Origin of the sequence: Roseovarius sp. A-2 (genome assembly GCF_002072155.1) — a bacterium.
In the GTDB taxonomy this organism is placed as follows: domain Bacteria; phylum Pseudomonadota; class Alphaproteobacteria; order Rhodobacterales; family Rhodobacteraceae; genus Roseovarius.
This window is the reverse complement of sequence record NZ_BDIY01000018.1, coordinates 1-90,598: the sequence shown is the minus strand read 5'-3', so window position 1 is coordinate 90,598 and position 90,598 is coordinate 1. Positions and strand designations below refer to the sequence as shown.

95 protein-coding genes and 1 riboswitch are annotated in these 90,598 nt (G+C 62.4%); of the genes, 55 read left to right on the top strand and 40 right to left on the bottom strand.

Annotated elements, in window-relative coordinates; translation table 11 throughout:
* Positions 1 to 143: 143 nt before the first annotated feature.
* Both BHD06_RS17025 and BHD06_RS17020 read left to right on the top strand, forming a co-directional pair.
* Positions 144 to 1,697: a hypothetical protein gene (locus BHD06_RS17025; protein ID WP_080458178.1), complete on the top strand. Its 1,554-nt coding sequence runs from the start codon at positions 144 to 146 to the stop codon at positions 1,695 to 1,697.
* A gap of 191 nt (positions 1,698 to 1,888) precedes the next feature.
* A complete protein-coding gene (locus BHD06_RS17020; RefSeq protein WP_080458177.1) occupies positions 1,889 to 3,112 on the top strand; it encodes an MFS transporter in 1,224 nt (407 codons plus the stop codon).
* Here the strand turns inward: BHD06_RS17020 and BHD06_RS17015 are convergent.
* Genes BHD06_RS17015 through BHD06_RS17005 form a run of 3 tightly spaced genes read right to left on the bottom strand, consistent with a single transcriptional unit; the run spans position 3,095 to position 5,384 of the window.
* Positions 3,095 to 3,688 carry a Smr/MutS family protein gene (locus BHD06_RS17015; protein WP_080458176.1) on the bottom strand — a complete coding sequence of 198 codons (594 nt, stop codon included), beginning with the start codon at positions 3,686 to 3,688 and terminating at the stop codon, positions 3,095 to 3,097. The two genes, BHD06_RS17020 and BHD06_RS17015, sit on opposite strands and share 18 nt — an antisense overlap.
* Positions 3,685 to 4,728, bottom strand: a complete 1,044-nt coding sequence (locus BHD06_RS17010; protein WP_080458175.1) for a murein transglycosylase A — start codon at positions 4,726 to 4,728, stop codon at positions 3,685 to 3,687. The genes BHD06_RS17015 and BHD06_RS17010 overlap by 4 nt, the downstream gene beginning before the upstream one ends.
* Entirely contained in the window at positions 4,725 to 5,384 is a 660-nt protein-coding gene (locus BHD06_RS17005) for a Tim44/TimA family putative adaptor protein (RefSeq protein ID WP_080458174.1), read from the bottom strand. Before BHD06_RS17005 ends, BHD06_RS17010 begins: the two co-directional genes overlap by 4 nt.
* 108 nt (positions 5,385 to 5,492) lie before the next feature.
* Here BHD06_RS17005 and BHD06_RS17000 point away from each other — a divergent pair, with 108 nt between their 5' ends.
* A complete protein-coding gene (locus tag BHD06_RS17000) occupies positions 5,493 to 5,978 on the top strand; it encodes an FxsA family protein (protein ID WP_080458173.1) in 486 nt (161 codons plus the stop codon).
* 65 nt (positions 5,979 to 6,043) lie between these two features.
* Positions 6,044 to 6,541 (top strand): protein-export chaperone SecB, encoded by a 498-nt coding sequence (gene secB, locus BHD06_RS16995; protein WP_080458172.1) that lies wholly within the window; start codon positions 6,044 to 6,046, stop codon positions 6,539 to 6,541.
* A 1-nt stretch (position 6,542) separates the two neighbouring features.
* On the opposite strand, the gene dnaQ is transcribed toward secB, so the two are convergent.
* Genes dnaQ through BHD06_RS16975 form a run of 4 tightly spaced genes read right to left on the bottom strand, consistent with a single transcriptional unit; the run spans position 6,543 to position 9,283 of the window.
* Positions 6,543 to 7,271, bottom strand: a complete 729-nt coding sequence (gene dnaQ, locus BHD06_RS16990; protein WP_080458171.1) for a DNA polymerase III subunit epsilon — start codon at positions 7,269 to 7,271, stop codon at positions 6,543 to 6,545.
* The gene (gene coaE / locus BHD06_RS16985) at positions 7,264 to 7,857 is read right to left on the bottom strand and encodes a dephospho-CoA kinase (RefSeq protein WP_080458170.1); all 594 of its coding nucleotides are present in this window, start codon (positions 7,855 to 7,857) and stop codon (positions 7,264 to 7,266) included. The genes dnaQ and coaE overlap by 8 nt, the downstream gene beginning before the upstream one ends.
* Positions 7,854 to 8,687, bottom strand: a complete 834-nt coding sequence (locus BHD06_RS16980; RefSeq protein ID WP_080458169.1) for a shikimate dehydrogenase — start codon at positions 8,685 to 8,687, stop codon at positions 7,854 to 7,856. The genes coaE and BHD06_RS16980 overlap by 4 nt, the downstream gene beginning before the upstream one ends.
* A complete protein-coding gene (locus BHD06_RS16975; RefSeq protein WP_080458185.1) occupies positions 8,684 to 9,283 on the bottom strand; it encodes a Maf family protein in 600 nt (199 codons plus the stop codon). The genes BHD06_RS16980 and BHD06_RS16975 overlap by 4 nt, the downstream gene beginning before the upstream one ends.
* A 532-nt stretch (positions 9,284 to 9,815) precedes the next feature.
* Here BHD06_RS16975 and rho point away from each other — a divergent pair.
* From rho to BHD06_RS16945, 6 genes are read left to right on the top strand one after another with little or no spacing between them, the layout of a single operon-like run.
* Complete coding sequence (gene rho, locus BHD06_RS16970; protein WP_080458168.1) at positions 9,816 to 11,087, top strand: transcription termination factor Rho; 1,272 nt, start codon at positions 9,816 to 9,818, stop codon at positions 11,085 to 11,087.
* Positions 11,088 to 11,108: 21 nt separating this feature from the next.
* Complete coding sequence (gene mnmE, locus BHD06_RS16965) at positions 11,109 to 12,395, top strand: tRNA uridine-5-carboxymethylaminomethyl(34) synthesis GTPase MnmE (RefSeq protein WP_080458167.1); 1,287 nt, start codon at positions 11,109 to 11,111, stop codon at positions 12,393 to 12,395.
* A 12-nt stretch (positions 12,396 to 12,407) separates the two neighbouring features.
* Entirely contained in the window at positions 12,408 to 14,270 is a 1,863-nt protein-coding gene (gene mnmG, locus BHD06_RS16960; RefSeq protein ID WP_080458166.1) for a tRNA uridine-5-carboxymethylaminomethyl(34) synthesis enzyme MnmG, read from the top strand.
* Positions 14,267 to 14,872, top strand: coding sequence for a 16S rRNA (guanine(527)-N(7))-methyltransferase RsmG (gene rsmG, locus BHD06_RS16955; protein WP_080458165.1), 606 nt, complete (start codon positions 14,267 to 14,269; stop codon positions 14,870 to 14,872). The genes mnmG and rsmG overlap by 4 nt, the downstream gene beginning before the upstream one ends.
* A complete protein-coding gene (locus BHD06_RS16950; RefSeq protein WP_080458164.1) occupies positions 14,865 to 15,674 on the top strand; it encodes a ParA family protein in 810 nt (269 codons plus the stop codon). Before rsmG ends, BHD06_RS16950 begins: the two co-directional genes overlap by 8 nt.
* 18 nt (positions 15,675 to 15,692) lie before the next feature.
* Positions 15,693 to 16,598: a ParB/RepB/Spo0J family partition protein gene (locus tag BHD06_RS16945; protein ID WP_080458163.1), complete on the top strand. Its 906-nt coding sequence runs from the start codon at positions 15,693 to 15,695 to the stop codon at positions 16,596 to 16,598.
* 8 nt (positions 16,599 to 16,606) lie between these two features.
* On the opposite strand, the gene hemW is transcribed toward BHD06_RS16945, so the two are convergent.
* The 3 genes from hemW to rph are packed head-to-tail and all read right to left on the bottom strand — an operon-like array spanning position 16,607 to position 19,074.
* The gene (hemW, locus tag BHD06_RS16940; protein WP_080458162.1) at positions 16,607 to 17,764 is read right to left on the bottom strand and encodes a radical SAM family heme chaperone HemW; all 1,158 of its coding nucleotides are present in this window, start codon (positions 17,762 to 17,764) and stop codon (positions 16,607 to 16,609) included.
* The gene (rdgB, locus tag BHD06_RS16935) at positions 17,757 to 18,365 is read right to left on the bottom strand and encodes an RdgB/HAM1 family non-canonical purine NTP pyrophosphatase (protein ID WP_080458161.1); all 609 of its coding nucleotides are present in this window, start codon (positions 18,363 to 18,365) and stop codon (positions 17,757 to 17,759) included. The genes hemW and rdgB overlap by 8 nt, the downstream gene beginning before the upstream one ends.
* The gene (gene rph / locus BHD06_RS16930) at positions 18,358 to 19,074 is read right to left on the bottom strand and encodes a ribonuclease PH (protein WP_080458160.1); all 717 of its coding nucleotides are present in this window, start codon (positions 19,072 to 19,074) and stop codon (positions 18,358 to 18,360) included. The genes rdgB and rph overlap by 8 nt, the downstream gene beginning before the upstream one ends.
* Positions 19,075 to 19,190: 116 nt before the next feature.
* Here rph and hrcA point away from each other — a divergent pair, with 116 nt between their 5' ends.
* The gene (gene hrcA / locus BHD06_RS16925; protein ID WP_080458159.1) at positions 19,191 to 20,255 is read left to right on the top strand and encodes a heat-inducible transcriptional repressor HrcA; all 1,065 of its coding nucleotides are present in this window, start codon (positions 19,191 to 19,193) and stop codon (positions 20,253 to 20,255) included.
* A 9-nt stretch (positions 20,256 to 20,264) separates the two neighbouring features.
* Entirely contained in the window at positions 20,265 to 20,825 is a 561-nt protein-coding gene (locus BHD06_RS16920; RefSeq protein ID WP_080458158.1) for a nucleotide exchange factor GrpE, read from the top strand.
* A 15-nt stretch (positions 20,826 to 20,840) separates the two neighbouring features.
* On the opposite strand, the gene mutS is transcribed toward BHD06_RS16920, so the two are convergent.
* Both mutS and msrA read right to left on the bottom strand, forming a co-directional pair.
* Positions 20,841 to 23,459 (bottom strand): DNA mismatch repair protein MutS, encoded by a 2,619-nt coding sequence (gene mutS / locus BHD06_RS16915; RefSeq protein WP_080458184.1) that lies wholly within the window; start codon positions 23,457 to 23,459, stop codon positions 20,841 to 20,843.
* 274 nt (positions 23,460 to 23,733) lie between these two features.
* Positions 23,734 to 24,402, bottom strand: coding sequence for a peptide-methionine (S)-S-oxide reductase MsrA (gene msrA, locus BHD06_RS16910; RefSeq protein ID WP_176214389.1), 669 nt, complete (start codon positions 24,400 to 24,402; stop codon positions 23,734 to 23,736).
* Positions 24,403 to 24,555: 153 nt separating this feature from the next.
* Between msrA and BHD06_RS16905 the strand changes: the two genes are divergently transcribed.
* A complete protein-coding gene (locus BHD06_RS16905) occupies positions 24,556 to 25,464 on the top strand; it encodes a D-amino acid aminotransferase (protein ID WP_080458157.1) in 909 nt (302 codons plus the stop codon).
* Positions 25,465 to 25,479: 15 nt separating this feature from the next.
* Here BHD06_RS16905 and BHD06_RS16900 read toward each other — a convergent pair whose 3' ends face one another.
* On the bottom strand, positions 25,480 to 25,974 hold the full coding sequence (locus BHD06_RS16900; RefSeq protein WP_080458156.1) for an ureidoglycolate lyase: 495 nt from the start codon (positions 25,972 to 25,974) through the stop codon (positions 25,480 to 25,482).
* Positions 25,971 to 27,386, bottom strand: coding sequence for an allantoinase PuuE (puuE, locus tag BHD06_RS16895; RefSeq protein WP_080458155.1), 1,416 nt, complete (start codon positions 27,384 to 27,386; stop codon positions 25,971 to 25,973). Before puuE ends, BHD06_RS16900 begins: the two co-directional genes overlap by 4 nt.
* A 171-nt stretch (positions 27,387 to 27,557) precedes the next feature.
* Between puuE and uraH the strand changes: the two genes are divergently transcribed.
* Positions 27,558 to 27,911 (top strand): hydroxyisourate hydrolase, encoded by a 354-nt coding sequence (gene uraH, locus BHD06_RS16890; RefSeq protein ID WP_080458154.1) that lies wholly within the window; start codon positions 27,558 to 27,560, stop codon positions 27,909 to 27,911.
* Positions 27,912 to 27,957: 46 nt separating this feature from the next.
* Here the strand turns inward: uraH and BHD06_RS16885 are convergent, their stop codons facing one another.
* The 6 genes from BHD06_RS16885 to BHD06_RS16860 all read right to left on the bottom strand — a co-directional run bounded on the left by BHD06_RS16885 (position 27,958) and on the right by BHD06_RS16860 (position 31,761).
* On the bottom strand, positions 27,958 to 28,422 hold the full coding sequence (locus tag BHD06_RS16885; RefSeq protein ID WP_080458153.1) for a PTS sugar transporter subunit IIA: 465 nt from the start codon (positions 28,420 to 28,422) through the stop codon (positions 27,958 to 27,960).
* A gap of 45 nt (positions 28,423 to 28,467) precedes the next feature.
* Positions 28,468 to 29,031, bottom strand: coding sequence for a ribosome hibernation-promoting factor, HPF/YfiA family (hpf, locus tag BHD06_RS16880; protein ID WP_080458152.1), 564 nt, complete (start codon positions 29,029 to 29,031; stop codon positions 28,468 to 28,470).
* A 240-nt stretch (positions 29,032 to 29,271) separates the two neighbouring features.
* Positions 29,272 to 30,036: an LPS export ABC transporter ATP-binding protein gene (lptB, locus tag BHD06_RS16875; RefSeq protein ID WP_080458151.1), complete on the bottom strand. Its 765-nt coding sequence runs from the start codon at positions 30,034 to 30,036 to the stop codon at positions 29,272 to 29,274.
* The gene (gene lptA, locus BHD06_RS16870; protein WP_254892456.1) at positions 30,033 to 30,527 is read right to left on the bottom strand and encodes a lipopolysaccharide transport periplasmic protein LptA; all 495 of its coding nucleotides are present in this window, start codon (positions 30,525 to 30,527) and stop codon (positions 30,033 to 30,035) included. The genes lptB and lptA overlap by 4 nt, the downstream gene beginning before the upstream one ends.
* Positions 30,528 to 30,532: 5 nt before the next feature.
* Complete coding sequence (lptC, locus tag BHD06_RS16865; protein ID WP_176214388.1) at positions 30,533 to 31,105, bottom strand: LPS export ABC transporter periplasmic protein LptC; 573 nt, start codon at positions 31,103 to 31,105, stop codon at positions 30,533 to 30,535.
* A gap of 44 nt (positions 31,106 to 31,149) precedes the next feature.
* The gene (locus BHD06_RS16860) at positions 31,150 to 31,761 is read right to left on the bottom strand and encodes a ribonuclease D (RefSeq protein ID WP_080458149.1); all 612 of its coding nucleotides are present in this window, start codon (positions 31,759 to 31,761) and stop codon (positions 31,150 to 31,152) included.
* 210 nt (positions 31,762 to 31,971) lie between these two features.
* On the opposite strand from BHD06_RS16860, the gene BHD06_RS16855 reads away from it, so the two are divergent.
* Positions 31,972 to 33,606 (top strand): thiamine pyrophosphate-binding protein, encoded by a 1,635-nt coding sequence (locus BHD06_RS16855; protein ID WP_254892455.1) that lies wholly within the window; start codon positions 31,972 to 31,974, stop codon positions 33,604 to 33,606.
* A 10-nt stretch (positions 33,607 to 33,616) separates the two neighbouring features.
* Entirely contained in the window at positions 33,617 to 34,792 is a 1,176-nt protein-coding gene (locus BHD06_RS16850) for a CaiB/BaiF CoA-transferase family protein (RefSeq protein WP_080458148.1), read from the top strand.
* Here BHD06_RS16850 and BHD06_RS24405 read toward each other — a convergent pair.
* The 7 genes from BHD06_RS24405 to BHD06_RS16815 form a co-directional block, all read right to left on the bottom strand.
* Positions 34,766 to 35,029 (bottom strand): transposase, encoded by a 264-nt coding sequence (locus tag BHD06_RS24405; protein ID WP_376764857.1) that lies wholly within the window; start codon positions 35,027 to 35,029, stop codon positions 34,766 to 34,768. The genes BHD06_RS16850 and BHD06_RS24405 overlap by 27 nt on opposite strands.
* Positions 35,030 to 35,040: 11 nt before the next feature.
* Positions 35,041 to 36,243: a CaiB/BaiF CoA-transferase family protein gene (locus BHD06_RS16840; protein WP_176214387.1), complete on the bottom strand. Its 1,203-nt coding sequence runs from the start codon at positions 36,241 to 36,243 to the stop codon at positions 35,041 to 35,043.
* Positions 36,240 to 37,013 carry an enoyl-CoA hydratase gene (locus BHD06_RS16835; RefSeq protein WP_080458146.1) on the bottom strand — a complete coding sequence of 258 codons (774 nt, stop codon included), beginning with the start codon at positions 37,011 to 37,013 and terminating at the stop codon, positions 36,240 to 36,242. Before BHD06_RS16835 ends, BHD06_RS16840 begins: the two co-directional genes overlap by 4 nt.
* A gap of 9 nt (positions 37,014 to 37,022) precedes the next feature.
* A complete protein-coding gene (locus tag BHD06_RS16830) occupies positions 37,023 to 38,303 on the bottom strand; it encodes a TRAP transporter large permease (protein ID WP_080458145.1) in 1,281 nt (426 codons plus the stop codon).
* Entirely contained in the window at positions 38,303 to 38,857 is a 555-nt protein-coding gene (locus tag BHD06_RS16825; RefSeq protein ID WP_080458144.1) for a TRAP transporter small permease, read from the bottom strand. Before BHD06_RS16825 ends, BHD06_RS16830 begins: the two co-directional genes overlap by 1 nt.
* A gap of 117 nt (positions 38,858 to 38,974) precedes the next feature.
* On the bottom strand, positions 38,975 to 39,949 hold the full coding sequence (locus BHD06_RS16820) for a TRAP transporter substrate-binding protein (protein WP_080458143.1): 975 nt from the start codon (positions 39,947 to 39,949) through the stop codon (positions 38,975 to 38,977).
* A 121-nt stretch (positions 39,950 to 40,070) separates the two neighbouring features.
* A complete protein-coding gene (locus BHD06_RS16815; protein WP_080458142.1) occupies positions 40,071 to 41,255 on the bottom strand; it encodes an alanine--glyoxylate aminotransferase family protein in 1,185 nt (394 codons plus the stop codon).
* Positions 41,256 to 41,400: 145 nt separating this feature from the next.
* Between BHD06_RS16815 and BHD06_RS16810 the strand changes: the two genes are divergently transcribed.
* The 4 genes from BHD06_RS16810 (at position 41,401) to BHD06_RS16795 (ending at position 47,514) form a co-directional block, all read left to right on the top strand.
* Positions 41,401 to 44,331 carry an FAD-binding and (Fe-S)-binding domain-containing protein gene (locus tag BHD06_RS16810; RefSeq protein ID WP_139784774.1) on the top strand — a complete coding sequence of 977 codons (2,931 nt, stop codon included), beginning with the start codon at positions 41,401 to 41,403 and terminating at the stop codon, positions 44,329 to 44,331.
* 19 nt (positions 44,332 to 44,350) lie between these two features.
* Positions 44,351 to 45,016: a GntR family transcriptional regulator gene (locus BHD06_RS16805; protein ID WP_254892454.1), complete on the top strand. Its 666-nt coding sequence runs from the start codon at positions 44,351 to 44,353 to the stop codon at positions 45,014 to 45,016.
* Positions 45,017 to 45,116: 100 nt separating this feature from the next.
* Positions 45,117 to 46,502 (top strand): cytochrome ubiquinol oxidase subunit I, encoded by a 1,386-nt coding sequence (locus BHD06_RS16800; protein WP_080458140.1) that lies wholly within the window; start codon positions 45,117 to 45,119, stop codon positions 46,500 to 46,502.
* Between the two features lies 1 nt (position 46,503).
* Entirely contained in the window at positions 46,504 to 47,514 is a 1,011-nt protein-coding gene (locus BHD06_RS16795) for a cytochrome d ubiquinol oxidase subunit II (protein WP_080458139.1), read from the top strand.
* On the opposite strand, the gene BHD06_RS16790 is transcribed toward BHD06_RS16795, so the two are convergent.
* Positions 47,515 to 48,219: a hypothetical protein gene (locus tag BHD06_RS16790; RefSeq protein WP_080458138.1), complete on the bottom strand. Its 705-nt coding sequence runs from the start codon at positions 48,217 to 48,219 to the stop codon at positions 47,515 to 47,517.
* A gap of 25 nt (positions 48,220 to 48,244) precedes the next feature.
* Positions 48,245 to 48,478 (bottom strand): hypothetical protein, encoded by a 234-nt coding sequence (locus BHD06_RS16785; RefSeq protein WP_080458137.1) that lies wholly within the window; start codon positions 48,476 to 48,478, stop codon positions 48,245 to 48,247.
* 194 nt (positions 48,479 to 48,672) lie between these two features.
* On the opposite strand from BHD06_RS16785, the gene BHD06_RS16780 reads away from it, so the two are divergent.
* From BHD06_RS16780 to BHD06_RS16765, 4 genes are all read left to right on the top strand, one after another.
* On the top strand, positions 48,673 to 49,056 hold the full coding sequence (locus BHD06_RS16780; RefSeq protein ID WP_139784773.1) for a hypothetical protein: 384 nt from the start codon (positions 48,673 to 48,675) through the stop codon (positions 49,054 to 49,056).
* A gap of 29 nt (positions 49,057 to 49,085) precedes the next feature.
* Positions 49,086 to 49,541, top strand: coding sequence for a hypothetical protein (locus BHD06_RS16775; protein ID WP_080458135.1), 456 nt, complete (start codon positions 49,086 to 49,088; stop codon positions 49,539 to 49,541).
* An 81-nt stretch (positions 49,542 to 49,622) separates the two neighbouring features.
* A complete protein-coding gene (locus tag BHD06_RS16770; RefSeq protein WP_080458134.1) occupies positions 49,623 to 50,246 on the top strand; it encodes a ribonuclease HII in 624 nt (207 codons plus the stop codon).
* A 98-nt stretch (positions 50,247 to 50,344) separates the two neighbouring features.
* Complete coding sequence (locus BHD06_RS16765; protein WP_080458133.1) at positions 50,345 to 51,460, top strand: site-specific DNA-methyltransferase; 1,116 nt, start codon at positions 50,345 to 50,347, stop codon at positions 51,458 to 51,460.
* Between the two features lie 85 nt (positions 51,461 to 51,545).
* Here the strand turns inward: BHD06_RS16765 and BHD06_RS16760 are convergent, their stop codons facing one another.
* Positions 51,546 to 52,517, bottom strand: a complete 972-nt coding sequence (locus BHD06_RS16760; RefSeq protein ID WP_080458132.1) for a D-2-hydroxyacid dehydrogenase — start codon at positions 52,515 to 52,517, stop codon at positions 51,546 to 51,548.
* Positions 52,514 to 53,956, bottom strand: coding sequence for an MmgE/PrpD family protein (locus tag BHD06_RS16755; protein ID WP_254892453.1), 1,443 nt, complete (start codon positions 53,954 to 53,956; stop codon positions 52,514 to 52,516). Before BHD06_RS16755 ends, BHD06_RS16760 begins: the two co-directional genes overlap by 4 nt.
* A gap of 53 nt (positions 53,957 to 54,009) precedes the next feature.
* Positions 54,010 to 54,114: riboswitch (TPP riboswitch) on the top strand.
* 46 nt (positions 54,115 to 54,160) lie between these two features.
* Here BHD06_RS16755 and thiD point away from each other — a divergent pair.
* The 15 genes from thiD (at position 54,161) to BHD06_RS16680 (ending at position 66,788) form a co-directional block, all read left to right on the top strand.
* Complete coding sequence (thiD, locus tag BHD06_RS16750) at positions 54,161 to 54,955, top strand: bifunctional hydroxymethylpyrimidine kinase/phosphomethylpyrimidine kinase (RefSeq protein ID WP_080458130.1); 795 nt, start codon at positions 54,161 to 54,163, stop codon at positions 54,953 to 54,955.
* Positions 54,952 to 55,938, top strand: a complete 987-nt coding sequence (locus tag BHD06_RS16745) for an FAD-dependent oxidoreductase (protein WP_080458129.1) — start codon at positions 54,952 to 54,954, stop codon at positions 55,936 to 55,938. The genes thiD and BHD06_RS16745 overlap by 4 nt, the downstream gene beginning before the upstream one ends.
* The gene (gene thiS / locus BHD06_RS16740; protein WP_080458128.1) at positions 55,922 to 56,119 is read left to right on the top strand and encodes a sulfur carrier protein ThiS; all 198 of its coding nucleotides are present in this window, start codon (positions 55,922 to 55,924) and stop codon (positions 56,117 to 56,119) included. The genes BHD06_RS16745 and thiS overlap by 17 nt, the downstream gene beginning before the upstream one ends.
* Before the next feature lies 1 nt (position 56,120).
* On the top strand, positions 56,121 to 56,891 hold the full coding sequence (locus tag BHD06_RS16735) for a thiazole synthase (RefSeq protein WP_080458127.1): 771 nt from the start codon (positions 56,121 to 56,123) through the stop codon (positions 56,889 to 56,891).
* On the top strand, positions 56,891 to 57,487 hold the full coding sequence (locus BHD06_RS16730) for a thiamine phosphate synthase (protein ID WP_080458126.1): 597 nt from the start codon (positions 56,891 to 56,893) through the stop codon (positions 57,485 to 57,487). The genes BHD06_RS16735 and BHD06_RS16730 overlap by 1 nt, the downstream gene beginning before the upstream one ends.
* The gene (locus BHD06_RS16725) at positions 57,484 to 58,467 is read left to right on the top strand and encodes a HesA/MoeB/ThiF family protein (protein WP_080458125.1); all 984 of its coding nucleotides are present in this window, start codon (positions 57,484 to 57,486) and stop codon (positions 58,465 to 58,467) included. Before BHD06_RS16730 ends, BHD06_RS16725 begins: the two co-directional genes overlap by 4 nt.
* Positions 58,464 to 59,396 carry an ABC transporter substrate-binding protein gene (locus tag BHD06_RS16720; protein ID WP_080458124.1) on the top strand — a complete coding sequence of 311 codons (933 nt, stop codon included), beginning with the start codon at positions 58,464 to 58,466 and terminating at the stop codon, positions 59,394 to 59,396. Before BHD06_RS16725 ends, BHD06_RS16720 begins: the two co-directional genes overlap by 4 nt.
* Positions 59,393 to 60,073, top strand: a complete 681-nt coding sequence (gene tenA, locus BHD06_RS16715) for a thiaminase II (protein WP_080458123.1) — start codon at positions 59,393 to 59,395, stop codon at positions 60,071 to 60,073. Before BHD06_RS16720 ends, tenA begins: the two co-directional genes overlap by 4 nt.
* Before the next feature lie 83 nt (positions 60,074 to 60,156).
* Positions 60,157 to 61,518: a hypothetical protein gene (locus BHD06_RS16710; protein WP_080458122.1), complete on the top strand. Its 1,362-nt coding sequence runs from the start codon at positions 60,157 to 60,159 to the stop codon at positions 61,516 to 61,518.
* A 91-nt stretch (positions 61,519 to 61,609) separates the two neighbouring features.
* Positions 61,610 to 62,893 carry an ABC transporter substrate-binding protein gene (locus tag BHD06_RS16705; protein ID WP_080458121.1) on the top strand — a complete coding sequence of 428 codons (1,284 nt, stop codon included), beginning with the start codon at positions 61,610 to 61,612 and terminating at the stop codon, positions 62,891 to 62,893.
* A gap of 1 nt (position 62,894) precedes the next feature.
* Positions 62,895 to 63,512, top strand: a complete 618-nt coding sequence (locus BHD06_RS16700) for a hypothetical protein (RefSeq protein ID WP_080458120.1) — start codon at positions 62,895 to 62,897, stop codon at positions 63,510 to 63,512.
* 22 nt (positions 63,513 to 63,534) lie between these two features.
* Positions 63,535 to 64,461, top strand: a complete 927-nt coding sequence (locus BHD06_RS16695) for a branched-chain amino acid ABC transporter permease (protein ID WP_080458119.1) — start codon at positions 63,535 to 63,537, stop codon at positions 64,459 to 64,461.
* Positions 64,458 to 65,390: a branched-chain amino acid ABC transporter permease gene (locus BHD06_RS16690; protein ID WP_080458118.1), complete on the top strand. Its 933-nt coding sequence runs from the start codon at positions 64,458 to 64,460 to the stop codon at positions 65,388 to 65,390. The genes BHD06_RS16695 and BHD06_RS16690 overlap by 4 nt, the downstream gene beginning before the upstream one ends.
* Positions 65,387 to 66,109 carry an ABC transporter ATP-binding protein gene (locus BHD06_RS16685; protein ID WP_254892451.1) on the top strand — a complete coding sequence of 241 codons (723 nt, stop codon included), beginning with the start codon at positions 65,387 to 65,389 and terminating at the stop codon, positions 66,107 to 66,109. The genes BHD06_RS16690 and BHD06_RS16685 overlap by 4 nt, the downstream gene beginning before the upstream one ends.
* Complete coding sequence (locus tag BHD06_RS16680; protein WP_080458180.1) at positions 66,093 to 66,788, top strand: ABC transporter ATP-binding protein; 696 nt, start codon at positions 66,093 to 66,095, stop codon at positions 66,786 to 66,788. The genes BHD06_RS16685 and BHD06_RS16680 overlap by 17 nt, the downstream gene beginning before the upstream one ends.
* A 6-nt stretch (positions 66,789 to 66,794) precedes the next feature.
* Here BHD06_RS16680 and BHD06_RS16675 read toward each other — a convergent pair whose 3' ends face one another.
* The 3 genes from BHD06_RS16675 to BHD06_RS16665 all read right to left on the bottom strand — a co-directional run bounded on the left by BHD06_RS16675 (position 66,795) and on the right by BHD06_RS16665 (position 70,435).
* Complete coding sequence (locus BHD06_RS16675) at positions 66,795 to 67,940, bottom strand: alpha-D-ribose 1-methylphosphonate 5-triphosphate diphosphatase (RefSeq protein WP_080458116.1); 1,146 nt, start codon at positions 67,938 to 67,940, stop codon at positions 66,795 to 66,797.
* Positions 67,937 to 68,665, bottom strand: a complete 729-nt coding sequence (locus BHD06_RS16670; RefSeq protein ID WP_080458115.1) for an alpha/beta fold hydrolase — start codon at positions 68,663 to 68,665, stop codon at positions 67,937 to 67,939. Before BHD06_RS16670 ends, BHD06_RS16675 begins: the two co-directional genes overlap by 4 nt.
* An 84-nt stretch (positions 68,666 to 68,749) precedes the next feature.
* Positions 68,750 to 70,435 carry a thiamine pyrophosphate-dependent enzyme gene (locus tag BHD06_RS16665; RefSeq protein ID WP_080458179.1) on the bottom strand — a complete coding sequence of 562 codons (1,686 nt, stop codon included), beginning with the start codon at positions 70,433 to 70,435 and terminating at the stop codon, positions 68,750 to 68,752.
* Between the two features lie 134 nt (positions 70,436 to 70,569).
* Here BHD06_RS16665 and BHD06_RS16660 point away from each other — a divergent pair, with 134 nt between their 5' ends.
* Complete coding sequence (locus BHD06_RS16660) at positions 70,570 to 71,013, top strand: NUDIX domain-containing protein (protein ID WP_080458114.1); 444 nt, start codon at positions 70,570 to 70,572, stop codon at positions 71,011 to 71,013.
* Here BHD06_RS16660 and BHD06_RS16655 read toward each other — a convergent pair.
* The 3 genes from BHD06_RS16655 to BHD06_RS16645 form a co-directional block, all read right to left on the bottom strand.
* On the bottom strand, positions 71,003 to 71,851 hold the full coding sequence (locus BHD06_RS16655) for a DMT family transporter (RefSeq protein WP_080458113.1): 849 nt from the start codon (positions 71,849 to 71,851) through the stop codon (positions 71,003 to 71,005). The two genes, BHD06_RS16660 and BHD06_RS16655, sit on opposite strands and share 11 nt — an antisense overlap.
* A 68-nt stretch (positions 71,852 to 71,919) precedes the next feature.
* On the bottom strand, positions 71,920 to 72,450 hold the full coding sequence (locus BHD06_RS16650) for a peptidoglycan-binding protein (protein ID WP_080458112.1): 531 nt from the start codon (positions 72,448 to 72,450) through the stop codon (positions 71,920 to 71,922).
* A gap of 39 nt (positions 72,451 to 72,489) precedes the next feature.
* Positions 72,490 to 72,858, bottom strand: a complete 369-nt coding sequence (locus BHD06_RS16645; protein WP_080458111.1) for an OB-fold nucleic acid binding domain-containing protein — start codon at positions 72,856 to 72,858, stop codon at positions 72,490 to 72,492.
* A 129-nt stretch (positions 72,859 to 72,987) separates the two neighbouring features.
* Here BHD06_RS16645 and BHD06_RS16640 point away from each other — a divergent pair, with 129 nt between their 5' ends.
* Entirely contained in the window at positions 72,988 to 73,311 is a 324-nt protein-coding gene (locus BHD06_RS16640) for a 2Fe-2S iron-sulfur cluster-binding protein (protein ID WP_080458110.1), read from the top strand.
* Between the two features lie 4 nt (positions 73,312 to 73,315).
* Positions 73,316 to 74,068, top strand: coding sequence for a VCBS repeat-containing protein (locus BHD06_RS16635; RefSeq protein WP_080458109.1), 753 nt, complete (start codon positions 73,316 to 73,318; stop codon positions 74,066 to 74,068).
* A 92-nt stretch (positions 74,069 to 74,160) separates the two neighbouring features.
* Here the strand turns inward: BHD06_RS16635 and rpsU are convergent, their stop codons facing one another.
* Positions 74,161 to 74,367 (bottom strand): 30S ribosomal protein S21, encoded by a 207-nt coding sequence (rpsU, locus tag BHD06_RS16630; protein ID WP_008207378.1) that lies wholly within the window; start codon positions 74,365 to 74,367, stop codon positions 74,161 to 74,163.
* Positions 74,368 to 74,471: 104 nt separating this feature from the next.
* Here rpsU and BHD06_RS16625 point away from each other — a divergent pair, with 104 nt between their 5' ends.
* The 4 genes from BHD06_RS16625 to BHD06_RS23110 are packed head-to-tail and all read left to right on the top strand — an operon-like array spanning position 74,472 to position 77,825.
* Positions 74,472 to 75,161, top strand: coding sequence for a COQ9 family protein (locus BHD06_RS16625; RefSeq protein WP_080458108.1), 690 nt, complete (start codon positions 74,472 to 74,474; stop codon positions 75,159 to 75,161).
* A gap of 18 nt (positions 75,162 to 75,179) precedes the next feature.
* Positions 75,180 to 76,163, top strand: a complete 984-nt coding sequence (locus BHD06_RS16620; protein WP_080458107.1) for an NAD(P)H-quinone oxidoreductase — start codon at positions 75,180 to 75,182, stop codon at positions 76,161 to 76,163.
* 10 nt (positions 76,164 to 76,173) lie between these two features.
* Positions 76,174 to 77,280: an exo-alpha-sialidase gene (locus BHD06_RS16615; protein ID WP_217805684.1), complete on the top strand. Its 1,107-nt coding sequence runs from the start codon at positions 76,174 to 76,176 to the stop codon at positions 77,278 to 77,280.
* The gene (locus tag BHD06_RS23110; RefSeq protein ID WP_176214386.1) at positions 77,277 to 77,825 is read left to right on the top strand and encodes a hypothetical protein; all 549 of its coding nucleotides are present in this window, start codon (positions 77,277 to 77,279) and stop codon (positions 77,823 to 77,825) included. The genes BHD06_RS16615 and BHD06_RS23110 overlap by 4 nt, the downstream gene beginning before the upstream one ends.
* 46 nt (positions 77,826 to 77,871) lie before the next feature.
* Here BHD06_RS23110 and BHD06_RS16605 read toward each other — a convergent pair whose 3' ends face one another.
* Positions 77,872 to 78,507, bottom strand: coding sequence for a ribonuclease T2 (locus BHD06_RS16605; protein WP_254892450.1), 636 nt, complete (start codon positions 78,505 to 78,507; stop codon positions 77,872 to 77,874).
* 130 nt (positions 78,508 to 78,637) lie between these two features.
* On the opposite strand from BHD06_RS16605, the gene BHD06_RS16600 reads away from it, so the two are divergent.
* From BHD06_RS16600 to BHD06_RS16590, 3 genes are all read left to right on the top strand, one after another.
* Positions 78,638 to 79,399, top strand: coding sequence for a DUF1013 domain-containing protein (locus BHD06_RS16600; RefSeq protein WP_080458103.1), 762 nt, complete (start codon positions 78,638 to 78,640; stop codon positions 79,397 to 79,399).
* Between the two features lie 118 nt (positions 79,400 to 79,517).
* On the top strand, positions 79,518 to 80,651 hold the full coding sequence (locus tag BHD06_RS16595; protein WP_080458102.1) for an FAD-binding oxidoreductase: 1,134 nt from the start codon (positions 79,518 to 79,520) through the stop codon (positions 80,649 to 80,651).
* A 198-nt stretch (positions 80,652 to 80,849) separates the two neighbouring features.
* The gene (locus tag BHD06_RS16590; RefSeq protein ID WP_080458101.1) at positions 80,850 to 82,022 is read left to right on the top strand and encodes a type III PLP-dependent enzyme; all 1,173 of its coding nucleotides are present in this window, start codon (positions 80,850 to 80,852) and stop codon (positions 82,020 to 82,022) included.
* Between the two features lie 103 nt (positions 82,023 to 82,125).
* Here BHD06_RS16590 and BHD06_RS16585 read toward each other — a convergent pair whose 3' ends face one another.
* Complete coding sequence (locus BHD06_RS16585) at positions 82,126 to 83,523, bottom strand: aspartate aminotransferase family protein (protein ID WP_080458100.1); 1,398 nt, start codon at positions 83,521 to 83,523, stop codon at positions 82,126 to 82,128.
* A gap of 442 nt (positions 83,524 to 83,965) precedes the next feature.
* Here BHD06_RS16585 and BHD06_RS16580 point away from each other — a divergent pair, with 442 nt between their 5' ends.
* From BHD06_RS16580 to BHD06_RS24805, 6 genes are all read left to right on the top strand, one after another.
* The gene (locus BHD06_RS16580) at positions 83,966 to 84,961 is read left to right on the top strand and encodes an ABC transporter substrate-binding protein (protein ID WP_080458099.1); all 996 of its coding nucleotides are present in this window, start codon (positions 83,966 to 83,968) and stop codon (positions 84,959 to 84,961) included.
* Positions 84,962 to 85,047: 86 nt separating this feature from the next.
* Positions 85,048 to 85,857, top strand: a complete 810-nt coding sequence (locus BHD06_RS16575) for a taurine ABC transporter ATP-binding protein (protein WP_080458098.1) — start codon at positions 85,048 to 85,050, stop codon at positions 85,855 to 85,857.
* Positions 85,854 to 87,119 (top strand): ABC transporter permease, encoded by a 1,266-nt coding sequence (locus tag BHD06_RS16570; RefSeq protein WP_080458097.1) that lies wholly within the window; start codon positions 85,854 to 85,856, stop codon positions 87,117 to 87,119. Before BHD06_RS16575 ends, BHD06_RS16570 begins: the two co-directional genes overlap by 4 nt.
* Before the next feature lie 136 nt (positions 87,120 to 87,255).
* A complete protein-coding gene (locus tag BHD06_RS16565; protein WP_080458096.1) occupies positions 87,256 to 87,951 on the top strand; it encodes a hypothetical protein in 696 nt (231 codons plus the stop codon).
* Positions 87,952 to 88,073: 122 nt separating this feature from the next.
* A complete protein-coding gene (locus BHD06_RS16560; RefSeq protein WP_080458095.1) occupies positions 88,074 to 90,116 on the top strand; it encodes an ASKHA domain-containing protein in 2,043 nt (680 codons plus the stop codon).
* On the top strand, positions 90,070 to 90,501 hold the full coding sequence (locus tag BHD06_RS24805; RefSeq protein ID WP_139784771.1) for a DUF6270 domain-containing protein: 432 nt from the start codon (positions 90,070 to 90,072) through the stop codon (positions 90,499 to 90,501). Before BHD06_RS16560 ends, BHD06_RS24805 begins: the two co-directional genes overlap by 47 nt.
* The last annotated feature ends 97 nt before the right edge of the window (positions 90,502 to 90,598 follow it).

Sequence of the window (90,598 nt, the reverse complement as noted above, 5' to 3'; positions counted from 1 at the left end):
GTAGACTGTATCATGGTGAGGGGACGTACCTTGGAAACTGAGTTTTCTGGCTTCGACAACCAAAAAATACCTGCTTTCAAAAGCTTACGCTACCTTCACCACACCCCCATGAATTATTCGGGTTAATTGACGGCCTTCAAAGAATGAACGCGATCACCTCTTTCATCAGCAATGACTTCTCAGTTCAGGGCGGATATTTTGACTTGAATACCTTTGCTACAACTAAGGACCTGTTGGATAGACATCAGTTGGAGCAGCGCAAACCTGTTCTGGATAGGGACCACTGTCTGGCAATTGCAGCCTATCCAGTGCCGCTGTCGATTTATGAGTTCGCAGAATCGGAGTCTGTTGACGAGGTGTTTCGGCGCATCAATTCAGGCGGCAGACAGTTATCCCGCCAAGAGTTGCGCACAGCCGGTGCCATAAATGCATTTGCCGAGACTGTTAGAACAATATCATCGAAGATAAGAGGTGACTCTTCTAGTTCGGACATTCTCCTACTAAACAGAATGAAGGAAATCAGTATAACAAATGTTGATTTAGATTATGGTATATCTGCCGACACAGTATTTTGGGTTAGAAATAATATTTTGACAAAAGATCATTTACGGCAAAGCCGCGACGAAGAGCTAATCGCAGACCTAATTGCATACATGGTCTCGGCAGAACCCGTTGCATCTCGCGCAGAGCTTTTCGACGATTATTTTGGAGCAGTTAATCCTCTGGAAGGCGCACGGCTGGAGAGATTTGAAGCAGTTGACAACGCAGTTCGCATGCGCTCACCGGAACTCCTAGAATACGATTTCACACGCACTCATGATGAGATAGTATTGACACTTACTGCTGCAGACAAATCTCTCGCAGAACTACTCTTTGCAAACTACAACGCCGGAAATCCAATCCCTCGATACTTTCAAGCCGTATTTCTTGCGTTCCACCAGCTGATAGTTAAGGACAATAAAACAGTTGCCAACAGAACGGGCTTGATCACACGCTTAAATGACGCTGGTAAAAATATCGTCATCCAAGAAGGTGGGCGTTGGGGCGCAGAAAATCGATCAGCCGCGGTACACACGGTGGTTGGAATGATCCAAGACTTTTTCGAAGACGATGCGGCGCCGGATCCAGCAAAAGTACATTGGGTCACAAAGCTGCAAAACCTCCTTACAAATTCGAAAACAGAACAGTCTGCTTATGACTTCAAACAAGGCTTTATGACTTTACTTGATGAACCAACGTTTGATGAAGCGTGCTTTGAAAAGATTCTGAAGACTTGCGTAGGAATTGCTAATATTTCGCGAGGCCATAAAGGGTACGTAATCGTGGGTGTCGCAGAAACTGATGCAACGGCTGCGCGAGTAGAAAAGGTGTTTGGCGTTCCACCTGTTTCTTACAGTGGTTTCTATATAACCGGCATTGAGCATGAAGCGAATATGATGGGTAAGAGCTTAGACCAATTGTTCCAAGAAGTAAGCGATCGGGTGAAAAACAGTAAGATATCCGAACCACTTAGGTCGTACCTCAGTACGAGACTTAAGACCGTAAGATACTTTGATAAATCCCTTTTTGTTTTTGAGATTGAGGGGCAAACTGCTGTTTCAAGATACAACGAGAAATTCTTTGAACGTAACGGCACCCAGCTTGTTGAGGTCTCCCCAGAAAACCTTGGGTCCCTTTTTGCTCGATTTCCGGCATAGTATCGCGGGATAAGGCAGGCTTTGGGGTGCGGTCAGCTGGGGCCACCCCCGTCATCCCCAGATTCCCGCCCCGTGACCACCGTCCGGGGCCGCGAAACCGGCACCGACGCAATACCGACAGAATACCGACGCGGGTACAGCCTGCGCGAAAACCGCTTTTCTCTCCCCCCGTTTTACGCAAGGAAGGGCACATGCCGATCCTCGCCTTCCTCCGCGACAACGCGCCCTGGCTCACCGCTGGGGTGTTGCTGACCTTTCTCAGCAGTTTCGGGCAGACCTATTTCATCTCGGTCTTCGCCGGGGAAATCCGTGCGGGGTTTGGGCTAAGTCACGGAGAATGGGGCGGAATTTACACCCTCGGCACCACCGCCTCGGCCCTTGTCATGGTCTGGGCCGGCGGCCTGACCGATCATTTCCGCGTCCGCGTTCTGGCCCCGATTGTCCTGCTGCTGATGACCGCCGCCTGCCTGTCGATGGCCCTCAACCCGGTCTGGTGGCTGCTGCCTTTCGTCATCTTTGCCCTCCGCTTCACCGGCCAAGGCATGATGAGCCACCTCGCCGTAATCGCCATGGCCCGCTGGTTCATCGCCAGCCGGGGAAAAGCCTTATCTATCGCGAGCTTAGGCAACGCAGTGGGGGAGTCTCTGCTGCCCCTGATATTTGTTTCCCTGCTGATAATCCATGACTGGCGGATGCTGTGGGTGGCCGCTGCGGTGATGGCCCTGATCGGCATTCCGCTCCTCCTCCTGCTCTTGCGTCGCGAGCGCACACCGCAAAGCTGGGCGCAAACCAGCCAGTCGCTCGGCATGGACGGGCGGCACTGGACCCGCTCTCAGACGCTGCGGCATTTCCTGTTCTGGTTCATGATACCAGCGCTGCTCGGGCCCTCGGCCTTTAACACGGCGTTCTTCTTTCACCAGGTACATATCGCTGAGATCAAACAGATTTCTCATGTGGAGCTGGTGGCGATTTTCCCGCTCTACACGGCGGCGGGGATCGGCGCGATGGTGCTGTCGGGCTGGGCGCTCGACCGGTTGGGCACGGCGCGACTCTTGCCGTTCATACAATTGCCGATGGTCGTGGCCTTCACGCTCTTTGCATTCTCCGAGGGCCCGGTGATGCTGATCCTCGGCTTTGTCTTTCTGGCGCTGACCACCGGTGCCAATAGCACCCTGCCCAATGCGTTCTGGGCGGAATTCTACGGCACCGCGCATATGGGCAGCATCAAGGCGATGGCGGCGGCGATCATGGTGTTCGGCTCGGCCATCGGGCCGGGGCTCACGGGGCTCGGGATCGACCTCGGTCTCGGGATCGAGACGCAGTTCCTTCTGATCGCCGGCTATTTCATCTTTACCAGCGTGATGATGGCCATCGGCGTGACGCGCGCCCGCCCGCAGCTATCGCTGACGCCGTAGATAGACGTAATAGGCCCCGCCGCCGCCATGTTTCAGGTGTGCCTCGCTGATCTGCAGAACCAGCGGCGCGAGCGGCATCATCCTGAGCCATTGCGGCACGTTGTGGCGCAGCACGCCGTGGCGCACCGGGATCGGCCCGCCGGGATCGCGATGCTTGCCCTTGCCGGTGACGACCAGCACGAGGCGCAGCCCTGCCGCGTGCGAGCGCTGGATGAAAGCGTTGATCGCGGGATGCGCCTGATCGAGCGTCATGCCATGCAGATCGAGCTTGGCCTCGGGCGTCAGCTTGCCGCGTTTCAGCCGGGCATGCGCCTTCTTGTCCATCTTCACCGGGGCATTGCCGATGCGTTCGGCAATGCCCGGCAGCACGTCATGGCCGCTCGGCTGGCCGTTGGCGGATTGGCCAATGGCGAACGGCGCGACCGGGCTCGCCCGCGATGTAACAGGCTTGGGCTTGGGCTTCGCAGTATCGGTCAGGGCCCCGGGTTGCGGCCTGCGTTCGGGTGCAAGCGGCGTGGCTTTTCGCGCCACCTCCTCCCACAGGGCCAGCTCATCCGGGCGCAGGCGGCGGCTCACGGCTCGTGCTCCATGAGCATGGCATAGGCACGCTGGATCGGCATCAGCACGACCATGCGCCCCGGATCGCGCAGCTTGCCTGCGGCAAGACCTGCCGCATCGCCGGTGCCGAAGAAGATATCGGCGCGCTGCGCGCCCTTGATCGCCGATCCGGTATCCTGTGCAATCATCAGGCGGTGGATGGGATCGGTGCCCGCCTTCTCGATCCAGACCGGCGCTCCCAGAGGTACATAGGCCGGATCGACCGCTACGGTGCGCCCGGTGGTAACGGAACGGTTCATCGCACCCAGAGGTCCGCGATCGGCAGGCACCTGATCAACCCGGCGAAAGAACACGTAAGACGGGTTATGCATCAGGAGCTCACGCCCTTCGACCGGGTTGCGGCGCACCCAGTTCTTGATCACCTGCGCCGAGACTTGATGGACGTCATAGACCCCACGCCGCACCAGTTCGACGCCGATGGAGCGGTATTCATGCCCGTTCGCCCCGCCATAGCCGACGCGGATCACGCTGCCATCAGGCAGCCTGATCCGGCCCGAGCCCTGGATCTGCAGGAAGAAAAGCTCCACGGGGTCGTCAACCCAGGCAATTTCGAGACCTCGGTCGCGCATCACGTCGGTTTCCAGTATCTCACGCCGGGTCAGCCATGGATTGCTACGTCTCGCCTCGGGCGGCTCACGATAGACCGGATAACGATAGCGCGCGTCAGGCCGTAAAGCGCCGTTCAGTTCCGGCTCGAAATAGCCGGTGAAAAGCGCGGGCTTTCCGTCACTGATCACAACAGGGCGAAAGAACAATTCAAAGAAAGCACGCGCATCGGGCCGTTGATTGGCCAGAGCACAGAGCGCCGTCCAGTCCGGATCATCGAGATCGGCACAGCTGTTGAGAAACACCTCAAGAGCAGCGGCGTGATCATCAGCCTTCCAACCCTGTAAATCTGCGAAATCTAGAATCTCGTGGCGGATATCCTGTGAAACTGCGGGGGGGCCCAGCCCGGCGAAGGCCAGTGCCAGCATGATCGCCCGCAGCGCGCCGGTCATTCGCCCGTGGCAACAAGCCGCCAGTTCGGATCGTCCGAGCCCATGACACGCTCGTAGGTCCAGATATCCTTCTGACGCTTGCTCTGTCCTGGCGCGCCCTCGAGGATTTCGCCATTGGCATCACGCACGACAGAAATCAGCTCTCCAACGCAACGCACATCGATTTCGGCGCTTCGGGTTTCGGAATTGAACCTTGCATCGACCAACGCCAAGTCGCGAACCCCAAGAAACTCCGCCTCTATGGTCAGCCCCTGTTTCTCGCGCTCGTCGACGACCTGCGCGAAGGCCTCATAGACGTCGCGATCCATGAACGGCATCACCTCGTCAAGCTTGCCTCGCTCGAAGGCCATGAGGATCATCTCATACGCCCCACGCGCACCTTGCAGGAACCCGGTGACATTGAAATCGGGCTCGATGCGTTTCATCTCGGCGAGGGCGGACGCGGCGTCGGAATCTTCGGGTACGTGATCGATGATGTCATGATCGGGCCCGCCCTCGATCACCTCGAAATCCCGGCGCGGGCTCTGGCCGGTGCGGGGCTGCGTGCGCGGCGGGCCTTCATGACCGTCCCGTGTGCCCAGAACGCTTTTCAGTCGCAGGATCAGGAATATGGCGATACCGGCGAGCACCAGTAACTGCAAAATGGGCGAATTCATGGGCACCTCATGTTGTGCGGGGCATGGTAAGCACGGTCGCTCGCCCTTATGTAGGGGACGCGATGGACCAAGTCCACCGTGAGGACCGGAAAACCAAGGAGGTCGCGCATGTGGCTTTTGCTCGCATTCATCGCGTTTCCGTTGATCGAGATCGCGTTGTTCATTCAGGTCGGCGGGTTGATCGGGCTCTGGCCGACGCTGGCCATCGTCATCCTGACCGCGCTGCTTGGCACATGGCTCTTGCGGAAGCAGGGAGCGGTCGCGCTTGCAGATCTGCGCCGCAGCTTTTCCGAGGTCGAGGATCCATCCGAACCACTGGCGCATGGCGCGATGCTCCTGTTTGCCGGGGCACTCTTGCTGACACCGGGGTTCTTCACCGATGCAGTGGGCTTTGCCCTTTTGACGCCGCCAGTCCGAAGGAAGATCTTCATCGAGCTACGCAAGCGGGTGCATGTGGCACGGTTCCAGGCGGGACCGCAGCCCCGAACCGAAACGCGACCCGGTGCAAGGCCCGACATTATCGAAGGCGATTACGAGGATCTCGATCCTCCGGGGTCCAGACCAAACGGCGACTCGGGATGGACAAGGCATTGAGGCGCTGCGCGCCTCCTGCTATGGAACTCACGATAGTTATTTGAGCCATCGATCAGGAGAATCCCATGGCAGAACAAGAAAACGGGGCCGCCGCCCAGGAAACCCCGCCGCTGCGCATGCACATCATGACGCAATTCGTGCGCGATCTGTCCTTTGAAAACGTACTGGCGCAGCGCGGCACCGGTGGAGAGGTTCAGCCCGACGTTCAAGTTGCCGTCAATCTCGACGCCAAGAAGCGCTCAACCGAGCACCAGTACGAAGTGGCGACCAAGCTCAACATCACCTCGCGCAACAAGGAAAACCAAGAAACGCTTTTCCTCATGGAGATGGACTATGTCGGTGTGTTCCACGTCGAGAACGTTCCGGAGGAGCAACTTCACCCTTTCCTGCTGATCGAATGCCCCCGGATGATATTCCCTTTCATCCGCCGCATTGTCAGCGACGTGACCCGCGACGGCGGCTTCCCTCCGCTCAATCTCGAGAACATCGATTTTGTTCAGCTTTACCGCAAGGAAATCGCCCGACGTCAGGCCGAATCCGGCGCTCAGAAGGCAGACGCCTAACCTATCGCAACCAGATTGCCGCTTCGCCCATCCGTTCGACAAAGGCGCGATGGGCGGCGCTTTCGTCTTTGCTGAGGCGCGAGGGCAGGGGCTGCGGGCGCGGTGCGGGGCGCCAGCCCGCATCCACATTCTGCCCGGCGTGATCTGTCGCATGTCCAGATGACAGGACGAGATCGGGCTGCCGCCCACCGATCAATTCCAGATAGACTTCTGCGAGAATCTCGGAATCGAGCAACGCGCCATGCAGGGTGCGCGCGGTGTTGTCGATGGCGAAGCGACGACAAAGTGCATCGAGAGATGCTGGCGAGCCGGGAAATTTCTGACGCGCGATGGCCAGCGTGTCGATGGCTTGCGCCCAAGGCAACTGCGGCAGGCTGAGCCAGCCCAGCTCGGCGTTTAGGAATTTCATGTCGAAGGCGGCGTTATGGATGACCAGCTTGGCATCGCTCACGAACTCGACAAAGGCGCGCGCCACCTCGCGGAACACGGGCTTGTCCTTCAATGTCACCTCGCCGGGGCGAGGTGGGCGCGGTGCGTCAAGAAGATCGGGGCCAATACCATGCACGCCAAACGCCTCTTCGGGCATGCCACGTTCCGGGTTTATATATTGGTGATAGGTGCGACCGGTGGGCATATGGTTGTACAGTTCGATAGCGCCTATTTCCACAATGCGGTCGCCGCTTTCGGGGTCGAAGCCCGTGGTTTCAGTGTCGAGCACGATTTCACGCATGAAGCCGGTTCCTTCTGATATCGTCGATAACCGCGCGGACCTGCTCGCGGGCATGATCCATGCTGTCGGTCCTGATCACATAATCCGCGCGAGCCCGCTTTTCATCATCCGGCATCTGTTTTTCCAAGATTGCCTTGAATTGCCCGGCGTCCAGGGTTCCGCGCGCCAGAACCCGGGCGCGTTGCTCTTCGGGTGTTGCGGTGACAACCACTGTTGCATCCAGATATCGCTCCGCGTCGGTTTCGAACAAGAGCGGAATATCGAGCACGGTGATCGGTGCGCTTTGCGCGTCCAGAAACGCCTTTCGATCGCAAGCCACTAGCGGATGAACGATTGCTTCGATTCGTTGCAAGGCGTTGGGGTCCTGCCGGATAATGTGCTTGAGCGCCTCGCGGCATACGGCACCTTCATGCACTGCTTCGGGAAAGACCCTTGCGATAGGCGCAACCGCAGCGCCCCTTTGGGCATAAAGCCGATGGACAGCAGCATCGGCATCCCAGACGGGACAGCCGAAATCGGCAAACATTCTGGCGGTGGTCGACTTTCCCATGCCTATGGAACCGGTCAGCCCGAGGCGGAACGTCATCGCAACACCGTTGCGCGGGTCGCGGAATCGACTGTTGGACGGGTTCCGAACCACCGCTCGAACGCGGGCACGGCCTGATGCAGCAGCATACCAAGCCCGTCGACAGTGATACAGCCGCGTTTCTTCGCCTCATGCAGAAATGGCGTTTCGAGCGGCGTGTAAACGAGGTCGGTCACCACTGCCCCCTCTCGCAAACCGTCGAGCGGAACGCGGAGCGGCGGGCAGCCTATCATACCAAGCGACGTAGTGTTGACCACGGTACGGGCCTCATCAAGCATGTTGCCGGCCTGAACCCAATCGACAACAGTCAGGCGCCGTCCGAATTCCTGCTGCAATGCGTCGGCACGCACGCGTGTCCGGTTAGAGAGAAGAATCTCGGGAACGCCCACATCCAAAAGCGAAGCGATCACCGCCCGCGCGGCACCACCGGCACCAAGGACAGCCGCAGGGCCGCTTTCGGGGATCCAACCGGGAGCGTTCTGGCGCAGGTTTTGAATGAAACCGTAACCGTCGGTATTATCGGCGTGGATCCTGCCATCCTTGCGAAAGATCAGGGTGTTGGCGGCACCGATCAACGTTGCGCGATCGGTGACGAGGTCCGCTATCGACAGGGCCTTTTCCTTGTGCGGCACGGTGACATTCACGCCAACGAAGCCCGCACGAGGCAGGGCACCCAGAACCGTTTCCAGATCATCGGTCTCGACATGCATGGGGATGTAATACCCGGAGATTCCAAGCATCTTGAGCCAATGACGGTGCAATTGCGGCGACTTGGAATGCGCGATCGGACATCCGATCACGCCTGCAAGCGGTATCTTGGAATGGGTCATGTCGGCAAATCTCCTCGTCCGATCAGGAAAGACAAGAGATCGAGAAGTGGCAAGCCCAAGATGGTGAAATAGTCGCCTTCCACACGGGAAAACAAACGGACGCCTTCAGATTCAAGCTGGTAGGCCCCTACAGATTCGCAAATGGTCGGCCAGTTGCGATCAACATACGCATTTATCCACGCGTCGGACAGGTCCCGCATCGTCATATGGGCAACCCCGACATATCGCCAGATCGGCTCTCCGTCACGACATATGACCGCTGCCGAAAGAAGGTCATGACGCCGTCCGCGCAAATCGGCAAGCTGGTTGCGCGCGTCATCGGGGGACTGCGGCTTTGACAGGATGCGACCATCGAGATCAAGCACCTGATCACATCCAAGGACGAGGGCACCTGGAACCTTCCGGCTGATCCGAAGGGACTTTTGCTCAGCCAGTGTATCGGCAATGTCTCTTGGAGAAGCCCGCTCGGCCTGAAGCGCTTGACGGATGGCCTCTTCGTCGACCTGAGCGGGTTTCACCTCAACGCGGAGATTCGCGTTTTCGAGAAGGATTCGGCGAATCCTGGAGCTGGATGCGAGGGTTAGGGTTAAAGTCATGTGCATAACCTCATGAAGATCTCGGGTATTTCTCAGAAGTGCGGCTGTTATTGATCCATCGACTGCGGTGGATATCGTCAATCCGCAGATATTCGAAGAGGTTACAAACATTCCATCCCATGTGGAAAAGCATAAGTGCCTGCTGTGAAGAAGACTGGCAGGTACTCGTCATGAACAGGGTTTGGAAATGAAACGCTGAATATTGTTTTCATAAATTATTGATATTTATTGATAATTTATCGATCCAGCTTCGAGCCTCCACTGTCAGCCCTATATCTTTCGGTTCGGGATGATGTTGATATGTCGTTGGATAAACAAAAAATCAACAGACCACCGGATGCCTACCTAAATCATCAATACTCTTAAATATTTATTCTTTTAATGTCGTAATGTGGATCGGCGTGCTGATCCCAATCATGATTGACGCAGTACCACGAGCAGCGTAGGAACGTGTCGTGACCGTCCTGGTCGCACTGATTCCCCTTCTGAGACACTTTCGCACCAGTTAATGGTGACAGCACAGGATATAGACATGTCTGACGATCGCTTGAATCTTTCGGATCTAAAGGCGCACAGCGCCAAGGATTTGCTCGCGATTGCCGAAGAGCTTGATATCGAGAATGCGTCGACCATGCGTAAGGGCGAGATGATGTTCTCGATCCTGAAAGAGCGCGCAGATGAGGGCTGGATCGTTTTCGGGGACGGGGTGCTCGAAGTTCTTCAGGATGGTTTTGGTTTCTTGCGGTCGCCCGAGGCGAATTATCTTCCGGGACCTGATGACATTTACGTGTCGCCTGAGATGATCCGGCAATATTCCCTGCGTACAGGGGATAGTATCGAGGGGGAGATGCGTCAGCCGGACGAGAACGAACGCTATTTCGCACTAACCTCTGTGACACAAATCAACTTTCAGGAGCCTGAGCGCGCCAGACACAAGATCGCGTTCGACAACCTGACACCGCTATATCCCGATGAGCGGCTGACGATGGAGGTCGAGGACCCCACGGTGAAGGACCGTTCGGCGCGCGTCATTGATCTTGTGGCTCCTATCGGGAAGGGGCAGCGGTCTTTGATTGTTGCGCCGCCGAGGACAGGCAAGACGGTTCTTTTGCAGAATATCGCGAACAGCATCGAGAAGAACCATCCGGAGTGCTATCTCATCGTTCTTCTGATCGACGAGCGTCCTGAGGAAGTCACCGATATGCAGCGGTCGGTCAAGGGTGAGGTTGTGAGCTCGACTTTTGACGAGCCCGCGACTCGCCACGTGGCCGTATCCGAGATGGTGATTGAAAAGGCTAAGCGGCTTGTCGAACACAAGCGGGACGTTGTGATTCTGCTCGATTCCATTACCCGTCTCGGTCGTGCGTTCAACACCGTGGTCCCGAGTTCGGGTAAGGTGCTGACGGGTGGCGTTGATGCCAATGCATTGCAGCGACCGAAAAGGTTTTTCGGGGCGGCGCGTAACATCGAGGAGGGCGGTTCTCTCACGATCATCGCAACAGCACTGATTGATACCGGCAGTCGTATGGATGAGGTGATCTTCGAGGAATTCAAGGGTACGGGGAATTCGGAGATTGTCCTTGATCGGAAGGTAGCGGATAAGCGGATCTTCCCGGCGATTGATATCCTCAAATCAGGCACTCGGAAGGAAGACCTGCTGATCGATCGAAACGATCTCCAGAAGACGTTTGTTCTGCGGCGTATTCTCAATCCTATGGGGACGACCGATGCCGTCGAGTTCCTTCTGTCCAAACTGAAACAAACCAAGACGAACACGGAATTTTTCGATTCCATGAACACTTAGGTTTGAAAGCGAGGTCGTGTGATGGATACGATCTTTGCGCTGTCAACTGCTCGGGGTAAGGCCGGTGTGGCGATTATACGGATATCTGGTCCGGCTGTCCCGGAGGTTGCGCAGCAGTTTTTCGGTGGGCCGCTGACGCCGCGTAAGGCGACATTACGGGTCTTGTATGACGATGAGGGAGAGCGTCTGGATGAGGCGCTTGTTTTGTATTTTGAGGATGGAGCGAGTTTTACGGGGGAGCCTGTGCTTGAGCTTCAGACCCATGGTAGCCAGGCGGTTGTCAGTGCCGTTTTGCGTCGTTTAGGACGTATTGCTGGATTGCGTGCGGCGGACGCGGGGGAGTTTACCAGGCGCGCACTTGCTAATGAACGCCTCGATCTGACCCAGGTGGAGGCGCTTGCCGATCTTATAGACGCTGAGACCGAGGCGCAGAGGCGGCAGGCGATGCGGCTTCTTTCGGGTGAACTTGGCTTAAAGGCGGCGGAATGGCGGCGAATGCTGATACGGGCTGTGGCGCTGGTTGAGGCGACCATCGATTTCGCCGATGAAGATGTGCCCGTTGATGTTTCTCCTGAAGTTGTTTCGATCCTTAGCCAGGTGATTGCTGATTTGACTGTGCAGATTGAAGGTCGCACAGTAGCGGAGCGTATCCGGGAGGGGTTTGAAGTTGCGATCCTGGGACCACCTAACATCGGCAAGTCCACCTTACTGAACGCGCTAGCCGGACGCGAAGCGGCCATTACGTCTGAATACGCGGGTACAACACGGGACGTTATTGAGGTAAGAATGGATCTCAGGGGGTTGCCGGTGACGTTGCTGGATACCGCCGGGTTGCGGGAAACGAAGGATGCCGTAGAGACCATCGGTGTCGAGCGCGCGAAGGAGCGCGCGCGGACCGCCGACCTTCGTGTCTTCCTGAGTGATGGGGAGGCACCGCCGCCGGATCTATTTTTGGAAGGTGACCTGTGTCTGTTTGGAAAGGGGGACTTGCGGAATGATAACGATGGCTCCGTTTCCGGGTTGACGGGCAAGGGCGTAGACGGGCTTGTAAAGCGAGTAGGTGATGTTCTTGAGGAAAGATCGGCCTCAGTGGGGGTCGCAGTTCGGATAAGGCATGAGGAGGCAATGCGTCTCGGCATGAGGGCGCTTGAGTCCGCCCTTTCGATGGTTGAAGGCGGCGAGTCTTGCGCTGACATTGCAGCTGAGGAGTTGCACAGCGCGATCCGGGCCCTTGATTCTTTGGTGGGACGGATTGATGTTGAGGCAGTCCTGGACGAGATATTCTCGAGCTTCTGCCTCGGGAAGTAAGGAGCGTTTCACGTGAAACATTTCGATGTCATTGTTATCGGTGGCGGGCATGCGGGTGCCGATGCCGCACATGCCTCGGCACGAATGGGCGCGACGACGGCACTGATCACTCTTTCTGCGCGTGATATTGGTACCATGTCATGCAACCCTGCGATCGGTGGTCTGGGTAAGGGCCATCTCGTGCGCGAGATCGACGCGCTGGACGGGGTCATGGGGCACGTGGCCGACAGGGCCGGAATTCAGTTTCGCTTGCTAAATCGGCGTAAAGGACCTGCAGTCCAGGGCCCCAGAGCACAGGCAGATCGAAAGCTGTACCGCGACGCTATGCAGCAGGTGCTTGAGCAGCGCTCGGGTCTTGAGGTTCTTTTTGGAGAGGTCGCTGATTTCGTCATGCAAGGTGATCGGGTGACCGGCGTCTGCTTGAAAGATGGCAGTGTGATCCGTGCCAGAGCCGTTATACTGACCACGGGCACGTTCTTGCGTGGCGTGATTCATATTGGTAACGTCACAAAGCCCGGCGGCAGGCTGGGCGATCCCCCCAGCGTGGGTCTGGCGGCGCGGATAGACGAGCTCGGCTTGCCGATGGGGCGCCTGAAAACAGGAACGCCCCCGCGACTGGATGGGAAGACAATCAATTGGGAGATACTCGATTCGCAGCCGCCAGACGATGATCCGGTGCTGTTCTCGTTCTTCTCGAAAACCCCGTTTGCGCGGCAGGTATCTTGCGGGATCACACATACAAACGAAAAAACCCACGAGATCATCCGAGATAATCTCACGCATTCTGCAATGTATGGGGGTCGAATTGACGGTGTTGGTCCGAGATATTGCCCGTCAATCGAGGATAAGGTCGTTCGGTTTTCGGATAAGGCGTCCCATCAGATTTTTCTGGAGCCTGAAAGCCTGTCCGACGATACGATCTATCCGAACGGTATATCGACGTCACTCCCGGAAGCGGTTCAGGAGTCATACGTTCGTTCCATTCGGGGGCTTGAGCAGGCAAAGATTCTGCAACCCGGCTATGCTATAGAATATGATTATGTCGATCCGCGGACTCTTGATCAACATCTCGGCGTAAAGGGCGTTCCTGGTCTGTTTTTCGCTGGGCAGATCAATGGCACGACGGGATACGAGGAGGCGGCCGCACAAGGTCTCGTGGCGGGTCTGAACGCTGCGCTGTACGCTAAAGAAAGAGATCCTCTGCGCTTCAGTCGCTCCGAGAGTTATATCGGTGTCATGATTGACGATCTAACGACTCGCGGTGTAAGCGAGCCGTATCGGATGTTCACGTCGCGTGCGGAGTTTCGCCTATCGCTTCGAGCAGATAACGCGGATCAACGACTGACTCCGGTCGCGCTTCGAATCGGGTGCGCCAGCGAAGAGCGTAAGGCCATGTTCGAGGCGCGCATGCAACGCCTCGAGAAAGCTAGAACCGCGTTGGAGGCGCGTACATACACACCAAAGGAGCTCCAATCTGCGGGCGTCGGCGTAAATCAGGACGGGACGCGGCGGACCGGGTTTGAGGTTTTGGCATTTCCAGATGTGACGTTCGAAAGTCTTTGCGCTTTGGATTCGCGCCTCGCGAGTATTGGAGAGGACATCCGGCAACAGCTGTCGAACGACGCGCTTTATGCGAACTACATAAAGCGGCAAGCGTCTGATGTGGCGATGCTTCGGCGCGACGAAGCGCAGGCAATCCCGCACGATTTCGATTTCGAAGTCCTTCAGGGCCTTTCCAATGAGTTGAAATCCAAGCTGAATGCCGTCAGACCTCAAGACCTCGCGCAAGCCGCACGGATTGATGGTATGACACCCGCGGCCTTGACGTTGATCCTGGCGCGACTTCGTCAGGCTGAGCGGGCCAAGCGCGCATGACGCCCGATCTGCGTGTTTCACGTGAAACACAAGAGCGTCTCGAAATCTACGCCACGCTCCTCAGGAAATGGAACCCGCGAATCAATCTCGTGTCGCGGTCGTCTCTCAATCAACTGTGGACGCGTCACATTCTGGATTCCGCGCAACTTCTGGATCTCGCAGAGGAGAATGTGACCAGTTGGGTGGATCTCGGCTCCGGTGGTGGATTCCCCGGTCTGGTCGTCGCCATCATCGGCACAGAGCGCCGCGCACCGCTAAAATGCACTCTCATCGAAAGCGATGCCAGAAAATCCGCATTTCTGCGCACGATCATTCGAGAAACCGGCGTAAACGCAACTGTAATCACGGACCGTATCGAGGCCGTGCCACCGCAAGGGGCTGATGTTGTCTCAGCACGCGCCTTGGCTGATTTGTCCACACTGATCGGTTTTGCGGATAGACATCTAAGCTCCACCGGGAAAGCTCTGTTTCCGAAGGGAGAAAACTGGCGGGAAGAGGTCGAAGTCGCTCAATCCAAGTGGCAATTCGATTACAGGATTGCTAAAAGCAAGACTGAACCCGGCCCCGTCATCTTGAGCGTCACAGGAGTTGTCCGTGCCTGACCCGACCTGCAATGTAACACCCAAGATAATCGCGATAGCCAATCAAAAAGGTGGCGTTGGCAAAACGACGACCACCATAAACTTAGGAGCTGCATTGGCCGAGAACGGCAAGCGGGTCCTTATCGTCGACTTAGATCCTCAAGGAAACGCGTCAACCGGGCTGGGGATCGATTTGGAAGCGCGCGAATATACTACCTACGATCTGCTTCTGGACGACGTTCCGCTCACCGATATCATTCAGAAAACAGCGCATGAAAATTTGAATATCATCCCCGCCACGGTCGACCTCTCATCGGCGGATCTGGAGCTGATGTCGAACGAAAAGCGCAGCTTTCTGCTCCATGATGCGCTACGCCAGCATGCAATGGAAGGTTTTGACATAGATGTCATACTTATAGATTGCCCCCCGTCGCTCAATCTGTTGACGATCAATGCGATGGTTGCCGCACATTCGGTGCTCATTCCCTTGCAAAGTGAGTTCTTCGCCCTTGAAGGGCTGTCCCAGCTCATGCTCACTGTGCGCGAGGTGCGGCAGAGCGCCAATACGGCCTTGCGGATTGAGGGTGTTGTTCTCACCATGGTCGACACACGAAACAACCTTTCTGCACAGGTGGAAAAGGATGCGCGTGACAATCTCGGAGACCTCGTCTTCCGGACAAGAATACCCCGGAACGTACGTCTCAGCGAGGCCCCGTCCTATGCTCTGCCCGTTCTCAATTATGATTCTCAATCCAAGGGCGCGCAGGCATATCGGGATCTTGCACGTGAATTGCTGGAAAAAAGTACACCCGCCGCGGCCTGAGCAGGAAGGAAGTTCGCGATGAGCAGTAAGAAAACACAGAACCGAGGGTTGGGCCGAGGGCTTTCGGCGCTAATGGCCGATGTCAACGAGCCGGGAGAGAAGTCGGACGGAAACGCTTCTCGTCAGCCGGACATGATGGTGCCCATTACGCGGGTTCACCCGAATCCGGAGCAACCAAGGCGACACTTCGATGCCGAGTCTCTTGCGGATTTATCGCGGTCAATCGCAGAAAAGGGCATAATACAGCCTCTGATCGTGCGCCAGAGCCCGCGTCAGCAAGACGCCTATGAAATCGTTGCCGGTGAGCGTCGTTGGCGCGCCGCACAAATGGCGCAGTTGCATGACATTCCGGTCATTCTTCGCGATTTCAACGACACAGAGGTTCTTGAGGTCGCGATCATCGAGAATATCCAGCGTACTGACCTGAACCCAGTCGAAGAAGCTACGGGTTATAGCCAGCTCATGACCAAGTTCGGGCACACTCAGGAAAAGCTTGCCGAGGTCCTAGGCAAGAGTCGCAGTCATATCGCCAACGCGGTCCGCCTGCTGAACTTGCCCGACGAAGTTCTGGTCTACCTACGCGAGGGACGGTTGTCTTCGGGGCATGCCCGGGCGCTCATAACATCTCAGGATCCAGCGGCGCTGGCACGTGAGGTTATCCGGAGATCCTTGTCCGTCCGCGAGACGGAAAAACTCGCCAAATCCGAGGGGGAACCGAGCAGGACCGGCAGTAAATCCGGCGGATCGAGGTCGGGATCAGTGGTAAAGGACGCTGACACCATAGCCCTGGAGGAGGACCTGTCCGCAAACCTGACGATGTCAGTTTCCATAGATCACCAGCAAGGTCAGGAAACTGGACATATGACGATTCGCTACACGTCCCTGGATCAGCTCGATCGTCTGATAGGCATGCTCAGCGTGTGATAATACTACTAATCTGGCAAAAGTTGGGTCAGGATCGCGTTGAGAACCGCGATCCCTTGGCGGGTTGCCATCAACCGTGTGCCGCGCCGTTCAAGCATTCCAATTTCTTCGAGGTGCTGTAAGCGGTCTTCGTTCAACGGCGTGCCGTTCAGCGTGGCAAAGCGGTTCATGTCAATACCCTCGCGAATGCGGAGGCCCATTAGAAGGTACTCACCGGCCTGTGTTTCAGGCGAAAGCGGTGTGACGACACGTTCGGTCTGGCCGCTCTCTGCTTCCTTCAGCCAGAGATTCGGCTGAAGCCAGGTCTCCGTTGCATACCTTTGCCCGGCGCGGGTCACTCTGCCATGCGCCCCGGGACCGATGCCGATATAATCCCCGTAGCGCCAGTAAATCAGATTATGACGCGATTCCGACCCCGGCTTTGCATGGTTAGAAACCTCATAGGCCCCCATGCCCGCCGCATTGCAGATCTCCTGTGTCGCATGGTACATATCCGCCGCAAGATCGTCACCGGGCAGACCGCGCAGCTTGCCCGACGCATAACGATCGCCAAAGGCTGTCCCGCCCTCGATCGTCAGTTGATAGAGCGACAGGTGATCCACCGCCATATCGAGCGCTCGCTTCAATTCATCGCGCCAAGACGCGAGATCCTGTTCCTGTCGGGCATAGATCAGATCAAAGCTCACGCGGCTAAAGTATTTTCTCGCGATATCAATGGCTTGCTCAGCTTCCGCCATAGAATGAATGCGCCCGAGCTGTCGTAAATCAGTGTCATTCAACGCTTGCACACCCAATGACACGCGCGAAACACCGGCCTCACCATAGGCTCGAAATCGCCCGGCCTCCACCGAGCTAGGGTTCGCCTCCAGCGTCACTTCGAGATCATTTGCCGTCGGCCAGGCGCGCCGAGCCTCGTCCAGGATCACGGCTACCGTCTCGGGCTCCATCAGACTTGGCGTACCGCCGCCAAAAAACACGCTATTGAGCACGCGCCCGGGCAGTGCCGCCGCATAACGTCTGATCTCCTGCACATACGCGGCCCGCCACCGCGCGTGATCTATTTCGCGCGCCACGTGGCTGTTGAAATCGCAATAGGGGCATTTCGCCTCGCAGAACGGCCAGTGCAGATAAAGCCCGAAGCCACCGGTCTGCCAATCTTCAACCAAAACAACCTGCAATAAATTTCTGAAATGCGTCTGCTCGGTGACTGATCCGGTTCTTCTCCCAACGGTCCATTTCCCCAAAGGTCACATCTTGGCCCACGGGCTGAAAAATCGGATCATACCCATGCCCGTTCGTGCCCCGCATGGGCCACACGATCCAACCCTCGATCGTACCCTCGAACACCTCGTCCTGCCCGTTTGGCCAGGCTAGCACCAACGTACAACAAAACCGCGCCGTCCAAGGCTGCGGCTCCTTGCTCGAGACAAGCATGTCATGCGCGCGCGTCATAGCCATGACAAAGTCCCGACCTGTCTCTGTTTCGGCCCAATCAGCGGTATAGACCCCCGGCGCACCGCCAAGTGCGTCGATCATGATGCCCGAATCATCCGACAGCGCAGGCAGCCCGGTGGCTTTCGCCGCCGCATGAGCCTTGATGCGCGCATTGCCCGTGAATGTCGTCTCAGTCTCCTCAGGCACGCTCAGGCCCTTGTCAGCCGCACCGACAACCGTCACGCCATAAGGACCGAGAAGCGACGCAATCTCCTCCAGTTTGCCTGTGTTATGCGTTGCCACAAGCAGCGTATCGTCGGTGAACTTAGGCACCCGTTGCCTCACGTTGTTTGGTGGCAAGCGTGTCCACCCCCTTCTCGGCAAGATCGAGCAAGGTATTCATCTGGTCTCGGCTATAGGTCGCGCCTTCGGCGCTCATTTGTACCTCGATCAGCCGCTTCGATTCAGTCATGATGAAATTCCCGTCAACACCCGCCTCGCTATCCTCGGGATAATCGAGATCGAGCACCGGCTGACCAGCATAGATCCCGCAAGACACCGCCGCCACAGGATCAGTCATCGGATCGCTGATCACATCCCCGGCTTTCATAAGCTTTGCGACCGCAAGGCGCAGTGCAACCCAACCCCCGGTGATCGAGGCGCAGCGCGTGCCGCCATCGGCCTGAATGACATCGCAATCCACGGTGATCTGTCGCTCGCCCAATGCCACACGATCCACCCCGGCACGCAGCGAGCGCCCGATCAACCGCTGGATTTCCACCGTCCGGCCGCCCTGCTTGCCCGCCGTCGCCTCGCGCCGCATCCGGCTTCCGGTAGAGCGGGGCAGCATGCCGTACTCCGCCGTCACCCAGCCAAGACCAGTCCCCTTCACAAAGGGCGGCACCCGATCCTCGATTGTTGCAGTGCATAAAACATGCGTGTCGCCCATCTTTATGAGGCAAGACCCCTCGGCATGTTTCAACACGCCGGTTTCGATTGAAACTGGACGTAATTCACTTAAATCTCTACCCGAAGGCCGCATTTCGTACCCCTTTTCGCTTTGGTTCGGGGATACATGCGGCGGGCCCCGGATGGCAAGCCCGATTGACCTTTACCGCCGCCCGTCTTTAATGGCGGGTCAGACAGGAACCGTGCCGAATGAACGACGCCAGCAAAATCCTGGACCAACTCAACGACCGCTCGCGCGAAGTGTTTCGCCGCGTTGTCGAAAGCTATCTCGCCAATGGCGATCCGATCGGCTCCCGCACGCTCACCCGTGATTTCAGCGAAAAGGTGAGCGCGGCAACGATCCGCAACGTGATGCAGGATCTCGAATATATGGGCCTCCTCGGTAGCCCACATATCAGCGCCGGTCGCGTACCGACCCAAGAAGGGCTGCGCATGTTCGTTGATGGTCTGCTCGAGGTGTCTGATCCGGAACTGACAGATCGCCGCATGATCGACGCCACCGTCGTAAGCAATTCGCAGGACGTGGGCGGCATTCTCGATCGCATCGGATCGGCGCTCTCGGGCGTCACGCGCGGTGCGTCACTCGTGCTGGCGCCCAAACATGAGGCCCCGATCAAACATATCGAATTCGTCAGCCTCGCGCAGGATCGGGCGCTGGTGGTTCTTGTATTTTCCGATGGCCATGTCGAGAACCGCATCTTCACGCCACCGCCGGGCCAGACACCCAGTTCGATGCGCGAGGCCGCAAATTTCCTCAATGCGCTGATCGAGGGACGCACGCTCTCGGATGTGCAGCGGGTGATCGCCTCCGAGATCGACAAGCGTCGACAGGAGATTGACAGCCTGTCCCAGGCGTTGGTCGAAAGCGGCCTTGCCGTATGGCAGGGTGAAGGCGACAGCTATGAACGCCTGATCGTGCGGGGCCGTGCGAATTTGCTCGATTCCGGGGCCGAAGACGAAGACCTCGACCGCATTAGAATCCTGTTTGACGACCTTGAGCGCAAGCGCGACATCGCCGAGTTCCTCGAATTGGCCGAAGATGGCGAGGGCGTGCGCATTTTTATTGGCTCTGAGAACAAACTTTTCTCACTTTCGGGTTCCTCTTTGGTCGTCTCTCCATATATGAACGCTGACCGTAAGATCATTGGCGCGGTCGGGGTCATCGGCCCGACGCGCCTGAATTATGGGCGGATCGTGCCGATCGTTGACTACACCGCGCAACTGGTAGGCAAACTGATCTCCGACCGGAGTTAGAGGTGACAAATGGCAGAGCCAAGAGAAGACAGCTTCCTTGACGATATTGAAGAGGCAGCGGCAGAAGAGCAGGAATATACCGGGGGCGAAATCACCGAAGAGGCTGCGGAACTAGACGCACTCCGGGCTGAGCGTGACGCGCTTCAGGACAAGTTCATGCGCGCCCTCGCAGATGCCGAGAACGCGCGCAAGCGCTCCGACAAGGACCGGCGTGAGGCCGAGAACTACGGCGGCTCCAAGCTAGCCCGTGACATGCTGCCCGTGCATGACAATCTCAAGCGTGCCCTTGACACAGTGACCGAGGAACAGCGTGCGGGTTCCGCTGCCCTGTTCGAGGGGATTGAACTCACCCTGCGCGAGTTGCGCAATGTCTTTGCCAAGCATGGCATCACCGTGATCGACCCGCAGGTCGGCGACCGGTTCGATCCGCAGCATCACGAGGCGATGTTCGAGGCTCCATTGCCCGGCACCAAGGCGGGCGAGATCATTCAGGTTTCCGCCCAGGGCTTTATGCTGCACGATCGCATCCTGCGCCCGGCGCAAGTCGGCGTCTCGTCGAATCGCGGGTGACGACGGGGCGGGGCGTCACCCCGCCTTGTCCGCCAGCCCCTTCAATTCATAAAGCAGATCCAGCGCCTCACGCGGGCTGAGCGTATCGGGCAGGACCTCGGCAAGCCGCGCCTCCACCTCCGAGCGGCGAATCGCCACCGGGGCAGGGGGCGGCGTCGCGGCAAAGAGTGGAAGATCGTCGATCAGCGCCTTTTGCGCACCACCGCCCTCACGCTCGCCTTTCTCCAACGCATCTAGAACCACCCGCGCCCGTGCGACGACTGCCTCTGGCAGCCCGGCAAGCTTCGCCACCTGAACGCCGTAACTACGATCCGCCGCGCCACGCCGCACCTCGTGCAGAAAAATCACCTCGCCGTCATGTTCCTTGACTGCCACGGTGGCGTTGTCCACGCGGTCGAGTTTGTCGCAAAGATTGGTCAGTTCATGGTAATGAGTCGCAAAAAGCGCCCGGCAACCATTCACGTCATGTAGATGTTCCAGTGTCGCCCAGGCGATGCTCAGCCCGTCATAGGTTGCTGTGCCGCGCCCGATTTCATCTAGGATAACCAGCGCATGTTCATCCGCCTGATTGAGGATCGCCGCAGTTTCGACCATTTCCACCATGAAGGTCGAGCGCCCGCGTGCAAGGTCATCTGACGCGCCGACCCGACTGAAAAGCTGACTGACCATGCCGATATGCGCAGACCGCGCAGGTACATAACTGCCCATCTGAGCCAGCAGAGCAATCAGCGCGTTTTGCCGCAGAAAGGTCGATTTACCAGCCATGTTCGGCCCGGTCAGCAGCCAGATATCGCTCTCTCCACCAAGCGCGCAATCATTGGCGATGAAGGGCGCGCCACCCTGTGCGCGCAAGGCCCGCTCTACCACAGGATGCCGCCCGCCTTCGATCAGCAGCGCACGGCTTCCATCCACCTCGGGGCGACACCAATGCTGGCCCTTCGCCAGATCGGCCAGTGCCGTGGCAAGGTCCAGTTCCGACAGGCCGCGCGCGACCTGTGCAATCTCTGCCGACTGCTCCAGAATCGCGGCGTTCAGACAATCATAGAGCCGCTTCTCGATCTCTAGCGCCCGGCCACCGGCATTGAGGATACGCGTTTCCATCTCACTCAGCGGCACGGTGGTAAAACGGACCTGATTGGCCGTGGTTTGGCGATGCTTGAACGTCTGGTTCAGCGGTGCCGCCAGCATCTTTTCTGCATGGGTCGCCGTTACCTCGACGAAATAACCTAACACGTTGTTATGCTTGATCTTAAGCGAGTTGATCCCGGTCTCACGAATATAGTCGCCCTGCAAGCCCGCGATCACACCGCGCCCTTCATCGCGCAACTTGCGTGCCTCGTCGAGATCGGCGTCATATCCCGGCGCGATGAAACCGCCATCACGCACCAGCAGAGGCGGCTCTTCGACAAGGGCCTGGTCCAGCAGATCGAGGAGTGCGTCCTGCCCGGTCAGCCCCGAGATCGCCTCAGCCAGCAGGGGCGGCAGGTCGATGGCTTTCAGACGTGCCGCGATCTCCGCCGCCTGCGCCAGCCCGTTCCGCACTGCTGCCAAATCGCGCGGTCCACCCCGGCTCAGACCCAGCCGAGATAACGCGCGGTCCAAATCGGGAACCCGGCGCAGCGTCTCACGCAAATCTGCTGACATGCGACCCTGTTCCACAGCAAAACTCACCGCATCCAGCCGATCCTGTACCACTTCCAGCACCCGGCTCGGGCTTGAGAGCCGCCGCTCCAGCAACCTCCCGCCGCCCGCCGTCACCGTTCGGTCAATCGTGGCCAGCAGCGACCCCGCTCGCTTGCCATCCAGCGCGTGCGTGAGTTCCAGATTGCGCCGGGTTGCGGCATCGATCTGCATAACGCGTGCCTGCACCTCGCGGACCGGCTGGCGCAGCAATGGCAGATTGCCCTTCTGGGTGATCTCCAGCCATTCAACAATCGCCCCCATCGCCGCGGTCTCGGGGCGGGTGAATTGCCCATAGGCCTCCAGTGTGCTGACCCCAAACAGCGTGCAAAGCCGCCTTTCACCTGCCGTGCTGTCAAACGCCGCCTGTCCCAAAGCGGTCAGCGACGCACCACAGTCACACACTATATCGGCCAAACTCGTCTCGTTTTCCTCCGACACAACCACTTCCCGGGGGGTCAATCGCGCCAGTTCGGGCCCAAGCCGCGCGGCAGACAGCGGCATGACGTGAAACGCACCGGTGGAAATATCGACCCAGGCCAGCGACCCTTCGCCGCGCACCTGCGCGAAGGCCGCAAGATAATTGTGCCGCCGCGCTTCGAGCAGGCTTTCCTCGGTTAGCGTGCCGGGGGTCACCAGACGCACGACCTCGCGGCGCACCACCGATTTAGATCCGCGTTTCTTCGCCTCCGCCGGGTCTTCCATCTGCTCACAGACCGCGACCCGAAACCCCTTGCGAATAAGCGTCAGCAGATAGCCCTCGGCGGAATGCACCGGCACCCCGCACATTGCGATATCCTCGCCCTGATGTTTGCCCCGCTTGGTCAGCGCGATGTCCAGCGCCTCGGCCGCCGCCGCCGCGTCATCAAAGAACAGCTCATAGAAATCACCCATCCGGTAGAAAAGCAACGCCCCCGGATAGTCGGCCTTGATCTCCAGATATTGCGCCATCATTGGCGTCACGGCCGCGGCTGCGCTGGTCACTTCTGCCCCCTGATCTGCTTGCGGCTGACCTTACAAACCCGCAGCCACGCGCGAAAGCCCAAACCGCGTTTCGGTTCAGTGCCGCGCGAACCCCCGCTATGCAGGAAAAAGATTGATCAGGTCGAGGCCGCACAGCGTGCTCGCGCCCCGGGGTCTGCATGTCTCCTATTCCGCCGCGCCTCTGCTGCCGCGGCGCGACTGCGACGATTCCGATCGAAGCGGAGGTTGACGCCTTTCTTGTCGCTCAGGACTGACCGGCAAAGGGCGCCTCATTACCCCAAAGCTCTCTCACTCGCGCATCGCGTCCGCAGGCGTCACGGTAGAGCTTGTAGGCGCTCGCCTTGGTACGGGGCCCGAACCGGGTCAGCACGATATCGTTGCTCTTGTAATAGTCCTGATGATAGGCATCGGCCGGCCAGAACCGGTCCAGTTGCAGGATGGGCGTGACAATGGTCTGGCCCAACGCGTTGGCTGCATCCTCCTTTACCGTTCTTGCGAGCCTGTTTTCTGCCGCATCAGTCACAAAAATCCCGGTCTCATAACTTTCGCCCCGATCACAGAACTGGCCGCCGTCATCTGTCGGGTCGACCGAGCGAAAGAAGAGGTAGAGCAGTTGATCGCGCGTCACCAGCGTGGGGTCGAAGGTGATTCGGACCGCCTCCAGATGACCGGTGCCGCCGCGCGTCACCTGTTTGTAGGTCGGATTCTCGACAGTGCCTCCGGCAAAGCCCGACTCTGCCTCGACCACGCCTTTTACCTTCTCGAAATCCGCCTCGACGCACCAGAAGCAGCCACCTGCCACAACAAGCGTTTCGGAGGCCCCCGCGCGCGCCTCCTTCGCGTGCAGGCACAGGCCGACCACGATCAGCGCCGCCAGCGTCGCCGCCTTGAGTTCCCGAAGATATGCCACCATTGAAATGCCCTCCTGTTCGCCCTCAGTCTGACGCAAAACTGGCCTCACACCAATCGACGAGCCTGTGAGGTCACGCGCTGTTGAGCGATATTTCGCCCTTGGCACCAGTTCTCGGCGAACATACGCTGCACCGGAAACCGTGAGGCGACCAAGATGACCGACCACCAGACCACCCATGCTGCGCAAGAGGATGCGCGCAATGACGAGATCCTGATCTGGCTCAACGGGCGTATTGTCCCAAAGGCCGAGGCGGTGGTGAGCGTTTATGACAGTGGCTTCATGCTGGGCGACGGCGTGTGGGAGGGACTGCGCCTCTATAACGGAAAATGGGCCTTCGTGGGCGAGCATCTGGATCGCCTCTTCGAGGCCGCGCGCGCCATAGACCTCGATATCGGTATGACCCGGCAGGAGGTGTTTCAGGCCATAACCGAAACGCAATACGCCAATGAAATGACCACCGACGCCCATGCCCGCCTGATGGTCACGCGGGGGATCAAGACGCGGCCCTTCCAGCATCCGTCGCTCAGTCAGCAGGGCCCGACAGTGACGATCATCATGGAACATTCACAGCCGAAAATCGCCCGACCGATCCGCCTTGCCACCGTGCCGCACATCCGCGGACTGCCGATGACGCAGGACCCCAAGCTCAATTCTCATTCCAAGCTCAATTGCATCCTCGCCTGTATCGCGGCGGAAAAGGCCGGTGCCGACGAGGCGCTGATGCTTGATATCCATGGCTTCGTGAACACCACCAATGCCTGCAACTTCTTCATCGTGCGCAAGGGCGCGGTCTGGACCTCGACGGGGGATTACTGCATGAACGGCATTACCCGGCAAAAGGTCATCGACCTCTGTCGCGAGGAAGCCATTCCCGTTTATGAGAAGAACTTTTCCCTGGTCGAGGCATATGGCGCGGATGAGGCGTTTCTGACCGGCACGTTCGGCGCGCAAACCCCGGTCAGCGAAATTGATGGGCGGCAGATCGGAGAGGGCGGGCAGGGGCCGGTAACCACCCGCATTCAAGAGCTTTACAAGGCTCTGATTCAGCGTGAAACGCAGTAAGACAACACATTCGCGCTAAATGGATGTGACGATGTAGGGCGTCTTGAACCAGTACTCCTCAAGATTCGTGCCCAGGCCGATGCGGTCCACCACCGCGAATTGTCCAGCCTCGTCCAAAGGCGTGAGTACCCCGTGCCAGACCCCGCGATGCAGGTTTATGGACTGCCCGGGTTCGGTGATGAAGGCGTGCGGCGCGCCGGGCGCCCCTTCTGCATCCTCCGCCACGATCACGAGGCATCGCAACGGCCCTAGCGGGAGAAAAGCCTGACTGCCCAAAGGATGCCGCTCGACCATCTCCACGACATGCGGCAGGTGGCGGGCCTCTGCGTCAAACAGGCTTATTCCGGCGCGACCGCCGTCAAAATCGAGCCGTGCCAGATCGCTGTGCCGGGCGCAAAGGCCCTGATTGATCATCGCGGTGGGCGTCGCACGGGCCTCGATCACGTCGCCGTAGCGGGCGAAATCGGCGGCGGTCAATGGCGCAGCGGTGAGTGGGATGGCCTCGCTCATGCGAACCTCTCGCGCAGGCGCAGGGCGGCGATGCGCTCGACCTGACGGCAGGCCTCGGCGAATTCGGTATCGCTGTCCTGTGCCAGCCGCCGCTCCATGGCGGCACGAATGCTGGCGGTGTCGTGGTCGCGGACGGCGATGATGAAAGGGAAGCCGTGACGCGCCACATAGTCGGCGTTGAGCCGTTCGAAGGCGGCGCGGTCTGCGTCGCTGAGATGGTCGAGCCCCGCTCCTGCCTGTTCCGTTGCGCTCTCGGCGCTTAGGTGACCGGCGGCGGCCAGCTTACCGGCCAGATCCGGATGCGCGCGCAGCACGCTCATCCGCTCCTCGCGGCTTGCGGTCCGAAATGCCCGGCAGAGCACGTTATGCACCCCCGCCGCGCAGTCATGCGCCGGGCCCAGCTCCAAAGCATAGGCGCGCTCGGCCACCCAAGGCGAGTGCTCGAATACCTCGCCGAACCGGGCGACAAAGCGGGCCTGATCCATTTCGCTCGGGCGCTCTGGCCGCTCGGGCGGGTGAACCTTCGCCCAATGCTCGGCGATGTCGATTCGGCGCGGGCACCAGACTCCACCAAAGCCCTGGATATGCTCGATGAAGCGGCGTAGCCCGGCGATTTTGCCGGGCCGTCCGATCAGGCGGCAATGCAGGCCCACGGTCATCATCTTCGGCGCGCCTGCCGCGCCTTCGGCATAAAGCGTGTCGAAGGTATCGCGCAGGTAACTCCCGAACTGCTCGCCGGTGATCCAGCCGGGGGAGGTTGCGAACCGCATATCGTTGCATTCGAGCGTGTAGGGAATGATCAGTTGATCGCGCCCGGTGACCCGTATCCAATGCGGCAGGTCATCGTCATAGGTATCCGAGATATAGTCAAACCGTCCGGTCTCGGCGGCCAGCCGCACGGTATTAGTGCTGCACCGACCGGTATACCAACCGCGCGGCGGCGCGCCGGTCACCTCTTCGTGGAGGCGGATCGCCTCGGCGATGGCGGCGCGTTCTTCGTCTTCCGGCATGTCCTTGTGCTCGACCCATTTCAGGCCGTGGCTGGCGATTTCCCAATCAGCCTCCTGCATTGCCGCCACCTGTTCAGGGCTGCGGGCGAGTGCCGAGGCGACGCCGTAGATGGTCAGCGGAATGCCCGCGCCGGTGAACAGGCGATGTAGCCGCCAGAACCCGGCCCGCGCGCCGTAGTCGTAGATCGATTCCATGTTCCAATGCCGTTGCCCGGGCCAGGGGGCGGCGCCGGGAATGTCCGACAAGAACGCCTCGGAGGCGGGATCGCCGTGCAGAACGCAATTTTCGCCGCCCTCCTCGTAGTTGAGGACGAATTGCACGGCGATGCGTGCGCCATCCGGCCACTGCGGGTCAGGCGGCGTCGGGCCATGGCCGCGAAGATCACGAGGGTAACGTTGCATCAGGCTCCACCGGTTGTTGCGCGCCGGGGTTCCGGCAGGTTCAGTTTAGGACAAGACGATCAAGAGTACTTTCCAATATCACTTGAAAGAGTTCATTCCGAATATGGCTGCCGCGACCTTGTGCACGATGCTTGGCTCGGGCCATGATGCGCGGTGACAAAGGGGGTTGGTATGACAGGCTATCTGACAACGCATGTTCTGGACACCGCACGGGGTCAGCCCGCTGCCGGATTGACGATCGAGCTGTTCAGGATGCAAGGCGAGACCCGCACGCATATTCGCACGCTGACGACCAATGCGGATGGTCGCACCGATGGGCCAATCCTACCGAAGGAGGAGTTCGCGCTCGGCAACTACGAGCTGGTGTTTCACGCCGGGGCCTATCTGGAGGCGTCAGGCATGCCACCCAATACTCCGCGTTTTCTCGACCTGGTGCCGATCCGCTTCGGGATGGCGGAGCCTGCGCATTACCACGTTCCGTTGCTGCTCTCACCGTTTGGATATTCGACCTATCGGGGCAGTTGAACGACTGTTGCGGGTTATTCATTTCGCCTTTGGCCAGCCAACGGATTCAGGCGGCCTGTGCGGCCTGTGCCTCGGTCACGATAGTATAAAGCGTCATGGGATCGGTATTGGCCCGCAACTTTGCGCAGAGCGACGTATCGCGCAGCGTCCGCGATACGAGGGCAAGCGCCTTGAGGTGCTCGACTCCCGCATCCTCGGGCGCAAACAGCGCGAAGGCCAGGTCGACCGGCTGGCGATCCACCGAATCGAAATTTATCGGCTTTTCCAGCAGCGTCAGCACGCCCACCACCTGATCGAGCCCGTCGATTCGCGCATGCGGGAGTGCCACGCCATTGCCAACGCCAGTCGGTCCCAGACTTTCGCGCTCCAAGAGTGCCTCGACGGCGCGGGAGTGCTGCACCCCATAGGCGGCCTCGACGATGAACCCAAGCTCCTGCATCAGGCGTTTCTTGCTGGTGGCCCCCGTAAGGATGCGCACTGCCTCGGGTTTGAGGATCATCGGTAAGTCCATTTGTCGAGCCGCACTGACAGGGGAATTGCCGCCCGTCACCTTATACTAAGGGTCAATCCAGCCGATATTGCCGTCTTCGCGGCGGTACACGACATTGACCGTCTCTTTTCCCTCTTTGCGAAAGACCAGAACCGGTGCCCCTGCAAGCTCCATCTGCATGACCGCCTCGCCGACCGATAGAGAAGGAATTTGCGCTTCCATTTCGGCCACGATGATCGGTTGCAGGCTGTCGGGTTCCGATTCTACCTCCTCGCCATTCGCCGCGAGGATATAAGAGGAAGCCCCGAAGAGTTCAACCGGCTCCGCACGCTCGCGATGGTGATCTTTCAGGCGGCGCTTGTACCGCCGAAGTTGTTTTTCCATTTTTTCGCAGCACGCGTCGAAGGCGGCATAGATTTCATGCGCCTTGGCGCTCGCTTGTGCCGTCAACCCGGTGGAAAGATGCACGATCGCTTCGCAGACAAACTCACTCGCGCTCTTGGAAAAGACGACATTTGCATCTGTCGGACGCTCGGCATATTTGGCGACTGCCGTGCCCAGCTCTTCCTTGACATGCGTTTGCAGCGCCTCGCCGATGTCGATCTGCTTTCCACTGATTTGATAACGCATCTTGTCTCCTTCGCTTGAGAAACCGAAACCGCACGCGGCACGCCTGCGCCGCGATCCTGCCTAGCCTCGGATGCTGATAAACGACATGTGTTTCGATTGTCCCAAGACAGGCCCGTGTCGCGGGGGCCATTCGGGGAACAGCGCGAGAATACAACATGTCATACCCCAATTGACGCGCTTTCACGGCGTCTTGTCAATCGGATTTGCAATCCGTCAGAGCGGATTTGCCGATGACGGCGATCACGAAATCCGAAAGCTGTCACCGAGATAGACCCGGCGCACGTTCTCGTTTTCCACCACGTCCTTTGGGCTGCCGGACATGAGTACTTGCCCGTCATGCAGGATATAGGCGCGATCCACGATCTCGAGCGTCTCGCGAACGTTGTGATCTGTGATCAGCACGCCGATGCCGCGTTTCGTAAGGTCGGTTACGAGGTGCCGGATATCGCCAACCGAGATCGGATCGACCCCGGCAAATGGCTCGTCCAAAAGCAGGTACTTCGGATCGGCGGCAAGGGCGCGCGCGATTTCCACGCGCCGTCGTTCGCCGCCCGAGAGCGCAAGAGCCGGTGCGCGACGCAGATGCTCGATGGAGAATTCCGACAACAATTGCTCTAACCGCTTTTGACGGAGGTCCCTGTCCTTCACGGTCATGTCGAGAATCGCAAGGATGTTGTCCTCGACCGACAACCCGCGAAAAATTGACATTTCCTGCGGCAGATAGCCAATCCCGAGCTTGGCACGACGGTACATCGGCAGGCCGCCCACCTCGCGCCCGTCGATGTAGACATGCCCACCCTCATGCGGCACCAGACCGGCAATCGCGTAAAAGGTGGTCGTCTTGCCAGAGCCGTTGGGGCCGAGCAGGGCCACCACCTCGCCGCGATCGAGCGACAGCGATACATCCCGGATGACCACGCGCTTGCGATAGCTCTTGCGTAGGCATTCGACGCGCAGACCAGTGTCCTCTGCTGCAGGGGCAAGGGACAATTCCGGCCGGGTCATTCGCGCGCCTCCGCCTGCAACAGGGTCTTGACCCGGCCCAAAACCCGCGCCGTTCCCGCTTCGGTATCGACGAACATCACGTCGCCCGCGACTGCGTCCGCGCCCTGCACCACAAGCACGTCGCCGCGCAACTCGATCATCCCGGTCACGACATCATAATCTGCGCGCGCCGCCTCGGCGGCGTCGGTCCCGTCGACGAGGGTGACGCCGCCGGTCGCTTCGATCCGGTCGATGCCACGGCTGTCCGAGGAATAGACCACAAGCACACGCGGCGCGGCGATCCGCATCGCCCCTTGCGCGATCAAGACAGACCCCGCAAAGACGGCTGTATTTTCGTTCTGATTCACGTCAAGACTGTCGGAGGTCACCTCGATCGGCAGGTCGCGATCGCCCGGCGAACTGCCAAAGGCCACCTGTGCGCCCTGTGCTATGGCCACCAGCGGCAGACAAGCGATCACCACTCCGGCCACAATCGGTCTCAAGTCAAACACGTACCTCAATCCCCCCAATCTTCGGGACGGTATACCAGCTTCACACCCCTGGTGAAAAGCAATTCCACGTCACCGCGGTTTGTCTCATCGTGAAGCAGCAGACCTCCGGCAGACAGTTCCCCGAACCGCCCACGCGCCGACAAGGGGTGCGAGGTGCTGACACGGAGCGTGTCGAATCGCGCCTCGAGGTGGTCGGTTTCGATCACGTAGCCGGTCGACGTGGTGATGCGCACGCCGCCACGCAACTCTGCGCTTACCGTCTCAGGCGTGACTGCGGCCCGCTCGGCGTGGATCGTTACTGTGGTGCTGTCGCGTAGGCGGAGCTGCACCACCATGTGATCTGCCGTCGGCCGGTGCAGAGCGGTGTCCCCGGGCCTCGCGATGGCGGCCGAGACGCGGATCTCGTCCCCCTTATCGGTCACACCGGCAAGGACCGGATTTGTAAAGCCCGGATCCTCTGCCCGCTTTTCAAGATCGACCTGCGCGATCGGTATGGATTTCGACGGATCGACGGTTTCCGAGATCAGGAAGACCGTTGACAAAAGGGACAGCGCGGCAAGGGGCAGCAGGATTTTCATCCCTGTCACGATCTGCGAATGTGTGTCGCCGCCCCGTGCCATGCTCAATGGGCGAAAATGTCGATCTCGGGCCAGCCGGCCAGATCGAGCCGGGCGCGCATCGGCAAGAACGCGAAACAGGCCCGCGCCATGTCGGTGCGCCCCTCGCGGGCCAGCCGTTTGTCGAGTTCCTCGCGCAGGCGGTGCAGGTAGAGCACATCCGAGGCGGCGTAATTGAGCTGCGCCTCGGTGAGGGTCTCCGCGCCCCAGTCGGAGGTCTGCTGCTGCTTGGAGATATCGACGCCCAACAGCTCTTGCAGCAGGTATTTCAGCCCGTGCCGGTCGGTATAGGTGCGGATCAGTTTCGAAGCGATCTTGGTGCAATAGACCGGTTCGGCCAGCGCACCGAAGGCATTGTACATCGCCGCGATGTCGAACCGCCCGAAGTGAAAGAGCTTGAGCACATCCGGGTCGCGCAGCAGCCTCTCGAGGTTGGGTGCGCTGGTCTGTCCCTGGGCCACCTGCACCAGATGTGCGTTGCCATCCCCGTCCGAGAGTTGCACGACACATAGCCGGTCACGATGCGGGTTGAGGCCCATCGTCTCGCAGTCGATCGCCACGACGGGGCCGAGATCCAGCCCGTCGGGCAGGTCGTTCTGATAAAGGTGGTTTGCCATCGGATATCCTTGTGCCGCGAGAGGTGCGCGGGCTGTCTGTCATACGGGATCGAAATCCCAATTTTCTTAGGCTGTTTCGGCGCTTGTCTCAACCCGGATTTAGGTCGCCCATGGGGGGAATTCCAGCTCGTGCCGCGCTGGAGAGGGGCAAAGCGGCTTGCGGTCGGCCCGGTGCTCGGCCACAAAGTGACGCAAGAGGAGACAGAACCCATGCCCATGCCCCTGACCAACACCGACCAGACTGATAATCGCGCCGCCGATTTCCTTGCCCGCAGGCTCTATGAGGCGGGCTGCCGCCATGCATTCGGCATGCCGGGGGGTGAGGTATTGACGGTGATGGATGCGCTGGCGCGGGCCGGGATAGAGGTGACGCTGGCGCGGCACGAGAATGCCGCCGCCTTCATGGCCGAGGGCGTCTGGCACCGCACCGGCGCGCCCGGTATCCTCATTGCCACGCTGGGGCCGGGGGTGTTGAATGGTGTGAACGCCATCGCCAACGCGCATCAGGACCGGGTGCCGCTGATCGTGATTTCCGGCTGTGTCGATGCAGATGAGGCGCTGACCTATAGCCATCAGATCCTCGATCACGAGGCGGTTCTGGCGCCGATCACCAAGGCGACGTTCCGCCTGACGGCGCAGGGGGCGGATATCATAGCCGACAAAGCCGTGGGCATCGCCACCGAGGGGCGGCCCGGCCCGGTCTTTATCGATGTGCCGATTTCCGTGGCCGATAGCCGCGTAACCCTGCCGCGCCTGCGCCGCCGCCCCGATGCGGTGCCGATGGTGCCTGCCGTACCAGAGGAGGCGCGCGACTGGCTGGTCAGGGCCGAGCGCCCGGTGATGATCGTGGGGCTCGATGCCGTCAACGAGGGGGCGGGGGCCACAATTCTTGAGGTCGCCGAACGTCTGAACGTTCCGGTGATCACGTCCTACAAGGCCAAAGGGATCATCCCGGAGACCCATCCGCTGTCTCTTGGGGGGGCGGGCCTGTCGCCTTTGGCCGATGGCGTGCTTGTGCCGCTCGTGGAAAAAGCTGATCTGATCCTCTGCGTCGGCTATGACCCGATCGAGATGCGCCCTGGTTGGCGCGAAATCTGGGATCCCGCGCAGGTCAAGGTGATCGACATCGCCGCCGTGCCCAATGATCAATACATGCATCAGGCGACGATGAATGTCGTGGGGGCCTGCGGGCCGTCGCTGGCGGCCATCGCCGAGGGGGTTGCGCCCCGTGCCACATGGCCCGGCGGTGAGGTGACAGAGGCGCGCGCCGCGCTGGCGCGGGCCTTCCCAACCGGTGATGACTGGGGGGCCGCGGCGGTAATCGCCGAGGCGCGTGCCACGCTGCCCACAGACAGCATCATCACCATCGATAGCGGCGCGCATCGCATCCTGCTGTCGCAGATGTGGGTGACGCATCACCCCCACTCGGTGCTGCAATCTACCGCGCTTTGCACGATGGGCTGTGCCGTGCCGCTGGCGATGGGGGCCAAGATCGCCACGCCTGAGACCACAGTCGTCAGTTTCTCGGGCGATGCCGGGTTCCTGATGGTGGCGGGCGAGTTGTCGACCGTGGCGGAACTGAACCTGCCGGTGATCTTTGTCGTCTTTGTCGATGCCAGCCTTGCGCTGATCGAGAAGAAGCAGCGCGAGCGGCAGATGGTCAATCTGGCGGTCGATTTCGGCCATCACGATTTCGCGGCCATTGGCCGGGCCTTTGGCGGGAACGGTGTGCGGGCGACGAACCGGGCGGAGTTGCGCGCTGCACTGGAAGAGGCGCAAAAGGCCGACACGTTTACCGTCATCGCAGCCGAGATCGAACGCGGCTCTTACGACAACCGTATCTGAGGAGATGCCCATGCCCGGCCCATTGGATGGTCTCGTTGTTCTCGACCTTAGCCGCATTCTGGCAGGGCCGACTTGCACGCAGCTCTTGGGTGATCTGGGGGCCGAGGTGATCAAGATCGAGAGCCTTGCAGGCGATGACACGCGGCAATGGGGGCCGCCCTTTGCGGTGGATGCCGAAGGGCGACCCACGGATCTTTCGGCCTATTTCATGTCCTCGAACCGCAACAAGCAATCGGTGGCGGTGGACCTGACCGATCCGCAGGTGCAGAAGATGCTGCATGATCTGGCCGGGCGCGCGGATGTGGTGATCGAGAATTTCAAACCCGGGGGGTTGCGCAAATACGGTCTCGATCACGAGACGCTGTGTGCTACCTATCCGGGCCTTGTCTATTGCTCGATTTCTGGTTTCGGCCAGACCGGGCCGAACCGCGACAAGCCGGGATATGACCTGATGGCGCAGGGCTTTGGCGGGATCATGTCGATCACCGGCGAGGCGGGCGAGGAGCCGATGAAGGTGGGGGTGGGCGTGGCCGATGTGGTCTGTGGGCTATACGCCGCCACGGGCATTCTGGCGGCGCTGCGGCATCGCGATGCGACCGGTGAGGGACAGCATATCGATCTGGCGCTGGTGGATACGACGATGTCCTGGCTGGTCAATCAGGGGCTGAATTACCTGACCTCCGGTGTCGCGCCCACGCGGGCGGGCAACGCGCATCCCAATATCGTGCCCTATCAGGTCTTTGCCACCTCGGACGGTTACGTGATCGTCGCGGTGGGCAATGACAGCCAGTATGCCCGGTTCTGCGACTATCTGGGGCAGCCCGACTGGGCCACTGATCCGCGTTTCGCCACCAACAGCGCACGACTGGCGCATCGCGACACGCTGGTGCCGATGATCGCCGCGGTGCTGGAGACCCGGACGATGCAGGACGTGATCGACGGGCTGGAGGCGCGCAAGGTTCCGGTGGGGCCGGTCAATACGATCGAGCAGGCACTGGAGAGCGATCAGGCGCAGGCGCGGGGGATGACCATCACCCTGCCTGCCCCGCAGACCGGGGCAGGCGAGGTGCGGCTGATCGGCAATCCGCTCAAATTCTCGCGCACGCCTGTCAGTTACCGGTCTACCCCGCCTTCGACGGGCGCGGATACCGAGGCGGTGCTAAAGCGGCTCCGCGACGACCTTTAACCTATCACTACACTTGCGGCACCTTCCGGCTTTCGCGACGGGCGCGATCAGTGCGAGAATGGGCGGATAGACATTCTGGCGGCGCGGCAGACCCACCGCCCACTTGAGATCGCGCGCGCTCAAAGCCTGACGGAAGGGCCTGCTCGATCCGTATCCTGAATCGGCCAGCACGCAGCCGAAACGCGCGCCGGAGGATGGAGCGGCCGCATTCAGGTCTCCGTGCTGTGCCGATGACACCGGGTGATCATTCACGCAGTGATCACCGCGCCCGAAGCCACCATCGCCTCGACCTCTGCCGCGTCATAACCTGCCTCCTGCAACACCTCGCGGCTATGCTGCCCCAGAACAGGTGCCGCGCGGCGCAGGGTGGCGGGGGGCTCGCTGAACTTGACCGGATGTCCCAATGTCTTGACGCGGCCTGCCATCGGGTGATCCACTTCGACGATCATCTCACGGGCAATTGCCTGCGGGTCGGCCTGCATCTCCAGGATATCCAACACCGGCCCGGCGGGCAGCCCCGCCTGCTCCATCCGCTCCAGCCAGACCGCCGAGGTCTCGTGGCGCAGATAGCCGTTGAGGATCTCCTCCAACTCTCCCAGATGCTGCATCCGGTCGTGGTTGGAGGCAAAGCGCGCGTCGTCGTTCAGCTCCATCGCGCCAATCACGTCAAGAAACCGCAGCCAGTTACGCTGATTGGCGGCGCCCACGTTGATCCAGCCATCCGCCGTCTCAAATGCCTGATAGGGACCGTTGAGCGGATGCGCCGAGCCCATCGGGCCGGGCGCCACGCCGGTGGCGAAGGCAATCGCCGATTGCCAATAGGTCTGGGTGATCGCTGCCTCGAAAAGCGAGGTGTCGACCTTTTGCCCCTCGCCGGTCTGCAACATCCGTGCGTAGGCGGCGGAAACCCCCATCGCTGCGACGATCCCCGCCGTGATGTCCGAGACCGGCGCACCGGTCTTGACCGGGGGCCGCCCCGGCCCCTCGCCAGTGATCGACATCAGCCCCGACATGCCCTGCGCGATAAGGTCAAATCCGCCGCGCTGCGCATAGGGGCCGGTGCGGCCAAAGCCCGAGATTTCGCAATAGATCAGCCGCGGATTGATCGCGCGCAGCTCCTCATATCCCAGCCCCAGCCGTTCCATAGTGCCCATGCGGTAATTCTCGATCACCACATCGGCGTCTTCCAGCAGACGGTGCAGCGCCTCGACCCCCTGCGCATCCTTAAGGTTCAGCGCCACGCCCCGCTTGTTGCGGTTCATCATCATGTAGGCGGCGGACTCGCCTTGGATCGCGGGCGGCACAAACCGGCGGCTGTCATCGCCATCGGGCTTTTCTACCTTGATCACATCCGCGCCCATATCGGCCAGCATCAGGCCACAGACCGGTCCGGCCATGATATGCGCAAGCTCGATCACCTTCATCCCCGCAAGGGGGCCTGTCTGCGTCATGTCCCGCTCCATACGGGCTTTTCCTTGTTTAGGAACGCCTCCAGCCCGTGGCGGAAGTCGCGGCTCATGTAACACATCTCGATGAGGTCGGCGTCCTCGACCCGTGTAGCGGCGCTCACCCGGCGCATCGCCTCTTTCGTGGCGCGCAGTGTCAGGGGGGCCATCTGCGCCAGCGTGTCGGCCAGTTCCCCGGCGCGGGCCATCAGGGCGTCTTCGTCCTCCAGCACCTCGGTGATCAGGCCACAGCCCTGCGCCTCGTCGGCGCCGATCAGGCGGGCGGTAAAGATCATTTCGCGTACTCGCCCTGCCCCCATCAAAGACGACAGCCGCGCCAGATTGGCGGCAGCCAGGCAATTGCCAAGGGTGCGCGCGATGGGAAAGCCGAACTTGAGGTTTGCGGTGGCAATGCGGATATCGCAGGCCCCGGCAATCGCGGCCCCGCCCCCGGTGCAGGCCCCGTTGATCGCGGCGACCGTGGGCAGCGGGCAACGCTCAACCGCCTCCAGCACGCGCTCGATGCGCGCCTCGTAATCAAGCGCATCCTGCGCGCGCTCGAATGCGCGAAACTGCGTCATGTCGGTGCCCGCCGCGAACGCCTTGCCCCCCGCGCCATGAATGACCACGGCGCGAATGCTGCCATCGGTCGGCACCTCGCGGCACAGCTTGGCTAGCCCTTCGTACATCTCGAAGGTCAGCGCATTGCGCGCCTGCGGGCGGTTGAAGGTGATCCAGAGCGTGTGGCCCCGGACCTGCGATGCGAGTTCGCTCATGGCAGCCCCCTAGCGGTAAAAGTATTCGACGAGGAACAGCGGCACCGACGGCACATAGGTGCACAGCATCAGCACGACCAGAAGCACCAGCACGAACCAGATATTGACCTTGGACACCTCCCAGATATTGGCTCGCGCCACCGCGCAGGATGTGATCAGCACCGAGGCCACGGGGGGCGTCTGCTGACCGATGGCAAGGTTCAGCGTCACAACCAGACCGAAATGCACCGGGTCGATACCCGCCGCCGTGATCAGCGGCATGACAATCGGAATCACGAGGATGATCGCCGCAGCCGAGTGCAGAAAGAACCCGATCACCAGGAAGAAGAAGTTGAGAATGAGCAGGATCGCCCATTGCTGATCTGTAATGTTGAGAATGCCCTGCGCCAGTTGCTGCGGGATCTGCGCGCGGGTGAGGAACCCGCCCATCAGCACCGAGGCCGCGACCAGCAGCATCACGACGGCGGTCTGCATGCCACCATCGAGCATGGCACGGCGCAGATGAGCGATGTCGATCTGCCGATACCAGGCCGACACCACGATGGCCGCGATCACTGCCAGCCCTGCCGCCTCTGTCGCGGTGACGAATCCGCCGAAGATGCCGCCAAGGATGATCACCGGCAGCGTGAAGGCGGGCAGCGCGTCTATGAAGGTCTCGCGCAGGCGCGGGATGTTGAACGCCTCTTCGGTCGGCAGGTTGTAGCGGCGGGCGAAGATATAGGCGACCATCATCAGCCCGAACGCGCCCAGAAGGCCCGGAACCACACCTGCGACGAACAGCTGCTCAACCGAGGTGTTGGCCGACGCCGCATAGAGGATCATCGGGATTGACGGCGGGATGATGATTGCCAGTGAGGCCGAAGATGATGTGACGGCCGCCGAAAGCTCCTTGGAATAGCCGCGTTTCTTCATCTGCGGGATAAGGATTGATCCCATCGCCGCCACATCCGCTACCGCAGAACCGGAGATTTCGGCGAAAAACAACGATACGCCGATATTGACCATGGCGAGGCCACCGCGGACGAAGCCGATGATCGCCGAGACGAAATTGATCAGCCGGTCGGTGATGCCGCCCGCGTTCATGATCGCACCCGCCAGCACGAACATCGGGATCGCAATCAGCGAGAATTTGGTCGAGCCGTCATACATGTCGAGCGCGATCGTCACGAGGCTACCCGCCCCTTCGGTGACCAGAAGCCCCATGACGCCTGCAAGTGCCAGCCCGATCGCGATCGGCACGTTGATGCAGATCATCGCCACGAGGGCTAAGAAAATCGCCAGCATCAGCATCAGCCGCGCTCCTTGTTCTTTTCCATTTCGGTTTCGACCTCTTCCTCGATCTCGGCATGCTCAAGCGATATGCCTTGCGCCGTCTTGGCCCAGTAATGCGGCAGGCTCAGCAATTGGCAGATGATGAAGAGTATGGCACCGATGGGGATGACCGATTGAGTGAATTGGATCGGCACCCAAGGCAGTGAGGTCAGGCTGTCACCCTCCAGCACTTCCAGCACTTGAAAGCCCGCTCGCGCCATCAGCACGAAGAAGATGAGCACAAGCGCCTCGCCCACCAGCACCGCCATCATCCGCGCGCGGGGCGGGATGGCCAGCAGCACCGAGTCGAAGCCGATATGCCGCCGGTGCAGCGCGGCGAGCGCCGAGCCATAATAGGTGATCCAGGCAAGCATGATCGCCGCCACTTCGTCATACCAGGAAAAGCTCTGCCCCATCAGGCGGGCGAGCACGGCCACGATCACGATGGCGGTTAGGCCGACCATAAGCAGAACGGTGGTCCATTCCAGAAGACTGCTTGCGATCCGGTTTGTTCGGTGAAGGAGAGGGTTCATTCGGGCCTGTCTTGCGCTGCATCAACCCCTACCGTCACGCAGGCGCGCCGGGATCGGGCCGTCATTCATGTGTCAGGGATCATCCGGCGGCCCCGGTCAGGGCCACCGGAGGGGTGCTTAGCTTGCGTTGCCAAGCGCGAGCACCTTGTCGATCATCTCCTGCCCGCCATCGACCTCGGCAGCAAAGGCTTCGTAGATCGGCTTGGAGGCGGTGATGAAGGCGTCCTTGTCGGCCTCGTTCACCTCGACGCCCGCGTCCTTGATCACGCCGAGCAATTCGGTCTCAAGCTCCGCCGCCTTCTCATAGGTGAAGGTCTGGGTCTCTGCCGCGCAGTCGCTCAGCATCGCCTGTACCTCTTCGGAATGCTTGCCGAAGTGTTTTTCCGAGGCGAGGATATAGGCAGGCGTGTAGACATGCCCGGTGATCGACAGATACTTCTGCACCTCCTGAAACTTGGCCGAGGCGATCTGCGCATAGGGGTTTTCCTGCCCGTCGATCACGCCGGTCTGCAGCGCGGTAAACACGTCCGAGAACGCCATCGGGGTCGGGTTCGCGCCGTATTGCTTGAACATCTTCACGCGCCATTGACCATTGGGCGTGCGCAGCTTGACGCCTTGCAGATCCTCGGGCGTGTTGATCGGGCGGATATTGTTGGTGATGTTGCGAAAGCCGTTCTCGGCCAAGCCCACAATGTGATAGCCATTGTCGTTGGCCGCGCCCTGAAACGTGTCCATCATCGCATCCTGCACGCGGCGCATATGGTCGCGATCCTTGATGATATAAGGCATCTCGAAAATGCCGAAAACGCTGTCGACCGAGGACATCACCGACGAGGGCAGCGCGAAATCGACCTGCCCCAGCTTGAGCTTCTGCAACAGCTCCTTGTCCTTGCCAAGCTGTGACGACCCAAAAGTCTGTACTTCAACCGAGCCGCCGGATTTCTCGGCCACGCAGGCGGCGTAGTGATTGGCGGTCGCCTCGAAGAGCGAACCGGGCGCGCCGACATGGCCGAATTTCAACGTCGTGTCGGCCGCCGTGGCGGGCAGGGCCGCGAACGAGGCCACAACGGCTGCAATCAGTGTTTTTTTCATTATCTTTCCTCCCTTGGTTTCAATGTCCCGCACGGCTCCGTCCGCACGGTGGTCTTTGCGTTGCCCGAACATCTCGGGTGCGTCCCGCGCAGGCTCCTCCTCCCGCGCGGAACATCCACCGTCAGGCGGCGGCGCGATTGGCCTGGGCGGTCTGCCCCAGGACGTCCATCGCGGCCTGAACCCCGCCCGCGCTATATGGCACGCCGGCATCGCGCAGGCCCATTTCCACACCGGCCAGCGTGCCGATCAGCATCAGATCGTTGAAATCGCCCAAGTGCCCGATCCGGAACACCCGGTCGGCGACCTTCGAGAGGCCATTGCCAAGCGACATGTCGTAATTGCGCAAGGTGACAGCGCGGAAATTGTCGGCCGAATGCCCCTCGGGCACCATCACCGCCGTCAGCACCGGCGAGCGGTCGGAGGGCGTGTTGCACAGCACCTCCAGCCCCCAGGCCTCGACCGCCGCGCGCGCCGCCCTACCGTGCCGCTGATGCCGGGAAAAGACATTTTCCAGCCCCTCCTCGTGCAGCATGTCAATCGCCTCGTTGAGACCATAAAGCAGGTTGGTCGCGGGCGTGTAAGGGAAATAGCCGGTGTCGTTCGGCCCTGCCATCTCGGACCAGCTCCAGTAGGAGCGGATTAGCCCCGCGCTCTCGGACGCGTTCATCGCCTTGTCGCTGATGGCATTGAACGACAGGCCCGGCGGCAGCATTAACCCCTTTTGCGAGCCCGCAACCGTCACATCCACGCCCCACTCGTCATGCCGGTAGTCGACCGAGGCGAGCGAGGAAATCGTATCGACCATCAAGAGCGCCGAGTGGCCCGCCGCGTCGATGGCGCGGCGCACGGCGGCCACATCTGTAACAGAGCCGGTCGAGGTCTCGTTATGCACGACGCAAACTGCCTTGATGTCTTGGCCTTTGTCGCCGCGCAGATGCTCCTCGATGGCCGCCGCGTCGGCCCCGCCGCGCCAGTCGCCCTCGATGAAGACGGGGTTCAGGCCCAGCTTTTCGGCCAGCTTCTTCCACAGGGTCGCGAAATGCCCTGTCTCATACATCAGCACCGTGTCGCCCGGCGACAGCGTGTTTACCAGTGCGGCTTCCCACGCGCCGGTGCCGGACGATGGGTAGATCACCACGCGGCCTTCGGTTTGGAAGATGCTCTTCATCCCCTCAAGCGCCTTGCGCCCAACATCGGCAAAGGCCGGGCCACGGTGATCCATCGTCGGATAGTCCATTGCCCGCAGGATGCGGTCAGGCACGTTCGACGGCCCCGGGATTTGTAGAAAATGGCGGCCAGCAGGCATGTCGTTCCTCCTCAAGATGACGGCACCTGCGCCCGCGAGGGGCCGAGTGGCGAAGACTCGGGTGCAGGTGAATTTTGTTGAATTGAATTCTGAATTCAATATTCTGTCAAGACATTATCTCAAACCACGACCGGATCGGGGGACCATGCTGGACAGCGCCATTCAAGACCGCCTCAGCCGCGAGCTGCGGGGGGAGGCCCGTTTTGACGCCTTCTCACGCGGGCGATATGCGACCGATGCCTCGATCTACCAGATTATGCCAGCCGGCGTGATCGTGCCGCGCACGCCCGAGGATATCGCCGCCGCCATCGAGGCCGCCCGCACCGCTGAAATCCCGCTTACAATGCGCGGCGGCGGCACCTCGCAATGCGGGCAGACGGTGAATTCCGGGCTGATCGTCGATTGCTCCAAGCACCTCAACCACGTCCTTGAGCTGGATGTAGAGGGGCGGCGTGCGGTGGTCGAACCGGGAATCGTTCTGGATGATCTCAACCGCGCGCTGAAACCGCATGGGCTGTGGTTTCCGGTTGATGTCTCCACTGCCTCGCGCGCCACCATCGGTGGTATGGTTGGCAACAATTCCTGCGGCTCACGCTCGCTGCGTTATGGCACGACGCGCGACAATGTCACCCGAATCGAGGGCTATCTCGCCGATGGCACCCCGTTCGATTTCGGCCCCGGATCAGGTAATCGCGTGCCCGAACAGCTCTTGCGGCAGATGCTTGATCTCGGGGCGCGCGAGGCCGAGGAGATCGCTGCGCGCTTCCCACAGGTGCAGCGCCGGGTCGGCGGCTACAATATCGACGCGCTGGTGCCCGGCGACAGACCCATCAACCTCGCCCATCTTCTGATTGGCTCCGAGGGCACGCTCGCCACCTCCACCGCCATCGAGATCAAGCTCTCTCCCCTGCCCTCCAAGACCCGCGTCTTGGGGGTGTGCCATTTCCCGACCTTCCGCGCTGCGATGGAGGCCGCGAAATCGCTGGTGGCGCTTGGCCCCACCTCGGTCGAACTGGTCGATTCGACGATGATCGACCTCGCCCGCGCGATCCCGCTATATGCGAGAACGCTGGAGCAATTCGTGAGAGGCGCCCCGGCGGCGATGCTGCTGGTGGAATTCGCTGACAGCCCGCCCGAGAACGAAGAGAACATGCGCCGCCTGGCCGACACCCTGTCGGATCTCGGCTACGGGTTCGGCAAGGGCGGCAGCCACGAGGGCGGTGTCGTCGAGGTCTGGGATATGACGCTTGCCGCCGAGATCGGAGAACTGCGCAAGGCGGGACTCAACATCATGATGTCGATGAAGGACGAGGGAAAGCCCGTGTCCTTTGTCGAGGATTGTGCCGTGCCGCTTGACTATCTCGCGGATTACACCGACCGGCTGACCGAAGTCTTTCATAAGCACGGCACCACCGGCACATGGTACGCCCACGCCTCCGAAGGATGCCTGCACGTGCGCCCGGTGCTCAACCTCAAGCTGGAGCAGGACGTGCGCAAGATGCGCGAGATTGCCGAAGCCGCGTTCGAGATGGTGCGCGAGTACAAGGGCTCGCATTCCGGCGAGCATGGCGACGGTATCGTGCGCTCCGAGTTTCACGGCGCGATGTTCGGGCCGCGCATCCTGCGTGCCTTCGAGGAGGTCAAGGCGGCCTTCGATCCCGACACCCGGCTCAACCCCGGCAAGATCGTCCATGCGCCGAAGATGGATGACCGCAGCCTGATGCGCTATCCGCCGGGCTATGATTTCGCCGATCTCAAGACCGGGCATGACTGGTCTGCCTGGCCCGGAAAGGGCGGTGGATTTCAGGGCGCGGTCGAGATGTGCAACAATAACGGTGCCTGCCGAAAGCTGGCGGGCGGCGCGATGTGCCCCAGCTACCGGGTGACGCGCGATGAGCGCGACGTGACCCGGGGCCGCGCCAACACGCTGCGCCTCGCGCTCTCGGGGCGCTTGGGCAAGGACGCGCTCTTTTCCGACGAAATGGCCGAGACGATGAAGCTCTGCGTCAGCTGCAAGGCCTGCAAGCGTGAATGCCCCACCGGCGTGGACATGGCCAGGATGAAGACCGAGGTGCTCTATCAGCGCGGCCAAAAGCTTGGGTTCGGCTTGCGCGCCCGGCTGATTGCAGAGATGCCGCGCTATGCACGCCTCGCCGTGGCGCTGCGGGGCCTCATAACCCTGCGCAACCGGGTCCCGATTCTGGCGGCCCTGGGCGAACGGCTTACCGGGCTGGCGCGTGCGCGGTCACTGCCGCTCTTTCGCGGCGATTATTTTCGCGACGCCGAGGTAAAGCGCGCCCGCGCCGCGACCAAGGCGGGCAAGGTCATTCTCTTCACCGACTCGTTCAACCGCTGGATGGAGCCGGAGATCCCCCGTGCCGCGCTGCGCGTCCTTTCCCGTGCGGGCTACGAGGTGATCACCGCCCACGCCCCCGGTCGCCCTCTCTGTTGTGGTCGCACTTATCTGGCGGCGGGGATGATCGACAAGGCGCGCGCCGAGGCCCAGCGTACCCTTGATGCGCTCCTGCCGCATATCCGCGTGGGCGTGCCTGTGGTGGGGCTGGAGCCCTCGTGCCTGCTGACCCTGCGTGACGAGTTTCTGACGCTTTTGCCCGGCGACGACGCGCGGCTCTTGTCGGAAAATGCCCTTCTCTTCGAGGAGTTCATCGCCCGAGAATCCCGCGCCGGAAAGCTTAAGTTACCGCTTGGCCATCTTGAGCAAACCGCCCACGTCCACGGTCACTGCCATCAAAAAGCGGCGGGCGTGATGGGCGATATGGGGCAGGCGCTGGCGCTCATCCCCGGGCTTGACCCGCAAACCATCGAGAGCAGTTGCTGCGGCATGGCAGGGGCGTTCGGCTATCAGGCGGAAACCATCGAGGTCTCGCAGAAAATGGGCGAATTGTCCCTGCTGCCCGCCGTGCGCGCCGCTGCGCCCGAGGATCTTCTGATCGCCAATGGCACCTCCTGCCGCCACCAGATCGCCGACGGCACCGACCGCCGCGCGCTACATATCGCGGAAATCTTCGACAGGGCGTCGGAAAATGCTGTAAGGGAAGGCCGCAACGATGGATGACCAAAGCCAAGAGGCCCCGATGACCCTCCTCAAACCTGATCCGATCGGCCGCACGGCGCTGGCCGTCGAGATCACCAACCGCCTGCGGCAGATGGTCCTCGAAGGGCAATTGCAGCCCGGTGAAAAGATCAACGAGAAGGCCCTGACCGAACAATTCGGCGTCTCGCGCACGCCATTGCGTGAGGCGCTCAAGGTGCTGGCCGCCGAGGGGCTGCTCGATCTCATTCCGCATCGCGGTGCCGTGATCACCCGCCAGAGCGAGGCTGAACTGGCCGAGGTATTTCGGGTGCTGGCCGCCCTCGAAGGGCTGGGCGGGGAACTCGCCGCGGAACAGGCAACGGATGCGACCCTGCAAGAGATAAAGCGCCTGACACAGGATTTGCGCCGCACCTTCGAGCAAGCGGACCGGCCGACCTATTTCCGCATCAATCAGGCGATCCATAACGCCATTCTCGGGGCAACCGGAAATGACACGCTGCTGCGGTCGCATGAATTGCTGGCCTTTCGCGTTCAGCGCGCGCGCTATCAGGCCAATCTCACGCCGGAACGCTGGCGCGCGGCGGTCGAGGAGCACGAGGCCATCGCACAGGCGCTCTGCTCCCGCGATGCCGAGCGGTCGGGAAAGTTGATGAAAGAGCACCTTCTGCGCAAGTTCCATTCGATCCGCGGCAAGGCGCAGGACTGAAGCATCGCCGACCATGAGGCCTGAGCACTGTGTCGCAGGGGGGGCAAATCACCGGTTTGACATCTATGTTATGACGTGAACCCATACCGGAGGTCACCTCATGGACACGCTGTTGCTGTCGCGTATTCAATTTGGGGCGAATATGTCGTTCCATATCCTGTCTCCCACGATCACCATCGCGCTGGGCTGGATGCTGCTGGCGTTCAAGCTGGCATGGCAGCGGACGGGCAATGACAAGTGGATGGAGGCCTATCGTTTCTGGGTGAAGGTCTTTGCGCTCAGTTTCGGCATGGGCGTGGTTTCGGGCATCACTATGTCGTTTCAGTTCGGCACCAACTGGCCCGGGTTCATGGAAACCGTGGGCAATATCGCCGGGCCGCTACTGGCCTATGAGGTGCTGACGGCGTTTTTCCTGGAGGCGGTGTTCCTCGGCATCATGCTGTTCGGCGCGTCGCGGGTACCTGTCTGGACGCACACGCTGGCCACCTTCCTCGTGGCCTTCGGCACCACGATGTCGGCCTTCTGGATCCTGGTGCTCAACAGTTGGATGCACACGCCCGTGGGTTTCGAGATGCGCGACGGCGTGGCGCATGCGACCGACTGGATGGCGATCCTCTTCAACCCGTCGATGCCTTACCGTTTGACACATATGCTGTTGGCGAGCGGTTTGACGGTGGCCTTCCTCATCGCGGGCGTCTCGGCGCTGCGCTGGCTCTGGGGGGACCGCTCTGACGCGGTACGCGCGACGCTGCGCACCGGGGTTTTCGTCGGCGCGGCTCTCATTCCGCTGCAAATCCTCGCGGGCGATTTCCACGGGCTGAATACGCTGGAACATCAGCCCGCCAAGGTGGCCGCGATGGAAGGTAATTGGGAAACGCGGGGCAATGCGCCGCTACTGCTTTTCGCGGTGCCGGACGAGGACGCGCGCGAAAATCGGTTCGAGATGGGCATTCCCAACGGGGCCTCGCTCATTCTCAAGCATCACGCGGCGGGTGTGGTGCCCGGGCTCAACGATTTCGTCGGTGAGGATGGCAGCGTCATGCATCCGCCCGTCGCGCCGGTCTTTTACAGCTTTCGGCTGATGGTCGGCACCGGCTTTGCCATGCTGTTCCTCAGCTGGGGGGCGGCAATCCTGATGACGCGCCGCCGCGCCGGGGTCGAGGGGCTGCCGCGTCCGGTGCTCTGGGCGATGGTGCCGATGGCGCTGTCGGGCTGGGTCGCCACGCTGGCGGGCTGGTACACGACCGAGATCGGGCGTCAGCCCTGGCTGGTGGACGGCGTGCTAAGTACCGAACAGGCCGTGGCCGCCGTACCCGCGCCGATGGTCGCCTCCACGCTCATCGCCTATCTCGCGGTCTATGCGGCACTGCTGGTCGCCTATATCAGTGCGATACTCTACCTCGCCCGCAAGGCGGCGGGTGGGGATAGCCCCGAAACCACCACGCCGCGCGGGCAATCCATGGCAGCGCGTGTTTCCGGAGAATGACATGACCTATTTCGGTGACCCCACAATCTGGCTGCCGCTGGCTTTCGCGGTGCTCATGGGCCTGTCGATCCTGATCTACGTGGTGCTCGACGGGTTTGATCTTGGCGTCGGCGTGCTGTTCCCATTCGCGGAACCGGCGCAGAAGGACCGCATGGTCGCATCTATCGGACCGTTCTGGGACGCGAACGAGACCTGGTTGGTGCTGGCCATCGGCATCCTGCTGGTGGCCTTTCCGACCGCGCATGGGCAGATCCTGACGGCGCTTTACCTGCCGGTGGCGATCATGCTGATCGGGCTCATTCTGCGCGGTGTGGCGTTCGAGTTTCGGGCCAAGGCACCACCTGCGCGCAAGGGCCTTTGGAATCTGTCCTTCTATGCGGGCAGCATGATGACGGCGCTGTCGCAGGGTTACATGCTAGGTATGTATATCATGGGTTTGGAACAGCGCCCCGCGACGTGGGCCTTTGCCGCGCTGACGGCGGTGTTTCTGACGGTGGGCTACAGCTTCATCGGGGCGGCGTGGCTGATCCTCAAGACCGAAGGCGCGTTGCAACGCAAGGCGGTCGGCTGGGCCAAGGGCGGTATCTGGGGGCTGATCCTCGGCCTGGGCGCGGTGTCGCTGGCCTCGCCGCTGGTCAGCCCGCGCATTTTTGACAAATGGTTCACGATGCCCGAGGCGCTGTTCCTGGCACCTTTGCCGATCATCTCGGCGGCACTGGTGGCCCTTCTGTGGATCGCGCTGCGGCGGCTGCCCACGAGGGACGACCGTTTCGCGTGGTTTCCATTCACGGTCAGCATCGCGATATTCGCGCTGGCGTTCTGCGGCATGGCCTACAGCTTTTACCCCTATGTGGTGCCTGAAAAACTGACCATCTACGAGGCGGCGAGCGCGCCGGAAAGCCTGTTCATCGTCCTCATCGGCACGCTCTTCGTGCTGCCGATGATCCTGGGTTACACGGTGCTCTCGTACCGGGTTTTCCGGGGCAAGGCGACGGCACTCAGCTATGAGTGATCAGATCACCCGGATCACATCCTTGTCGATGGCCAGCATGTAACCGCGCCGCGCGATGTTCTTGACCAGCAATTCGCTCACCAGCTGATTGCCGAGAGTGTCGCGCAGGCGCTTGATCCGGGTAGCACCCGCCGCCTCTTCGCAATCCTCGGTCTTGCGGCCCGAGATCACCGCCTCGATCTCCGCACCGGTCAGCACATCGTCATCGAGCCGCGCCTCGGCGAGAACGCTGAGCGTCTCCATCGCCGCATCGGTCAACTTGAACCCCATGTTGTTGAGATAGACGGTCTTCTCGTCGCGGCTGATCAGGAGGGAACTGACCTGAATGCCCGACCGTTCGATCTGTGCCATGCGGCGGTTGAGGGTGATCAGCATCACCAGAAAGACCAGAGCCGCCACCAGCAGGGCGGTGGCAAAGACAAGCAGAACGAATATGACCATCCGGTAACTGACAAGTGTTTCCGAAAACGCCGTGCCCGACAGCGCAAGGATTTCCAGCAGCTTGATCTCGCCCTCGCCGGTCAGCGAATCGTTCTCGATGAAAATCCGCTCAACCCGCGCATTAAAGGCGTTGGCGTCGGGCAGGCTGAGAAACAGAAAGATCGCCGCGAGCGTCAGGATCGCGACAATCGCGATCACCCCGATGATCACCACACGGTTGCCGGCGCGGCGCGCATCGGCCGCCGTCGCCTCTATTCCGCGCATGGGCACACCCACGTGTCACTCACCATCACTTTTCCTTCTTCGACAACACCTTGAGCAGTGTAAGCCCGCGCGCAGCCAGTTGCGAGCGCAACGCGGCCTCGGCCTGTGAACAGGGCGCGTTGACCGTGGTCACATCATAGTAAAGCTCAAGCGGCTTGTCGCGCTTGGCTTTGTATTCCACCTGGCAGGCGGCATGCGCGGCCCCTGCCATGAGCGACAGGCCAAGGGCGGCAATGGTGAGGCGTGTGATCTGTGTCATGGCGGCACGATGCGCCGAACCCCGCAGCTATTCAATATCCTGTGACGGGAAATGACCCTTCGAGAGCCTGATATCTGATATCATTGGGTCGATATTGCCTGTCTGGGCAGACATGGCCCAGCTTCAGGGTACAGCCGATGGTCACCCGGGCCAGACGCAGAGACACCGACCCAACACACCCGAAAGGAAAGACCATGCACCGCAAGTTCATCGCGTTCATCATCGGCTCGGCCATGACGGTCACCAGCCTTGCCGCCTCGCCGGTCGCGGCCCGTGACCGTGGCGAGACCGCCGCCATCGTCGCAGGCGTCGCAGCACTGGCCGTCGTCGGTGCCACGCTGGCCAGCGACCGCAAGCACAAGGGCCATGTCTCGCGCGGGCACGGATATCAAACCCGCCAATACGCCCCGCGCCATCGCCGTGGCTACCAGGCACCTAACTATCGGAGGCATCAGAGCCAATCCTACCGCCCGAATCGGTCGCATGGCTATCGCCCGCAACGCTCGCATGGGGCCCGTCCCTACGGCTACCGTCATGGCGGCTACAATGCCTATCACCGCTACGGCTACGGTCGGTAAGCACTTGGAATAAAGGAAAGGACAGTCACATGTTTGCGAAATTCACCTCTTTTCTGACGGCTGGTGCGCTTGTCCTCGGCACCGGTATGGCCGCGCCCGCAAGAGCCGACAACAATACGGCGGAAATCTTTGGGGCGCTCATTGCCGGTGGCGTGATCGGTGCGCTGATCACCAATGACAGCAACAAGAGCCGGAACCGGGGGCATTCCGTCTCTCGCAATTATCGCGACGATGGTTATCGCGATCACAGCTATCGGGGCGGGCAGTCGCGGGGCCATGACACGGGTTACAGCCATAGCAAGAAGGTCAACCTGCCCGGGGCTTGCCGCGTGCATAGCGGCAATAGTTCCGGCTATTCGGGCGACTGTCTGCGCGGTTACAATTACAGCCATGCCGCCCTGCCATCTGCCTGCGCGGTGCATGTCGGGGGACATCACCAGACGATCTACCGCGACCGGTGTCTGAACCAGTACGGCTATTACTGATCCACCAGTCAGTTCGTCGAAGGGAAGGGGCCTGCTCCTTCCCTTTGCATTTTCCGGGGCGGCGTGCCATCTGCCTGATCCATGACAGGCCCCGATCTCTTGCACGAATCCGAGGCCCACGCGGCGGGCTATTCCCGCATTGCGGGGGTAGACGAGGTTGGGCGCGGCCCGATTGCCGGGCCGGTGACCGCCGCCGCCGTGATTCTGGACCCCGCGCGGATACCCGAGGGGCTCAACGATTCCAAGAAACTGAGCGCGAAACGGCGTGAGGTGCTTTGTGCCGCGCTGATGGACTGCGCGCAGGTTTCTGTCGCGCATGCCACGGTCGCCGAGATCGACGAGATCAACATCCTGCGCGCTGCGCATCTGGCGATGGAACGGGCGCTGGCGGGGCTTACGCCCGCGCCCGACATGGTGCTGATCGACGGCAATCTGATCCCGCGCGGCCTGACCCTTCCGGCGCGCGCGATCGTCAAGGGCGATGCCGCGTCATTGTCGATTGCGGCGGCCTCGATCGTGGCGAAAACATGGCGTGATCGCCTCATGCGGGATTTGGCGCAACAGTTCCCCGGCTACGGCTGGGAGCGCAACGCCGGCTACCCCTCGAAAAGCCACAAGGCGGCGCTTCTAAATCTCGGTGTGACCCCACACCATAGACGTTCCTTCAAGCCGGTCCACAATATCTTGTATCAAGGAAATAACTAACCCACTGATTCAAAAAAGAAATTGACGGCGAATCGGGTTTGACTCATCTTTGTCCCCAATAACACCAGAGCGCATGAGCGCCGGGACAGAGGCAGAAGATGAAAACGATGACCAAGAAAAAGAGCGCGCCTGCGCTCCCTCTCAACACGATATTGGACGGTGATTGCATCGAGGTAATGAATGGCCTGCCAGAGGCCAGCGTCGACCTGATCTTCGCCGATCCGCCCTATAACCTTCAACTGCGCGGCGATCTGCACCGCCCCGACAACAGCCAGGTCGATGCCGTCGATGACGCCTGGGATCAGTTCGCCAGCTTTGCCGCCTATGACCGGTTCACGCATGACTGGCTGGCGGCGGCGCGGCGTATCCTCAAGCCCACCGGTGCGATCTGGGTCATCGGCTCATATCACAACATTTTCCGCGTTGGCGCTGCGCTGCAAGATGCGGGTTTCTGGGTGCTCAACGACGTGGTCTGGCGCAAGTCCAACCCTATGCCGAATTTTCGCGGCAAGCGCCTGACCAATGCGCATGAGACGATGATCTGGGCCAGCAAGGAAGAAGGAGCGAAGTACACGTTCAACTACGAGGCGCTGAAATCGCTCAATGACGGTATCCAGATGCGATCCGACTGGGTGCTGCCGATCTGCACCGGGCATGAACGCCTCAAGGATGACAATGGCGACAAGGCGCACCCCACCCAAAAACCCGAGAGCCTGCTGCATCGCGTGCTCGTCGGCTCCACCAATCCCGGCGATGTCGTGCTCGATCCGTTCTTCGGCACCGGCACGACGGGTGCGGTCGCCAAGATGTTGGGCCGCGAATACATCGGGATCGAACGTGAAGCGGCCTATCGCAAAGTGGCCGAAAAGCGGCTTGCCGCAGTCCGCAAATACGACCGCGACGCGCTTCAGGTCTCGACCTCCAAGCGCGCCGAGCCGCGCGTGCCCTTCGGCCAGTTGGTTGAACGCGGCATGCTGCGCCCCGGTGAGGTGCTGACCTCGGTGAACGGTAAATCGGCGGCCAAGGTGCGCGCCGACGGAACACTCGTGGCCGATGGTGTCAACGGATCGATCCATCAGGTCGGGGCGCATCTCGAAGGCGCGCCCTCCTGCAACGGCTGGACCTATTGGTGCTATCGCCGCGATGGCAAGACTGTGCCCATCGACGTGCTGCGCCAGCAAATCCGCTCGGAAATGGCCGAACGGCCGAACTGATCAGACGGTCACCGCCGGTGCCCGAGGCCTGACTTGACCGGGCACCACTGACCTGCCCCGCCGTCATGGCGGGGCCTTTTTCGTGTCAGTAGCCGCGCTGCGGATCGACGATGTTGAAAAGGCTTTCGCCCCTACGCCAATGGTCGAGGTTTTCGAGGAACAACTCGAAGGATTGCAGTGCCCAATCGGCATGCACAGCCGAGCAATGCGGCGACAGGATCAACCGGTCGAGTCCCCAGAGCGGGCTGTCCGTGGACAACGGTTCGGTCTCGAATACATCCAGCGCCGCGCCCCGCAGATGCCCTGCGCGAATCGCATTGACCAGCGCCGCCCCGTCCAGCACACCGCCGCGCGAGACATCGACAAGGATCGCGTCCCGCTTCATCGCCATCAGCGCGCGAGAGTTCACGAGGCCCCGCGTCCCGGGCAGGAGCGGAACCGACAGCACTACTATATCCGCCTTGCCCCAGAGATCGGGCAGCGCCGCGGCGGGGTGCACCTCGTCCACATTCACCATCGGTTGCGGCCGGGCGCGGGTGCCGATCACTCGCAGGCCGAATGCCTTGGCCCGAGCCGCGACCGCCTGACCGGTATGGCCCAGCCCGACGATCAGCATCGTCTGGCCCTTGAGCGGCGTCATCAGCCGGTTCGGGGGCCAGTGGCGCGCCGTGCGGTCCGCCGCCATCCCGTCGATATCGAGCGTGAAATGCAGCACCGCGCCGAACACGTACTCCGCGATCATGGGTGCTGCGACCCCGGCCGCGTTGCTGACCGTCACCGCCCCGGCATCCCAGGGCGTCAAATGATCCACTCCGGCCCCGCCTATCGCGATCCAGCGCGGGCCGTGCGGCCCGAGCAGGGCATCGCGGGGATAGCCCGTGCGCCCTTGGAAAGCGACGGAATAGGCAATATCGGGCCGGAACTCCGCCAGCACCGGATCAAGACTCTCGTAGCTGTCATGTCCGCGCGCCTCGACTTCGGGTGCGATCTCGGCCAGACGGTCGAGCATCGGCACGGGGTCGCTGGTATGGATGAGGATGCGCGGAGTGTCGGTCATGGCCTGTCCGGTTCGGGGGTAACGAGGCTCGCAAGCTGCGAGAATTCGGTGCCTTGGTCAAGCAGTTGGCGGCGCAGTTCCCAGAGCGCCTCAATCCGTGCCTCCGAGAGCGCCCCCCCGGCAATCACCGACAGCTTGGTACGGATATCGGCCTCGGGCATCGGAGCCTCGGGTCCACCGCGTGCGTTGCAATCGCCCGAGTGGACTTGGCGCCCACCCTTCAGCCGCACCGTGACGTCCGACCACCGCCCCTCGGGGAACCGTGCGGAATGACGCGGTTCCTCGCGCACGGTGATGCGGGCATGCATCGCCGCCACACGCGAGTCGCACAGCGCCTCACCGGTGATCTCCGCCGGGCCAAGGCGACCATGCACGAGATACGCCGCCAAGGCGAAACCAAGCGAATACTGCGCCTCGCTCGTGGTCTCGGGCATGCCTGGAAACAGAGCGGCGGATTGCGCGAAGGTGGCCACCTCCAGCGCCTCGACCTGATCCGGGCTGACGCCCTTCTCCTCGATCAGAACCCGCAGGCATTCCAGCGCGCCGTGCGCCCAACGGCAGATCGGGTAGGGTTTGATATAGTTGCGCATTACTGTCCAGTCGCGGCCGAGATCCGCCCAGACATCCGCCACTTCAGCCCCCTCGACGGTGATCGCTGGTGCACCGGTAAAGCCCCTTTCGGCCTGCAACAGAGAAGAAATCCCGACAAAAGCCCCCATGCCAGAGCCATCATGCAGCATCGTAGGGCTGGCGATCTCGCGCATCATCTGGCTGCGTGGCCCGTGATATTCGGCGATGCCCAGCGCATGGCGCAGCACCTCCGCGTCACAGCCCCACAGATGCGCCCCCAGCGCCGCCACGCCCAACGGGTTCCACGCCCCCGATGTGTGGTAATCGCAGGCCGTGGCATGCAGCGCGACGGCGGCACGTGCCGCCACCTCGTAGCCCATGGCAAGTGCGGTCAGTGCCTGCCGCCCTGTTAAATCGGGGCGCGCTTCCGCAAACGCGAAGAGCGCGGGCACAAGCGCGCAGCCGATATGCCCCTTGGTCGCGTTCAGCCCGTCATGCGCATCCAGATTGTCGATCTGCGTCGCCAGCGCCCAACCGGCCCCCGGCATCGCACAGCGCCGCCCGTCGAAAAGTAGGGTCGCGCGGTGCTCTTCACGTGCCGCGCCATGAAAATCGCAGGCGAAATCGCGCGCGATCCGCCCCACATCGAGCGACGCTGCCCCTGCCGCGACCCCCAGTGTGTCGATAAGCAGGGTCGCGGTCTGCAACAGTACCTCTTCGGGCACCACCAATGCGGGATCGAGCGCGAAGCGGGCGATCGGATCGAACTGTAACGGATTGGCAGCGTATGACATGATCGCACCTTTCAAGGTCGGGTCAGGCCCCATCCTGACGCGAGCGGGCAGGACGTTGCGGGTGGTTTGCGACATTTCCTGTCCCGCTTTCCCCCTTGCGAGCGCCCATACCGACTGTTACGTAAAGAGCAACTCCGTTGGGGTGCCCGGCATGCTCGGGCTGAGAGGCAATGCGCCAACCCATCGAACCTGATCCGGCTAACACCGGCGTAGGGAACGGACCGACGCTCGCCTAGCGCGCCCCCCGTCCGTTCCCCGCAAGACTGAGAGGATGGGCAGATGGTTGCGACGGCTCTGACAATCGCAGGCTCCGACAGCGGTGGCGGCGCGGGCATTCAGGCCGACCTTAAGACCTTTTCGGCGCTTGGCGTCTACGGGGCGAGCGTGATCACTGCCGTGACCGCACAGAATACCCGCGCCGTGACTGATGTGCACCCGGTGCCCAATGCCACGGTCGCGGCGCAGATTGCGGCGGTCCTGGGCGACATAAGGGTCGATTGCATCAAGATCGGCATGCTTGGCGATGCCGTTCTGATCGCGACGGTGGCGCAGGCGCTCGAGGGGTATCGCGGCCCCGTAGTGCTCGACCCGGTGATGGTGGCGAAATCTGGTGCCCGGCTCTTGCCCGATGCGGCGCGCGCGGCGCTCATCGCGCATCTGCTACCGCGCGCCGACCTGCTTACCCCCAACCTGCCCGAGGCGGCGGCGCTGTTGGGCTGTTCCGAGGCCGAAACCGACGCGGAGATGCAGGCGCAGGGCGCTCAGTTGCGCGACATGGGGGCACGGGCCGTGTTGATGAAAGGCGGCCACGGGCAGGGCGCAACCTGCACCGACTGGCTCATTGCCGATGAGGTGACGCGCCTCGACGCCACCCGCATCGCCACCCGCAACACCCACGGCACCGGGTGCACGCTGTCGTCGGCCATCGCGGCGGGGCTGGCCAAGGGGCTGACGTTGACGCAGGCGGTCGAGACCGCGCATGGCTGGCTGCACTGCGCGATCCGTGCCGCTGATGCGCTCGAAATCGGGCAGGGTCACGGCCCGGTGCATCATTTTCACGAGGTCTGGACATGACTGAGACCATCACCATTCGCGGCGCCGGCATCGTCGGGCTGTGTGTCGCCACCGAACTGATGAACCGAGGCATCCCCGTCACCCTTCGCGATCCCGCGCCATCGCCCGGCGCGCATGGCTGTTCGTGGTGGGCGGGCGGCATGCTCGCACCCTTCTGTGAGGGCTTCACCGCCGAAGAGCCGGTGGTGCGGCTGGGGAAGGAGGCCGCCGATTGGTGGCAGGCGCAGGGCGTCGAGGTGATCCGCCACGGCTCGCTGGTGGTGACCTTGCAGCGCGACCGGCGTGAACTTGATCAATTCGCCCGACGCACCACCGGGCATCGGCTGATCACTGGCGCAGATCTGGCCGCGTTAGAGCCGCATTTGGCCGACCGTCACGACCGCGCTCTCTACTTCACAGACGAGGGGCATATCGACCCGCGTGCGGCGCTCTTGCATCTGCGCAAGCGGTTGGAGGACACGGGTGCGCGGTTCGAGCAAAGCGACGCCGCCCCCACGGGCCCGGCGATCGACTGTCGCGGGCTTGCTGCACAGGACAGCCTCCCCGACCTGCGTGGCGTCAAGGGCGAGATGGTGATATTGCGCAGCCGCGATGTGACCCTGACACGCCCCATTCGCCTGCTGCACCCGCGCTTTCCGCTCTATATCGTGCCGCGCGGCGATGGCGTCTTTATGCTGGGGGCTACGCAGATCGAAAGCGAGGAGCGCAACCGCGCCTCGGCCCGATCGGTGATGGAATTGCTCTCGGCGGCATATGCGCTGCACCCGGCATTTGGCGAGGCTGAAGTGCTGGAGATCGGGGCCGACGCGCGCCCGGCCTTTCCCGACAACCTGCCGCGCGTCATCCGCAGGGGCGACACGATCCACGTCAACGGTCTCTTCCGCCACGGCTTCCTGTTGTCACCTGCGGTGGCGCGGATGACCGCCGGGCTGCTGACGCGCGACAATGAAGAACCGGAGTTTGTACATGAAGATCACGGTTAACGGAACCGCACAGGAGACCGCCGCCACGACACTCGACGCGCTGCTGACCGAGCTGGGCTACCGCGAGGCCAAGGTCGCGACGGCGGTGAATGAGAATTTCGTTCCTGCCACTCTGAGGCATGAACAGAGACTGAAAGACGGGGATCGCGTGGAGATCGTGGCCCCTCGGCAAGGGGGTTGACATGCCGACATATTACGACATCGAGGTCACATCGCGCCTGATGCTGGGCACCGCGCAATACCCCTCGCCCAAGATACTTTCCGAGGCGTTCAAACGCTCCGGCGCGGGCATTGCCACCGTTTCGGTGCGCCGCGAGGCGGGGGGGGCGCGCGCGGGACAGGCGTTCTGGGACATGATCGGCGATCTGGGTGTTCATGTCCTGCCCAACACCGCCGGGTGCCATTCGGTGCGCGAGGCGGTGACCACGGCGCAGATGGCGCGCGAACTCTTTGACACCAACTGGATCAAGCTGGAAGTGATCGGCCATGCCGACACGTTGCAGCCTGATCCCTTTGGCCTTGTCGAAGCGGCGCGCATCCTGGCCGATGACGGCTTTCAGGTCTTTCCCTACTGCACCGAGGATCTCGTGCTCTGCGAACGGCTGGTCGAGGCCGGGTGCCGGGTGCTGATGCCCTGGGGTGCACCCATCGGCACGGGGCTGGGGCTTAACAACATTTATGGCCTGCGGTCCTTGCGCGCGCATTTCCCCGACCTGCCGCTGGTGATCGACGCAGGGCTGGGCGTACCGAGCCAGGCCGCGCATGCGATGGAACTGGGCTATGACGCGGTGCTGCTCAACACTGCCGTGGCAAAGGCGGGTGATCCGGCGGCGATGGCCGAAGGGTTTGCGCGCGCGCTCGAGGCGGGGAGGCTGGGCTATGAGGCCGATCCGATGGAGCCGCGCGACATGGCCGCGCCCTCGACGCCCGTACTGGGGAGGGCGTTTACCTGATGACATTGCCGCGGTTTTACCCGATTTTCGATGACGCCTCATGGCTGCACCGCCTGTTGCCGCTTGGCGTGCGGCTAGTGCAGCTCAGGGTCAAGGAATTGACCGGCGATGCGCTAAAACAGCAGATTGTGCAGGCGCAGAGCCTGTGTCGGGAGGCTGGCGCGCTCCTTGTGGTCAACGATCACTGGCAGGCGGCGATTGATGAGGGGTGCGATTGGTTGCATCTGGGGCAAGAGGATCTCGATACCGCCGACATAGCCGCCATTCGCCGCGCCGGGATCAAACTGGGCCTCAGCACCCATGACCATGCCGAACTGGACCGCGCCCTGTCCCATGACCCCGATTATGTGGCACTTGGTCCCGTGTATCCGACCATTCTCAAGAAAATGAAATGGCACGAACAGGGGCTGGAGAAGGTGACCGAGTGGAAGCGCCTGATTGGTGGCATTCCCCTCATCGCCATCGGCGGCATGTCGGTGGAGCGTGCGCAGGGCGCGTTCGAGGCGGGGGCCGACGTGGTCTCGGCGGTGACCGATATAACGCTGAACGACGACCCCGAGGCGCGGGTGCGGCAATGGATCGAGGTCACGACATGACCCGCTACGCCCGCCAGATCGCCCTGCCCGAATTCGGGGCAGGGGGGCAGGCGCGGCTTGGTGCGGCGCATGTCCTGGTGGTGGGCGCGGGCGGGCTTGCCGCGCCGGCGCTGCAATACCTCGTGGGCGCGGGCGTGGGCCGGATCACGCTGATGGATGGCGACCGGGTGTCCTTGAGCAACCTGCACCGGCAGACGCTGTTTCGTATGGAGGATATAGGCCTGCCCAAGGCGCGGATCGCCGCCGTTCATATGGCAACGCTCAACCCGGAATGCGAGATTTCTGCCGTGTTAGAGCCGCTTGATCCAATCAATGCCCCCGATCACGTTGCCGCCGCTGATCTGGTGCTCGATTGCGCCGACAGTTTCGCGGCAAGCTATGTGCTCTCCGACATCTGCCTTGAACAGAGCACGCCGCTGATCAGCGCCTCGGTCGTGGGCACCTCGGGCTATTGCGGCGGGTTCTGCGGCGGTGCCCCGTCCTTGCGCGCGATATTTCCCGATCTGCCGGACCGTCTCGGCAGTTGCGATGCCGATGGCGTGCTAGGTCCCGCCGTCGGCCTCATCGGTAGCCTTCAGGCACAGATGGCCATAGCCGTTTTGGCGCGAATAGAGCCGCAACCTCTCGGCCAACTCGTCAGTTTCGAGGCGATTGGCCACCGCTTCGGCGGCTTTCGTTTCGACGGCGCACCCGAGCCCGAAAGCGGCTTCGAATTTATCGCGCCCGCGCAAATATTGCCCGATGACTGGCTCGTCGATCTGCGGGCAGAGGACGAATCTGGCCCTGCCCTGCCGGATGCGGCCCGGCGGACGGTCACCGATTTCGACGATCCCGACACGACCCCCCAAGGCCCACGTGCCGTGCTGGCCTGCCGCTCCGGCCTGCGCTCTTGGCAGGCCGCGACGCGGTTGCGCGGCCATTGGGGCGGAGAGATTGCATTGATTGCCCTTGGCGATGTTCAACAGGAGACCGACAGATGAGATACCTGAGCCTGATCCTCGCGTTTCTGGCCACCCCGGCCATGGCGCAGGACAAGATGACCCTGATTCTCGATTGGTTCGTTAACCCCGATCACGGGCCGATCATCCTGGCCGAGGAGCTTGGCTATTTCAAAGAGGCTGGGCTGGAGGTCGAGGTGGTGGCACCCGCCGACCCCTCCGACCCGCCCAAGATGGTGGCCGCCGGACAGGCGGATCTGGCGGTTTCCTATCAGCCGCAATTGCACATGCAGATTGAAAACGGGCTGCCGCTGCGCAGGGTGGGCACGCTTGTCGCAACCCCGCTCAACTGCCTTCTGGTGCTGGAGAATGGCCCCGTAAAATCCACCGCCGATCTCAAGGGCCGCAAGGTCGGCTTTTCCGTGGCGGGCGTCGAGGAGGTGCTGCTCTCGACCATTCTCGCGCAGCACGGGCATAGCCTTGATGATATCGAACTGGTGAGTGTCAACTGGTCGCTCTCGCCCTCGCTGATGTCGGGGCAGGTGGATGCGGTGATCGGGGCCTATCGCAATTTCGAACTCAATCAGATGGAGATCGAGGGCGTGCCGGGCCGCTGTTTCTATATCGAGGAAGAGGGCGTGCCCGCCTATGATGAGCTGATCTATGTCGCCAATCCCGACCGGATGGATGCCGACATGATCCGCCGCTTTCTGCACGCGACCGAGCGCGCGACGCAATACATCATGAATCACCCGCAAGACAGCTGGGAGATCTTCGCCGGCACCTCGCGTGAATTGCAGGACGAGTTGAACGAGAAAGCCTGGATCGATACGTTCCCGCGCTTTGCCACCCGCCCCGCCGCCCTCGATCACGCGCGTTACAGCCGGTTCGAGCAATTCCTGCTTGAGGCGGGAATGATCGAGAATGACACGCCCGTTTCGGGCCTTGCCATGGACCTGAACGCAGAATGACCCACGAGTACGGAGCGACCTTCCCCCGCCTGCGCGATGCGGCGGGGACGGTTTGGCGGGATTACACGCATCATGCCTTTGTCGAGGGGCTGCGCGAGGGCAGGCTGCCGCGCAAGGCGTTTCTGGGCTACCTGGTGCAGGATTACGTGTTCCTCATCCATTTTGCCCGGGCCTGGGCGCTGGCCGTGACCAAGGCTGATGCGCTGGAGGAGATGCGCGCCTGTGCCGCCACGGTGGACGCACTCGTCAATCACGAACTCAGCCTGCATGTGAAAACCTGCGCCGAGGCGGGGTTGAGCGAGGACGACCTCTACAGTGCCGAGGAACATCCCGCCAATCTCGCCTACACGCGCTACGTTCTCGATGCCGGGCACTCGGGGAACTTTCTCGACCTGCTGGCGGCGCTTGCGCCCTGCGTCATGGGCTATGGCGAGATCGGCGCGCGGCTGGGGCCGGTGCCCGACGATCACCCTTATGCCGACTGGATCGCCACCTATGCCGACGACGACTATCAACAGGTCTGCCGCGATGCTGGCGCGCTCTTCGACGGGGCGGTTGCGCGCCGTCTGGGTGACAACCCGACGGCGACTCCCGGATGGGAGCGGCTCTGCCAGCGGTTCACCACCGCCACGCGGCTCGAGGTGGCGTTCTGGGATATGGGGCTGTCCTTCGGGTAGTGGCACGGCGCTTTGCCCCTTTCCCGCGCTCTACCAACGGGTCAGACTGGCGCAAAGCCTGAGTGTATGGGAGTGGCCGGGACATGGCAAAGGTGTTGCTGAGCACGTTAGTGCTGTGTCTCTCGGCCGAGGCAGTCTGGGCGCATGCCTCGGAACAGGGCTTCGTCCTGCTATTGCCCACCGATGTCTATATCGCGGCGGGTGGGGCGACGGTGGTGTTAACCGTGGCACTTCTGGCGGTGCTTCCGGGCGGCGTGGCCGGGGCAATCTTTCGGCCTGTGCCGTTGGCCGCTTCACGGCCAAACCTGCACCACCTGTTCGGTCTTGTGGCAGCCGGTGTTCTGTTGTGGCTGATCTGGCGGGGTCTGACGGGGTCGCGCGATCCAATGATGAACCCATTATCGCTGAGTGTCTGGGTGGTATTCTGGATCGCGCTGGTCAGCCTTCAGGGGCTGATCGGCGATCTCTGGCGCTGGATCAATCCGTGGTCAGGGCCGGCTGCGTTTCTTGGCCGGATCATCGGGCGACGCGCGCGATGGCGCTATCCCAGGGTGCTCGGGCATTGGCCCGGCGTGGCGAGTTTTCTGGGCTTTGCGGGCTTTCTGCTGGCCGATCCCGCCCCTACCGATCCGGGGCGGCTGGCAGTGGCGGTGGCGGTCTATTGGGCGTTCAACATGGCGGGGGTTCTGCTCTTCGGCGGCGCGTGGCTTTTGCGCGTCGAGGGGATCACGCTCTTGATGCGCAGCTATGCGCGGATGGGGCTATTGGGACGGGCGCAGGGGCGACTGGCGCTGGGCGTGCCGGGCTGGCAGGTGCTGGCGCAGCCTGTACCGTCGCTCGGTCTTGCGGTTCTGATGCTGGTCCTGCTGGGCAGCGGCAGTTTCGACGGGCTGAACGAGACCTTTCTCTGGCTCGGCTGGCTCGGTCTCAATCCGTTGGAGTTTCCGGGTCGTTCCGCCGTAATCGGGTCTAACCTTCTTGGGTTGCTGCTCACCAATCTGGGGCTGATCGCTGTCTTTGCACTCTGTCTCTGGCTTGGTGCGCGGCTCGCGAAAGATCAGGCGGGACCGGGCCTGCTCATCCGCCGCTATGCGCCGACCCTTCTGCCGATTGCCTTGGCCTATCACATCGGCCATTATCTCACGAGTTTTCTGCTCGACGGTCAGTATGTGCTGGCCTGGCTGTCCGAGGCGCTGGGCGCGGGGCATGTCCATGTCACGGCGGGGTTTCTCAACAGCCCCGGCCCGGTGCGGCTGATCTGGATGACGCAGGCGGGGGTGGTGGTCGCGGGGCATGTGATTGCGCAGCTGCTCGCGCATGCCATCGCGGTCCGTGCCGGTCAGAGCACGCGGCGTGCGGCGCTGGCGCAGGCCCCGCTCGCGCTCTTTATGGTGGGGTATACCGTCTTTGGCCTGTGGCTCTTGGCCACGCCTCGCGGGGCCTGAGCGCCGAAGGGCTGGACATGCAGGCCGCTGTTGCGCAATTTGCGCGCAACCGGGCCCTGTGGCCCAATTTTGACCGATCGGAGGATCGCCTATGACCACCCCGACCAAGACCGCCACCCGTCGTGGCGCACTCAAGACGCTGGCAGGTGGGGCCGCTGCCGCCGCCCTGCCGCTCTGGGCGCGCTACACCCACGCCCAGAGCGCCGAGCCGATTCGTATCGGTTTTCAGCAGCACCGCACCGGCATCGGCGCGGCTTATGGGCGCTGGTACGGTCGTACGACCGAGGCGGCGGTGGGCCTTATCAACGCAGGCGGCGGCATCAATGGCCGCCCCGTTGAGATCGTCGCCGAGGATGACGGCACCGACCCCAAGCGCGGTGCCGAGGTGGTCGAGAAATTCGCCAATCAGCATGGTTGCGACGTCGGCTTCGGCACGCTGTTCAGCCATGTGGTGATCGGCTCTGCGCCGCGCGCAGGCGAGCTGAAACTGCCCTATTTCGTTGTGTCCGAGGGCACGCATGTCTCGTCGGGCATGCTCAACCGCTACACCTTGCAGCCGGGCATCACGGATGTGCGAAGTCAGGTCATCTCCATGGCCCCGTTCATCACCGAAACGCTGGGCAAGAAAGTCACGATGATCTTTCCCGATTACGGGTTTGGTTATGACCACCGCGATGCGCTTGCCCCGGCCATCGAGGCACAGGGCGGCGAGGTGCTGGCCAAGATCGCGATTCCGCCGTCCGAGACCTCCTTTACCAGGTATTTTCCCAAGATCCCGCGCGACACCGAGGTGCTCTATCACGTGATGGTCGGACCTGCGGTGCTGACCTTCGTCAAGGAACTGGGCGAGTTCTTCGGCGGGCAGGGGCCTGCGCTTTTCGGCTTCATCGACAGTCTGGAGGCGGTGGCCATCAACAGCCCCGGGCTAGACTTCCTCGAAGGCAGTCATTTCTGGGAAGGCATGTGCCGCCACCAACAGCCCGACGAGACCGCACATGAAGCCTTCTATCGCGAGGCCGTGGGCGTCGATGCGCGCGGTGCCTCGGTGAACGACCCGGCGGATGTGTCGACCTATGGCCATATGTTCGGCTGCTGGGAGACGTTGCACGTGATCAAGGCGGGCATGGAGGCGGCGGGTTATCGCGGGCCACAGGACCGTGCCGCGCTGATCGAGGCGGTCGAGGCGATGAGCGACATGCCGCAATCGCGCGAACACCCGCAGGGGGCAAAGCGGTTCAACGGCAAGACCCATCAGGTTTTTGGTCATCAGTTCATCAGCCAGGTGAAAAACGGCACGCTGATGCGCGTGCACACGACCGCGATCGAGGACTCGCTCTATCCCGATATGGTCGATTACACGACGCAGGCGTTCTGAGATGGGGCTGGCCGCGCTTTCAAGGGCCGGGCTGGCGGCGGCGATGCTCCTGCTCGTGGCCTGTGGTGCGCCGCCCCCGGCGCAACCCGAGGAGGTTAGCCGCCTTGCCGCCGAGATCCGCGCGCTCGGCCCGGACGTGGACCCGGAGGAGGCCGACCGCGCCGCGCGCATGGCCTATCGGCACACCCATGATCTGGCGCTCGATTACAAGATCACCGATCCGCCTATCGTGCATAACACCAAGGTCAACATGGGGCTGAAGCCGCGCGGGCTTTGCTGGCACTGGGCGCGTGACATGGAGGATCGGCTGGCGCGGGAAGACTTCCAGACGCTCGATCTGCATCGCGCGGTGGCCAGTGCCGACAACGCCTTTCGCCTCGAACACAGCACCGCGATCATCAGCGCGCGGGGCGACGCGTATGACGACGGTATCGTGCTCGACCCATGGCGCAAGGGCGGGCGGCTGACCTGGGTGGGCGTGCGCGAAGACCGCATGTACGACTGGGAGCCGCGCAACGAGGTGGTGGCCCGCGCGCTGGAACGCAGGCACGGCCAGATCGTGACGCTGACCGACGATCAGCGCCTTTTCGTGGGCGGGGTGGAGTACGCGGCGCAATGACCCCCGACTTCAGTACAGTCTGATGGATCTTGGCCCCTATCTCGTGCTCGCCACGTTGGAAGGCGCGGTAACGGCTGCGGTATTGGCGCTCACGGCGGTGGGGCTCAGTCTCGTCTTCGGGGTAATGCGCGTGGTCAATATCGCGCATGGCGAGTTTTTCATGCTCGGCGCGGTGCTGGCGTGGTGGGTGGCGACCAGCGTCGGCGGGCACCCGGCGCTTGGCTTTGGGGCGGCGCTGATCGCGGCCCCTTTGATCGTCGGCGCGCTCGCCATGGCGGCGGACATGACGATACTCAAGCGGCTCGATTATGACCCGGAGCGGACCATCGTCGCTACAATCGGCCTGCTCTATATCATCCAGCAACTTACCCTCATGGGTTATGGCCCCGAGGCGCGCCCGGTCGAGGCACCGTTCAACACCCGGCTCGCGATTCCGTGGGTCGAGCATGGCCCGGAGGGCTGGCAGATGATCTGGCCCTGGGGACTGGGCACCACCACTTACAAGCTGGCGGTGATCGGCGCGGCGGTGCTGATCCTGTGTGCGGTCTGGGCGGTGATGGCGCGCTCGCGGCTTGGGCTGGTGATGCGCGCGACGCAGGCGGATCGCGAGATGGCTATGGCCTTCGGCATCCCGGTGGAGCGGGTTTATGCAATCACCTTCGGCCTCGGCGCGGGGCTGGCGGCGCTGGCCGCTGTGCTGATCGTGCCGATCCAGCAGGCGCATTACCTGATGGGGGCCGATCCGTTGTTGCTGTCGTTCATCGTGGTGATCATCGGCGGGCTGGGCAGCCTGCCGGGCACGGTGCTGGCGGCTGTGCTGATCGGGCTCAGCGATGGGATCATCTCGGTTTTCTTCTCGCCCACACTGGCCAAGATCATCGCGACGCTGCTGGTCGCACTGGTGCTGGTGTTTCGCCCGCAGGGCCTGTTCGGGAAACGCGCAACATGAGGGCGCTGTCGCTGCATCTGGGGCTGCTGGCGGTGCTTCTGGCGCTGCATTTCGTGCTGCCGGCCTACCATCACGGCAACCTTGCGCGGGTCATGGTGCTGGCGAGTTTCGCCATGGGATACAACATCCTGTTTGGCTATACTGGCCTGCTCAGCCTCGGGCACGCCCTGTTCTTCGCCGCCGGAATGTATGGCATGGGGCTGTCGGTGCAGTATCTGGGGCTAGGGGCGGGGCCCGCATTGCTGCTGGGCGTCCTGACAGGGGCGGTGATCTCGGGCGCGCTCGCGCTGCTGGCGCTGCGGACCAGCGGCGTGGCCTTCATGATCGTCACGCTGATGTTCGCGCAGGCGGGCTATCTGTCGATCCTGTATTTCTCGGAATGGACGCGCGGCGACGAAGGCTTTGTTCTGGCACAGGCGGGGCGGATGCTCTGGGGGATCGACCTGAGCGACCCGAACCCGCGCTATATCGCGGCTTTTGTGCTGTTCTCACTGTGCCTCTTGCTCAGCCTCTGGCTGGTGCGCGCGCCCTTTGGCCGGGTGCTGGTGGCAATCCGCGAGAACGAGGAGCGGGTGCGCATGCTGGGCTATGACACCTTCGCGCATAAACTTGCCGCGTTGATCCTCTCGGGCAGCATGGCCGCAGCGGCGGGGGCGGCCTATGGCATCCTCTTCGGCTATGTCGGGGCCAGTTTCGCTGCCGTGCAATACTCGATCCTGCCACTGCTCTGGGTGCTTCTAGGGGGCGCGGGCACGGTGCTTGGCCCCTTCATCGGCACGCTCTTCATGTTCTACCTGATTGACCTCAGTTCCGGCATCACCACCGCCTATATGTTGATCGCAGGTGTCGCCCTTGTCCTGCTGACGCTCTTTGCGCCGCAGGGAATCATGGGCGAATTGCGCCGCAGGCTGTGGAAAGGGCTGCCGTGATGCTCTTGTCTGTGCGTGATCTCTCCAAGCGGTTCGACGGGCTGCACGCGGTCGAGAATGTCGATCTTGACCTGCCAGAGGGCGAAATCCGGGCGCTGATTGGCCCCAATGGTGCGGGCAAGACGACGCTTGTCGGCATGATCGCCGGGCGTATCGAGGCGAGCGCGGGGCGCGTGGTCTTTGACGGTGCGGATATCACCCGCCTGCCCGCGCATCGCCGCATCGCGCGAGGCATGGCCTATACGTTCCAGATCACCTCGGTCTTTGCGCGGCTCAGCGTGGCCGAGAACGTGGGGCTTGCCGCGCGCCGTCACCTACATGGTGCCAAGGCGCGCAAGGCGGTGGCAGAGGCACTTGCCCGCATGGGTCTTTCCGCACGGGCGGAGCAGGAGGCGGGCGATCTGGCTTACGGGCATCAGCGCCTGCTGGAACTGGCCATGGGGATCGTTCAGCGCCCCCGCCTGCTGATCCTTGACGAGCCGACGCAAGGCCTGTCGGAGGGCGAGATCGAGGCGTTTCAGAGCCTGATTCGCGATTTATCACAAGAGACGACCATCCTGCTGATCGAGCATAACATGCGCGTGGTCATGGCGCTTGCCGACCGGATAACCGTGCTCGACGGAGGGCGTGTGCTGGCCGAAGGCACGCCTGAGGAAATCCATGCCAATGCCGCCGTTCAGGCCGCCTATCTGGGGGGCGGCGATGCTGCGGCTGGATAGGATTGGGGCAGGCTATGGCCGTGCGCAGGTTCTGCACGAGGTGTCATTAGAAGTGGCCCCGGGCGAGATCCTGTGCCTGCTTGGGCGCAATGGCGCGGGCAAGACCACGCTGATGCGCGCGATCATGGGGCTGTTGCCGCTGATGGCGGGTGCGGTGCGGCTCGGGGATGTCACGCTGAGCGATCTGCCCCCGCATGATGTGCCGCGCGCGGGCGTCGGATACGTGCCGCAGGGGCGCAGGCTGTTTTCGGGTCTGAGCGTGGCGCAGAATCTGGACATCGGGCTGATGGCAGGCGGTCAGGGCATGGCGATGCGCGAGGATGTGCTCGACCTCTTCCCGCGCCTGCGTGACCGGCTTGGTCAGGCGGCGCAGACGCTGTCGGGCGGAGAGCAACAGATGCTCGCCACGGCGCGGGCGCTCTGTCTGAACCCGCAGGTGCTGCTGCTCGACGAGCCGACCGAGGGCTTGCAGCCCTCGATGATCGCCGCCATTCGCGAGGTTATCACCACGATGCGTGCGCGCGGCGTTGCGGTGCTCCTGGTGGAACAACGGCTCGATGCGGTTCTGTCGGTCGCGGATCGTGTCGCCTTTCTGGAGGACGGGAAGAACGGTCCGGTGATCCCCGCCGCAACCCTGCGCGAAGTCCGCTCTATCGCCGCGCGCTATCTGGGGGTGTGACGGCGCTCAGTTGATAAAGCGTGCCGCCACGGCACCGGTCATATAGCTGATCCGCCCGCCTGCCATGGTCGCCACGATGCGGCGGCTTGCCGGGTCGATCACCGTTAGGTCGGCGCGCAGGCCGGGGCGAAATTCGCCGCGATCCTCCAACCCCAGAATACGCGCCGGGCCAAGCGAAATGAGCCGCCAGGCCGAGGCCAGATCGCAGACCCCGCCACCAGCCAGCAGGAAGGCCGCGCGCTTCAGCGACGGGTAGTGGTAATCCGAGGCGAGCGCGTCGATGAGGCCCATGGCGGCCATTTCCAGCGCGCTTGCGTTGCCCTTGTGCGAGCCGCCGCGCACCAGGTTGGGTGCCCCCATGATCACGCTGTCGCCGCCTGTGCGGGCGTCCTCGGCGGCGGCCAGCGTTTCGGGGAATTCCGCGATGCGGATGCCGCGCGCGCGGTTACGTGCGCGGTCGGCGGCGGTCGCCTCGTCATGACTGCCGAGGCGCACGCCCGCCGCGATGAGCCGCGCGCTCAGCCCGTCGAGGGCGATTTCCACCTCCGGCATGTGGGCGTGCAGGTCTTGCATGAAGGCGAGGTGCTTTTCGGGGTTGCGTCCGATGCGCAGCGCCTGACCGGTCAAGCGGGGCGGGCGTTTGCCCTTGGCCAGTTCCTCATGGGGCAGGTGGTCGTTGAACACGACGTAGGGAATGGCGTGGCGGGCGATCATTTCCTCGACGGCGGCATAGTCTTCGAGCATCGGGATCTCGAAGCGCAATTGCACCAGAAGGTCGGTATCCACCTGCGGGCGGATAGTGGCGAGGCCGACAAACACCTTCTCGGCAAACTCGGGGCCGCGCATGCCGCCTTCCCAGCTGTAGAACTGGGCCAGTGTGGCGGTGGTGATGCCGTTGGCTGCCAGTTCCGCCTCGGCGGCAATCAGGCCCTGATCCACGTCCTTCATCGCGCCGCGCCGGGGGGCGAGGTGGCGCTCGAACCCGTCGCCGTGGATATCGACGATGCCGGGCAGGATCATGTAGCCTGACAGGTCAACGCTGCGGTCTGTGGGCGCGTCGGTGACACGGCCATCGGCGATGGTCAGATCACGCACCTCCGGCCCGTCGGGCCAGAGCACATCGGCACCTGTCAACGTGATGTTCAAAGTCATCCGCCGCCCCGCCCGAAGAGCACATCGCCGAGCGTCAGGTCGTGATCGAACCGGCCATGTTCAAGAAATTCCTCAACCTGCGCGATCACCAGAGGGTTGTTCATCAGGAAGGTATGCGTCACCGGCAGGGAGATGTGATCGGCCATGCCGTCCACCCTCGTCGAGGCGACCGAGACCTTGCCATCGTCCGGCCCCTCGATCAGCGATGAATAATAGGGGTTAAGCGAGCGGGTGCCCGCGATCACGCCCAGTTCGAAATCCACCGGCGGCAGGTTTTCCGGCACGCCACCCGGCCCGGTCTGAAGCTGCATCCCCGCCGGGCCGTTGAGCCAGCTGAAAAGCTCCAGCCCGCCCAGTTCGTCGACAAGTTGGCTGCCATGATTGGGCGGCGCGAGCATGACGACACGGCCCATCGTCTCGGGCCGGTTTTCGGTCAGCCAGACCCGCAACAGGATGCCGCCCATGGAATGGGTGACGAAATGGATGCGCGTCTCGCCGCAGACACGCACCGCGAAGGGCAGGGTTTCCTCGGCCAGTTCGGCGATGTCTTCCTCGGTCGAGGGGTAATCGGGGGTGAAGACATCGTAACCCTGCGCCTCGAGTACCTCCTGCATCACGAGGAACGAGGCGTCGCTGCGCGCCAGCCCATGCAGCAGCACGACGCAATCGGCCCGCGCGAGGGCGGGGGCAAGGGTCAGGGCCGCGATGAGAGCGAGACGGATCATGCGGGTGACATAGGCGGAAACGGAAGGGCTGTGAATAGCGACGTTGCGGTCGCTGGTCCACTGCCTTCCGATGTATTTCGTGTGTTACCTCCTCGCCGCCTTTTCCAGCCCCGCCGCGCGCATCTGGCTGAGGGTCATGCGCGGGGTCAGCGCCTCGGGTGAGATTGCCAGATCAAGCACTGCCCCCGTGGGCGAAGCGCAGGCGCGGGCAAAAGCGGGGGCGAAACCTTCGGTGGTTTCGACCCGTTCGGCATGAAAGCCATAGGCGCGGGCCAGCGCCGCAAAGTCGGGATTGACCATGGTGGTGCCCGACACGCGCGCGGGGTAATTGCGTTCCTGATGGGCGCGGATGGTGCCGTAGATGCCGTTGTTGAGAATCAGGATCACCGGCTGCGCGCCCGCCTGCGCGGCGGTGGCGAGTTCCTGACAGTTCATCTGGAAATCGCCGTCGCCCGCGAAACAGACGACGCGGCGGTCGGGATGCACGATCCTGGCGGCAATGGCTGCGGGAATACCATAGCCCATCGAGCCCGATTGCGGCGCGAGCAGCCGCATCTGGGGCCCGTATTTCAGGAACCGCCCCGACCAGATTGCAAAATTTCCTGCGCCGTTGGTGATGATCGCATTCTCGGGCAGAACGTCGCGCAGATGGGCGGTGACGCGACCCATATCCACCGGGGGCGGCTGATCGGGCAGGTCAAATGCGGCCTCATAGGCCTGCCGCCCCTCGGCGCGCCAGTCGGACCAGTCGCCGCGCACGGGGCCAGCCGCGTCGAGCGCGCCGATGAAGGCATTGGCACCGGCCAGAACGCCCAGTTCCGGCTGATAGACCTTGCCCAGTTCCTGATCAGAGGCATGGACATGGATGAGGCGTTGCGCGGGCTGCGGCACGGTCAGGGCGGTATAGCCATCGGTCGAATTCTCGCCGAAGCGGTTGTTGATCGCGAGGATCACGTCGGCGCTGGTGATCAGCGCCCGGACATGGGGCATCATGCCCACCCCAGCCTCGCCGCAGAAGGAGGGCGAGTGATTGTCGAACTTGTCCTGGTAGCGAAAGACCGACACGACGGGGATGTCGGACCCTTCGGCAAAGGATTGCAGTGCCGCGCGCCCCGCACCCGTCCAGTTGCAGCCGCCATAGAGGATCAGCGGGCGTTTGGCCGCGCTGAGCATGTCGCGGGTTCTGGCAATGGCCTCGGTGCTCGGCTCCGGTTCGGGGTAGTGGCCGGGGCCGCTGAGCGGTGCCGTGGTGGTGATCGCGGTCAGCATGTCCTCGGGCAGGGCCACGACCACCGGGCCGGGGCGGCCTGTCAGGGCGGTTTTCCATGCCCGCGCGGTGATTTCGGGAATGCGGTCTACGTCGTCGATCTCGACCGCCCATTTGACCATGCTGCCAAAGACAGCGCGGTAGTCGAGTTCCTGGAACGCCTCGCGCCCCTTCATGGAGGTCGCTACCTGTCCCACGAAGAGGATCATCGGCGCGCTGTCTTGCATCGCGGTATGCACCCCGATTGAGGCATTGGTCGCCCCCGGCCCGCGCGTCACCCAAGCGATGCCGGGACGGCCGGTCAGCTTGCCATAGGCGGCGGCCATGTAGGCGGCGCCGCCTTCCTGTCGGCAGAGGGTGAAATCGAGCTGGCCCGCTGCGTCATGCAGCGCGTCGAGCACCGCCAGATAGCTTTCGCCCGGCACGCCGAACGAGTGCCGCGCGCCTAGCGCCACGAGACAGTCCACCAGCAATTGCCCGCCATTGCGCGTGTTATGGGTCATGCCCAGTCCTTTCTGTTGTTGTGCGCAGGCTGACCCATCGGGCGGGGTAATGACAAGCCCCATTCCGGTTGGCTTGCCGGTGATGCCGCGCGCGGGCATAGTAGGCACCCATCGCTTGAGTGACAGGACTGCCCATGCCCAGCCCCCGCCTTGCCGCCCGTGCCGTGATCGTCGAGGAGGAACGGTTGTTGTTGGTCAATGCCTTTGCCGCCGCCGAGAGCACGCTGTGGTGCGCGCCCGGCGGCGGGGTGGAGGCGGGCGCGTCACTGCCCGAGAACCTGGTGCGCGAGGTGCATGAGGAAACCGGGCTGGTGATCGAGGTGGGGCCACCCTGCCTGATCAACGAGTTTCACGCGCCCGAGACCGGGTTTCATCAGGTCGAGGTGTTCTTTCGCTGCCGGGTGGCGGCGGGCGCGCTGAGGGATGATTGGCGCGACCCCGAGGGTGTGGTCAGCCGCCGCCGGTGGGTCACCCGTGACGAGATGGCGGGGCTGCGGGTGAAGCCCGACAGCCTCGGCCGGGTCGCCTTTGCCCGGGGCATGGGCTACGATCCGCTGGAGGTGCTGGTCAGCCCTTGATTGGTAGTACCGAGATCGCGACGCCGCCCAGAACCAGCGCGCTGGCGAGGATGAATTGCAGGCTCAGGCTCTCGCCCAGAAAGAGCATGCCGCCTGCCATGGCGATGACCGGCACAGTCAGTTGTGCCACCGCGGCGACCGAGGAGGCGAGCCCCGGCAGCACGCGATACCAGAGCGCATAGCCCAGCCCCGAGGTGACAGCCCCCGAGACGATGGCGAGCACGATACCTTGTGTTCCAAGGATTGTGCCCTGCGGCCCGAGGGGCAGGGCAAAGCCAATGAGCAGGCCCAGAGGGGCGGCAAGGATGAAATTCGCCGCCGTCGCCTGTAGCGCGTCGGTATTGAGCCGCCCGGTCAGCGAATAGACGCCCCAGCCGACGCCCGCGGCGGCCATTATCAATCCATGCGGCACGCTGATCTGCGGCCCCGCGCCAGGCCAGAGCAGCCATGCGAGACCGGCAAAGGCCAGCGTCGCGCCGACCCAGTGGCGCGCGGGCATCGCCTCGCGGGCGACGAGGCCGCCGGCGAACATGGTGATCTGCACCACGCCGAAGAGAATGAGCGCGCCCAAGCCCGCATCGAGCACGTTATAGGCGGTGGAAAAGCCGTAAATGTAGACCAGCAGGGCCAGCACCCCCGTCACGCGCCCCGGCCCGCGCAGGTGCAGCCCGCCGCGCAAGGCAAGGCAGAGCGCGGCCAGCATCACCGCCCCCGCGATGAGGCGGATGGTTCCGAAACTGGTGGCGTCGATACTGCCATCCGCGAGCGCCATCCGGTTCAGGACCGAATTGGCGGCGAAGGCGATCATGGTGAGGACGGTGAGGAGAACGAGGCGCATGGCGCTGGCATAGCGCAGGTCGGGCCGGGCGTATAGTCACAGCTGAGTGTGGTCGGTTCGCCGACCCCTTACGCTTCGTGCCGTTCAACCGCCACCAATCCCAGCTCGCGTGCCGTCTCCAGCGAGAGAATGCCACTGTCCAGACCGCGCGGGGCCTGATATCGCCTGATGGCGGCGCGCGTCCGGTCGTCCATCCGTCCTGTCACCGGCCCATTGTAGAGCCTGCGCGCGATCAGCGCACGCTGGACCGAGGCAATGAAATCGGCTGTTTGCAGGTCGGCGCAGGGCACCTCGACCCAGGTGACGGTACGCTCTTCGACGATCTCCTGCCGGGTCTCGGTCACGTAGCGTGCGGGGCGGATCACGCGGCCTGCCTCGTCCATCTCCGGCGGCGCGGTCTGGACCTGCTCGGTCACAGTTTCGATTACGGCCGGGGTCACGTCCTTGCCCCAGCAGGTGCCAGGGGGTGCCCCCGGCGGGGCCTTGTCCTGCCGGGTGACGAGCGCGGGTCCGGACGGATCGGACAGGGTGCTTTGACAGCCCAGGAGGAGCAGCCCGGTCAGAATGGCCAGAACGGCATGAAAAGGATGGCGGATCATCGGCTCGGGCCTCGGCGGGGGCGGTCTTTTGCGCCGAACTTAGCCGGTTTCGCCCGCTTGCGAAAGCGCGCAGTCTGGATCGCCCAGCCGGTCGAGCAGGGGCGAGAGATCCTCGATCAGATCGGCCACCACATGCACCACGCCGTTCTGCCGCTCCACCCGCCCCGTTACCCGCAACAGCCGCCCGGCGATGACCGCGCGGCGAAACCGTTCGAACACCTTGCGCCAGATCACCACGTTTACGACGCCGGTCTCATCCTCCAGCGTGACGAAAACCACGCCTTGCGCGGTGCCCGGACGCTGCCGCAACAGAACCAACCCGGCCACCGTCACCCGCGCCCCTGGGTGGGGCACGTCGAGCTGCACAGCGACAAGCGCAGAGGGCGGGCAGGGCAACGGATGTGTCATGAGAACAAAGGTAGAACAAATGAATTTTATTGCAACTCTTTTGCGCCCGCGTCACAAATTGGGCTGGTCTCGGACGGGGGGCTTGGCTAGTTAGCCCAGTGACACGCGATGAAAGGGAGCATGCCAGGTATGGCCAAAATCACCTATATCGAGCAGAATGGAACCCGCCACGAGGTTGAGGTCGCCAACGGCCTCACCGTGATGGAAGGCGCGCGCGACAACAACATCCCTGGCATCGAGGCCGATTGCGGCGGGGCTTGTGCGTGCTCCACCTGCCATGTCTATGTCGCGCCCGATTGGGTCGAGAAACTGCCCGCCAAGGACGACATGGAAGAGGACATGCTCGATTTCGCCTACGAGCCCGACGCCGTGCGTTCACGCCTGACCTGCCAGTTGAAGGTGAGCGACGCGCTCGACGGTCTCGTGGTGCAGATGCCTGAAAAGCAGATCTGAGCCGATGCGCGCGGCGGTCTTCATCGCCGCGCTCGGGGCTACGCTCGCCACGGCAAGCGCGGCCGAGGAGGCATGGGTCACCGCCCCCGGCACAGGTATCGCCGCCGCGCGGTTTGAGGTGCCCGACGACAGCTATCCGCACCGCATCATGGGAACTATCCCCGAGCGCCGGGTGCTGGCGGTGCGCGATGCGAAAGGGACCGAGCACCGCATTGATCTGCGGGAGGGTCCCGACCCCGCCCATGTCTTCGAGGATATCGCGCCACGCGTGGTGGATGCCGATGGCGACGGGCAGAATGACGTGGTGCTGGTCGAATCGAGCCCGCGCCACGGCGCCCAGCTGGCTGTTTACACGCTGCGACAGGGTCGCCTCGTGAAATCCGCCGCCACGCCGCATATCGGCGCGCGGTTTCGCTGGCTCGCCCCCGCCGCGATTTCCGATCTCAACGGCGACGGTGTGACCGATATTGCCTATGTCGAGACGCCGCATCTGGGCAAGACCCTGCGCGTCTGGAGTTGGGCCCCGGGCGGGCTGACGCAGATTGCCAGCCTGCGCGGCGTGACCAATCACCGGATTGGTGACGAGGTGATCTGGGGCGGTTTGCGCGATTGCGGCCACGGCCCCGAGATCGTTCTGGCAGATGCGGGGTTTCACATTCTTGTCGCGGTCGCATACGACGATGATCGTCTTGCACTCCGCACGCTGGACATCGACGCGACAGCGGACGGGTTTGACCGGGCGATGGCCTGCCGCTGATCTGACCAACACACCCCGAAAAAACGACAAACCCCCGAAGCGGATGCCCGGGGGTCGTCAAATCGTGCCGCGAAAAACTGCGGGTAAAGCTCTCAGAGCATGCCTTCGCGCTGCGCTTTCTTGCGTGCCAGTTTACGGGCACGGCGAATCGCTTCGGCCTTCTCGCGCGCTTTCTTCTCGGACGGTTTCTCGAAATGTTGCTTGAGCTTCATTTCGCGGAAAACGCCTTCGCGCTGCAGTTTTTTCTTCAGGGCGCGGAGCGCCTGATCGACATTGTTGTCGCGAACACTAACCTGCATGTGGTGTCACCACCTTCCTAAGTTAAAGTTGCAAGATTGCAGGAAGCGTTCGTATAGCAAAGCGTCCCTGAGTTGTCTAGGGTGCGCCGCAGAGAGGAAAACCGATGCCCGATACCGATCTGATGAGCCGTCTTCTGGAGGCCGCAAAGCCGCATGTGCCATTTGACGGCTGGAGCGAAACCACGTTGAGGCTGGCCGCGCAGGATGCCGATATCGCGCCCGGTCTGGTCACCGCCATCTGCCCGCGCGGGGCCGTCGATCTGGCGCTGGCCTATCATGCCGAGGGCGATGCCGCGATGCTCAAGCGGCTGGAAGAGGCCGATTTGAGCGCGATGCGCTTTCGCGACAGGATTGCCTTTGCCGTGCGCGCGCGGCTGGAGGCGGTCGAGGATCGCGAACTGGTGCGGCGCGGCACCACGCTTTTTTCTCTGCCCAACCATGCCGCCGATGGCGCGAAAGCGATCTGGCAGACCTGCGATCATATCTGGACCGCGCTTGGCGATACCTCGGACGACGTGAACTGGTACACGAAACGCGCCACGCTGTCGGGTGTCTACGGGGCCACGGTGCTCTATTGGCTGGGCGATGACAGCGAGGGCAACGCGCGCACCTGGGAGTTTCTTGACCGTCGCATCGAGGATGTGATGCAGATCGAGAAATTCAAGGCGAAGGCGCGCGAGAACCGCGTGGTGTCGGGCCTGATGGCCGGGCCGTTGGCGTTTCTCGGCCGCGTGCGCGCGCCGTTGGCGCGGCAACAGACCGGCATGCCCGGACGCTGGACCGGACCGAACTGAAGCAAAGAAGGACAGACGATGAGCGAGACCATGCAGGCAATCGAGATCACCGAGGCAGGCGGACCGGAGGTGTTGCAGCCGACCACGCGGCCTGTTCCCGCGCCGCGCGCGGGCGAGGTGGTGATCCGGCTGGCCTATACCGGGGTGAACCGGCCTGACGCGTTGCAGCGCGCGGGAATGTATGCGCCGCCGCCAACGGCCTCCGATCTGCCGGGGCTGGAGGGTGCGGGCGAGATCGTGGCGCTTGGCGAGGGTGTCAGCGAGTGGGCCATTGGCGATCAGGTTTGCGCGCTGCTGCCCGGTGGCGGCTATGCTGAACAGGTGGCCACCCCCGCTGCGCATTGTCTCCCCATCCCGGCGGGCATGGACCTGCGCAAGGCCGCCTGCCTGCCCGAGACGTTTTTCACCGTCTGGTCGAATGTGTTTCAGCGCGGCGGCCTCAAGGGCGGCGAGCGGTTTTTGGTGCATGGCGGATCGTCGGGCATCGGCACAACGGCCATTCAACTGGCCTACGCCTTTGGCGCGCGGGTGTTCACCACGGCGGGCAATGCCGAGAAATGCCGTGTCTGCACCGATCTGGGGGCCGAGCACGCGATCAACTATCGCGAGGAGGACTTCGTTGAGGTGTTGCGCGCCCAGGGCGGTGCCGATCTGATCCTCGACATGGTGGGCGGCGACTACTTGCCGCGCAACGTCAAGGCGCTCGCCGATGACGGGCGGCTGGTGCAGATCGCGTTCCTGCAGGGGCCCAAGGTGGAACTGAATTTCGCGCAGGTGATGATGCGTCGTCTGACAATCACCGGCAGCACCCTGCGCCCGCAAAGCGATCTGGCCAAGGCGCGGATTGCAGAAAGCTTGCGCGCGCATGTCTGGCCGCTGCTGGAGGCGGGCAAGGTTGCGCCGGTGATCGATTCCGAGTTTGCCCTGACCGAGGCGGCGGCGGCGCATGCGCGGATGGAATCGAGCGACCATATCGGCAAGATCGTCCTGAAGGTCGGCTGATTTGGGCCTCGTGCCCCTTGTCATCCTGGCCCTTGCGGCGCTGAGCCTGTGCATGAGCGCGGTGGCGATGCGCCGCGCCGCGCCGCTTAAGTGGCGCTTTGCCCTGCCCGCGCCGCTGCCTGTGGCAGGGCCTGCGCGCTTTGAGACCGTTTTCGAGTATCAGGTGCCCGAGGGCGAGGCGCATGCACCCGCCATCGTGCTGCGCGCGGAGGGCTTTGACGTGCTGTGGTTCCAGGGCAGCAAGGAGGCGGCGGCAGATGTCGATATCCACGGGGTCGAGATCCGGCAGGACGGGAGCGGGTGGCGCGCCTCCCCCCCAGGGCCGGTCCTGACTCGCGCCGGGCTGGAGGCCGCGTTCGAGCCGATGCAGCGTGTCGTGACCCTCGGCAATACCATCGAAAATGAGGCGCGGGCGGGGCATCTATATACAACGGCGGTCTCTCTGGGCGGCTGGGCCATGGCCGCGATTGCCGATGTCGAGATCGGGCCGGACGGGCCGCTGCGCGCCCGCAAGCTCAACCTCTCGCCGCTGCTCAACCGCTCTTTTCTGGTGAAATCGCCGATGCTGGCCTATGAAGGCGGCAGTACTGCCCTGCCCGCCTATTTCGAGATGGGATGGTCCCATGGTGTGCTGATCCGGCTGGATGCGGCGGGGCGTGTGCGCGACCGCCGCCGCCTGCGCGCGCCGGGGGCGCGGCTCATTCAGCCAATGATCGTGCCGCTCGACGCCCGTCGCGCCGTTGCCTTTCTGCGGGATTTGGGCGGGAGTGGTGTGCTCTGGCGCAGTGTGACCGAGGATGGCGGGCAAAGCTGGAAAGAGCCCGTGCCAACTGACCGCGCAAATGCAAATGCGCCCGTCGCCGCGCTCTGGCTCGGGACGGGGCGTATCGTGATGGCGGCGAATGACGATGCCGACGCGCCCGGTGACCTGGTCCTGTCACTGTCCGAGGACGAGGGGCGCACATGGCGCGTGCTGCACCGGTTCGAGCGTCCCGGCGCGCGGCGCTATCCGATGCTGCGCCGGGTGGGCGACAGCGTGGCGCTGACGTATTCCACCGGCACGAAACGCGGCATCGCCGTGCATCTGTTCAACGCGGCATGGTTGGCGGGGCAATGACCGGCGCGCTGGAGTGGCTTGGGCTCGCCATCCTTCTGGGTTGGGTTGCGCAGGCCCTGATCGGGTTTTGGGCTGGCCCGGATGTGGCGCTTGGGCTTGGGCTCGCGTGCGGCACACTGACCCTGTTTGCGCGCCGAACCCGGCCGTTGGCCGGGCTGATGGCGCTCATGTCGCCCGTGGGTGTGATGCTGCCCGCGCTCGCCCTGCGGCAGGTGGCTGCGGCTTGGGGCGTGCCGGTAGAGGCGTTCGGCACATGGGAACTGGTGGTGTTCCTGCTGGCCTATCTGGGGTTTCTCGTCTCGGCTATGGGAGTGGTGCCGGTCGACGTCTACCGCTTGGGCTATGCGCCTGTGCCGGTGGCAATGATGGTCCTGGCTGTCTGTGCCTATGGGCTGTGGTCGGGCACTCTGTTCCTGCCGCTGGTGGCGGTTGTAGGGCAAGCGTTCTGGGCGGCGGGACGGGGCAGCAGCAACTGGTTCGATTACGTGCTGCACGCGGGGCTGGTGGCGGTGGCGGGTGTGGTGCTTGTCTTGCGGGTCTTGTGAGCCGTGGCTACTGGCAGGATTTGAGTATTTTCGCCATAAAGAAACCCTAGGGAATTGGCGCGAAAAGCGCGTCCTTCATGCGGCAATCTCTGACCACCTCGCGCCCGCAGGGCACCGGGGTGAGATCGCGGGAAAGGCAGAGCCGCGCCTCTTGGATACGCCCCGCACGGCAGGTAATGGTCAGCATGTCGGCCTCCCATCCCGGGTTGGCCTTGAGAAATGCCTCTTCCACCACGCCGGCGGGTAGTTTCACGGGTTTGGTGAGGTTGCGGAACACTTCTGGACGGGTGACGGTGGCATAGGCCTCGCGCGAAAGTGCATAGTAATCGGGCGCGGAAAGACCGGAGCAGGTGCCGTGTTTCTTCCATTGATGCCAGGCGAGGCCTGCGCTGCCCATGATATCGGCCATACGCTGCGTCATGGCGCGCGAGGGCGGGCGGTGCGGGCTTTGGCAATCCTCGGGCCAGCCACGGTGATATTGTGGCCAAAGGCCGTGCAGCACCCAGCCGTGATCGGCTTGCGGATCGCATTGATCCGCGCCGCGTGCCGTGCCTTCGAGCGCGCACCATGTGGGCGACCAGCTGAGTGACAGCACGTAATAGTCGAACACGCCCGCGCGGTGCGTCTGCGCGCTGGCGGGAAGGCTGAACAGCGCCAGAAAGATCAACAGGACAAGGCGCATTCTTTGGTCTTTCATTTTATCGGTCGGGGCAGTATACAGCGGCCAAGTTCCCCGACAATGGAAACCGTTCCGGCCCGCCGGAACCGCCGTTCAGGCGACGGGGAAGATTTGGGTAAAGGAGACCTGAGACATGTCACTGCCGATCATGGCCAAGGCCACAGCCGTCTGGCTGGTGGACAACACAACGATCAGTTTCAAGCAGATCGCGGATTTCTGCGGCATGCACGAATTGGAAGTGCAGGGCATCGCCGATGGCGATGTGGCGGCGGGCGTCAAGGGGTTCGATCCCATTGCGAACAACCAGCTGACGCAGGAGGAGATCGACCGCGCGCAGGATAATCCGCTGCACAAACTCAAGCTCAAACATTATGCTGCCGCGCAGGGCGAGGAAAAGCGGCGTGGTCCGCGCTACACGCCCCTGTCGAAGCGGCAGGACCGGCCCAATGCCATCCTGTGGCTGGTGAAGTTCCATCCCGAACTGGCCGACAGCCAGATCGCCAAGCTGGTAGGCACCACCAAGCCGACGATCACCTCGATTCGCGAGCGGACGCATTGGAACATCTCAGCCATGCAGCCGATCGACCCGGTGGCCCTGGGTCTGTGCAAGCAATCCGAGCTTGATGCCGCCGTGCAGAAGGCCGCCGCGAAGAAGGCCAAGGAAGGTGCCGCGCTGAGCGATGACGAGCGCCGCAAGCTCTTGAGCACCGAGCAGAGCCTTGAGGCCGAGGCCGAGCCGCGCATGCCGACGGCGATCGAGGGGCTGGAGACCTTCACTCTTGGGCAGGACAAGGAGGAGGATGAGGACGCGCCGCAAAAGGAATACGATGCCGACAGCTTCTTCAACCTGCCCGATAGCGATGACGACGAGGATGACGAGGACGACCACCGCTGAGTGGCGCGGATCTCGGAGAGATGACAGGCCCGGACGCATGTGCGTGCCGGGCCTTTTCCTGTCTTGACGCGGGCAGCGTCGCGCGCTCGACTGCGCGTAAGACACGAGGGAGGCAGGCATGCGTGTTGCGGTCATTGGCCGGGGTTTGATCGGATCGGCAGCGGCACGGCACCTGGCGCGCGCGGGGCAGGACGTGGTGTTGATCGGCCCTGACGAGCCGCAGGGCAAAGCCAGCCACAGGGGCGTTTTTGCCAGCCATTACGATGAGGGGCGGATCACACGGGGGCTTGATCCCGCGCCGTTCTGGAGCCGGGTAAGCCGTGCCTCGATCGCGCGCTATGCCGAGATCGAGGCGGCGAGCGGCATCCGGTTTTATACCGAGCGAGGCGTCGTCATGGCGGGGCCCGAAGGCAGCGCGCCGATGGACCGGATCGGTGAGGTCGCCGTGCGGGACGGCGTGCCGCATGCGCGGCTGGACGATGCGGGTCTGGCGGCGCGGTTCGGGTATTTCCGGTTCGATCGCGGAACCTGCGCCTTTCACCAGACGCTCGAGGCGGGGTTCATCAGCCCGCGCCGTCTGGTCGCGGCGCAGGGTGTGGCGGCCGAGCGGGCGGGGGCGCATCTCCTGCGCGCAACGGTCGAGGCGGTCGAGGAGGACGGGCAGGGCGTGCGCATCCGCAGCGAGATAGGCGAGACCCGCGTCGACCGGGTGCTAATTGCGGCGGGGGGTTATACCAACACTCTATTGTCCGCGCCCTTGCCGTTGACGGTTATGGCGCGGACGGTCGGGTTTTTTGAGGTGGACGAGGGCGAGGCTGCGCGCTTTCATGCCATGCCGCCGCTGATCTACCTGCACCCTCATGGCGACGGGCCATACCTTCTGCCGCCGATCCGGTATCCGGATGGGCGGTTCTATCTCAAGATGGGTGGGGATCCGGTGGATCGCGTGCTTGGGTCGGGGGACGAGATCAGCGACTGGTTCCGCTCGGGTGGTGATCCGGCGGTGGCCGCCGGGCTGGAAGAGCAACTGCGCGATCGGATGCCTGATCTCACGATCCGGGGTGTGAGTCACATGGCCTGCGTGACCACATTCACCCCCGAGGACGAGGCACGGATCGAGAGGGTGAGCGACCGGGTTGGCGTGGCCACGGCGGGCTGTGGGCGGGGTGCGAAATGCAGTGACGAACTGGGGCGTCTCGGGGCATGTTTGATCACCGATGGTGTGATTGGGGATACGCCCGCCATGGTGTGATATTCGCGCCCGTGGATTATTTCCGGCAGGCCTCAGAAATCTCTTGCGCGAGTCAGGGCAAAGCCCTACCTGCGCTTTTCATAGACGCCAACGCACGCGCCTCTGGCCGGTGGCCCGCCACCCGTGTTTACGTAGCGACGGTAACGTCTCCTTTTGGAACTGGTCGGGTAAATGCCCGGGTCTTGATCGGAGATGACCATGAACGCCTACGTAACCCCCGTCGCGGGCGGCGATGCCGTTTTTGCGGCGACCCCCCTTGTAGATTTCATCCGCGCCAACACGTTCGACCGCCCCACGCTGGTGCTGTCGCGTGACATCGTGGCGCAGAATTACCGCGCGCTGAAGGCGGGCCTTGGCCGCGCCGATATCCATTACGCGGTCAAGGCGAACCCCGCCCGCGAAGTGATCGAAACGCTGATCGGTGAGGGCAGCCGGTTCGATGCCGCCTCGCGCGGCGAGATCGAGCTCTGCCTGAGCCTTGGAGCGCAGCCTGCGCATATCTCCTTTGGCAATACCGTGAAGCGTGCCAGTGACATCGCCTTTGCTCATGCGGCGGGGATCACGCTCTTCGCGGCGGATTCCGAGATGGAGCTGGAGAAGATCGCCGAGTATGCGCCGGATGCACAAGTCTATATCCGTCTGCTGGTGGGTGCCACCGGGGCCGACTGGCCGCTGAGCCGCAAATTCGGCTGTGCGCCGGAGCGGGCAGTGGACCTGATGGACCGTGCCGTGTCGGTTGGCCTCAAGCCTGTGGGGCTTTCGTTCCATGTCGGTAGCCAGACGCGGCGTTCGGAGATGTGGCGCGCCACGCTTGATCAGGTGGGCCGTGTCTGGGCCGAGGCGCGCGTCGCCGGGCATGCGCTGGCGCTGATCAATATCGGCGGTGGTTTCCCGGCCTTCTACGGTGACGAGATCGCGGCACCCGAGGCCTATGCCGCCCAGGTGATGGCGATGGTCGAGCCGCGCTTTCCCGGGGCAACCCGCGTGATGGCGGAGCCGGGGCGCGGCATGGTCGCCGAGGCGGGCATGATCGCGGCCGAGGTGCTGTTGGTCAGCCGCAAGTCGGACGAGGATCTGTGCCGCTGGGTCTATCTCGATATCGGCCGCTTTTCCGGGCTGGCCGAGACCGAGGGCGAGGCGATCCGCTATCAGTTCCTGACCGACCGGGATCACGAGGCGACGGGGCCCTGCATCCTTGCCGGGCCGTCCTGCGACAGCGCCGATGTGCTTTATGAAAAACGCCCGGTGGCGCTGCCGGTGGGCCTGCGGGCCGGGGACCGGATCATTATTCGCGCCTGCGGGGCCTATACATCGAGCTATTCGTCGGTCGGGTTTAACGGGTTCCCGCCGCTGGATGTGGTGGCGATCTGACGACCGCCAAGTGCCGGAAACTTTGAAAGTTTCCGGTTCGGAATTTTTTGAAAATTCCGGCACCAAACCGCCCCGAAATCTGTGTTTCGGGGCGGTTTGGGTTTTACCCGAATACGCGGGTCAGCGCCGTATCTGTGGCCGACACGATCTGGTCGATGTCATCCTTGGTGGCGATCAGCGCGGGCGAATAGCACAGCGTATTGTTGAAGCCCGGCAGCGAGCGGTTGGTGGCCCCGATCACCACGCCATTGGCCATGCAATCGGCGACCACGGCCTGCACCATTTTCTCCGCCGCAGGTTCCTTGGTCGCGCGATCCGCGACCAGTTCGGCCCCGAGGAACAGTCCCTTGCCGCGGACATGGCCGATAACCGCGTGCTTGTCCTGCAAACTGCGCAACTGATCGAGCATGTAGTCGCCCATGGCGTTGGTGTTTTCGAGCAGGTTTTCCTCTTCGATGATCGCCATGTTCTCGAGCGCCGCCGCAGGCCCCGCTGTGCAGCCGCCGAAGGTAGAGATATCGCGGAAATAGTTCATCGGGTCGGTGGCGTCGTCCTTGAAAAGGTCGAACACGCGCTCGTTGGTGACGCAGCAGGCGATGGCAGCATAGCCTGAGGCGACACCCTTGGCCATGGTCACGAAATCAGGTTCGACCCCGTAATGCTGATAGCCGAACCAGGTGCCGGTGCGACCCACGCCGCAGACCACCTCGTCGATATGCAGCAGGATGTCGTATTTGCGGCAGATCTCCTGCACGCGAGGCCAGTAGCCCTCGGGCGGGACGATCACGCCACCGCCTGCGGTGACAGGTTCGAGACAGAGCGCGCCGACGGTATCCGGGCCTTCGGCAAGGATCACCTCCTCGATCGCGTTGGCGGCGGCGATGCCGTACTCCTCGCCTTCCAGGTCCCATTGCGCGCGGTATTCAAGGCAATGGGGAACGCGCACGAAGCCCGGCGTATAGGGGCCGTATTGGGCGTTGCGCTCGTCCTGGCCGCCCGCCGAGAGGCAGGCGATGGTGGTGCCGTGATAATCGCGGTCGCGGTAGAGGATCTTGTGCTTCTTGCCGCCATAGCGCTTGTGCGCGATCTGGCGGACCATCTTGAACGCCTTCTCATTCGCCTCCGAGCCGGAGTTCGTATAATATACCCGGCTCATTCCCGGCATCTTCGAGATCAGCTTTTCGGAGAAGAGCGCGCCAGGGATCGAGCCTGCGGAGCCTGCGAAATAGGGCAGTTGAATCAGTTGGTCGCGGACCGCGTTGGCGATCCGCTCGCGCCCGTAGCCCACATTGACGGTCCAGACACCGCCCGATACCGCGTCGATATGTTCGCGCCCCTTCTGGTCCCAGACGCGCATGCCGCGCCCTTCAACGATGATGCGCGGGTCGGCCTTGGGGTCGGTGCCGGTCCAGGGCGCGTGTTGAATGAGGTGATGCCAGACATGTGCGCGGTCGGCCTCGACCACGTGGCTGATGTCATTGTCGCGAAGTTTGCCGTCCATGGGGATGCTCCATCAGGTTGAGGCCCGGCGCAGGTGCGCGGAGCCAAGGCTGTAACAGCGTTCGTTCATGCTCTATATCAGCCTCGAAATTTAGGCACGCAATAGGGCCAAATATCGGCATTAATTATATCCAGATCGTCGCGCTCAGCAGCGAATCCGCAATCAATCCCCTGAAACAACGCAGTTTTCCCCTTTCCTTCGACCTCGACATATTCTTTCGGGCGATCCGAAAAGCTCTTTTCGAATTTACTGAAATGCCTCTAGGCTTTGCACTATGGCGTTGATCGGGACGCATGGATCGGGTTCACTCTTTTGTGCAAGGGGCGGCCCATATGGCCGACCGGGCTCATAAATGCGGTTGTGTCGTGCAATCATGCCTCGGCGCGCCGGGCAATCAACAAGGCGCAAAGCCTGTCAACATAACCAACGGGAGACCAGACATATGAACCTCAAGGCAAAACTGATGTCCGCCGTCGCCGGTGCGGCCTTTGCGGCCAGCGCGGGTGCGGCGCAGGCGGAAATCACCGTCGCCTATTTCCTCGAATGGCCGATGCCGTTCCAGTATGCCAAGGAAAAGGGCATGTATGACGAGGCCATGGGCATGAAAGTCAACTGGCGTGCCTTTGATACAGGTACGGCGATGAGCGCGGCGATGGCGAGCGGCGACATCCAGCTTTCGGTCAGCCAGGGCGTGCCGCCTTTCGTGGTCGCCACCAGCGCCGGTCAGGATTTGCAGGTCGTCGATGTGGCGGTCAGCTACGCAGACAATGACAACTGCGTCGTCGCAGAGACGCTGGAGATCGACAAGGACAGTGCCAAGGAACTGGAAGGCAAGAAGGTCGCCGTGCCGCTTGGCACTGCCGCGCATTACGGTTTCCTAAAGCAGATGAACCATTTCGGCGTCGATATCTCGACAATGGACGTGGTTAACATGGCGCCGCCCGAGGGTGCCGCCGCCATCGCCCAAGGCGCGGTTGACATGTTCTGTGGCTGGGGCGGTTCGCTGCGTCGCGCCACGGAGCATGGCAACGTATTGCTGACCGGGGCGGAAAAGGAAGAGCTGGGCATCCTGGTGTTTGACGTGACCTCTGGCCCCGCAAATTACATCGCCGAGAATTCGGACGTGGTGGCCAAGTTCCTGGCCGTCACGGCGCAGGCCAACGCGATGTGGGCCGACCCGGCCAATCGCGATGAGATGCTGCCGGTGATCGCCAAGGATAGCGGCATGGATATAGAGGCCACGGCGGCCACTATCGACACCTTTGTCTTTCCCACCGTAGAGGAGCAACTGACCGAGAAATGGCTGGGCGGCGGTGCGCAGGACTTCATGAAGGGCGTCGCCGAAGTGTTCGTTGAGGCGGGCAGCATTGATTCGGCGCTGGCCACTTATGAGAGCAACGTCAACACCGGACCGCTCGCTGCTGCCAACGGCATGTAATCCCCTGCGGACACACTGAACGAGGCCCGCCCCGCACGACCGGGCGGGCCTTTGTCCAACAAATCCAAGAAAATCAAGGGGTGGGGATGTCGACACTATCAATCGAACATATCTCGATGCGGTTCGACCTGCCGAATGGCGGTCATGTTCAGGCGTTGCAGGATGTGTCGCTCGAACTCAAAACCGGCGAATTGATGAGCGTGCTTGGGCCCTCGGGCTGCGGCAAGACCACGCTTCTTAACATCCTCGCCGGGTTTCTGGCCCCGACCGAGGGGCAGATCACGCTCAACGGTCACAAGGTCACGGGGCCGGATGCGGAACGCGGAATGGTGTTTCAGCAGGGCGCTCTCTTTGAGTGGATGAGCGTGCGCGACAATGTGAGCTTCGGCCCCCGCATGGCCGGCAAGCGCGAAAAGGAGTGGCGCGGCACGGTCGATCATCTACTCGACATCGTGGGTCTTCAGGATTTCAAGGAAAAAGCGGTTTATGAGCTGTCGGGCGGCATGCAGCAGCGCGTGGCGCTGGCGCGCTGTCTGGCCAATGACCCGGACGTGATCCTGATGGACGAGCCATTGGGCGCGCTTGACGCGCTCACGCGCGAAAAGATGCAGGGACTGGTGCTGCGGCTCTGGAAGGAGACCGGCAAGACCATCATTCTGATTACCCATTCGGTCGAGGAGGCGCTGCTTTTGGGCGAGCGTCTGCTGGTCATGGCCCCGCGTCCAGGTCGAATTCACAAGGAATACCGTCTGCCCTTTGCCGATGACGGCGTGGGCAAGGATCTGCGCGAGGTCAAGAAAAACCCCGAATTCGGGGTCAAGCGCGAGGAGATCCTGTCGATGATCTGGGACATGGAAGAAGAGATCATGGGCCGCACAGAGGAGGCTGAGGCATGATCATCCTGCTCATCTATATCGCGATTTTTGCCGGGTCCTTCTTTGCCATCCGGTTTGGCGTGCGCAAGTTCCGGCAGATGAACGATTTTACCTCGCTCAAGACCGTCACCTTCGGGGATGAGAGCGCGGTGCGCCCGGACCGGTGGGCGAGTGTGATCTCGGTGGTGACCATCTTTCTGCTCTGGGGCGCGTTCACCGGCTCCAAATGGGTGCCCGTTCACGCGCCCGGCCCGTTCGTGGGCGATGCCGAGTTCACCTACACACTTGAGGCCCCGAATGGCGATCGTGACGATGCGACGGTCTTCGTGCGTGTCTTCGAGGTGGGTGAGGAAATGGTGAAACCCGAGATCGAGCCGGGCGACGGCTTTGCCAAGAATGATGCCTCGGCGGTCGGTGCATGGCGGTCCGACCTCATTCTGATGGACAAGAATGACGAGGTAACGCGCGATGACGGGGCAAAGATCGTGGCCATCGACGGACAGCCGGTGAGCGTGGGCGGCACCGTGCCGGTTTCGGCGGGCAAGGTTACGGTTACCTCCAAGGGAGCGCTCAATTTCACGCCCTCAGGCGGCTTGCAGATGGAGCCGATCTGGCTTCCCCCACCCGAATCCGTGGTCAAGCGTGTGGGTGAGATCGCAAGCGAGGGCTATCAGAACTTCACCCTGTGGGAGCATCTCTACTGGTCGCTGTTCCGGGTGATCGTGGGCTTTGCGCTCGGTGCCGCCGTGGGCATTCCCCTGGGCTATGCCATGGGGCTGAGCGATTGGTTTCGTGGCTGGTTCGATCCGATCGTCGAATTCATGCGCCCGGTCCCGCCGCTGGCCCTGATCCCACTGGTGATCATCTGGGCGGGCATCGGCGAAAGCGGCAAGATCATTCTGCTGTTCCTCGCCGCGCTCTGGATCATGACCATCTCGGCGCGTGCCGGTGTCTCGGGGGTGGCAATCTCCAAGGTGCATGCGGCCTATTCCCTCGGGGCGTCGAAGTGGCAGCTGATGCGCCACGTCATCGTGCCGAACTCTCTACCGGAGATCTTTACTGGCGCGCGGGTGGCCATGGGGGTTTGTTGGGGCACGGTGGTGGCCGCCGAACTGGTGGCCGCCGAAAAGGGTGCCGGCATGATGATCATGGTCGCCAGCCGCTTTCAGCTGACAGATATCGTGATCATGGGGATCATCCTGATCGGGATCATCGGCTATGGTATCGACATTCTGATGCGCAAGGCCGAGAGCTGGCTGGTACCGTGGAAGGGCCGGGTCTGACGGGTCTGCAAGTTTGACCAACTCAAAAGGGGGCTGCATCGCGGCCCCCTTGCCTGTGCCCGCTTTGGTTGAAATCAGCGTGATACGAGCGTGAGGTGCATTGTGCCCGCCCCGGCATAGGCCGTAGAGTTTTTGCATGGATGACAGCACCACCTCTGGACATGCCCCACCGGTTCCCCCGCCGGTCAAGATCGGGCTGGCACGCACCATGGTGCGGCTGACGCTGATCGTCGGGCTTGCGGTTGCACTACACAAAGTTTTTGTCTGGGCCGAAGGCTGGATCACGCAAAGCGAGTATGGCTGGGCGATGCCGGGTCTGCTGATGGCGGCGCTGCTGATCTATGCGCTGCTGATCGCCATCCCCTTCGTGCCGGGCGTCGAGATCGGACTGAGCGTGCTGGCGGCGGGCGGGCCCGAGATTGCGCCGCTCGTGTGGCTGGCAACGGCCACTGGCCTTACGCTGGCCTATACGGTGGGATGTTTCGTGCCGCTCAAATGGCTGCACCGGTTCCTGCTCGATCTGCATCTGACCGGCGCGGCCAATCTGATCGCACAGTTCGAGGCGGTGCCGCCCGTGGAACGTGCCGCCTTCGTCCACAGTTTTCTGCCCGCGCGCTATTGCGGCTGGATCGTGAAATATCGCTATGTGAACCTTGCCGTTCTGATCAACGTGCCGGGCAATTCGGTAATCGGCGGCGGCGGTGGCATAGCCCTGATTTCAGGCCTGTCGGGTGTGTTCCGCCTTCCGACCACCGTGCTCGCCATCGTGATCGCCACAGCACCGATTCCGCTGGCGATCTGGCTTTTCGACTGGCAGATGCCCTGGCTGTGAGGCGCGGACCTCTGCGATGCCGCGCCACGGCCATTTTCTGACGGTTGCAGGCTGTCCGGTCCCGCCCTATGGCTTATGCTCCACGCAAGTCACCGCTCCGTGTCAGCAATAGGAACAGCCAGATGTCCACCGATCCTCTCGTCGTCTTTACCCCCTCGGGCAAGCGTGGGCGTTTCCCAAAGGGCACGCCGGTTCTGACTGCTGCGCGGCAATTGGGGGTCGATCTCGATTCGGTCTGCGGCGGACGCGGGATTTGCTCGAAATGCCAGATCACGCCGGGCTATGGCGAGTTTTCCAAGCATGGCGTGACGGTGCATGAAGATGCGCTCTCGGAGTGGAACAAGGTCGAGGAGCGTTATGACCAGAAGCGCGGGCTGAAACCGGGGCGGCGTCTGGGATGTCAGGCGCAGGTGATGGGCGATGTTGTGATCGACGTGCCGGCTGAATCCCAGGTCCACAAGCAGGTGGTGCGCAAGGCCGCCTCGGCGCGGGTGATCGAGATGGACCCTGCAACCAAGCTCTATTTCGTGGAGGTCGAGGAGGCCGACATGCACGAGCCGACCGGCGATCTGGAACGGCTGGCGCGGGCGCTCAAGGCTGAATGGGGCATCGACGCCATCCGCGCCGACCTGACGCTGCTCTCAAAACTGCAACCGGTGCTGCGCAAGGGTAAGTATCAGGTAACGGTGGCTCTGCATCGCGGCCATGCCGGGGACGCCGCGCAGGTGCTGGAAATCTGGCCGGGTCTGCATGAGGGCGGGCTCTATGGTCTCGCTATCGATCTCGGCTCGACCACCGTTGCCGCGCATCTGACTGATCTCGTGACCGGAGAGGTCAAGGCGTCGTCGGGGATCATGAACCCGCAGATTCGCTTTGGCGAGGATTTGATGAGCCGGGTCAGCTATTCGATGATGAACCCCGGCGGCGACAAGGAAATGACCGCCGCCGTGCGCGATGCGATCAACACGCTGGCCGAGGAAATCGCCAAGGAGGTCGGGATTGATGCGGGCCTGATCGTCGAGACGGTGTTCGTCTGCAACCCTGTGATGCACCACCTGCTGCTAGGGATCGACCCGGTGGAACTGGGGCAGGCGCCTTTTGCGCTCGCCACCTCGAGCAGTCTGACCCTGGGCGCGAAAGAGCTTGATCTGACGGCCATCAACCCGCGCGCGCAGGTCTATATCCTGCCCTGTATCGCGGGCCATGTCGGGGCCGATTGCGCGGCCGTCGCGCTGTCGGAAGAGCCGGGCAAGTCCGAGGATCTGGCGCTGATCGTCGATGTGGGCACCAATGCCGAGATCCTGCTGGGCGACAAGAGCCGGGTGCTGGCCTGCTCCTCGCCCACAGGGCCTGCCTTCGAGGGCGCGCAGATTTCATCGGGGCAGCGTGCGGCACCGGGGGCTATCGAGGCGATTCGCATCGACCCGGCCACCAAGGAGCCGCGCTTTCGCGTCATCGGGTCTGACAAGTGGTCCGACGAGGACGGGTTCGGCGACGAGGTCGGCGAGGGCGGCATCACCGGCATCTGCGGGTCGGGCATCATCGAGGCCGTGGCGGAACTGCGCATGGCGGGGCTCTTGGACGAAAGTGGCCTGCTCGGTTCGGCCGAGGCCACCGGCACGGCGCGGATGATCCCTGAGGGGCGCACGCATGCCTATCTCATCCATGACAGCACAGAGCATGGCGGGCCGCGTGTGACCGTGACGCAGGGCGATATCCGCGCCATCCAGCTTGCCAAATCGGCGCTTTATGCGGGGGCGCGCCTGCTGATGGACGAACGCGGCGTGGACAAGGTGGATCGTGTGGTGCTGGCCGGGGCCTTTGGCGCGCATATCTCGCCCAAGCATGCGATGGTTCTGGGGATGATCCCCGATGTGCCGCTGGACAAGGTGACATCCGCAGGGAATGCCGCCGGAACCGGCGCGCGCATCGCGCTTTGCAACGTCGCAGCGCGGCGCGAGATCGAGCGGGTGGTGGGCGAGATCACCAAGGTCGAGACCGCCATCGAGCCGAAATTCCAGGAGCATTTCGTGGCCGCGAATGCCATTCCGCACAAGACTGACCCGTTCCCGGAACTGGCCAAGATCGTGGCGTTGCCCAGCCCGTCCTTCAACACCCATGGCGACGGTAGCGACGGTGGGCGGCGCAAGCGCAGGCGGGGGTAGTCAAACTCCAGAAAAGCTGCCAGATGGCAGTCTTGTGAGAATTAAGATTAGGGAGGTCCTTATCTGGGAAGGTTTAATGGCAGATCGAATATTCATCCTTGGATCCTGTGTTACACGTGACCCGTTCGCGACCGTGCCAAACGACTATAGCCTAGCAGGCTACTTCTGCCGCTCTTCACTGGGTAGTGCATTTGCTGAAAAGCCATTCGAGCTTAGTCTGGCCCAACTTGATCCAGAAGGAGTGTTAGTAAGTAACTTCCAGAAGCGTATGGTTCAGTGTGATTTGCAAAAGAATATAGCCCGGCAGCTTTCGAAGCTGGATCAAACAGACACTGTTATTGTCGACCTTGTCGATGGTTGTGTCGCGAAGTTGGTGGAAATTTGAAGGTGGCGTAATCTCCGGGTGAATGAAAACCACCCAACCGGCGGCTGGCACCGCCAAGGAGATCACGCCATGACCAAGACTACAGATACCAGCCCGA

Excerpts from the sequence above, each read along its gene's own strand:
- BHD06_RS17025 (WP_080458178.1), top strand. The coding sequence starts at position 144 with ATGAACGCGATCACCTCTTTCATCAGCAATGACTTCTCAGTTCAGGGC.
- BHD06_RS17020 (WP_080458177.1), top strand. The coding sequence starts at position 1,889 with ATGCCGATCCTCGCCTTCCTCCGCGACAACGCGCCCTGGCTCACCGCT.
- BHD06_RS17010 (WP_080458175.1), bottom strand. The coding sequence starts at position 4,728 with ATGACCGGCGCGCTGCGGGCGATCATGCTGGCACTGGCCTTCGCCGGG.
- BHD06_RS17005 (WP_080458174.1), bottom strand. The coding sequence starts at position 5,384 with ATGAATTCGCCCATTTTGCAGTTACTGGTGCTCGCCGGTATCGCCATA.
- BHD06_RS17000 (WP_080458173.1), top strand. The coding sequence starts at position 5,493 with ATGTGGCTTTTGCTCGCATTCATCGCGTTTCCGTTGATCGAGATCGCG.
- secB (WP_080458172.1), top strand. The coding sequence starts at position 6,044 with ATGGCAGAACAAGAAAACGGGGCCGCCGCCCAGGAAACCCCGCCGCTG.
- dnaQ (WP_080458171.1), bottom strand. The coding sequence starts at position 7,271 with ATGCGTGAAATCGTGCTCGACACTGAAACCACGGGCTTCGACCCCGAA.
- coaE (WP_080458170.1), bottom strand. The coding sequence starts at position 7,857 with ATGACGTTCCGCCTCGGGCTGACCGGTTCCATAGGCATGGGAAAGTCG.
- BHD06_RS16980 (WP_080458169.1), bottom strand. The coding sequence starts at position 8,687 with ATGACCCATTCCAAGATACCGCTTGCAGGCGTGATCGGATGTCCGATC.
- BHD06_RS16975 (WP_080458185.1), bottom strand. The coding sequence starts at position 9,283 with ATGACTTTAACCCTAACCCTCGCATCCAGCTCCAGGATTCGCCGAATC.
- rho (WP_080458168.1), top strand. The coding sequence starts at position 9,816 with ATGTCTGACGATCGCTTGAATCTTTCGGATCTAAAGGCGCACAGCGCC.
- mnmE (WP_080458167.1), top strand. The coding sequence starts at position 11,109 with ATGGATACGATCTTTGCGCTGTCAACTGCTCGGGGTAAGGCCGGTGTG.
- rsmG (WP_080458165.1), top strand. The coding sequence starts at position 14,267 with ATGACGCCCGATCTGCGTGTTTCACGTGAAACACAAGAGCGTCTCGAA.
- BHD06_RS16945 (WP_080458163.1), top strand. The coding sequence starts at position 15,693 with ATGAGCAGTAAGAAAACACAGAACCGAGGGTTGGGCCGAGGGCTTTCG.
- rph (WP_080458160.1), bottom strand. The coding sequence starts at position 19,074 with ATGCGGCCTTCGGGTAGAGATTTAAGTGAATTACGTCCAGTTTCAATC.
- hrcA (WP_080458159.1), top strand. The coding sequence starts at position 19,191 with ATGAACGACGCCAGCAAAATCCTGGACCAACTCAACGACCGCTCGCGC.
- BHD06_RS16920 (WP_080458158.1), top strand. The coding sequence starts at position 20,265 with ATGGCAGAGCCAAGAGAAGACAGCTTCCTTGACGATATTGAAGAGGCA.
- mutS (WP_080458184.1), bottom strand. The coding sequence starts at position 23,459 with ATGATGGCGCAATATCTGGAGATCAAGGCCGACTATCCGGGGGCGTTG.
- msrA (WP_176214389.1), bottom strand. The coding sequence starts at position 24,402 with ATGGTGGCATATCTTCGGGAACTCAAGGCGGCGACGCTGGCGGCGCTG.
- BHD06_RS16905 (WP_080458157.1), top strand. The coding sequence starts at position 24,556 with ATGACCGACCACCAGACCACCCATGCTGCGCAAGAGGATGCGCGCAAT.
- BHD06_RS16900 (WP_080458156.1), bottom strand. The coding sequence starts at position 25,974 with ATGAGCGAGGCCATCCCACTCACCGCTGCGCCATTGACCGCCGCCGAT.
- puuE (WP_080458155.1), bottom strand. The coding sequence starts at position 27,386 with ATGCAACGTTACCCTCGTGATCTTCGCGGCCATGGCCCGACGCCGCCT.
- uraH (WP_080458154.1), top strand. The coding sequence starts at position 27,558 with ATGACAGGCTATCTGACAACGCATGTTCTGGACACCGCACGGGGTCAG.
- BHD06_RS16885 (WP_080458153.1), bottom strand. The coding sequence starts at position 28,422 with ATGGACTTACCGATGATCCTCAAACCCGAGGCAGTGCGCATCCTTACG.
- hpf (WP_080458152.1), bottom strand. The coding sequence starts at position 29,031 with ATGCGTTATCAAATCAGTGGAAAGCAGATCGACATCGGCGAGGCGCTG.
- lptB (WP_080458151.1), bottom strand. The coding sequence starts at position 30,036 with ATGACCCGGCCGGAATTGTCCCTTGCCCCTGCAGCAGAGGACACTGGT.
- lptC (WP_176214388.1), bottom strand. The coding sequence starts at position 31,105 with ATGAAAATCCTGCTGCCCCTTGCCGCGCTGTCCCTTTTGTCAACGGTC.
- BHD06_RS16860 (WP_080458149.1), bottom strand. The coding sequence starts at position 31,761 with ATGGCAAACCACCTTTATCAGAACGACCTGCCCGACGGGCTGGATCTC.
- BHD06_RS16855 (WP_254892455.1), top strand. The coding sequence starts at position 31,972 with ATGCCCATGCCCCTGACCAACACCGACCAGACTGATAATCGCGCCGCC.
- BHD06_RS16850 (WP_080458148.1), top strand. The coding sequence starts at position 33,617 with ATGCCCGGCCCATTGGATGGTCTCGTTGTTCTCGACCTTAGCCGCATT.
- BHD06_RS16840 (WP_176214387.1), bottom strand. The coding sequence starts at position 36,243 with ATGACGCAGACAGGCCCCCTTGCGGGGATGAAGGTGATCGAGCTTGCG.
- BHD06_RS16835 (WP_080458146.1), bottom strand. The coding sequence starts at position 37,013 with ATGAGCGAACTCGCATCGCAGGTCCGGGGCCACACGCTCTGGATCACC.
- BHD06_RS16830 (WP_080458145.1), bottom strand. The coding sequence starts at position 38,303 with ATGCTGATGCTGGCGATTTTCTTAGCCCTCGTGGCGATGATCTGCATC.
- BHD06_RS16825 (WP_080458144.1), bottom strand. The coding sequence starts at position 38,857 with ATGAACCCTCTCCTTCACCGAACAAACCGGATCGCAAGCAGTCTTCTG.
- BHD06_RS16820 (WP_080458143.1), bottom strand. The coding sequence starts at position 39,949 with ATGAAAAAAACACTGATTGCAGCCGTTGTGGCCTCGTTCGCGGCCCTG.
- BHD06_RS16815 (WP_080458142.1), bottom strand. The coding sequence starts at position 41,255 with ATGCCTGCTGGCCGCCATTTTCTACAAATCCCGGGGCCGTCGAACGTG.
- BHD06_RS16810 (WP_139784774.1), top strand. The coding sequence starts at position 41,401 with ATGCTGGACAGCGCCATTCAAGACCGCCTCAGCCGCGAGCTGCGGGGG.
- BHD06_RS16805 (WP_254892454.1), top strand. The coding sequence starts at position 44,351 with ATGACCCTCCTCAAACCTGATCCGATCGGCCGCACGGCGCTGGCCGTC.
- BHD06_RS16800 (WP_080458140.1), top strand. The coding sequence starts at position 45,117 with ATGGACACGCTGTTGCTGTCGCGTATTCAATTTGGGGCGAATATGTCG.
- BHD06_RS16795 (WP_080458139.1), top strand. The coding sequence starts at position 46,504 with ATGACCTATTTCGGTGACCCCACAATCTGGCTGCCGCTGGCTTTCGCG.
- BHD06_RS16790 (WP_080458138.1), bottom strand. The coding sequence starts at position 48,219 with ATGCGCGGAATAGAGGCGACGGCGGCCGATGCGCGCCGCGCCGGCAAC.
- BHD06_RS16785 (WP_080458137.1), bottom strand. The coding sequence starts at position 48,478 with ATGACACAGATCACACGCCTCACCATTGCCGCCCTTGGCCTGTCGCTC.
- BHD06_RS16780 (WP_139784773.1), top strand. The coding sequence starts at position 48,673 with ATGCACCGCAAGTTCATCGCGTTCATCATCGGCTCGGCCATGACGGTC.
- BHD06_RS16775 (WP_080458135.1), top strand. The coding sequence starts at position 49,086 with ATGTTTGCGAAATTCACCTCTTTTCTGACGGCTGGTGCGCTTGTCCTC.
- BHD06_RS16770 (WP_080458134.1), top strand. The coding sequence starts at position 49,623 with ATGACAGGCCCCGATCTCTTGCACGAATCCGAGGCCCACGCGGCGGGC.
- BHD06_RS16765 (WP_080458133.1), top strand. The coding sequence starts at position 50,345 with ATGAAAACGATGACCAAGAAAAAGAGCGCGCCTGCGCTCCCTCTCAAC.
- BHD06_RS16760 (WP_080458132.1), bottom strand. The coding sequence starts at position 52,517 with ATGACCGACACTCCGCGCATCCTCATCCATACCAGCGACCCCGTGCCG.
- BHD06_RS16755 (WP_254892453.1), bottom strand. The coding sequence starts at position 53,956 with ATGTCGCAAACCACCCGCAACGTCCTGCCCGCTCGCGTCAGGATGGGG.
- thiD (WP_080458130.1), top strand. The coding sequence starts at position 54,161 with ATGGTTGCGACGGCTCTGACAATCGCAGGCTCCGACAGCGGTGGCGGC.
- BHD06_RS16745 (WP_080458129.1), top strand. The coding sequence starts at position 54,952 with ATGACTGAGACCATCACCATTCGCGGCGCCGGCATCGTCGGGCTGTGT.
- thiS (WP_080458128.1), top strand. The coding sequence starts at position 55,922 with ATGAAGATCACGGTTAACGGAACCGCACAGGAGACCGCCGCCACGACA.
- BHD06_RS16735 (WP_080458127.1), top strand. The coding sequence starts at position 56,121 with ATGCCGACATATTACGACATCGAGGTCACATCGCGCCTGATGCTGGGC.
- BHD06_RS16730 (WP_080458126.1), top strand. The coding sequence starts at position 56,891 with ATGACATTGCCGCGGTTTTACCCGATTTTCGATGACGCCTCATGGCTG.
- BHD06_RS16725 (WP_080458125.1), top strand. The coding sequence starts at position 57,484 with ATGACCCGCTACGCCCGCCAGATCGCCCTGCCCGAATTCGGGGCAGGG.
- BHD06_RS16720 (WP_080458124.1), top strand. The coding sequence starts at position 58,464 with ATGAGATACCTGAGCCTGATCCTCGCGTTTCTGGCCACCCCGGCCATG.
- tenA (WP_080458123.1), top strand. The coding sequence starts at position 59,393 with ATGACCCACGAGTACGGAGCGACCTTCCCCCGCCTGCGCGATGCGGCG.
- BHD06_RS16710 (WP_080458122.1), top strand. The coding sequence starts at position 60,157 with ATGGCAAAGGTGTTGCTGAGCACGTTAGTGCTGTGTCTCTCGGCCGAG.
- BHD06_RS16705 (WP_080458121.1), top strand. The coding sequence starts at position 61,610 with ATGACCACCCCGACCAAGACCGCCACCCGTCGTGGCGCACTCAAGACG.
- BHD06_RS16700 (WP_080458120.1), top strand. The coding sequence starts at position 62,895 with ATGGGGCTGGCCGCGCTTTCAAGGGCCGGGCTGGCGGCGGCGATGCTC.
- BHD06_RS16695 (WP_080458119.1), top strand. The coding sequence starts at position 63,535 with ATGGATCTTGGCCCCTATCTCGTGCTCGCCACGTTGGAAGGCGCGGTA.
- BHD06_RS16690 (WP_080458118.1), top strand. The coding sequence starts at position 64,458 with ATGAGGGCGCTGTCGCTGCATCTGGGGCTGCTGGCGGTGCTTCTGGCG.
- BHD06_RS16680 (WP_080458180.1), top strand. The coding sequence starts at position 66,093 with ATGCTGCGGCTGGATAGGATTGGGGCAGGCTATGGCCGTGCGCAGGTT.
- BHD06_RS16675 (WP_080458116.1), bottom strand. The coding sequence starts at position 67,940 with ATGACTTTGAACATCACGTTGACAGGTGCCGATGTGCTCTGGCCCGAC.
- BHD06_RS16670 (WP_080458115.1), bottom strand. The coding sequence starts at position 68,665 with ATGATCCGTCTCGCTCTCATCGCGGCCCTGACCCTTGCCCCCGCCCTC.
- BHD06_RS16665 (WP_080458179.1), bottom strand. The coding sequence starts at position 70,435 with ATGACCCATAACACGCGCAATGGCGGGCAATTGCTGGTGGACTGTCTC.
- BHD06_RS16660 (WP_080458114.1), top strand. The coding sequence starts at position 70,570 with ATGCCCAGCCCCCGCCTTGCCGCCCGTGCCGTGATCGTCGAGGAGGAA.
- BHD06_RS16655 (WP_080458113.1), bottom strand. The coding sequence starts at position 71,851 with ATGCGCCTCGTTCTCCTCACCGTCCTCACCATGATCGCCTTCGCCGCC.
- BHD06_RS16650 (WP_080458112.1), bottom strand. The coding sequence starts at position 72,450 with ATGATCCGCCATCCTTTTCATGCCGTTCTGGCCATTCTGACCGGGCTG.
- BHD06_RS16645 (WP_080458111.1), bottom strand. The coding sequence starts at position 72,858 with ATGACACATCCGTTGCCCTGCCCGCCCTCTGCGCTTGTCGCTGTGCAG.
- BHD06_RS16640 (WP_080458110.1), top strand. The coding sequence starts at position 72,988 with ATGGCCAAAATCACCTATATCGAGCAGAATGGAACCCGCCACGAGGTT.
- BHD06_RS16635 (WP_080458109.1), top strand. The coding sequence starts at position 73,316 with ATGCGCGCGGCGGTCTTCATCGCCGCGCTCGGGGCTACGCTCGCCACG.
- rpsU (WP_008207378.1), bottom strand. The coding sequence starts at position 74,367 with ATGCAGGTTAGTGTTCGCGACAACAATGTCGATCAGGCGCTCCGCGCC.
- BHD06_RS16625 (WP_080458108.1), top strand. The coding sequence starts at position 74,472 with ATGCCCGATACCGATCTGATGAGCCGTCTTCTGGAGGCCGCAAAGCCG.
- BHD06_RS16620 (WP_080458107.1), top strand. The coding sequence starts at position 75,180 with ATGAGCGAGACCATGCAGGCAATCGAGATCACCGAGGCAGGCGGACCG.
- BHD06_RS23110 (WP_176214386.1), top strand. The coding sequence starts at position 77,277 with ATGACCGGCGCGCTGGAGTGGCTTGGGCTCGCCATCCTTCTGGGTTGG.
- BHD06_RS16605 (WP_254892450.1), bottom strand. The coding sequence starts at position 78,507 with ATGCGCCTTGTCCTGTTGATCTTTCTGGCGCTGTTCAGCCTTCCCGCC.
- BHD06_RS16600 (WP_080458103.1), top strand. The coding sequence starts at position 78,638 with ATGTCACTGCCGATCATGGCCAAGGCCACAGCCGTCTGGCTGGTGGAC.
- BHD06_RS16595 (WP_080458102.1), top strand. The coding sequence starts at position 79,518 with ATGCGTGTTGCGGTCATTGGCCGGGGTTTGATCGGATCGGCAGCGGCA.
- BHD06_RS16590 (WP_080458101.1), top strand. The coding sequence starts at position 80,850 with ATGAACGCCTACGTAACCCCCGTCGCGGGCGGCGATGCCGTTTTTGCG.
- BHD06_RS16585 (WP_080458100.1), bottom strand. The coding sequence starts at position 83,523 with ATGGACGGCAAACTTCGCGACAATGACATCAGCCACGTGGTCGAGGCC.
- BHD06_RS16580 (WP_080458099.1), top strand. The coding sequence starts at position 83,966 with ATGAACCTCAAGGCAAAACTGATGTCCGCCGTCGCCGGTGCGGCCTTT.
- BHD06_RS16575 (WP_080458098.1), top strand. The coding sequence starts at position 85,048 with ATGTCGACACTATCAATCGAACATATCTCGATGCGGTTCGACCTGCCG.
- BHD06_RS16570 (WP_080458097.1), top strand. The coding sequence starts at position 85,854 with ATGATCATCCTGCTCATCTATATCGCGATTTTTGCCGGGTCCTTCTTT.
- BHD06_RS16565 (WP_080458096.1), top strand. The coding sequence starts at position 87,256 with ATGGATGACAGCACCACCTCTGGACATGCCCCACCGGTTCCCCCGCCG.
- BHD06_RS16560 (WP_080458095.1), top strand. The coding sequence starts at position 88,074 with ATGTCCACCGATCCTCTCGTCGTCTTTACCCCCTCGGGCAAGCGTGGG.
- BHD06_RS24805 (WP_139784771.1), top strand. The coding sequence starts at position 90,070 with ATGGCGACGGTAGCGACGGTGGGCGGCGCAAGCGCAGGCGGGGGTAGT.